This is a genomic window from Acinetobacter sp. WC-323 (assembly GCF_000314615.1).
GTDB classification, from domain to species: domain Bacteria; phylum Pseudomonadota; class Gammaproteobacteria; order Pseudomonadales; family Moraxellaceae; genus Acinetobacter; species Acinetobacter courvalinii.
Genome location: NZ_AMZS01000030.1, coordinates 1 through 92868 on the forward strand (window position 1 = coordinate 1; position 92868 = coordinate 92868).

General features: G+C 44.0%; 86 protein-coding genes and 1 pseudogene. 37 read left to right on the forward strand and 50 right to left on the reverse strand.

What is annotated here, in order from left to right:
• Window positions 1-615 precede the first annotated feature (615 nt).
• From ACINWC323_RS14405 to ACINWC323_RS14380, 6 genes are all read left to right on the forward strand, one after another.
• The gene (locus ACINWC323_RS14405; protein ID WP_009509815.1) at window positions 616-1503 is read left to right on the forward strand and encodes an MlaA family lipoprotein; all 888 of its coding nucleotides are present in this window, start codon (window positions 616-618) and stop codon (window positions 1501-1503) included.
• A 131-nt stretch (window positions 1504-1634) separates the two neighbouring features.
• Window positions 1635-2603, forward strand: coding sequence for an RsbU family protein phosphatase GigA (gigA, locus tag ACINWC323_RS14400; protein WP_005228813.1), 969 nt, complete (start codon window positions 1635-1637; stop codon window positions 2601-2603).
• A gap of 102 nt (window positions 2604-2705) precedes the next feature.
• Entirely contained in the window at window positions 2706-3227 is a 522-nt protein-coding gene (gene gigB / locus ACINWC323_RS14395; protein ID WP_004774748.1) for an anti-anti-sigma factor GigB, read from the forward strand.
• A 28-nt stretch (window positions 3228-3255) separates the two neighbouring features.
• Window positions 3256-4080, forward strand: a complete 825-nt coding sequence (locus ACINWC323_RS14390; protein WP_009509791.1) for a carbon-nitrogen hydrolase family protein — start codon at window positions 3256-3258, stop codon at window positions 4078-4080.
• A 210-nt stretch (window positions 4081-4290) separates the two neighbouring features.
• On the forward strand, window positions 4291-4653 hold the full coding sequence (locus tag ACINWC323_RS14385) for a DUF4951 domain-containing protein (RefSeq protein WP_005228808.1): 363 nt from the start codon (window positions 4291-4293) through the stop codon (window positions 4651-4653).
• Between the two features lie 298 nt (window positions 4654-4951).
• A complete protein-coding gene (locus ACINWC323_RS14380) occupies window positions 4952-5386 on the forward strand; it encodes an organic hydroperoxide resistance protein (protein WP_005228806.1) in 435 nt (144 codons plus the stop codon).
• Between the two features lie 62 nt (window positions 5387-5448).
• Here the strand turns inward: ACINWC323_RS14380 and gspE are convergent, their stop codons facing one another.
• Entirely contained in the window at window positions 5449-6939 is a 1491-nt protein-coding gene (gene gspE, locus ACINWC323_RS14375; RefSeq protein WP_009509812.1) for a type II secretion system ATPase GspE, read from the reverse strand.
• A 93-nt stretch (window positions 6940-7032) separates the two neighbouring features.
• On the opposite strand from gspE, the gene ACINWC323_RS14370 reads away from it, so the two are divergent.
• Both ACINWC323_RS14370 and ACINWC323_RS14365 read left to right on the forward strand, forming a co-directional pair.
• Window positions 7033-7854, forward strand: coding sequence for a DUF432 domain-containing protein (locus ACINWC323_RS14370; protein WP_005228802.1), 822 nt, complete (start codon window positions 7033-7035; stop codon window positions 7852-7854).
• Between the two features lie 9 nt (window positions 7855-7863).
• Window positions 7864-8781, forward strand: coding sequence for a mechanosensitive ion channel family protein (locus ACINWC323_RS14365; RefSeq protein WP_004774742.1), 918 nt, complete (start codon window positions 7864-7866; stop codon window positions 8779-8781).
• Here the strand turns inward: ACINWC323_RS14365 and ACINWC323_RS14360 are convergent, their stop codons facing one another.
• Window positions 8782-11643 carry a DUF2339 domain-containing protein gene (locus tag ACINWC323_RS14360; protein WP_009509829.1) on the reverse strand — a complete coding sequence of 954 codons (2862 nt, stop codon included), beginning with the start codon at window positions 11641-11643 and terminating at the stop codon, window positions 8782-8784.
• Window positions 11644-11831: 188 nt separating this feature from the next.
• On the opposite strand from ACINWC323_RS14360, the gene polA reads away from it, so the two are divergent.
• On the forward strand, window positions 11832-14597 hold the full coding sequence (polA, locus tag ACINWC323_RS14355) for a DNA polymerase I (protein WP_009509836.1): 2766 nt from the start codon (window positions 11832-11834) through the stop codon (window positions 14595-14597).
• Window positions 14598-14723: 126 nt separating this feature from the next.
• Window positions 14724-15851, forward strand: a complete 1128-nt coding sequence (locus ACINWC323_RS14350) for an acyltransferase family protein (RefSeq protein ID WP_009509860.1) — start codon at window positions 14724-14726, stop codon at window positions 15849-15851.
• Window positions 15852-15893: 42 nt separating this feature from the next.
• Here the strand turns inward: ACINWC323_RS14350 and ACINWC323_RS14345 are convergent, their stop codons facing one another.
• Genes ACINWC323_RS14345 through ppx form a run of 5 tightly spaced genes read right to left on the reverse strand, consistent with a single transcriptional unit; the run spans window position 15894 to window position 21018 of the window.
• Window positions 15894-16463: a YggT family protein gene (locus ACINWC323_RS14345; protein ID WP_005228797.1), complete on the reverse strand. Its 570-nt coding sequence runs from the start codon at window positions 16461-16463 to the stop codon at window positions 15894-15896.
• 16 nt (window positions 16464-16479) lie between these two features.
• Window positions 16480-17319 (reverse strand): pyrroline-5-carboxylate reductase, encoded by an 840-nt coding sequence (gene proC / locus ACINWC323_RS14340; protein WP_009509876.1) that lies wholly within the window; start codon window positions 17317-17319, stop codon window positions 16480-16482.
• Window positions 17320-17334: 15 nt separating this feature from the next.
• Window positions 17335-18588: a tRNA lysidine(34) synthetase TilS gene (gene tilS / locus ACINWC323_RS14335; protein ID WP_009509802.1), complete on the reverse strand. Its 1254-nt coding sequence runs from the start codon at window positions 18586-18588 to the stop codon at window positions 17335-17337.
• Between the two features lie 56 nt (window positions 18589-18644).
• Window positions 18645-19469, reverse strand: coding sequence for an acetyl-CoA carboxylase carboxyltransferase subunit alpha (locus ACINWC323_RS14330; protein ID WP_005228791.1), 825 nt, complete (start codon window positions 19467-19469; stop codon window positions 18645-18647).
• Between the two features lie 28 nt (window positions 19470-19497).
• Window positions 19498-21018, reverse strand: a complete 1521-nt coding sequence (gene ppx, locus ACINWC323_RS14325; protein WP_005228790.1) for an exopolyphosphatase — start codon at window positions 21016-21018, stop codon at window positions 19498-19500.
• A 273-nt stretch (window positions 21019-21291) separates the two neighbouring features.
• On the opposite strand from ppx, the gene trxA reads away from it, so the two are divergent.
• From trxA to ACINWC323_RS14310, 3 genes and pseudogenes are all read left to right on the forward strand, one after another.
• The gene (gene trxA, locus ACINWC323_RS14320) at window positions 21292-21618 is read left to right on the forward strand and encodes a thioredoxin (protein WP_004774726.1); all 327 of its coding nucleotides are present in this window, start codon (window positions 21292-21294) and stop codon (window positions 21616-21618) included.
• A 329-nt stretch (window positions 21619-21947) separates the two neighbouring features.
• A complete protein-coding gene (gene rho / locus ACINWC323_RS14315; protein WP_004664227.1) occupies window positions 21948-23216 on the forward strand; it encodes a transcription termination factor Rho in 1269 nt (422 codons plus the stop codon).
• Between the two features lie 387 nt (window positions 23217-23603).
• A pseudogene (locus ACINWC323_RS14310) lies at window positions 23604-23792 on the forward strand (hypothetical protein); the annotation flags it as partial.
• Between the two features lie 157 nt (window positions 23793-23949).
• Here the strand turns inward: ACINWC323_RS14310 and ACINWC323_RS14305 are convergent.
• The 3 genes from ACINWC323_RS14305 to pheS all read right to left on the reverse strand — a co-directional run bounded on the left by ACINWC323_RS14305 (window position 23950) and on the right by pheS (window position 27679).
• On the reverse strand, window positions 23950-24246 hold the full coding sequence (locus ACINWC323_RS14305; RefSeq protein WP_000126166.1) for an integration host factor subunit alpha: 297 nt from the start codon (window positions 24244-24246) through the stop codon (window positions 23950-23952).
• Window positions 24243-26624 (reverse strand): phenylalanine--tRNA ligase subunit beta, encoded by a 2382-nt coding sequence (gene pheT, locus ACINWC323_RS14300; protein WP_009509763.1) that lies wholly within the window; start codon window positions 26622-26624, stop codon window positions 24243-24245. Before pheT ends, ACINWC323_RS14305 begins: the two co-directional genes overlap by 4 nt.
• A 74-nt stretch (window positions 26625-26698) precedes the next feature.
• Window positions 26699-27679, reverse strand: coding sequence for a phenylalanine--tRNA ligase subunit alpha (gene pheS / locus ACINWC323_RS14295; RefSeq protein ID WP_005283435.1), 981 nt, complete (start codon window positions 27677-27679; stop codon window positions 26699-26701).
• A 230-nt stretch (window positions 27680-27909) separates the two neighbouring features.
• On the opposite strand from pheS, the gene ACINWC323_RS14290 reads away from it, so the two are divergent.
• The gene (locus tag ACINWC323_RS14290) at window positions 27910-28914 is read left to right on the forward strand and encodes a hypothetical protein (protein ID WP_009509872.1); all 1005 of its coding nucleotides are present in this window, start codon (window positions 27910-27912) and stop codon (window positions 28912-28914) included.
• A gap of 50 nt (window positions 28915-28964) precedes the next feature.
• Here the strand turns inward: ACINWC323_RS14290 and ACINWC323_RS14285 are convergent, their stop codons facing one another.
• Both ACINWC323_RS14285 and ACINWC323_RS14280 read right to left on the reverse strand, forming a co-directional pair.
• Window positions 28965-29162: a hypothetical protein gene (locus tag ACINWC323_RS14285; RefSeq protein WP_005228775.1), complete on the reverse strand. Its 198-nt coding sequence runs from the start codon at window positions 29160-29162 to the stop codon at window positions 28965-28967.
• 106 nt (window positions 29163-29268) lie between these two features.
• Entirely contained in the window at window positions 29269-29646 is a 378-nt protein-coding gene (locus ACINWC323_RS14280) for a hypothetical protein (protein WP_009509808.1), read from the reverse strand.
• A gap of 72 nt (window positions 29647-29718) precedes the next feature.
• On the opposite strand from ACINWC323_RS14280, the gene ACINWC323_RS20335 reads away from it, so the two are divergent.
• Window positions 29719-30327 (forward strand): hypothetical protein, encoded by a 609-nt coding sequence (locus tag ACINWC323_RS20335; RefSeq protein WP_009509874.1) that lies wholly within the window; start codon window positions 29719-29721, stop codon window positions 30325-30327.
• Window positions 30328-30436: 109 nt separating this feature from the next.
• Complete coding sequence (locus ACINWC323_RS20340; protein WP_009509755.1) at window positions 30437-30847, forward strand: hypothetical protein; 411 nt, start codon at window positions 30437-30439, stop codon at window positions 30845-30847.
• A 55-nt stretch (window positions 30848-30902) separates the two neighbouring features.
• Here ACINWC323_RS20340 and rplT read toward each other — a convergent pair whose 3' ends face one another.
• Both rplT and rpmI read right to left on the reverse strand, forming a co-directional pair.
• On the reverse strand, window positions 30903-31262 hold the full coding sequence (rplT, locus tag ACINWC323_RS14275; protein WP_004655655.1) for a 50S ribosomal protein L20: 360 nt from the start codon (window positions 31260-31262) through the stop codon (window positions 30903-30905).
• Between the two features lie 11 nt (window positions 31263-31273).
• The gene (rpmI, locus tag ACINWC323_RS14270) at window positions 31274-31468 is read right to left on the reverse strand and encodes a 50S ribosomal protein L35 (RefSeq protein ID WP_004637967.1); all 195 of its coding nucleotides are present in this window, start codon (window positions 31466-31468) and stop codon (window positions 31274-31276) included.
• Window positions 31469-31704: 236 nt separating this feature from the next.
• Here rpmI and ACINWC323_RS14265 point away from each other — a divergent pair, with 236 nt between their 5' ends.
• Window positions 31705-32958 (forward strand): MFS transporter, encoded by a 1254-nt coding sequence (locus ACINWC323_RS14265; protein ID WP_009509748.1) that lies wholly within the window; start codon window positions 31705-31707, stop codon window positions 32956-32958.
• A 34-nt stretch (window positions 32959-32992) separates the two neighbouring features.
• Here ACINWC323_RS14265 and ACINWC323_RS14260 read toward each other — a convergent pair whose 3' ends face one another.
• The 6 genes from ACINWC323_RS14260 to thrS form a co-directional block, all read right to left on the reverse strand.
• Complete coding sequence (locus tag ACINWC323_RS14260) at window positions 32993-33418, reverse strand: YqaA family protein (RefSeq protein WP_009509780.1); 426 nt, start codon at window positions 33416-33418, stop codon at window positions 32993-32995.
• A gap of 63 nt (window positions 33419-33481) precedes the next feature.
• Window positions 33482-34336, reverse strand: a complete 855-nt coding sequence (locus ACINWC323_RS14255; protein WP_009509827.1) for an arylamine N-acetyltransferase family protein — start codon at window positions 34334-34336, stop codon at window positions 33482-33484.
• Window positions 34337-34481: 145 nt separating this feature from the next.
• Complete coding sequence (locus ACINWC323_RS14250; RefSeq protein ID WP_005228758.1) at window positions 34482-35102, reverse strand: glutathione S-transferase N-terminal domain-containing protein; 621 nt, start codon at window positions 35100-35102, stop codon at window positions 34482-34484.
• 111 nt (window positions 35103-35213) lie between these two features.
• On the reverse strand, window positions 35214-35549 hold the full coding sequence (locus tag ACINWC323_RS14245) for a DUF7709 family protein (RefSeq protein ID WP_009509861.1): 336 nt from the start codon (window positions 35547-35549) through the stop codon (window positions 35214-35216).
• Window positions 35550-35706: 157 nt separating this feature from the next.
• Window positions 35707-36258 (reverse strand): translation initiation factor IF-3, encoded by a 552-nt coding sequence (gene infC, locus ACINWC323_RS14240; protein ID WP_079281829.1) that lies wholly within the window; start codon window positions 36256-36258, stop codon window positions 35707-35709.
• Between the two features lie 5 nt (window positions 36259-36263).
• On the reverse strand, window positions 36264-38186 hold the full coding sequence (thrS, locus tag ACINWC323_RS14235) for a threonine--tRNA ligase (RefSeq protein ID WP_005228756.1): 1923 nt from the start codon (window positions 38184-38186) through the stop codon (window positions 36264-36266).
• 265 nt (window positions 38187-38451) lie between these two features.
• On the opposite strand from thrS, the gene ACINWC323_RS14230 reads away from it, so the two are divergent.
• Complete coding sequence (locus ACINWC323_RS14230; RefSeq protein WP_009509847.1) at window positions 38452-40095, forward strand: acyl-CoA synthetase; 1644 nt, start codon at window positions 38452-38454, stop codon at window positions 40093-40095.
• Between the two features lie 54 nt (window positions 40096-40149).
• On the opposite strand, the gene yjgA is transcribed toward ACINWC323_RS14230, so the two are convergent.
• The 9 genes from yjgA to mazG all read right to left on the reverse strand — a co-directional run bounded on the left by yjgA (window position 40150) and on the right by mazG (window position 46802).
• Window positions 40150-40683, reverse strand: coding sequence for a ribosome biogenesis factor YjgA (yjgA, locus tag ACINWC323_RS14225; protein ID WP_005228754.1), 534 nt, complete (start codon window positions 40681-40683; stop codon window positions 40150-40152).
• Window positions 40684-40685: 2 nt separating this feature from the next.
• Window positions 40686-40955 carry an HPr family phosphocarrier protein gene (locus tag ACINWC323_RS14220; RefSeq protein ID WP_004804467.1) on the reverse strand — a complete coding sequence of 90 codons (270 nt, stop codon included), beginning with the start codon at window positions 40953-40955 and terminating at the stop codon, window positions 40686-40688.
• Complete coding sequence (gene rapZ / locus ACINWC323_RS14215; protein ID WP_005228753.1) at window positions 40952-41803, reverse strand: RNase adapter RapZ; 852 nt, start codon at window positions 41801-41803, stop codon at window positions 40952-40954. The genes ACINWC323_RS14220 and rapZ overlap by 4 nt, the downstream gene beginning before the upstream one ends.
• Window positions 41804-41823: 20 nt before the next feature.
• On the reverse strand, window positions 41824-42669 hold the full coding sequence (gene panC / locus ACINWC323_RS14210; RefSeq protein ID WP_005228751.1) for a pantoate--beta-alanine ligase: 846 nt from the start codon (window positions 42667-42669) through the stop codon (window positions 41824-41826).
• A 3-nt stretch (window positions 42670-42672) separates the two neighbouring features.
• On the reverse strand, window positions 42673-43482 hold the full coding sequence (gene panB, locus ACINWC323_RS14205) for a 3-methyl-2-oxobutanoate hydroxymethyltransferase (protein ID WP_005228749.1): 810 nt from the start codon (window positions 43480-43482) through the stop codon (window positions 42673-42675).
• A gap of 39 nt (window positions 43483-43521) precedes the next feature.
• A complete protein-coding gene (gene folK, locus ACINWC323_RS14200) occupies window positions 43522-44010 on the reverse strand; it encodes a 2-amino-4-hydroxy-6-hydroxymethyldihydropteridine diphosphokinase (protein WP_009509784.1) in 489 nt (162 codons plus the stop codon).
• Entirely contained in the window at window positions 44007-45461 is a 1455-nt protein-coding gene (gene pcnB, locus ACINWC323_RS14195; RefSeq protein WP_009509866.1) for a polynucleotide adenylyltransferase PcnB, read from the reverse strand. Before pcnB ends, folK begins: the two co-directional genes overlap by 4 nt.
• Before the next feature lie 140 nt (window positions 45462-45601).
• Window positions 45602-46027 (reverse strand): ComEA family DNA-binding protein, encoded by a 426-nt coding sequence (locus tag ACINWC323_RS14190; RefSeq protein WP_009509854.1) that lies wholly within the window; start codon window positions 46025-46027, stop codon window positions 45602-45604.
• Window positions 45996-46802: a nucleoside triphosphate pyrophosphohydrolase gene (gene mazG / locus ACINWC323_RS14185; RefSeq protein WP_009509785.1), complete on the reverse strand. Its 807-nt coding sequence runs from the start codon at window positions 46800-46802 to the stop codon at window positions 45996-45998. Before mazG ends, ACINWC323_RS14190 begins: the two co-directional genes overlap by 32 nt.
• Before the next feature lie 102 nt (window positions 46803-46904).
• On the opposite strand from mazG, the gene ACINWC323_RS14180 reads away from it, so the two are divergent.
• Window positions 46905-47678, forward strand: a complete 774-nt coding sequence (locus ACINWC323_RS14180; protein ID WP_009509840.1) for an SDR family oxidoreductase — start codon at window positions 46905-46907, stop codon at window positions 47676-47678.
• Between the two features lie 259 nt (window positions 47679-47937).
• Window positions 47938-48372 carry a hypothetical protein gene (locus tag ACINWC323_RS14175; RefSeq protein ID WP_009509825.1) on the forward strand — a complete coding sequence of 145 codons (435 nt, stop codon included), beginning with the start codon at window positions 47938-47940 and terminating at the stop codon, window positions 48370-48372.
• Window positions 48373-48469: 97 nt separating this feature from the next.
• Here ACINWC323_RS14175 and ACINWC323_RS14170 read toward each other — a convergent pair whose 3' ends face one another.
• The 4 genes from ACINWC323_RS14170 to cysM form a co-directional block, all read right to left on the reverse strand.
• Window positions 48470-50773, reverse strand: a complete 2304-nt coding sequence (locus ACINWC323_RS14170) for a RelA/SpoT family protein (protein ID WP_005228737.1) — start codon at window positions 50771-50773, stop codon at window positions 48470-48472.
• Between the two features lie 31 nt (window positions 50774-50804).
• Window positions 50805-52214 carry a 23S rRNA (uracil(1939)-C(5))-methyltransferase RlmD gene (rlmD, locus tag ACINWC323_RS14165; protein ID WP_009509844.1) on the reverse strand — a complete coding sequence of 470 codons (1410 nt, stop codon included), beginning with the start codon at window positions 52212-52214 and terminating at the stop codon, window positions 50805-50807.
• A 9-nt stretch (window positions 52215-52223) separates the two neighbouring features.
• A complete protein-coding gene (locus tag ACINWC323_RS14160) occupies window positions 52224-53045 on the reverse strand; it encodes a 3'-5' exonuclease (RefSeq protein WP_005228735.1) in 822 nt (273 codons plus the stop codon).
• Window positions 53046-53133: 88 nt separating this feature from the next.
• Window positions 53134-54057 carry a cysteine synthase CysM gene (cysM, locus tag ACINWC323_RS14155; protein ID WP_009509765.1) on the reverse strand — a complete coding sequence of 308 codons (924 nt, stop codon included), beginning with the start codon at window positions 54055-54057 and terminating at the stop codon, window positions 53134-53136.
• 149 nt (window positions 54058-54206) lie between these two features.
• Between cysM and ACINWC323_RS14150 the strand changes: the two genes are divergently transcribed.
• The 6 genes from ACINWC323_RS14150 to ACINWC323_RS14125 all read left to right on the forward strand — a co-directional run bounded on the left by ACINWC323_RS14150 (window position 54207) and on the right by ACINWC323_RS14125 (window position 60863).
• The gene (locus ACINWC323_RS14150; protein ID WP_009509757.1) at window positions 54207-57017 is read left to right on the forward strand and encodes a GacS-like sensor histidine kinase; all 2811 of its coding nucleotides are present in this window, start codon (window positions 54207-54209) and stop codon (window positions 57015-57017) included.
• A gap of 75 nt (window positions 57018-57092) precedes the next feature.
• Window positions 57093-57881: a crotonase/enoyl-CoA hydratase family protein gene (locus ACINWC323_RS14145; protein ID WP_009509750.1), complete on the forward strand. Its 789-nt coding sequence runs from the start codon at window positions 57093-57095 to the stop codon at window positions 57879-57881.
• A gap of 21 nt (window positions 57882-57902) precedes the next feature.
• The gene (locus ACINWC323_RS14140; RefSeq protein ID WP_009509779.1) at window positions 57903-58769 is read left to right on the forward strand and encodes an NAD(P)-dependent oxidoreductase; all 867 of its coding nucleotides are present in this window, start codon (window positions 57903-57905) and stop codon (window positions 58767-58769) included.
• A 30-nt stretch (window positions 58770-58799) separates the two neighbouring features.
• Window positions 58800-59594, forward strand: coding sequence for a hydroxypyruvate isomerase family protein (locus ACINWC323_RS14135; protein ID WP_009509856.1), 795 nt, complete (start codon window positions 58800-58802; stop codon window positions 59592-59594).
• Window positions 59595-59675: 81 nt separating this feature from the next.
• Window positions 59676-60074, forward strand: a complete 399-nt coding sequence (gene rsfS / locus ACINWC323_RS14130) for a ribosome silencing factor (protein ID WP_005228728.1) — start codon at window positions 59676-59678, stop codon at window positions 60072-60074.
• Between the two features lie 168 nt (window positions 60075-60242).
• The gene (locus ACINWC323_RS14125; RefSeq protein WP_009509833.1) at window positions 60243-60863 is read left to right on the forward strand and encodes an NUDIX hydrolase; all 621 of its coding nucleotides are present in this window, start codon (window positions 60243-60245) and stop codon (window positions 60861-60863) included.
• On the opposite strand, the gene ACINWC323_RS20455 is transcribed toward ACINWC323_RS14125, so the two are convergent.
• Window positions 60837-60959, reverse strand: coding sequence for a hypothetical protein (locus ACINWC323_RS20455; RefSeq protein WP_283201998.1), 123 nt, complete (start codon window positions 60957-60959; stop codon window positions 60837-60839). The two genes, ACINWC323_RS14125 and ACINWC323_RS20455, sit on opposite strands and share 27 nt — an antisense overlap.
• Before the next feature lie 76 nt (window positions 60960-61035).
• On the opposite strand from ACINWC323_RS20455, the gene ACINWC323_RS14120 reads away from it, so the two are divergent.
• A complete protein-coding gene (locus ACINWC323_RS14120) occupies window positions 61036-61857 on the forward strand; it encodes an SDR family NAD(P)-dependent oxidoreductase (RefSeq protein WP_009509782.1) in 822 nt (273 codons plus the stop codon).
• A gap of 64 nt (window positions 61858-61921) precedes the next feature.
• Here the strand turns inward: ACINWC323_RS14120 and ACINWC323_RS14115 are convergent, their stop codons facing one another.
• The 4 genes from ACINWC323_RS14115 to soxR form a co-directional block, all read right to left on the reverse strand.
• Window positions 61922-63376, reverse strand: coding sequence for an NAD(P)(+) transhydrogenase (Re/Si-specific) subunit beta (locus ACINWC323_RS14115; RefSeq protein ID WP_009509823.1), 1455 nt, complete (start codon window positions 63374-63376; stop codon window positions 61922-61924).
• A gap of 3 nt (window positions 63377-63379) precedes the next feature.
• A complete protein-coding gene (locus tag ACINWC323_RS14110; RefSeq protein WP_004774657.1) occupies window positions 63380-63703 on the reverse strand; it encodes a proton-translocating transhydrogenase family protein in 324 nt (107 codons plus the stop codon).
• Window positions 63704-63714: 11 nt separating this feature from the next.
• Window positions 63715-64842, reverse strand: coding sequence for a Re/Si-specific NAD(P)(+) transhydrogenase subunit alpha (locus tag ACINWC323_RS14105; protein WP_005228719.1), 1128 nt, complete (start codon window positions 64840-64842; stop codon window positions 63715-63717).
• A gap of 706 nt (window positions 64843-65548) precedes the next feature.
• A complete protein-coding gene (soxR, locus tag ACINWC323_RS14100) occupies window positions 65549-66034 on the reverse strand; it encodes a redox-sensitive transcriptional activator SoxR (protein ID WP_155758127.1) in 486 nt (161 codons plus the stop codon).
• Between the two features lie 68 nt (window positions 66035-66102).
• Here soxR and ACINWC323_RS14095 point away from each other — a divergent pair, with 68 nt between their 5' ends.
• The 4 genes from ACINWC323_RS14095 to ACINWC323_RS14080 all read left to right on the forward strand — a co-directional run bounded on the left by ACINWC323_RS14095 (window position 66103) and on the right by ACINWC323_RS14080 (window position 69596).
• Window positions 66103-66522: a RidA family protein gene (locus tag ACINWC323_RS14095; RefSeq protein ID WP_009509864.1), complete on the forward strand. Its 420-nt coding sequence runs from the start codon at window positions 66103-66105 to the stop codon at window positions 66520-66522.
• Between the two features lie 18 nt (window positions 66523-66540).
• Window positions 66541-67737, forward strand: coding sequence for an MFS transporter (locus tag ACINWC323_RS14090; protein WP_009509810.1), 1197 nt, complete (start codon window positions 66541-66543; stop codon window positions 67735-67737).
• A gap of 113 nt (window positions 67738-67850) precedes the next feature.
• On the forward strand, window positions 67851-68855 hold the full coding sequence (dusA, locus tag ACINWC323_RS14085) for a tRNA dihydrouridine(20/20a) synthase DusA (protein WP_009509863.1): 1005 nt from the start codon (window positions 67851-67853) through the stop codon (window positions 68853-68855).
• 261 nt (window positions 68856-69116) lie between these two features.
• The gene (locus ACINWC323_RS14080) at window positions 69117-69596 is read left to right on the forward strand and encodes a CHAP domain-containing protein (protein WP_009509821.1); all 480 of its coding nucleotides are present in this window, start codon (window positions 69117-69119) and stop codon (window positions 69594-69596) included.
• Between the two features lie 16 nt (window positions 69597-69612).
• Here the strand turns inward: ACINWC323_RS14080 and ACINWC323_RS14075 are convergent, their stop codons facing one another.
• Together ACINWC323_RS14075 and ACINWC323_RS14070 are read right to left on the reverse strand one after the other, a co-directional pair.
• Complete coding sequence (locus ACINWC323_RS14075; protein WP_009509795.1) at window positions 69613-70377, reverse strand: tRNA threonylcarbamoyladenosine dehydratase; 765 nt, start codon at window positions 70375-70377, stop codon at window positions 69613-69615.
• 88 nt (window positions 70378-70465) lie between these two features.
• Window positions 70466-71632 (reverse strand): MFS transporter, encoded by a 1167-nt coding sequence (locus ACINWC323_RS14070; protein WP_032881184.1) that lies wholly within the window; start codon window positions 71630-71632, stop codon window positions 70466-70468.
• Between the two features lie 283 nt (window positions 71633-71915).
• Between ACINWC323_RS14070 and ACINWC323_RS14065 the strand changes: the two genes are divergently transcribed.
• Window positions 71916-72677 (forward strand): hypothetical protein, encoded by a 762-nt coding sequence (locus ACINWC323_RS14065; protein WP_009509799.1) that lies wholly within the window; start codon window positions 71916-71918, stop codon window positions 72675-72677.
• A 45-nt stretch (window positions 72678-72722) separates the two neighbouring features.
• Here the strand turns inward: ACINWC323_RS14065 and acnA are convergent, their stop codons facing one another.
• The 5 genes from acnA to ACINWC323_RS14040 all read right to left on the reverse strand — a co-directional run bounded on the left by acnA (window position 72723) and on the right by ACINWC323_RS14040 (window position 79983).
• Window positions 72723-75479, reverse strand: coding sequence for an aconitate hydratase AcnA (gene acnA / locus ACINWC323_RS14060; protein ID WP_009509804.1), 2757 nt, complete (start codon window positions 75477-75479; stop codon window positions 72723-72725).
• A 119-nt stretch (window positions 75480-75598) separates the two neighbouring features.
• On the reverse strand, window positions 75599-76411 hold the full coding sequence (locus ACINWC323_RS14055) for a TatD family hydrolase (RefSeq protein WP_009509789.1): 813 nt from the start codon (window positions 76409-76411) through the stop codon (window positions 75599-75601).
• Window positions 76412-76417: 6 nt separating this feature from the next.
• Window positions 76418-77326 carry an RsiV family protein gene (locus ACINWC323_RS14050; RefSeq protein WP_009509792.1) on the reverse strand — a complete coding sequence of 303 codons (909 nt, stop codon included), beginning with the start codon at window positions 77324-77326 and terminating at the stop codon, window positions 76418-76420.
• A 117-nt stretch (window positions 77327-77443) separates the two neighbouring features.
• A complete protein-coding gene (locus ACINWC323_RS14045) occupies window positions 77444-78268 on the reverse strand; it encodes a hypothetical protein (RefSeq protein ID WP_009509797.1) in 825 nt (274 codons plus the stop codon).
• 125 nt (window positions 78269-78393) lie between these two features.
• Window positions 78394-79983, reverse strand: coding sequence for a peptide chain release factor 3 (locus tag ACINWC323_RS14040; protein WP_005283326.1), 1590 nt, complete (start codon window positions 79981-79983; stop codon window positions 78394-78396).
• Window positions 79984-80353: 370 nt separating this feature from the next.
• Here ACINWC323_RS14040 and ACINWC323_RS14035 point away from each other — a divergent pair, with 370 nt between their 5' ends.
• Window positions 80354-81046: a YidX family protein gene (locus ACINWC323_RS14035; protein ID WP_009509858.1), complete on the forward strand. Its 693-nt coding sequence runs from the start codon at window positions 80354-80356 to the stop codon at window positions 81044-81046.
• 106 nt (window positions 81047-81152) lie between these two features.
• On the opposite strand, the gene ACINWC323_RS14030 is transcribed toward ACINWC323_RS14035, so the two are convergent.
• Window positions 81153-82562: a methylenetetrahydrofolate reductase C-terminal domain-containing protein gene (locus ACINWC323_RS14030; RefSeq protein WP_009509770.1), complete on the reverse strand. Its 1410-nt coding sequence runs from the start codon at window positions 82560-82562 to the stop codon at window positions 81153-81155.
• A gap of 387 nt (window positions 82563-82949) precedes the next feature.
• Between ACINWC323_RS14030 and ACINWC323_RS14025 the strand changes: the two genes are divergently transcribed.
• The 4 genes from ACINWC323_RS14025 (at window position 82950) to ACINWC323_RS14010 (ending at window position 86236) form a co-directional block, all read left to right on the forward strand.
• On the forward strand, window positions 82950-83918 hold the full coding sequence (locus ACINWC323_RS14025; RefSeq protein WP_005228639.1) for a DUF1852 domain-containing protein: 969 nt from the start codon (window positions 82950-82952) through the stop codon (window positions 83916-83918).
• Between the two features lie 36 nt (window positions 83919-83954).
• Complete coding sequence (locus ACINWC323_RS14020) at window positions 83955-84983, forward strand: methionine synthase (protein ID WP_009509868.1); 1029 nt, start codon at window positions 83955-83957, stop codon at window positions 84981-84983.
• An 87-nt stretch (window positions 84984-85070) separates the two neighbouring features.
• Window positions 85071-85562, forward strand: coding sequence for a flavin reductase (locus ACINWC323_RS14015; protein WP_009509767.1), 492 nt, complete (start codon window positions 85071-85073; stop codon window positions 85560-85562).
• A 287-nt stretch (window positions 85563-85849) separates the two neighbouring features.
• The gene (locus ACINWC323_RS14010; protein ID WP_009509781.1) at window positions 85850-86236 is read left to right on the forward strand and encodes a carboxymuconolactone decarboxylase family protein; all 387 of its coding nucleotides are present in this window, start codon (window positions 85850-85852) and stop codon (window positions 86234-86236) included.
• A gap of 60 nt (window positions 86237-86296) precedes the next feature.
• Here the strand turns inward: ACINWC323_RS14010 and ACINWC323_RS14005 are convergent, their stop codons facing one another.
• The 4 genes from ACINWC323_RS14005 to ACINWC323_RS13990 all read right to left on the reverse strand — a co-directional run bounded on the left by ACINWC323_RS14005 (window position 86297) and on the right by ACINWC323_RS13990 (window position 92531).
• On the reverse strand, window positions 86297-87181 hold the full coding sequence (locus tag ACINWC323_RS14005; protein WP_009509761.1) for a LysR family transcriptional regulator: 885 nt from the start codon (window positions 87179-87181) through the stop codon (window positions 86297-86299).
• A 20-nt stretch (window positions 87182-87201) separates the two neighbouring features.
• Window positions 87202-87927 (reverse strand): helix-turn-helix domain-containing protein, encoded by a 726-nt coding sequence (locus tag ACINWC323_RS14000; RefSeq protein WP_009509794.1) that lies wholly within the window; start codon window positions 87925-87927, stop codon window positions 87202-87204.
• A gap of 289 nt (window positions 87928-88216) precedes the next feature.
• Entirely contained in the window at window positions 88217-89017 is an 801-nt protein-coding gene (gene tpgA, locus ACINWC323_RS13995) for a trimeric autotransporter adhesin/peptidogylcan-associated protein TpgA (protein WP_009509759.1), read from the reverse strand.
• 70 nt (window positions 89018-89087) lie between these two features.
• Window positions 89088-92531: a YadA-like family protein gene (locus ACINWC323_RS13990; protein ID WP_009509746.1), complete on the reverse strand. Its 3444-nt coding sequence runs from the start codon at window positions 92529-92531 to the stop codon at window positions 89088-89090.
• Between the last annotated feature and the right edge of the window lie 337 nt (window positions 92532-92868).

Below are 92868 nucleotides of genomic sequence, written 5' to 3' on the forward strand. Positions count from 1 at the left end.
CGCCAGCGTTCAATCTGAGCCATGATCAAACTCTTCAGTTTAAAATCATTAGTAGCTTATGGCTACAAATCTTGGCTCATCAATTACTGACTTAATATTTGCTCAAATAAACTTCGAGAAATTTAAACCAATTAATCAATGAAATATTTTCGATCGATCAACCAGTAAAAATCCACACAAGTTGTTCTTCTATTCTCTTAATGATCTTCTCGATGATTCGTCATCATCAAGCTAGGTCGGCTATATTACTCTCAATTTCTTAAAAGTCAACAGGTAATTTAGATATTTAGCAAACTTATCAACCAACTCAAGAATCTAACCATTTTAGCCAAATCCTTGTTTCTCAACAAGTTTTTATCTGCATCACCGCCGATGGATGTGCATTCTACAGCATTTCAGAACCGATGCAACACCCTTTTCAATTTTTATTTGATTTATTTGATCGAGTGTATATTTTTAGAGCAAAATTACATTTTTTCTTATATTTTTCGACCGAATTTGTTTTAATACGATAAGAACAATTAAACTGTACTCTCGATATCTATGTTTTGCGTTAAGTGACGCAATCATTTTAATGACTGTATTATTTCGCTCTCACAGCGATTAAGGACTTATATGCATTACTCGAATTTTATCTTGCTTGGGTTGTTAACTGCTGGAGCGTGTTCATCAGTATTTGCGCAAGAGACTTCAACTGAGTCTGCCGCTCAAACTGCGACATCACAAGCACAGGTTACTCCTGAGCAAAAGGTTTCCACCATTCAAGCCATAAAAGACTTAAAACATCTCACCAAGAATGATTTAAAAGTAAATGCCAATGCTGCACAACCAGATGCAGTGAAAGATCCTTTACAGCCATTGAATCGTCAGATTTACGCATTTAATGACATGTTAGACCGTAACTTGTTAAAGCCAGTTGCGATTCAATATGTGGCTAAAGTTCCTGAACCTGTGCGTAGCCCTTATCGTCAGTTCCGTAAAAACCTGGGTGAGCCATGGAATGCGGTGAATCAGCTCATTCAAGGCCGCCCTACCCGAGCAGCAAAAACTTTAGGTCGTTTTACGGTAAATACGTTAACCACTTTAGGTTTTGCTGATCCTGCGCGTCGTTTGGGCTTAGACACAGAAGAAGAAAGCTTTGGCGTGACGCTGGGTTATTACGGTGTCCCTTCTGGCCCTTATGTGATGTTGCCTTTCTTTGGTCCAAGTACCTTCCGTGATGGTTTTGGCTTGGCAGCCGACAGTTTTGGACGTCCACAAAAATACTTACTGGATGATCAAGACGGGATTTACTGGTCTACCAATGTATTACAAGCCGTTGATGCACGTTCACAAATTCTGGATATTGAAGAAAGCCTGAAAGGTGATAAATATTCCATGATCCGTGATTTCTATTTACAGCGTAAGGCTTTCCAGATTTCAGAGAAACGTGGTGACTCTGATGATGTTTCTTTTGTTGGTGATGCAGATGATGTTGACGACTCATCTTCTGACGAAAAATGATCATATTAAAATAATGTTTTACAAACTTATGTATTGTCAGGGAATTTAAACTCTGGCAATACTATAGTTATAGGTCATCTTTCATCTATGATGAATTAAAAATGATCATACAAAGGATTGACTATTCATCTATGTATTTCATTCAACCCACACGCGCCATACCCTGTCTAGATCAAGCTTTAACCGAGTTACCAAGTTTGCAGATCATTCGAGTTGATGATCTGGACTTGTATGATCAAACCATTATTGCGATTGCCGACGTACAAGATTTTTTAAAGTATCAATGGAAGTTGCCGACGGTGGTACTTGCCTTTGAACATGAAGGTGCGGCTTTGGCGCAAGCATGGGAACTGGGAGCCTTGGCGGGCTGGATTTGGGATAGCTTACCCAAGAATCCAATCCATTCTTTATTCAAGATCGACGCGCAATATAAACGTAATCAGGATAGCCGTGACTTGCCTTCGGCGGCCGAATTACAAAAACGTTTGTTGCCAAATCCGATTGAGCTGCCGAACTACCAGTTTGAATCTTTCTTTCAGCCTTCGGCTTATTTGTCGGGCGACTGGTATGACTATTGGCGTTTGAATGATGAAGAAGTGCTGTTCTATCTGGCAGATGTTTCAGGACACGGTGTCACCAGCAGTTTATTAACCTCGTGGATGGCCGCCTTTCATGGTCGCTCAAAAACACCAGGACAATTAATTCAGAAACTCAATGCCATGTTGGTGCAAGAAAATATTGAAAAGCACATCACCATGGTGGCTGGTATTTTAAATCTGGCGACCCATGAAGTGCGTTGGTCGAGTGCAGGACATTACCCGCCTCCAATTATTTTTGAACCGAACCAGCCTCCACAGATTTTAACCACCAGTAGCTTTCCGTTAGGGCTCACCGAGGAACTGGAAGTTGAAGAGCATCGCTGTGTATTAAGCCCTCAGGCACGGTTCATTGTGTGTTCAGATGGTGCGCTTGAACCTTTCGATGGTGGCCTGAATGATCAGTTTAATCAACTGGTCGAACACCTGCAAAATGATGCCTTTAAAGCACCCGACCATGTCGCGGATGACATTGCAATACTCAGCCTTCGCCGAATGAATTAATTTAAATATCATTAACTTAACCAAATCCAGGCATCCACCCACTTGTGTCTGGAATATCACTATGGGATAATTTTATATCCTTTCTCTGAAAATGGCATTTATATGTCAACAGGTCATGTTGAATATGCAAGTTTGAACGGAACGCATATTTTCAAGCTTATTGGCGAAGTGCGTGCTCACTCTTGTATAAGTCTAGACAAACTGCTCAACCGAATTGAACAACAGCAAAATGTTGTTGGTGCAATCGTTGACTTAACTGAAACCACGTTTATTGACAGTACCGTTTTAGGCATTCTGGCAAAACTGGGTTTAAAGCTAAAGCAAGTTCATCAGATCCAAGCAGTCATGCTGTCAACAAATCCGGATATTACCACCTTGGCCAACAGCATGGGGCTAGGTCAGGTATTTGTGATTTTAAATTACTGTGGCGATCCGAGTGTATGTACGTTAGAGCTTACCGATGAACATGTCACTCATAGTGCCATGCTCAATACTGTGCTTGATGCACATAAAACACTGATGCGTTTAAATGAAAATAACCAGAATATGTTTGAACCTCTGGTTAAACAATTGCAAAAAGAACAAGATTGCCTCAATCTCGATGCACATAAACAAAACGCTTGATCATTAAACCTGATAACGCGGCGCCTATATGACTTTACTCTCTGTTGTACAAATGAACTCCCAAAATGATATCGAAGCCAATTTCGTTGTCATTGAATCATTAATTCAACAGAGTAAAGCTCAGGCAGCTGAACTGATCGTTTTTCCTGAAAACTTCGTCTGCTTTGCTGCGGGTAAACAGCGTGAGACCGCAGCGCAATTCGAGAGTATCCAACAACGATTAGAGCAACTGGCGCATCGCTATCAAATCTGGATTATTGCGGGCACGCTCCCATGTCCTTTCCGTCCAGATGGTTCAATCATTCAGGATGGCCGGGTTCGAACCGTCAGTTTATGTATCAGTCCTGAAGGCACCGAAGCACGCTACGATAAAATTCATTTATTTGATGTGCAAGTCAGTGACGCGGTGGGCGGATATCAGGAATCTAAATTCTTTGAACCGGGTGATCAGGTCATCGTTGCCAAAACACCTTTTGGTAATATCGGCCTGATGGTCTGCTATGACTTACGTTTTCCGGAACTGGCTTTAACCCTGCGCCAGCAAGGCGCCAATATGTTAACCGCCCCTGCTGCCTTTACCTATACGACGGGTCAAATGCATTGGCAGTTGCTACTGCAAGCGCGGGCCATGGATAGCCAATGTTATGTTTTAGGTGCTGCCCAGCAAGGCTGGCATGGTGACAAACGTCAAACTTGGGGGCATGCCGGGATTACCAATAGTCGTGGCCAGCTGCTTCAGATGATCGAGACTGAAGGTCATGGTCTCATCACCAGTGCATTTGATCTTGAAGAACAAGATGCTATACGTGCTTCTATGCCACTGATGCAACATCGCAAATTAATTAATTATTAAAAATGCCATAATCGCAAGATTTTCAATGTCGGTTTTGCACAAAATAACGGCAACAGCACATGTGCTGACCGTATTGTTCAATTTTTATCAATGTAGCTTTTCTAGATTCATGATTTAATACAATTTATTTGATCATGATCGAACAAAGTCGAATGATTTTGGGATAGGCATGATGTAACATCATCAACTGATTCTTATTAAGCTTTATTCATGTTTAGATTTATCGCTGCTTTGTTTTTTTTGGGGACCACTGCATCACTTCATGCAATGACAGTTGATGCAAATATCGAGGAATCGGCAACTTCAGCAACGATCTTGTCTACCCCGCAGAATTTATCCTTAAATGCGTTTGGTCAATGGATTATTGGCTGGGGAACAGGTCCAGAAGGTGCCCGTCAACGTCTGGATAATATTCAACGTGAAGATGTTGCTGTGATTAAACAAAAAGGTACCACGCTGGAAATGATCAAGGCCTGGCAGCAACATTTTGAACTTGAAGCACAAAATAATCTTAGCAACCCGACAGCACGTTATCGTGCCCGTCTGATGAAAAAAATTGCCGATCTGTGGTAATTCACTAACAGAACAAGATTCTAGCCTTGGCATAAGTTTGATTACTTATGCCTTTTGTTTTTTATAATCGATAAAATTTTCCATTGTTCAGCCCCGCCCTATGTACACTCCTATTCAAACTAAACGAGCAACAACCGGACTCCCCACATCTAACAACCATGGCAATGACAACAAACCGGCATTTACCCTACACGTATAACAACCAAAGAGGGCAAGATCGGCAACGTTTACTGACTTGTATTTTGCTTCAGAATCAGTACGATCAAATTGCATTCAATAATATTCAGGGATCATTATCATGTCATTAGAAAAAGTGGTTTATCGTGCGAAAGCAAAAGCAACTGGTGGTCGAGATGGCCGTGCAACCTCTTCTGACGGTGTCTTAGATGTAAAACTCGGTGTACCTAAAGAAATGGGCGGTGCGGGCGGCGAAGTCACCAATCCGGAGCAACTGTTTGCTGCCGGCTATTCAGCCTGTTTCCTGGGAGCAATGAAGTTTGTTGCCAACCGTGATAAATTCAATATCAGCAAAGATGCCTATGTAGAAGGTGAGGTCGGTATTGGCCCCATTCCAACAGGTTTTGGGATCGAAGTTACTTTAAATGTGTATCTGATCGGTATGGAACAAGCGGAAGCAGAACAACTGGTTGCTGCCGCACACATTGTTTGCCCGTATTCAAATGCAACCCGCAACAATATTGATGTGAATTTTAATATCGTGACTGCTGCATAATTTGAACGACCATAACAAAACAGCATGCGATCTGCATGCTGTTTTTATTTCAAAGCCTAAATTTATTCTTCAGCAGCTTCATTGGTGACACGAAGTACTTCTTCCAATGTGGTTTTACCTGCTAGGACTTTCAATAAACCATCATCACGGATGGACGCTGCATGACGGCGTGCATGATTTTCCAGTTCATACTCAGCCGCATTGCCATGAATCAAACGGCGCATCGACTCATCGACTGGCACGATTTCATAAATAGCCGTTCGACCGCTAAAACCTACATGTGAACACTTTTCGCAACCCTTCGGTTCAGGCAGTTGCATAGCTTCATCGGCTTTAAGATGCTGGAAAACCTGACGTTCAAAAGCATCTGCCGCTCGCCATGTGACACAGTGCGGACATAAGGTACGCACCAGACGTTGGGCAATCACCCCAATTAAGGAACTGGCCAAGAGGAATGGCTCGATTCCCATATCCTTTAAACGCGTTACTGCCCCAATTGCGGTATTGGTATGCAGGGTAGACAGTACCAAGTGACCCGTTAACGAAGCTTGAACTGCAATTTCAGCAGTCTCCAGATCACGAATCTCACCGACCATCACCACGTCAGGGTCCTGACGTAACATCGCCTTCAAGGCACGCGCAAAGGTCATGTCCACTTTGGTATTGACCTGAGTTTGTCCAATGCCTTCCAGTTGGTATTCAATTGGATCTTCAGCAGTCAGGATATTACGGGTATTATCATTCAGATCAGACAATGCCGCATACAAGGTCGTGGTTTTACCCGAACCGGTTGGGCCAGTCACCAGAATAATGCCATGTGGACGATGCACCAGTTGAGTTAAGCGCTCGTAGTCATTTTTCATCAAGCCCAAATGGGTCATGTTGAGACGCCCCGCCTGCTTGTCCAGCAAACGCATGACCACACGTTCACCATGTGAAGAAGGTAAGGTCGAAACACGGACATCTACTTCACGTCCAGCCAGACGCAATGAAATACGGCCATCTTGCGGGACTCGCTTTTCGGCAATATCCAGTTTTGCCATGACCTTGATCCGTGAGACCAACAGTGGTGCCAGCTCACGACGTGGCTGAACAATCTCACGCAATTGGCCATCAACACGTAATCGTACTGATAGTTTTTTCTCGAAGGCTTCGATATGAATATCCGAGGCGCTAACCCGAATCGCTTCTGATAATAAGGCATTGATTAAACGCACAATCGGCGCATCATCCTCCTGATCCATCAGATCTTCGGCTTCAGGTACCTGATCGGCCAGACTCAATAAATCGGGATGATCTTCCAGCCCTGCTGCAACCTGTTGCGACTCGCCAGTATCCCCCGCATAGCTGGAACTGAGTAAGGCATGAAATTCCTGATCACTACACAATTGATCGTGAGCAGATTTCCCCAAAATGCGACGCGCTTCCTGCAACGCAATACGCGCAGTGTTCTTGCGTCGTACAATAAAAATTTGATCACCTTCATAGCGCAATAAAACGCCATGTCGCTTCGCAAAACTATAAGGAATTTGTATTTGTTTAAGTATTTGCATCACACAAATAATGATAAGAGAAAGTATTGAGTGTACTCTAAGCAGATTACAGCGTGAAGTCTGTTTAGCATACTCACAAAGGAATTTTGCATCTTGTCTCAAAATAATCAATTTGAAGCGCCGCCTTCCAATACATTGAAATGGTGGGGCGAACAACAATTCGAACTTCAACAGGCCAAAGCTTGGCAATTCGGTTCATTGCTCTTTCGTCTGACCCGCGGCATCAAAGAATGGCGGCTGGAATATCATCGCCCTCAGTTTCAGCATGACTATGAGCAACAATGGCGGATATTGAACGATATCGAATTTGCCATGCCACCCCCTGCAAAAATTGAACGCTACATGTTTCATAAAACCAATAGCACCTTTCATTTAATGCCACGGCTAGCTGATCGTTCGGTGGTGATTCGTCCTGTAGATCCGATTTATATTCCAGCGGGACAGCGCGGAACCTTATATATCAGTACACCGTTGTGGATCGCTGGTCTGGTAGATGGTCTTTCTGAACCGCTTTTTGATATTCCAGTCATTCAACCGAAAGACACCTGGTTTGGTAAAGACCCGCAAAATGGCGAGATTTGCTACGCCACCTCAGTCGACGGGCGTATCGATTTGAATCTGCTAAAACCACGGGCTTTCCGAGCAGTCACGCCAATTGAGTTTCACAATACCAGTCATCATCAATTGCGTTTTGACCGTATGAATGTACCGGTGCCTGCCCTGCCATTATTTTATAGTGAAAGTACAGGACGCTTATGGACCTCGCAAATCAAGGTCTATTACGAAGGAACCGATCATCCGGCACGTATTCGCATTGAGAACAAAACCCCGACTCAGGCTGGTGAAGTCACCTATGTACATCCCCCTCGAGCCCCAGGTAGCACCTTATTCAATATGTTTGATTCATTTTTCTAAGGGGTTGCCATGCCGAATTCAAATATTCCAAAAGATGTTGCTGGCAGCCTGACCAGTGTTTTTACCAACATTAATTTTGAGCGTCTCAGCGAAATCGTGGTCGCCATTATTTTATGTTTTATCGGTTTCCTGATTGCGCGACTGGTGTCCAATGCCTTTATCCGCACCATTGGCAGCCGTTTTAATGCCCATCAACGCTTATTATGGCGTCGAGGTATTTTTTACTTTATTTTCTTGCTGTTCATCATGACCAGTTTAAGGGAAGCAGGTTTTAAACTGAGTGTCTTTCTCGGTGCAGCAGGGATCCTGACGGTCGCTTTGGGTTTCGCTTCTCAGACTTCAGCAACCAACTTGATCAGCGGTTTGTTCCTGATTGGCGAAGGTTCCTTTGAAGTCGGCGATACCATTCAGATTACCTTGATTCGGGGGCAAACCATTGAAGGTGAAGTGATTTCGATTGACCTACTCTCGGTTAAACTGCTCACACTGGACAATGTTTATATTCGCTTGCCGAACGAACAGCTGATTCGAACACCGGTGATGAACTTATCCAAATATCCGATACGGCGGATCCCGATTACGCTGGCGATTAACTTCCATGAAGATATCATCAAGGTTCGCCAAGTCTTATTAGATGTTGCAGCGAAATATCCACTGGTGATGGATGACCCGAAAGCAACAGTGACGGTAACGGCGTTCAGGGAGTCTTCCATTGAGTTGTTATTTGCAGTGTGGTGCCGTCAGGAAAACTCACTCAAAGTCCGCGATGAAATGCAGGAGCGGATTCGTAATGGCTTCCTGGAAAATGAAATCGAGATTCCTGTGCCGAAAATGGGCCTGATTGATCGACCACTCCCTTTAGAAAATGATGAAATCGATCAATATGCCAATCAGAAAGAACTGAAAAAAGACGAGAAAGAAAGATAATTAGCTTTCTTTCTCTGTTTCACTTAGCGCAGGTGGCAAGGGTGCCAAATAAGCAATCACCAGCATTACCGCACCAGAACCGATAAACGAAATCACGCGGGTTAAAGTGCCACTTTGCGATAAGTCCAATAACAACAGTTTCATGACTACAATGCCCAATAAAGCCGCACCGACAAACCAGATTTGTCGGATGTGGCGGCGACTGGAAAAAGTCATGAGAACGAAGGCTAAAATAACCCATAGCAATGTCAAACTCAGTTGTACATCACCATTCGACCAGATGGCTGTGCCCCAGAATGGTGTTCCTAGATAATGATGCATGGCACGTACCACCACACTACTCAGTACCAATAGCCCAATCAAAATCGTGGTGACTTTAAAGCCCCATTCTATCGAACGCTCTGCACTAAAGTCATGATGATAAATCATCCAGATCAGACCAAAGAACATCAATACAGACAGAATATCGGTCAGGTTAAATAGCGGTAGTACATAATATTGCTGCGCAGAATAAGGGTCCAGACTGACCAATACCAACCAGAACAGGGTTAAGCACCAGATCGGAACCTGATGCAGCAATTGGGTGTTCTTCGATATAAATCGCCAGATACTGTAAATCGCAGGGACAATCGCAAGCGCAACAAGCGGCATGATTGGAAAAATAGCCAATCCAATACTGGCGAGACTAAGCCAGAGCAAAGCCGACCACAGCATGAACGATGCTTTAGATCTGTTATCACTCAAAAACATCAGAATCAAGGTCATGGCAATCGACGCTACAGCAAAGCTGAGCCGGTTTAAGCTACTCGACCAATGCCAAACCGAATACACATTTTGAGCAAAACTTTCCACGTAGAGCAATGCTAATAAGCCAGCCAACAAGATGAGCTGTACACTGCCCCATTGCAATCGAGATTTAAGCTGTACGGCCAGACTAAACAAAGCCAACAAGATAGCTGCGACCGCGAGATATGGACTCAGCCCATGTTGTTGCCATTGCATCAATTCAACCGCAGCAATCGCTCCAGAATATAAACCCAGTGCTAAAAACACGCCGCTGAGCATGCGCGCACTGAAATATTTTTCGACTTCCTGATAATGCAACAAGTAAAAAGCCGAAATAAATTGCGCTAATGCAAAAATCGCGGTGCTTAAAATTGGGAAATGATCATTTGACCAGACCTGAAACAGCAGTGCTACCGAACTGAGCAAGACCAGTGCGACGCCCACATAACGACTTAAACGGTATCGCTCAGTGACACCCCAAACAATTAATGCTGTTCCCTGAATCACCCAACCGGTTGAGGTCCAGTGCGCCCCTTTGGCCAGCGGGAAAATTAATGCAACGAATACCACCGCAAGGATAAAAAAGCTTTTGGCTAAAATTGAAAGTTGCGGATACTGACGTTTAATCCAGAGATTTAAGGCAATATAAGTCGCGGCAAGTGCAACGGCTCCCCACGTCAGTGCTGAGGTCGAGTTATGCATTAAATAAGCATGCAAGGAAAAGCCCAGCACAGGCACACTAAAGATCAGGCCGACATCCAGAATCGGCTGTAAGCGCTCAGATGACTGATCGGTTGGTTGCTGGTTTTGAGCGCGTAGCATTAACTGGCTATAACGGATACTCAGCCAGATAAATAAAGCGATATGCAACCACAGGATCACATCCAAAGTATCGAACTGCGACGTCTTGGCATATACCCCGATGCTAGAACCACCAATAAACATGGTGGCAAAGAACGCAATCTGATGCAGGATTTTCCAGGGTTGAATAAAGTTTAGCGCTGCCACCGCCAAGTTAATGACAAAGTAATAGCCAAACAGAAAAATCACATCCGGATGATTTTGTGGAATCACCAACGGTGCAAGATAAGCCATGGTCAAGGCCAACATGGCCAAATACAGGGCGTGTTGCTTTAAACTCAGATAAACCGTAGCCGATAATAAAATCACAAATAAAATACTGGCCGTCGTTAAGCTGGCGATTACGGCAAAATGATGAGAGAAAATCAAGGTCAGGAACACTACTGCCAGCCCTACGCCTTGCAACGCGACGGCAAAGAGCTGATTTTTCTGTTGCAGCCAATACCCCGCCACAGTCGTCGCGATACCGGCACTGGCAATAAAGCCCAGTTTTACACCCAGACTGAGTTGCCAATGTTCACTGGCAAAACGTAACAGTAAAACCACACCGACCATGAGTACCGCGACAGCGACACGCAGAATCGGATTGCCGTGTATCATCCAGTCCAGTGCGGGCTGCCACCAACCTGGTGTATTCGGCTTAGTGGCTTGAGCCACTGGCGTCGAGTTCTGCCCAACTGGTGCTGCAACGGATTCAATTGTTTGCTGCATCCATACCGGATGCTGCACGGGGTCAATAGGATTAGAAGAAGCTGTAGTTGTGTGTTCAAGCTGCTGGTCCAGCGGAGTTGACTGGGCTTGAGCGGCGAGCTCGACCTGAATCTGATGGTGTTGAATCGCATGCTGTTCCAGATGCAATAAACGGGTCTGGAATGCACTGATGGTTTGGATCAGGCACAACAACAACACCAATAAAGCCCCGCCCGCCAGCCACATCCAAGTATTCGCATAGGCAAACAGGGCCACCAATGCTGCGCTATAAATCACAATTTTCTGGACAGCCATCCCTGTAGCCGGCACAAAACCATTCCCGCTTGCTTGTTCAAGTTGTAGCAAGCGCTGATGAATCTCAGACAGAATGTGCACAATAACAACGGTCAGTCCGATTGTCGCGGCAATAACAGTCGCATGCCATTTGAATGCAACCGCACAAGCAAGCAACACCGTCAAAGCAATCAGGACAACGACTATTCCCTGTTTGTCTTTTTTATACATAGACTTATATCAATTATGACAGCTTCATTGCAGGTATCTTACTTGATCACTGCATAAGCAGGTATTTTCACATACAAAATACTGCAAATCTTAAACGACAAATCCAGCCGTACTCATCCGCGTTCAGATAAGACAGCCACCGCTTTTTCACGTAAAATACCGACTAATTTATAATTAGGATTTGCGCAATGCCACCTTTTGTCTTGGTTGACGGGTCTTATTTCTTATTTCGTGCTTTTCACGCTTTACCGCCATTAACGACGTCTACTGGCTTACATACCAATGCAATACGTGGTGCAATTTCAGCAATCCAGAAATTGATGCGTCGTACCCAGCCGACTCACATGGCGGTGATTTTCGATACGCCGGAACCGACTTTCCGTCATAAGTTATCACCGATCTATAAAGGTGATCGCCCAAGCATGCCTGAGGAGTTGTCTCAGCAAATTCCTTATCTACATGCATTGATCAGAGCACAGGGTATTCCGTTGTATAGTCTTCCAGGGGCGGAAGCGGATGATATCATTGGTACCCTTACCAAACGTGCGCTTTCGGAAGGTCACCATGTCCTGATTTCGACTGGTGACAAGGACATGGCGCAGCTGGTCAATGAACACGTCAAACTGGAAGATAGCTTCAAAGAACGTGTTTTAGATGAAGCGGGTGTTTTTGAAAAATTTGGGGTCCATCCCAACCAGATCATCGATTACCTGACTCTGATGGGCGATGCGTCTGACGGCATCATGGGTGTGCCGGGTGTAGGTGCCAAAACAGCGGCCAAGTTGTTAAATGAATACGGCACATTAAGTAATATCATTGCCAATGCCGATCAATTGAAAGGCAAAATCAGCCAGAACATTAAAGATAATCTAGACAACATCAAAATTGACCATCAATTGGCAAGTATTGTGTGTGATCTTGATCTGGCTTTAGACTGGCATGACCTGAAACTCACCAATCCAAATGTAGATCAGTTACGTCACCTGTATACCGAGCTTGAATTCCGTAACCAGTTACAGTCGCTGGATCATCCCAACAACCCGAATAGCCCTGCTTATCAACAGGCCGCACAAAGCATTGCCAAAGCAGAACAAAAAACTAAGCAGGTGGTGATTGAAGATCATGCTAGTCTGTCGAGTCAGGATGATCAACTGGGTACAGCGACCTACCATACCGTGCTAAGCCAGCAGGATTGGGATGCATTATTGCAACGTATGCAGCAAGCAGATCATTTTGCGATTGATACTGAAACTACCAATCTGGACTACCGCTTTGCTGAGCTGGTCGGGTTCTCGGTCGCCTTTGATGCCAATGATGCATACTATGTTCCGGTTGCCCATGATTATGAAGGTGCACCGGAACAACTGAATCGTGAACAGCTTCTGGCCCAGATCAAACCGATTCTTGAAAATGAACAGGTTAAAAAAATTGGTCATCATCTAAAATATGATGCCCACATCTTTGCCAATCACGGTATTACCATTCAAGGCTGGTATTTCGATACCATGCTGGCGTCTTATGTATTGAATGCGGCAGCAACCAGACATGGCATGGATGATGTTGCACGTCTTTATCTCAGTCATTTGACTACGACTTTTGAGCAGATCGCAGGTAAAGGTGCTAAACAGAAAACCTTTAACCAGATTGAGCTTGAAGTGGCAGCGCATTATGCCGCTGAAGATGCGCATGTTACCTATCGCTTATACGAAGTGCTTGCAGCAAAACTGAAAGCGCATCCGGAACTGGTGAATATCCTGCACAATATTGAAATGCCTGTTGCGCGCGTGCTTACCGGCATGGAAGAAGATGGGATTAAACTGGATCATGCTTTCCTTGATCAGCTCAGCGTAGAGTTTTCAGAAACTATTCAGACCCTTGAAGCGCAGGCAGCCGAGCTGGCAGGTGAAGCGTTTAATGTCGCATCACCGAAACAGGTTGGTGAAGTGCTGTTTGAAAAGCTTGGGCTTAAAGGTGGCAAGAAGACGGCAACCGGTCAATACAGCACCAGTGAAAGTATTCTTGAGAAAATTGAGCATCCATTGGCTGAAGTGATTTTAGAGCATCGCGGTTTGGCGAAACTGAAAAATACCTATACCGATCGCCTGATTGTGCAGTCAAATGATGCAACCCACCGTGTGCATACCAGCTATCACCAAGCTTTAACCGCGACAGGTCGTTTGTCTTCAACCGATCCAAACCTGCAAAACATTCCAATCCGTACTCCGATTGGCCGTCAGATCCGTAAAGCCTTTATTGCACCTGAAGGTCGCGTGTTACTCGCTGCCGATTATTCGCAAATTGAATTACGTTTGATGGCGCATTTCTCGCAAGATGATGCGTTGGTGCATGCTTTCCAGCAAGGTCAGGACGTACACCGCCGTACCGCTTCCGAAGTACTAGGTATTGATATTGAAGATGTCACCAATGACCAACGTCGTCAGGCCAAAGCGGTCAACTTCGGTCTGCTCTATGGGATGTCTGAATTCGGTTTAACCCGTCAGCTTGGCTTTAGCCGTGAAGAATCGCGTAGCTATATCGCGCGTTACTTCCAACGCTACCCAGGGGTACTGGATTATATGGAACGTACCCGCCAGATCGCACGTGAGCAAGGCTTTGTGGAAACCATTTTAGGTCGACGTTTGTATACGCCTGACATTATGGCAAGCAACAAGATGATCAAACAGGCGGCTGAACGTGCAGCAATCAATGCCCCGTTACAAGGCAGTGCGGCAGATATTATTAAGCTGGCCATGATCGCCGTCGATAAAATGCTGCCGAAAGATCAAGCCAAGCTGTTATTACAGGTCCACGATGAACTTGTATTTGAAGCAGATGTGGCAATCGCCGATGAGCTTTCCAAACAAATTGCGGAAGTGATGCAATCAGTACTAGAGATTTCGGTGCCATTTGTGGTGGAAGTCGGACAGGGTCTAAACTGGGATGCTGCGCATTAAGCTAGCCTGATTGCACAAAAACAAAATGTTTCTTGCAGACAGGGGATAAACTCCCCTGCGCTACAAGAACACAATAATAAAGAATAGCCGATAACAATTAATTCGTATAGGAGAAAGGAATGCAACATGTCCTTTAATCAAGTCCAATTCAAACGTTTTCACTCTATTGATTCATTACGCTGTATTTCAATCTTTCTGGTGTTACTGCATCACTTCAATATTCCTTACAAACTATTTGATACTTCCATTAACTTTCAGTTTTTTGGCGAAAACATCACCACGCTTTTAGCCCGCAATGGTAACTATGGCGTCACCATGTTTTTCGTGATCTCCGGCTATCTCATTACCTCCCATACCATCAAGCGTTGGGGAGCATTGCAGCAGATCAACACCCGCGACTTTTATATATCACGATTTGCACGCATCATGCCGACCCTGATTCTGCTGATTTGTGTGGTCAATCTTCTCGGTGCATTTGAGCTCAAGCCTTTTATGACGCAAGCCCCAAATGGCATCGTGGTGGCTCAATCCACCGTCAATCTGGCAGCACTGACCTTCTGGATGAATCTGCTGATTATCGAAAATGGCTGGGTCAACTATGCGCTTGGCGTGTTATGGTCATTATCTGTGGAAGAAGTCTTTTATTTGCTGTTTCCGCTGACCGCGCTGCTGTTTAAGAGAAAACCCTACTTTCTATTGGCATGTTTCGCCTTAATTCTATTTGCACCCTATTTTAGATCTTTGCACTATGGTGAAGAAAGTGGCGCGTACCTCTATCATTACTTCTCTAGTTTCGACGGGATTGCCTTTGGCTGTGTGGCTGCGCTGCTGGCACCACAACTCAAACTGCAAGCTAAAAACTGGTTAGTCCTGAAATATATGGCGATTGCGACCATGCTTATCATCTACTTTTCTGCCCCGATTAAACAAAACTGTGTTTGGGGAATCAGTCTATTTGCACTGGCAACAGCAATCGTCATTCTTGCGAATGTCGCAAATGAGCAGGTTATACAGGTCCAGCGTTTGAAGTGGCTGCAAGAGATTGGTAAGAACAGTTATGAAATTTATTTATTCCATCTGATTATTTTAGGTTTTTTTAAACTGTTTTATACACCAGCACTGACCGAGGGTAATATTAAACTGGTGTTATTATTGCTCTATCTTATCCTCGCCATTGGATTAGGTGCTTTGATTGCACGCTACTTTTCCAATCCCTTAAACCGGGCCATACGACAACGCTTGATCAAGAAATAAAAAAATGGGCATGATGCCCATTTTTTATTGAATCAAACTCGCTTAAAGGCCCGTTAACAGGACTTTAGCCGCTTCATTCATCAGGATCTCAGCCACATACAGTGCCAGAAATGCCAGAATTGGTGAAAGATCAATCATCCCCATATTCGGCATGATACGACGGAAAGGTGCAAGTAAAGGCTCAGCCAGCTCCTGAATCACTTCGATATACGGCGAGCGTGACTGGGTAAACATCACCACCCAACTTAAAATAATGGTGGCAAAAATCAAATAACGACAGAAACGGATCAAGTCCTGAATCATGGTCACAAAGGTGGTCACCACCAGATACACGGCGCTGTGTGGCATCTGCCCTGATAAATACATCAGGCCGAACATTTTCAGTAAATACAGCACCAGCAACAACGCTACTGCCGCTAAATTGACACGACCTTTACCTACTGTTGGAAAAATACGACTAAAAATATCTACAATCTTGGTTGCTTTCACTGTCGAAAGCACCACCGGATTGTATGGACTCACTGCCGCCAATTGCATTAAAAAACGGAAAAAGACCAATAAAATTGCAACATTGATCAAAACACCAAAAATTAGCGCAGAACTTGCACCCATAATTGTCTTATCCTACTTAAACCGATTTAGTCTTGTCACTCAGCTCTTGCGCAAGCTCTTGGCTACGCTTTTGAGCTGCTGCAAGCGCTGCTTGAATATTTTGTGAAATCTGGGCACGGTCAAACACCTCTAAAGCTGCTTGGGTTGTGCCGTTGGGAGAGGTCACATTTTTACGTAATTCTGCGGGAGAATTTGAACTGGTAATTGCCATTTGCGCCGCACCTAATGCTGTTTGTAAGGTTAATGCGGTTGCAACCTTTTCATCCAGCCCCAGGTTTTTACCAGCGCGAATCATACTTTCCATCAAATAGAAGAAATAGGCAGGACCAGAACCCGATACTGCAGTTACTGCATCAATCTGTGCTTCATTTTCTACCCAGAGGGTCAAACCTGTCGCTGCAAGAATCTGACTGGTCAATTCACGGTCTTGGGCATCAACTGCTGCAGGCGCATAAATCCCATGGGCACCCGTCTGCACCAGCGCTGGCGTATTCGGCATAACACGGACAATACGCTGACTGCCACCAATCAAATCTGAAATGGTCTGAATTTCAGCCCCTGCAATAATCGAGATTACCAGTTTATCTGACAATAGGCCCTTTAATGGTTGTAATACCGTTGTCAGTACTTGCGGCTTTACCGCCAACACCACGACATCGGCATGCTTGATTGCGTCAACATTCTCAGTCGTAGTCTGAATTCCTTTTTCTTCTAATACGTGACGAATTTGCTCTACAGGATCAGAAACGGTAATGCGTGTGGTCGGTAATCCACGAGAAAGTAAGCCACCAATCAAGGCCTGGGCCATATTACCGCCGCCAATAAAACAAATATTTTTATTCAATGCTGTCGCCATGTCCTACTCGTCATATCAAAAAGACTGCTGAAAACTACAGTCAGAAATTAAACTTGGTTGCCAACCACCTTGCTCTACATACTCAGATTGCGCCAACCAAAAACCTTTTGGGCTAAAAACCCCAAGCATAACATTATCCACGACTAATATTTGAATTGTATGACGTAACCAAGGCAAAATCTGTGCTTCCTGAATGGCTTTTTTCAGAGGCCAATGTCCAACACGGCCATACAGATGGATTTTTTCTCCACCCTGACGTTTAAGTAAGCTCAACTCCCGCCCTAACAGCTGTGCAGAAAGCCCTATTGCCTGCGATTGGATTTTAAATTGCCCTGCCGCGACCTCGACAGTTTGCCCAATTGCATAGTGTTGTAGTACGACATTGGCAACCGACTTCTGCTGTTGTGCATACAGCTCATCATGGCTTAAACGATATAATTTTTTCTGATAGCGCACATAATAATACGGGTGAATATGCAAGCTTGCCTGCGCATCCGCTTTGGCCAGAATGACCTCATTTTGCAGGCGCTGTACCATAGCGTAACTTGGACGATATTGATCTGTGCCTTTAATCCAGGCAGATAAAAGCTGCCGTTGCCGCGCAGTTGAGAGCTGAGCCAGTTGGGTTAAATCCAGTTCACGATCCGTTGCGCAATCTTGCCAGTCTTGTTGCAACACATCATTGAGGATTTCCGCTGCATCTTGCATCAGATAACTACTGCGTGCCACAGCCGACTGCATTTTAGGGAAACGCTGTTCGAGCATCGGCCATAATTGTTCCCGACACCATGCCCGATCATAATAGGTATCGTGATTGGTGGGATCAGTAACATAGTCCAAGGCCAGTTGTTGTGCCCACTGCTCAATCTGTTCCCGACCCAGATCTAAAAAGGGTCGCCAGATGGTCATATCCTGACGGATATCAAGCTGTTGCATGGCAGCCAGTCCAGTGACTCCTGCCCCAGAAAATAGACGCAACAAGAACGTTTCAGCCTGATCTTGCTGATGATGAGCTAAAACAAGAATTTCGTTGGTCTGTAAGTGCTGCTGATAAGCTTGATAACGGGCCTGTCGAGCCTGCTGCTCGAGATTGCCAGTTTCAACCGTGACTTTTTGCAGAATAGAGGGAATATTAAGTGCTTCAGCTTGTTGCTGGACGAACATTCCCCAGCCAGCACTTAACCTTTGCAGCTGGTGATCGACATAAATGGCGCGAATTCGATTTGGGAAAAGTTCAGCCATCAGATACAGCAACAGCATGGAATCCATGCCGCCGCTACACCCGATCAGGAATCGGGTTTGTTCAGAAAAATGCTGTGTTTGTGCTAAGACGCGATGCCTAAATTGCTGCTGCCAAACTTCATTAAACGTTGATAACGTGCGTCGCATCGTTCCTGGGCATCCATCGGTTGCAATTCATCTAGTGCCTGTTTTAACACATCTTTCAAATCATGCATGACTTTTTCAGGTTGCAAATGTGCACCCTCACCTTCATCCACCACATATTCCACAATACCCAAAGCTTTGAGCTTGTCTGCGGTTAAAGCCAGTGCCTCACTTGCTTGCGCCGCTTTGTCAGCAGTTTTCCACAAAATAGAGGCACAACCTTCAGGTGAAATCACGGAATAAATACTGTGCGACAGCATAATCACACGATCAGCCACACCAATACCCAAGGCACCACCTGAGCCGCCTTCACCTAGTACAGTGGCAATGACAGGAACTTTCAAGCTTGAAAGTTGCGCCAAGCTGGTTGCAATCGCTTCAGCCTGACCACGTTCTTCTGCCCCAACACCCGGATAAGCCCCCATGGTATCCACAAAAGTAAAGACAGGTAAATTGAAACGCTCAGCCATATCCAGTAAACGCTGTGATTTACGATAGCCTTCCGGGTTACACATCCCGAAGTTGTGTTGTAACTTTTCACGGGTACTGCGACCACGATGTTGACCTACCACCATCACGGGCTGTCCGTCAAAACGTGCCAGACCACCAATCATGGCACCGTCATCACCAAATAAACGGTCACCATGAAGTGCATCAAATTCAGTAAAGATTTCACTGACATAATCTAGAAATTGCGGACGTTCAGGATGTCGTGCAATTTGAACCGTAGCCCAAGCCTTGGACTGAGTCGCTTTATTTTTCATAAGTCAAGAATGGTCCATAATAATATGGTTAATCAACAAATTTGTCTGACTGAATATTTAACTCAATGTCCCAATGCTTGAACTGCACTTGTTCATCATGCAGGTCAGCAACCAATAAAGGCCATTGTTTAGCATCGCCAGATACGCTTAGTTGCCATTGTTGATCATTTACAACACTCAGTTCAATGGCAGGAAGCATCTGATCACTACGACTATGGTTCAGCAAAACCGCCAGACGCAGTAATAAACAGAGATCAAGTAAATGACTGCCACCGACCTTTAAAACGTCATTTTTTGCATCCGCACGCAACTTGCGGCGATGATGTGAAACTAGATGAGACAAATGGTTTTGATCAATTTGCGAGAAACCCGGGATGTCGGAATGCTGCAATAAATAAGCACCATGACGATGATAACCGCCATGACTAATCGCCAGACCAATTTCATGCAAATAAGCGGCACGACGCAGTAAGTCACTGTCTTCAGTAGTTAAATTCAGCGCTTGTGCTACGCCATCAAACAATTGCTGAGCCGTATTAACGACACGCTCGGCCTGTTTCGGATCGGCATTGTAACGCCCCATCAAGGCTTGCACACTACGGTCACGAATGTCTTCATGTTTGAAACGTCCAAGTAAGTCATACATGACCCCTTCTCGTAACGCACCGTCAGAATATGCCAATTTATCGATATCTAAAACTTCAAAAATGGCAAATAAAATTGCAAGACCAGCTGGCAAAACTGCTCGACGGTCTTCACGCAGACCTTCAAAATCAATTTCAGAGATATGTTTAAATTTCAGTAACCGGTCTTTTAACTTATACAGGCCATCACGGGTCAGGTTTTCCTGTTCGTCGCTCAGCCCAAGATTGACTGCAATCTGACGACAAGCCTTGATCGTTCCACTCGAACCAACAACCGTATCCCAACCGACAGATTTGTAGGTATTGGCAATGCCTGACATCTCTTTACGCGCCGCAACAACCGCCTTGTCAAATGCCTTGTTGGTAATCTCGCCATCAGCGAAATAGGTTTTGCTATAGGCCACACATCCCATCTGTAAAGATTCGGTATGCAGTGGCTCAAACTCTTCACCGATAATAAATTCTGTTGATCCACCACCAATGTCCACCACCAGACGGCGACCGCCATTGGCCATGGTATGTGAAACACCCAGGTAAATCAGACGCGCTTCTTCACGACCGGCAATGATTTCAATGGGTTTGGGTAAAATTTCAGCTGCTTTCTGGATAAACTCATGACCATTCTTTGCCTGTCTCAAGGCATTGGTCGCCACAATTCTTAAACGATTCGGTTGTACCGAACTCAAACGTCCGACAAAACGGGCTAAACAAGCCAGTCCGCGTTGTTGTGCTGCTTCTGTTAAATTCTTGTTTTCATCTAGTCCGGCGGCTAACTGAACTTTTTCTGACATTGAAGCGACTTTTTTAACCTCGCCATGATCAACACGAGCAATCGCTAGATGGAAACTGTTCGATCCCATATCAATCGCAGCAAGTAATTCTTCATCAATCAGAAAATCAGACATTATTCATATAAACCCATGCTCAATTCACGCATTAGAGTAATTCACATGCTTACAATTTTAAAGTCATTTTCATCAATAAAAGTGAGCTATTTATGCTTTTCATGCCTAAATCATTGTAGAAGTCGATGATCAACATCGTGAGCATCCATTAGACTTTTCATTTTCAAGCTTGAATAATCGGAACAAACCCTTACATTGAATAAAGCGGCAATGTAATATTCATCGTGATGATGTTTAAATTCGCACTTTATTTCTTAAATTTGGAGCAACCTTATGTCTGCGACTATTGTTAATACTACTGATGAAAACTTCCAAGCAGATGTTTTAGATGCTGAAACGCCTGTACTTGTAGATTTCTGGGCTGGCTGGTGTGCACCATGTAAAGCAATTGCCCCGGTCCTTGAAGAACTTTCAAACGAATACGCGGGTAAAGTGAAAATCGTTAAAGTTGATGTGACTTCATGCGAAGACACTGCGGTGAAATATAATATCCGTAATATTCCAGCATTATTGATGTTTAAAGATGGTGAAGTTGTTGCTCAACAGGTTGGCGCAGCACCACGTTCAAAACTTGCAGCATTTATTGACCAAAACATCTAATACGACTGTTGAATTGTCAGTACTGGAAATACACGCTCAGCTGAATCGTGTATTTCCAGTTAAAAATTGACAAATCCCCTGATTTCATCTATATTTCTGGATCAAGAAGCTTTGAATGGAATCTACTTCATTGCGCTTCTTACAAGACACAAAACATAAGATCGCCGCTCGGCAATAAACAATTGTTTTCACATTTCTCTCTGAAACAATGAACCAGACTACTGAATTGTGGTTGTGTAAATACAATTACATCAGCATGTATGTATGCGGTCGATTTTTATTCTTTCCCTAACGTAGTCCTCCACTTATTCCATTCTGTCTGACCACTTATGAACTTAACTGAACTCAAGAAAAAACCCATTGGCGAACTCATTAAGATTGCGGAGTTTATGGGCCTTGAAGGCATGGCACGTAACCGTAAACAAGATATTATTTTTGCCATTTTAAAGCGCCATGCCATGAATGGCGAAGAAATCTTTGGTGATGGTGTTCTCGAAATTCTTTCTGATGGTTTTGGCTTCCTACGCTCTGCGGCTGGTTCATATTTAGCTGGACCAGATGACATCTATGTCAGCCCATCACAAATCCGTCGCTTTAACTTACGTACCGGTGACACCATTACCGGTACAATTCGTCCACCGAAAGAAGGTGAACGTTATTTTGCCCTATTAAAAGTTAACCAGATTAACTACGACACGCCTGAAAATTCACGCAACAAGATTTTATTTGAAAACTTGACTCCACTTTTCCCGACCGAACAACTGATTATGGAACTCGGGAATGGTACAACTGAAGACTTAACTGCACGTGTAGTCGATCTGGTTGCGCCTATTGGTAAAGGTCAACGTTCAATCATTGTGGCACCGCCAAAAGCGGGTAAAACAATGTTATTGCAAAATATTGCGCAATCCATTGTCCGTAACAATCCGGAAGTGTTCTTGATCGTGCTTCTGATTGACGAACGTCCGGAAGAAGTAACCGAGATGGAACGTACCGTTCGCGGTGAAGTTGTGGCATCAACCTTCGATGAAGCCCCAGCCCGCCATGTGCAAGTTGCCGAAATGGTGATTGAAAAGGCCAAGCGTCTGGTTGAGCACAAAAAAGATGTGGTGATTTTGCTCGATTCGATTACCCGTCTTGCCCGTGCCTACAACACCGTGATCCCATCCTCAGGTAAGGTATTAACTGGTGGTGTGGATGCGCATGCTTTAGAACGTCCAAAACGTTTCTTTGGTGCGGCACGTAATATTGAAGAAGGTGGCTCACTCACCATTATCTCAACTGCATTGATTGAAACCGGCAGTAAAATGGATGACGTGATCTACGAAGAATTCAAAGGTACAGGTAACCAGGAAATCACGCTTGATCGTCGTATTGCAGAGAAACGTGTATTCCCGGCAATGAACATCAAGAAATCAGGTACTCGCCGTGAAGAACGCCTCATGAGCGAAGAAAATCTGCGTAAAGTCTGGATCCTGCGTAAACTCCTTCACCCAATGGATGAGCTTGCGGCCATGGAATTCTTACTGGATCGTATGAAAGAAACCAAAACCAATGATGATTTCTTCGATCAGATGAAAAGAAAAGCCTCGACCTAAAGTCGAATAAAAAGCTACCTCAATGGTAGCTTTTTTTATTTGGTTGACAAACTTACATAACATTTACATTTTTTTAAAAAAGTTACCAAAAACACTATTCTATTGATTTATTTATATATTTATAAAATAACTTATTTAATTTCCGCAACTTACCGATTTAAAATTTATAATCCATAGTTATTTTCTATCAAAAAACAGCCAAATTTTGCCCATTTTTGTCGTTTTGTTGGACAGAACAGTAGTAATTCATGAATTGCTTTGATAGGATAGCCTCAGACCAGTTAGGCTGCTCCCTGCGTTGTTACCTAAAGCGTTTAGGAATAATAAAAGCACAAACAGACTAACTTAAGGTTTTTTTTAATCTCACAATTTTATGAGAGTGATGCCATGTTATTCAAAAAATTCGCTGTTGTTGCTGCTATTGCTACTACTTTAGCTTTCGTTGGTTGCTCTAAGAAAGAAGAAGCTCCAGCTGCTGACGCTAACGCTGCTGCTTCTGAAGCTGTAGCTGCTGCTTCTGAAGCAACTGTTGCTGCTTCTGAAGCGACTACTGCTGCTGTTGAAGCGACTGCTGCTTCTGAAGCTGCTCCAGTTGCTGCTTCTGCTCCAGCTGCTGCTTCTGCTGCACAATAATCTAGTTTTAGATTATCGAAAAAAGAGAACCTTTCGGTTCTCTTTTTTTATGCCTGAATATTTTAAAGTTCAAACAAAACACAAAGATAAAAAAAGCAGATCAATCGATCTGCTCATTTCCAACACGCTGTCTGAATTTTTGACCCGCTCGGAACGTTACCACACGACGGGCAGAAATCGGAATTTCTTCACCCGTCTTAGGATTACGTCCTGGACGTTCACGTTTGTCACGCAACTCAAAATTACCGAACCCAGAAAGTTTGACCTGCTCACCCGCAATCAATGCCTGGCTGATTTCGTCAAAAAATAACTCGACCATTTGTTTTGCTTCGCGGCGATTTAAGCTAGTCAGCTCACTTAAATGGTCCGCCATATCTGCTTTTGTTAATGCTGTCATGAGGCCCTCAATGTCGCTTGGTAAGTGTCTTCCAACACTTGAATAATGTTATCCATACCAGATTTAATTTCAGCATCTTCAAGCGTACGAGTTGGATGTTGCCATAACACTGCAAAAGCGAGAGAGCGTTTGCCTTGTTCAACTCCTTGCCCCGTATACACATCGAACAACCATGTCGAGTCGAGTAACTCTCCACCAGTTTGCTCAATTAACCGCTGAATATCTCTTACCTCAATATTATCAGAGATTAAAAGCGCAATATCACGTCTAACCGATGGAAAACGTGATAATTCTGTAAAATTAGATACATAAGATTGCAAAACAGCCTGCTGATCCAGTTCTGCCACCCAAGTTGTGCCCAAATCGAGTTCACTTTCCATTGATGGATGCAAACGACCGAGATATCCAATCGATTGACCAGCGACTAAAATTTCCGCAGACTGCCCTGGATGTAACCATGCACGTTCACTACGGGCAAACTCAACAGCAATACGGCCTGCTGCCAGAATCTCTTCAACCTCACCTTTAAAGTCAAAGAAGTCCATGGCCTGAGGTTTGGCGTGCCAGGATTCAGGCGTACGTGAACCAACCGCAATCAAGGCCAACGTCGGGATCTGTTTAAGGTCATGAATACTTTGGGCATTCTGATAGTCAAAACGCAAACCTAACTCAAAGAAACGTACACGTGGCTGTTGACGGTTTAAGTTGTACTGTACACAAGGAATCAGGCTCGATAATAAGGTACTGCGCATTGCAGCCAGATCACTTGAAATCGGGTTTGCCAGCATCAATGGCTGTACCGCTGGATTCAGCTGCTTTTCCAGTTTTGCATCGGCAAAGCTAAAGCTGATCGCTTCTTGATAGCCCAATGTTGCAATCGTTTGACGTAATTGCGCAATTTCAAAACGGTCTTGATATTTCTCTAACTTGACATCAATTTTTGGCAAACTGATTTGAATATTGTCATAACCGTGGATACGTACTACTTCTTCAATCAAGTCTTGATAAATTGCCATATCATAACGATGTGAAGGTGGGACCACACTCCACTCACCTTCAGCAATTGCGGTTACCACACAACCCAGACGCGTTAATGCATCAACAATAAAATCACCTGCCACTTGATATCCAAGTAACTGATCAACTTGTGACTGTTGCAATACAATTGCTTCACGTTTTGGCAATAAAGCCGCTTGCTCAGCAATCGTGATCGGGCCAAATTCACCACCAGCAAAGGCCTGAATCAATTCAGAAGCACGGTGCATGGCAATCATTGGCAGTTCAAAATCAACCCCACGTTCATAACGTTGAGATGAATCGGTATGCAAGCCAAAGCGACGTGCACGGCCAGCAATCGCTAACGGCGCAAAGAAAGCGCTTTCAAGGAAGATATCTTGCGTATCATTGGTTACCGAAGAGTCCAGACCGCCCATGATACCGGCAATGGCTAATGCTTTCTGATCATCAGCAATCACCATGATGTCATCTTGCAGCTCAACTTCCTGATCATTAAGCAACATCAATTTTTCTTTAGGCTGCGCTTGACGAACCTGGATTGAACCTTCGATTTTCGCCAAATCAAAAGCATGCATGGGTTGACCTAACTCAAGTAATACGTAGTTAGTAATATCCACCAGAATGCTATGCGTACGGATACCTGAACGTGCTAGTGCTTGTTCCATCCAGTCTGGTGTTGCCGCTTTGACATTGACATTTTTAACAATACGACCCAAATAACGTGGCGTACCCTCAGTCGTGATCGTCACTGCTTTTTCATCAGTGATGGTTGCAGCAACTGACTGAATTTCAGGCTCATTCATCTTTAACTGATTGATGACTGCAATTTCACGTGCAATACCACGGATACTAAAACAGTCACCACGGTTTGGGGTAATACTGATATCAATCACATTGTCATCAAGTTTTAAATATTCACGGATATTGATCCCCACTGGCGCATCAGCAGGTAATTCCAATAAACCATCAATCTTGTCTTCTAAATCAATTTCAGAAGCACCGCATAACATGCCATGTGATTCAACACCACGCAGTTTGCCTTTTTTAATTTTAAAATCACCTGGCAATACCGCCCCAACAATGGCGACAGGCGCTTTCATGCCCACGCGGACATTCGGTGCACCACAAACGATTTGTAATGGCTCTCCCGAACCAATATTCACCGTGGTCACACGTAAACGATCCGCATCTGGATGTTGTTCAACCGTGAGCACCTCACCCACAACCACACCAGTAAAGGGTTTCGCTACAGGTGCCAAATCATCTACTTCCAGACCAAGCATGGTTAACTGATCAGACAATGTATCGCTATCAATTGCTGGATTGACCCAGGTACGTAACCAATTTTCACTAATTTTCATTTTATTAAAAACCTATAAATCTACTTTTGTTCCCCTCTCCGTTTAGGAGAGGTTAGGGAGAGGTCCAAATCTGTCTAGGCAAACTGGCGTAAGAAACGCACATCATTTTGATAGAACATACGCAAATCATTGATGCCATAACGCAACATTGCAAAACGCTCCACCCCTAAACCAAAGGCAAAACCTTTGTATTTATCAGGATCAATGCCTGCAGCACGGAGTACATTTGGATGTACCATGCCACAACCTAAAACCTCTAACCAACGACCACGCTCATCCATAATATCCACTTCGGCACTTGGCTCTGTGAATGGGAAATAAGAGGGACGGAAACGTACTTTCAAATCTTTTTCAAAGAATTCATTGAGTAAGTTAATCAATAACCCTTTTAACTCGGCAAAGCTGGTGTTCTCTGCAACATATAAACCTTCGATCTGATGGAACATCGGTGAATGGGTTTGATCCGAGTCACAACGGTAAACACGGCCTGGACACACAATACGAATCGGTGGCTGACTGGTTTCCATGGTACGGATTTGAACACCCGATGTATGGGTACGCAATAAATGTGTTGCGTCGAAATAGAAGGTATCGTGCATGGCACGTGCCGGGTGATGCCCAGGAATATTTAAGGCTTCGAAGTTGTGATAGTCATCTTCAACCTCAGGACCATGTGCAACTTGGAAACCTGCTTTGGTAAAGAACTGGCAAATACGTTCCTGAACCTGAGTAACAGGGTGAATACTACCCATGCGCTGACCGCGGCCTGGCAAAGTAATATCAATGGTTTCACTTGCCAATTTCTTTGCAAGTTCCGCTTGTTGTAATGACTGTTGACGCTCGGTCAAAGCACTATTGATTGCTTCACGAACAGCATGGATGGCAGCACCTTGTACTTTTCGTTCTTCAGGATCCATCTTTCCAAGTGCTTTCGACTGCTCTGCAAGCTGGCTTTTTTTCCCTGTAAATTGCACACGTACTTGGTCGAGTGCAGCAAGGTCTTGAGCCGCTGCAATGGCAGCAAGCGCTTCAGTGGTCAGGGCTTCCAGTGACATAGTAACTCTCAAAGCAACAAAATATAGAAATATAAGAAAACGCTATAGTTTATCAGCTTTTTACCCCTTTTATGAAGCAAAACCCAGCTTTAAATCTTCTGGTTTTTTGTGCAGCAAGTTGGGGATAAAAGCACAGGAGAATGAAACAGGTTGATTAATTTTTGAAAAAAATGATCAATAATTGAATAAAATGGATAAGATACTGATATCGTCAATGAGAAATAACAACGATGGCGCTTGATCAAATCTGGAAACAGCAGCTTACCCTTGTCACCTACGGCAATGAATACCTTGCGGGAAATCTTAATTTTAGTCGCTGGATCGAACATCCAGTTTTTGCTCAGAATCGTCTGATCTTTAGAGATTTACTGTCACAGCACCTCCTGGCTCAACATTTCCAGATCTGGCTTGAAGGCTTAAAAAAACAAGGGGTTAAAAAACTCAGCCTACATTTATCCAGCGTACTCAATGATGAGCAAAATCCCAATGCCAATGTAGAGCTGCTTCCCTTCGCACATTTTATCGTAAGCCATCAAGCCAACAAAAAAACGGCCTGGATCTGTGGACATGAACTGGCGGAATGGGACAATAGCGACAGTGAATTTCAAACACCCGCTTCTCAGCAATCAACGCTACGTCAAGAAGATCTTTGGCGTTACGAGTTAAATGATAAGTTCGCCAAGAAAATCGATGCAGATCTAAAAAAAGTGAACTGGAATGAAGTTGCTATTTTTCTGGAAAGAGAATTATTTAATAGCAAATATGCGGACAACTTTATAGAACCTGAACAGCAGGACTTTCCTTTCTACGGTTATGCAGTCGATCCAGATGAGCTATCAAGTCAGCAACTTGCCTTGATCCCAACCGACTATCCAGCTGACTGTGCACACCGCTTATTACACCGCACCCAGGCATTGGTAGAGCATTTGGAACAGCAAAAGAAGCATCCTTACACTGCGGCTGGCGAATTGCTTAGCCCCGAAGAGCAAATTAACGTGCGCAACTTTTTGCAAAAAGCGGATGACCTATTTGCCAAATTGATTGTGAAAACCGCCAATCATTATCAAAGTGCTCAATTGACAGCGGAAGAGCCCGAAATCATTGACCGTACCATGGAAATTCCACAACGATTTAATAATACCCAGCAACATCACAAAGTTGGTGCTTCAGGTGTGATCAAATTAATTCTACTCACCATTATCATCTGCGTGTGTGCGTATTATTTCGGCTTATAACGATAGACTAAATAAAAAACCTAGATCACTTGATCTAGGTTTTTATCAATTTAAAAAGTTGGCCTGATTTTGATAACAACTTTATGCCCGCCATCATGCTGATTGACAATGTGATGGATATTTTCAATTTCGCCCTCTACTTCCGCATCAGGACCATAGAAGATCCGGATAGTTTCGCCTTTTCTAGGCAAGATACTTAATTCTGTTTCAATCGCGCCTTGTTCTAAACCTTCTACACTCACTCGCATACTTTTTATCCCGATCTTGTTTTCTTTACTGTAAAAAGATTCAGGGATAAAAGTCTATTGCAACATGTTTGGGTTATGTAATCTTGAATTAAATCAAAAGATTGATTTAATCATCATAAACCAGCTCATCTTCATCCACATTGATAAAATCGGGTTCAGGCGTTTGTTCAAATTGCACCGCAAGAATATGCTCCTGTTTGAGCAAACATGCTTTGGCAATACGGTGCATGCCATCCATGAGCCGACCTTCGGCACATAAAATAATGGGATAACTCAGATCAGCGTCTTGAACCAATTGAAAATGTTCTATGATTTGCTGTGTCGTCGGAAATTGATCTGGAAACCAATAGGCTTCGTTGAGTTCTCGAATATCAGCAAGTGTAACTTTCTTGATCACAAAAGTTTTGGTTAGCTCAACCAGATGATATACATCCCAGATATAAGTATCTTGACCCACTTGTCTAAAGTGATATTGTCTGCGCACGTTTTAATCCATGGATAATTTCAGCTATGATTATCAACTTAACTTCTCATCAATAATAGTATTTATAAAACCATGACCGAGAATTACTGGAAGTTTATATTAGGTTTACAACATAATGCTCAGCGCTATTTTGACCATAAAATTGCTGAATATAAGATCGAACATAAATGGTGCGATATAACTCATGATCTATTTCTGGTACGTGATTTAGAAACCAATGAATTACTCTATGATTCCATTTCACACTTAATTGCCGATCTCAGAGATCAACAAATTCAGCGTTGCCAGCTCATTCCCTCAGACCTACTCTTTCCTGAGTTTACCCAGCATTTTAAACAATTTGTTTTTGATACAAGCAATTATCCTGTAGCCGTCTTCTTGGGAAGAGATCAAAATCTTGCTTTAGTTAAAGTACATGCAGAAAAAGTAAAGAAGTTCTCGATGTCTACAGATCCTCGTGAATTTCATGGTTTTGCATCCTCTCAAAGCTATAATAAATACCTATTGTTTACGCTCATCAGATTAGATCAAAAACAACTCCAAATTGTTGATACGTTCAACAAAAATCTGAATTGGAAAAACTTACATGAGGATTTTCAAAGTAGATTTTTAGATAGCCCATTTAATTTTAAACAAGATAAAAGTCTACTATTAACCAATAACTTATTTTTTAAAAAATGAAATAAGCGATTATCCTCTTCTTGATGAGCCAAGTCCGGAATTCAATCTGGCATTTTCTTGGATAAATAAACTCGGTGACTTACAAGATCAAATTGGAACTGAAGTAGCAATGGCGCTAGCTTCAAGATCATTTCATGCTGATATTATTGATCAAAATTCTATAAAAATAGATCATTTCCAAGAGGATTTAAACAATGCATTCATCAGCTTAGTTTCACATAGTGCAAATAGCTATGAGAAAGCATATGTGAATGAAGATTTTTCCTATATTCCACCACACGTACTACAACATACATCCCAGATTAATAGTGAAACGAATAATGAACTAAACAGTGATAGCTTTACAGAAGAAAAACCAACATCTGTTACGGCCTCGACACTTTATCTTATCTTCTTTTTAGCGGTTGTCATTGGGCTACTCTACGGGGTGTTCTGGTTGGTTAACCATTATGAATTCGCCAAATTCATAGTGATTACCTTTGGTGTGATTATTTTTCTAATGATATGGTCCAGAAAGTAAAGAATAAAGCATAAAAAAGACCGCTAAAAAGCGGCCTTCTTTTGAATCTCTAAGCTTATGCAGCTAATGCGCCTTTAGCTTTTTCAGCTAAAGCAGCAAATGCGATTGCATCATGCATAGCGATGTCAGCTAATACGCGACGGTCGATGATCACTTGAGCTTTTTTCAAGCCATCGATCATACGACTGTAAGACAAACCGTTTTGACGAGCACCAGCATTGATACGCGCAATCCATAAAGCACGGAATTGACGTTTCTTTTGACGGCGGTCACGGTATGCGTATTGACCAGCTTTGATTACCGCTTGAAACGCTACGCGATAAACGCGTGAACGAGCACCATAGTAACCTTTAGCGCGAGCAAGAATTTTTTTGTGACGACGATGAGCCACTACACCACGTTTTACACGAGCCATTTATAATCTCCTTAGATGTATGGGCACATAGCACGAACTGATGCAACGTCACTTACGTGAACCATTACACAACCGCGCAATTGACGGATACGCTTAGCAGATTTTTTGGTCAAAATGTGGCGCTTGAATGCTTGTTTGCGCTTGAAACCGTTTGCAGTCGCTTTAAAGCGTTTAGCTGCACCACGGCGAGTTTTTAACTTAGCCATAGTAACCTCTTTTGGGCACCTGTTCGGCACGTTTGCACGATTGCAAATCGACCTGCAGGTAAGGAAGTCAGTATGATATAGCATCTGCCGCTAAAACAAAAGTAAAATGCTCATTTTTTGATAGAAATAGAGGTGTTTTCCGCAAACGTTATTTTCCATAATTAATTCTCAAATTATGAGAAACATACACAAAATCAGCGCCTATAATAGAGTCAAATTCTTAAATACCTATCCATATGAATATACAGAATGATGCTTTCGCCGCCTTGCGGTATCGGGATTTCTCTATCGTGACTGTTAATCAGTTCTGCTTGACACTGGCTATCCTGATTCAGGAAATCATCGTTGCCTATTCACTGTATCAGATTACTCGTGATCCGCTTACGCTTGGCTTTATTGGTCTGGCAGAGGCAATCCCCTTCATTACCTTGTCGTTATGGGGCGGTTATTTTGCAGATAAGCTGAATAAACAGAGCATCATGAAAGTCTGTTTGTTCTTTTCTATTCCCCTGCCGTTAGTACTATGGGCATTGTTCCATTTACATGGTTTAGAAAAAATTGGCATCGCCACACTGTCTTGGGGCATTTATGCCGTCATTTTCGCCTTGGGCACCATTCGTGGCTTTTACAATCCCTCCGCAACGTCACTCAAGCCTTTTCTGATTCCTCGTGAACTGTATGCCAATGGTGCAACCTGGACCACGATTGGCTGGCAAAGCGGGGTGATTATTGGCCCCATGCTCGGTGGGTTTATGCTGGCTTTTTTAGGTCGTGAAACCAGTCTGTTTGCGGTATCTGCATTATTGGCTGTTTGCTTCATTTTAATTAACTGCCTAGCGAAGCGAACTTTTCCGAAAATGGAAACCGAGAATGTGTTGCAAAGCCTGACTGATGGTTTCCGTTTTATCTGGAAAACCAAGATTGTTTTATGGGCCATTTCACTCGATTTAGTCTCGGTACTATTTGGCGGTGTGATTGCCCTACTGCCAATTTTTGCGGAAGAGATTTTAAAAGTTGGCCCTGAAGGCTTAGGCTACTTACGTGCGGCTCCTTCTATCGGTGCGCTGATCACCATGATCGTACTGACCAAATTCCCGCCAATGCACCACGCCTGGCGTAATATGCTGTTAGCTGTGGCAGGTTTTGGTATTTTCACTATTCTGTTCGCCTTCTCGAACAATATGTGGCTTTCTCTGTTTGCCCTTGCCATGACCGGTGCCTGTGACAGTGTTTCGGTTGTGGTTCGTCAAACCGTGCTGCAAATCTTCCCCCCTGAAAATATGCGAGGTCGTGTCGCTGCTGTAAATGGGATGTTTGTTTCTTCAAGCAATGAACTGGGCGCATTTGAATCCGGTCTGGCAGCCAAATATCTCGGTACCATCACCGCCACCATTTTTGGCGGTTGTATGACCCTTGCCGTGGTGAGTTATTGCTGGTTTAAAACCAGTGACTTATTCAAAGTCGATATTACTAAAGCTTCAGATCAATAGAGCTGAGAGGAAGCATTTGCCTTCCTCCTTGTTTTTAAAAGATGCCAACATACAAAGCATATAAAGTTAAATAACGCCCACCTTTGGCGATTGTGACAATCACGAAGAATCGCCAAAAGTTTTCTTTCATCAAGCCTGCAATCAGGGTAATCGGATCTCCAATCACAGGGGTCCAACTCAGCAACAGCGAATAGAAACCATATTTATGATAAATCTGCTGGGCTTGTTGCAAGCGCTGCTCAGAAACAGGAAACCACTTTTTATCTTTAAAGTGTTCGATTTTCAGACCAAGCCACCAGTTCACACAGGAACCCAATACATTACCAATGGTCGCAACCAAGATCAGATAAAACGGATTAGATAAACCTTGTACCAGTAAGGTCATTAGTACCGCTTCAGACTGTAAGGGTAATAAAGTCGCTGCACCAAAAGCCGAGAGAAATAATAAAAAATAAGACATCAATTTAAAGGGATCACTCAATATCAATCAAAGCATAGCAGCCTACAGCACTATAAGCTGAAATTATTGAGTCAGTACCAGTTTTTCCCAGGTAGCCTGTAATTGCTCATCACTGATATTCATTTGAAAAATGGTCTTAAGGGTGCGTTCAAATTCATCAAAATTGCTTAACTGTTTTTTATTTGAGCCCCCTTTGCCATGCATTCTTAAGATCCGATCTTTTAACGTGATCCGCATTTCGCTATTGGCAGTCGATAACATTAAGTGCTGAGTAAATAAGGATTCAAGCGAGGTCGAAATGTAGTAGTTTGCAACCTGTGCATCAGCATGTGCAATCTGCTGTTCGGGGTTAATTGCATAGATATTTATCCATTGATCATGAATACAGACTTGCAGCATATATTTCATTTCTGTCAGTACAGTCGTATCCAAACCACTCTGGGCAACTTCAACAAACCTAAAAGGCTCTAATGGTGTCTGCTGTGTCTCACCGGTTTGTTCAAGTGTTAAAACCGTCGTTGGTGTCATACCGCCAAACCCGGGATCATATAAAAACAATTGCTGATCAATATACACCAATGTGACCAAATGAGTCCGTACTGGTGTACGACTAGGTGTGCCTTGGTAATAAACCCGTCCTAGCACGTTATAAGCCTCATATCCCAGTTCGGTTAACGCAATTCTGGTTAAGGTACTGTGCTCTAGACAATAACCCCCTTGATTATTTCTCAATAATTTCTGAACAAGTTGATCAGATTCCAAAGAAACCTCTCCCCCTAAAAAAGAAGAAAAATTAGCAAAAGGAATTTTCTGCACATGGAGACTTAATAAGGTTTTTAAATGAAGTAAAGTGGGTGAAAAATTACCTGCAAAACCAAGTTTTTCTAGATACTGGGCAGATATTGTTGAAGTCGTCATTTTTATATATTTTTAAATTTACCAAAGAAAAAGCTTAGTCTAATTCAGACATAAACTAGACATCATCATTCTTATATGACATAAATCCTGCTTCCCAAGGATTCTCAAAACAGACAATCCTTGGGCATAAAAAGCTGTTCAGTTCTCATCCCACCTTGATCGACAAGGCTTTCTGTATCGCAGGGCGGGCGGTTAAGCGTTCAATATAATCTTTTACATACGGATAATCTTCAAGTTGAATGCCCTGCCATTCATAACGTAATGCCCAAGGCAAGATCGCCATATCTGCAATGGAATATTCACCAGCCACGAACTTCTGTCCGATCAACTGCTTGTTTAAGACATTGTAAAGACGTTTGGTTTCATTCACATAACGGTCAATCGCATAGGGAATTTTTTCAGCCGCAAACTTATTGAAATGATGATTCTGTCCCAGCATTGGCCCAAAGCCACCCATTTGCCACATCAACCATTGTTCAACCTCAACCCGTTCCTGCTCGTCAGTTGGATAAAATAATCCAGTTTTTCTACCTAAATATTGCAAGATCGCGCCCGACTCAAATACGGAAATCGGTTCGCCACGTGGGCCATTTTGGTCAACAATTGCAGGGATTTTATTATTTGGAGAGATTCTCAGAAAATCAGGTTGAAACTGGTCGTTTTCAAGAATATTGATGGGAAAAATTTGATATTCCAGCTGCATTTCTTCTAAGGCAATTGTTATTTTATGTCCATTGGGCGTACCCCAGTAGTATAAGTCAATCATTTATGTTGTCCTGTTTGATCGTTATCTTGACTGTTGTTGCGTTATAGCACACTTGGCTTATCTTGATCAGCACATAAGCACGAAAAGAAACAATCGTGCCATGTTTTAAAGCTAACGATCAGACAATTCGTTTTGCTTTTGCTGAAATTCCAGAGCCCTTTCACCAACAAATTTTCGCCCCGCATTTGTGCCATTAATCCACTCTTCTACCGAAAATAGATCGAACATACCGACTTTAAATAACGTCGGGACCGCCAAGGCCAGCTCTTCTTCAATCGCCCCACGCACACCTGCATTATAAAGATTGATATTGTGCAGCATGGTTGCCACGGTACCTGTCTGGACACGGCTACCATCTTTCAGCTTCACTTGTGGCAGAACCTCTCCCTCCTGTACCACTTTCTGATTAACTTCCGAGAGTTCTTGAGTACCTTTAATTATAGACATGAATTTTTCCAGTTTTTAAATCGTGTAATTATCAAGCGATCTTATCATATCCTGTCTTTACGCCGGGGAATGAGCCTAAGCAGATTTTTAACAAACCATTGCCGATTCAGACATAAAAAAGCACCGCCTGTTGCGGTGCTTTTTTATCAAGAAAAAATTACTTTTTCTTTTTCGGACCAAGTAACATGCCCATCTGACGGCCTTCCATCTTCGGCGCTTGTTCAACAACACCAAACTCAGCAACGTCAGCTTCAATTTTTTGTAATTGAGCCAAACCAAGCTGTTGATGTGCCATCTCACGACCACGGAAACGCAAGGTAATTTTCACTTTGTTTCCTTCTTCAAGGAAACGTAAAATTGCACGCAATTTTACCTGATAATCACCTACATCCGTCGCAGGACGTAACTTGATTTCTTTCACTTGCACTTGATGCTGTTTTTTCTTCGCATCTTTTTGCTTTTGTTTCAAGTCAAATAAGTGCTTGTTGTAGTCCATGATTTTACAAACAGGCGGTTCTGCATTAGCAACAATCTCAACAAGGTCAAGATTGGCTTCTTCTGCAGCACGCAATGCTTCATTTAATGAAACAACACCTTTTTGCTCCCCATCTGCAGCGACGAGGCGTACTTCTTTCGCACGGATCTCATCGTTGATTGCAGGACGGTTACTTTTAGCACCTTGTTGTTGGTTACGGTCAGGCTGTTTAATCTTTATTACTCCACAATGTACCGGCCACGTTCGGCAACGGCAGATTTCACTAAGTCAATAAATGCATCTACTGACATAGTACCTAAATTTTTTCCTGAGCGAGTACGCACATTAACTGTACCTTCTTCAACTTCTCGGTCACCAAGAACTAGAAGGTAAGGAATACGCTCTAGGGTACGCTCACGAATCTTAAATCCGATTTTTTCATTTCTCAAGTCGGAAATAGCACGAAGGCCATTTTCTTTGAGTTTTGCGACCACCTGTTCACTTGCTTCTGCTTGTGAATCAGTAATGTTCATGACACACGCTTGAATTGGTGTAAGCCACGGTGGCATGAAACCCGCATAGTGTTCAATTAGTATACCAATAAAACGCTCAAAACTGCCAAGAATTGCACGATGCAGCATCACAGGTTGGTCACGCTCATTGTCTTCTGTCACATAAGAAGCATCTAAACGGATCGGCAAGTTGAAGTCACATTGAATGGTACCGCACTGCCAGATACGGCCTAAGCAGTCTTTCAATGAAAATTCAATTTTCGGACCATAGAAGGCGCCTTCACCAGGTTGCAAGTCCCATGCCAAGCCAGCATCATCAAGCGCATCTGCCAAAGATTTTTCCGCCAGATCCCAAAGTGCATCATCACCCACACGTTTTTCTGGACGTGTAGAGAGCTTCATTTGTACGTCTTCAAAACCGAAGTCTTTATAAACGTCTAAAGTCAGCTTAATAAAATCTGCAACTTCTTTACCAATCTGTTCTTTGGTACAGAAAATATGAGCATCATCTTGGGTAAAGCCACGAACACGCATAATACCGTGTAAAGAACCTGATGGCTCGTTACGGTGACAAGAACCAAACTCAGCTAAACGGATTGGTAAATCACGGTAAGATTTCAATCCCTGGTTAAAGACCTGTACGTGACATGGGCAGTTCATTGGTTTCACTGCATAGTTACGACTTTCCGAGTGAGTCGTGAACATATTTTCGGCGTAGTTTGCCGCATGACCAGACTTTTCCCAAAGCGTAAAGTCTACGATTTGCGGTGTCTTGATTTCCTGATAACCATTGTCTTGCTGAACTTTACGCATGTATTGTTCAAGCACTTGATAAATGGTCCAGCCGTTCGGATGCCAGAACACCATACCAGGTGCTTCTTCTTGCATATGGAACAAATCTAAAGCTTTACCAATTTTACGGTGATCACGCTTTTCAGCTTCTTCAATACGTTTGATATAAGCCGCTAACTGTTTTTTGTCAGCCCATGCTGTACCGTAAATACGTTGTAATTGTTCATTTTTCGCATCACCACGCCAGTATGCACCAGAGATTTTAGTGAGCTTGAATGATTTTAAGAATTTAGTATTCGGTACGTGTGGACCACGGCACATATCTAAATAATCTTGATGGTAGTACAAGCCCATTTGAGTTTCATTCGGCATGTCTGCAATCAAGCGTAACTTATATTCTTCGCCACGTGCTGTGAATTCTGCAATCACATCTTCACGCGGTGTCATCTTTTTAACAACGTCATAGTCCTGATCGATGAGCTTTTTCATGCGCTCCTCGATTGCTGCCATATCATCCAGGGTAAATGGACGTGGCATCCAGATGTCGTAGTAGAAACCTTCTTCGATCACAGGACCGATCACCATTTTCGCTTCTGGGAACAACTGCTTAACCGCATGTCCGACCAGATGCGCACAAGAGTGACGAATGATTTCTAAACCTTCTTCATCTTTCGGGGTAATAATCTGAACTGTCGCATCTTCTGTGATTAAATCACAAGCATCCACCAAGCGATCATTGATACGGCCAGCAACTGTATTTTTTGCAAGACCCGGACCAATGCTCTGAGCAAGTTCCATTACGGAAATTGGCTGATCAAACTGTTTCTGATCACCATTTGGTAAAGTAATGATTGGCATATAAAAAAATCCTTAAGGAGTGATGCCCTATACGAAGGAGCATATCACCGCGAGATTATGTATTGAGGCGAGGCCTCAAAAGATAAAAAACGGCGGATAAAAAAGTATCCAAGATTTTACACGGGTTTAGCTGTGGATGAAACCTTTGGACCAGAAAAACCCGATATCTCTTACGATTCCCCTCCGACTAAAGCCTAAATGATTTAGACTCGACGACAGAATAGTTTAGTCAATAATGAAAACAACATAAAATGGAGCAATACACATGGTCAGTGCATACGACGAATTACCACGAACAGCTGCCAATTTTGTAGCCCTGTCCCCGTTACGTTATTTAGAACGTGCAGCTTATATTTACCCCCAGCAAGCTGCAATTATTCATGGCGAACGTCAAATCACATGGCAACACACCTATCAACGCTGCCGCCAGTTCGCACATCAACTGGCAAAACTGGGAATTCAAAAAAACGATACTGTGTCCGTGTTGCTTCCCAATATTCCTGCCATGATCGAAACACATTTTGCCGTGCCAATGGCGGGTGCCGTACTCAATACCTTAAATACCCGCCTTGATGCCAAAACCATTGCCTTTATGCTGGAACATGCTGAATCCAAGGTACTGCTGGTTGATCCTGAATTTCGTGAAGTCGCGGCAGAAGCACTTAAACTTGTGCCGCAAGAGATCGTGGTCATTGATGTATTTGATTCCGAGTTTGAAGGCGAGCAGATTGCCATCGGACAATATGAATATGAATCATGGCTTGCTCAAGGAAATCCTGAATTTGAATGGTTACTGCCGCAAGATGAATGGGATGCGATCAGTCTCAACTATACTTCAGGCACCACTGGCAATCCTAAAGGCGTGGTCTATCATCACCGTGGTGCTTACCTGAATGCAGCCAGCAACATTCTGGCCTGCGGCATGAAACCGCGTGCAGTCTATTTATGGACCCTGCCGCTGTTTCATTGCAATGGCTGGTGCTTTGCCTGGTCCATCGCGGCCAGTGGCGGCACCAATATCTGTCTGCGTCGCGTTGATCCTGTCCTGATTTTTAAATATATTGCGCAATATAAAGTTGATTACTTCTGTGGCGCACCAATTGTACTGTCCATGCTGATTAATGCTCCCTCAGAACAGCGAACTTCATTTGATCATCATGTCGAAGTCATGGTGGCTGGCGCTGCTCCACCCGTGGCGATTATTGAAGGGATGCATCATCTCGGCGTCAATGTAAATCACGTTTATGGTCTGACTGAAACCTATGGTCCTTCGGCCTTATGTGCCTCACAGGCAGGCTGGAATGATTTATCCATTCAGGAACAGGCACAACTGCATTCACGTCAAGGCGTACCTTATCCCTTACAGGACAGTATGCGGGTACTTGATCCCAAAACCATGCAACCGGTTCCCAATGATGGACAAACCATGGGGGAAATTATGTTCCGTGGCAATATTGTCATGAAAGGCTATTTAAAGAATCCAGAAGCCACGCAGGAAGCCTTTAAAGGCGGCTGGTTTCATACCGGAGATCTGGCGGTGAGTCATCCCGACGGTTATGCCAAGATCACAGATCGCTCAAAAGATATTATCATTTCAGGCGGAGAGAATATTTCATCGCTCGAAGTGGAAGATGTACTCTACCGCCACCCTGCTGTATTGACTGCTGCAGTCGTGGCAAAACCGGATCAACGCTGGCAGGAAGTGCCTTGTGCCTTTATTGAACTCAAACAGGGGGCAACCGCAACCCCTGAAGAGATCATTGCGCATTGTCAGCAACAACTGGCCCGCTTTAAAGTTCCAAAAGATGTAGTAATCGCCGAGATTCCAAAAACCTCGACCGGAAAATTGCAGAAATTTATTTTAAGGGAATGGGCAAAACAACGAGCCAATGGCGAATTCGGAAATTGATACAGCAGATAAAAAAAGAAGTTTCCGGGGAAACTTCTTTTTTTATTTTAGACCTTACTGTTCAGATAACAGCGCGACCTGTTGAACATAATTGACGAACTTACGTTTCGAGGCTTCCAGTTCTTCTTCACTGACCTGCTGCTTGATATCACGATGAATACGTAATACATGCTGACGCAAAGTATGGCGTTCAGAAGCATTAAATACTTTACTAAACTCATTAATAATTGGATCGCCCTGATCAATCATACGATCAACCCAACGCATCAATTGCATTTGTTTTTTAGCGCCTTGTTGCGGCGTGAGATAAGATAAAATTGTGCTCTCATCTTCATTACGCAATAACTTACCAACGCGTTGGAACTGACGACGACGCGCTTCAAATGAGCTAATTTTCTGCACTTCAAGCAAGGCATCAATTAAACGCTCATCGACAGGAAGTTTTTGAATCTGCTTTGGATTCAGTTGAGCCAACTGCTCACCCAAAGCGGCCATGCGCTGAACTGCCTTTTTTTGCTCAGTTCGACTCGCACGCCCTTCTAATGACTCAAAATCTTCATCTGTATAACGTTGGGGACCACGTGCCACTATTACTCTGCCTCGTAAAATTTTGCTGCGAACAGCGTTTGAATTTCTTCCAGTGCCTTGTCTTCATCAGCACCCTCAATCACCAGTCTTAATGTGGTGCCTTTACCTGCACCCAACATCAACAATGACATAATATTTTTTGCATCAACTAACTTATCGCCCTTACCAATCTGGATAGAAGAACGAAATTTTGTCGTCACTTCAATCAGTTTACCAGATGCGCGAGCGTGTAAGCCGAGTTTATTAATTACATCAATTGTTGTGTCTATCATGACCAGTGCTTCATTTCTCTATGTAAGATTTGGACAGCCCATTTTGCCTCAAGGGCCTGTTTGAGTCTATCCACGATATAAACCGAACGATGCTGCCCGCCCGTACATCCCACGGAAATGGTCATGTAATGGCGATGTCCTTCAGCAAAAGCGGGTAACCACTTATCAAGAAAGCCATAAATATCTTCAAACATTTCATTGGTTTGCTGACTGCCTTCTAAAAAGCGGCGCACAGGTTCATCTAAACCTGAAAAACGGCGTAATTCTAAGTCCCAATGTGGATTTGGTAAATGGCGTACGTCAAATACATAATCCGCATCGAGTGGAATACCGTGCTTATAGCCAAAAGACTGTAAAATTACAATTAAGTTATCCGACTGCCCTAGTTTAGACAATAGGATATGTTTTAAATCATGGACACTTTTATCCGTGGTATCAATATGGACGGTAGAACGAAACTGGATCGGAATCAGCAGTTGCTTCTCTTCCTGAATACATTGCAACAGGCTATTGAAGCGGCTAGCCAACGGATGCGGTCGACGTGATGCACTAAAACGTGCAATCAAATCCTGATCCTGTGTGGTCAGATAAATAATATCCACCGAACCATGGCGTTGTAATTGCTCAAACACATGATCGAACTCTTGCATATCGGCACGGGTACTGCGGATGTCTACGCCCAGTGCCAACTGTTCAAGATTATTCTCGTGATCCAGTTTCGCCACAATTTCAGGCAATAATGCCAAAGGTAAGTTATCTATACAATAATAGCCCAAGTCTTCAAGCACTTGTAATGCAGATGATTTGCCTGAGCCTGATTGTCCTGTCACGATAAGAATACGCTTCATGGCATTTTGCCCTTCATTTTTTATGTTTTAAAGTCAACTTGTAGATTATCAATCAAACGGGTTGCACCCAGTTTTGCAGCAACAAAAACAACAAGGTCCTGATCAAATTGCGCAATCGGTTGCAGGTTGGTCTGACGAGCTTCCACATAATCCACAACAAAGCCAGCCTGTGTCAATTGCGTCGAGATATTTGCTAACACTTGGTTAAGTGCCTGCCCTTCATGCAATTGCTGTTCAGCCTGTTTGAGCGATTGATAAATAGTGGGTGCAATTGCCCGTTGCTCTTCGGTTAAATAACCATTACGAGAACTTAAAGCCAAACCATCTTCGGCGCGTACAATCGGCACGCCAATCACTTCAAGCGGCATGTTCAGGTCTTGTACCAGCTGACGAATGACGGCCAGTTGCTGATAGTCCTTTTGCCCGAAGAAAGCAAAATCAGGCTGTACAATATTGAACAGCTTGGTCACCACAACTGCAACGCCATCAAAATGACCTGGACGTGATTTTCCACACAGGTCATCGGTAATCTGACCCACACTGATATTGGTCAAACGCGGCTGTGTCCCGTACATTTGCTCAACAGTGGGTGCAAAAATAATATCGCAGCCCACATCCGCCAATAAGCGGCTGTCTTGCTCTAAAGTACGTGGATAACTATCAAAGTCCTCGCCTGCGCCAAACTGGATTGGATTGACGAAAATACTGACCACCACCACATCACACAGTTTTTTTGCTTCACGCACCAGAGTCAAATGACCTTCATGCAGATTGCCCATGGTCGGTACAAAACCAATCAGTTTCTTTGAACTACGCGCAGGAGAAAGTGACGCAGTTAAGCCTTGTATCGTTGTTTCAGTTTTCATGGATTAAAGCTCAACCTGAAAAGTATGTTCTTTGGCTGGGAACGACTGGTCCTGCACGGCAGCATGATAGGCTTTAAACGCATCGACAATGGCAGTTTCGCCAGATTGCTCTTTCATGAAGTTACGAACGAAACGCGCAACACGACCAAAGGTCAGACCAAGCATGTCCTGAACCACCAATACCTGTCCATCGGTTTCATGCCCTGCACCAATTCCGATTACGGGTGTATTCGGGAAAAGTTCTGCAATTTCTTTACCCAGTTGTGCAGGCACACATTCAAGTACCAATACTGCTGCACCGGCATCAATCACCGCCTGACAGTCGGCAATCAGCTGATCCGCTGCTTCACGTGTTTTTGCTTGCAATTTATAGCCGCCTAACACATTTACAGATTGCGGCGTTAAACCTAAATGTACACACACAGGAATACCATTACGGGTCAACACGGTAACCAGTTCGCTGAGCCAGGCACCGCCTTCGATCTTGACCATTTGTGCGCCAGCTTGCATGACAGTTTTTGCATTTTTCAAACCATCCTCAAGCGTGGCATAGCTCATAAATGGCAGATCAGTCATAATCAGGGCATGGGCATTACCACGACGTACAGCGGCCGTATGGTAAGCCATATCTTCAACCGTCACAGGAAGTGTAGAGTCTCTGCCTTGAATCGCCATTCCAAGAGAGTCACCGATTAAAATCGTATCAATTTCAGCCAACTCCATCCCTTTAGCCATACTTGCATCGTAACAAGTAAGACATGAGAACTTGCGTCCTTCGGCTTTAAACTTTCTTAAGTCACTTAGACTAATCATGATGATGTCCTCTACAGGCGTTTCCAGAACGAAACAGTCTTAAGCGATTGCCCAAGACTGGTCTGCTATTACAGTCAAGTTTGCTTGCTGTATCAGTTCTAAATCTTTTAAAGAATGACCATTTAATTGTAAATGAGCATCTAGGTCTAATAAGGGAATAACGACGAAATCACGCTCTAAAATACCCACATGTGGCACGGTTAAGCGTTCATTGTGGATCTGCTCCTGACCATAGATCAGCAAATCCAGATCAAGCGTGCGCTCTCCCCAGCGTCGTAAACGGACACGTCCTGCTTCTTGCTCAAATTGTTGTAATTGATCTAACAGCGCAAGCGGTGCAAGGTCGGTATCCAGTTGCACAACTGCATTGAGGTAATTCGGTTGGTCTTGCGGCCCCATCGGTGGACTTTGATAAAGTCGGGAGACCTGTACAGCGCCTAGTGTTGTCAGCTTCGCAACAGCTTCACTCAGAATCTGCTGCGAATCGCCTAAATTACTGCCAAGACCGATATAGCTACGAATCGTCATTGCGTTGGCCCAAAAACCACTTGGCTTAAATCACGTTGTACGCGTTTACGCTTAAGGATCGGGTGATCCGCATGAACCTGTCCTGAGTTGCCAGCCGCTTTTTCAATAAAACGGCTCGCAGACTCATCCGCTCTAACCCGTTCTGTTTTACCACGGCGGCTTCTTGGCTCTGGGACGTTGACCAAAGGCTCGATTTCAGTCGTCTTCGGCTCATCTGCTTCGACCGCCTTACGACGTGTCTTGCTGCGTTGACGATTGTATTGACGGATTGCCGCTTCTTTTTGATCCGTGGTCATTTCCTGGTAGCTTTCCCACCAGACGCCCATCCCTTCCGTACTACTATCGCCAGACTTCTCACGCAACAGCAAGAAGTCAAAACCGGCACGGAAACGGGCATGACCTGCCAAAGCCTCAATCTGTTGCGGCTTTGGATTGAGCAAACGGGTCTGCATTTCCCAGACTTCACGGATAAAGGTTTCCGCAAAACGCGGAATAATGGTCCGGGTCGCCTGACGTTTTAATACATCAAGTCCAGCTTGTGCACGTGCTTCCGCGGGTACCACCCCTTTGTTCAGATAGAAATCACAACGTTCTAAAAATGGTTTCCATAACAGGACTGCATAGAAAAATGCAGGATTGATGGTTTTACCCACTTGAATACGCTGATCGGTATTTCGTGCCGCACGCTCAATAAATGCCGTGATATTGGGCTGAATTTCAGCAAACAGCTGCTTCCACACACCAAACTCGATCAACATCGGCAAGACACGGGTCAAATGCCCCATGGTGAACAGTTTTTGTGATTCATCATATAAACGATGGGGTGAGACATCACGCAATAATTGCGTCATTTCAACATTAAACACATCGAGAATGGATTGATCAATCTGGAAGTTCAGTTTTGCAGCAAAACGCAATGCACGTAACATCCGTACAGGATCTTCTTCAAAACGCTGTGCCGGTTCACCCAGAAAACGTAAGGTACGGGTCTTGATATCCTCTACCGCATGGCAGAAATCAAGTACGATCCCTTTTCGTGGCTGGTAATACAGGGTATTGATCGAAAAATCTCGGCGAGCAAAATCTTGCTCAATCGTTCCCCAGTTATTATCACGAAGAATCATCCCGGAGGCACTGGTGACCGCTTTTTTCGGTGGGGCACGGAAGGTCGCCACTTCAATCAGTTCACGACCGGAATAAACATGTGCCAGCTCAAAACGTCGCCCGATAATCCGGCAACGTCGACCAAATACTTCTTTCACCTGAGCTGGTGTAGCATTAGTAACCGCGTCAAAATCCTTTGGATTAAGACCTAACATCATATCTCGAACACCACCGCCCACAATATATGCCTCGTAGCCTGCTTTAGTCAGACTATCAATCACATCTAGAATTGAGGAAGGAAGTTGAGTTGTGGACAAACCACATTTTGACGCACGCAAAGTTTGCAAAAGACACTGTCTCCTACGTCAGGACGTAAATAACAATTTGTCGCTAATCATAGCTCTAACACACACAAAGGGCAATTTATTCTGTTGCAAGTTTCAACAGATCTGTCTGCCTCATTCATCACTTTATGACAATATCAGGTTTATAACATCAGCCTTGCTTTGTTTTTCTCTAACAATTTTGGCCCGATTCCCTTGATATTCATCAACTCATCGACGCTTTTAAAACCGCCATTTTTTTGCCGATATTCCATAATTGCTTGCGCTTTTTTCTCACCTACCCCATTTAACATCTGGAGTTGCTGCAAACTGGCCTGATTCAGGCTAATCTTATCACCCGGAGTATTTACAGAAGATGAAAGCCGCTGTGGAGCCTGCTGAGTGGGGCGGGATAAATAATAATTATTATTTGCCTGATTCGCCAACTGCTGGTCACGTAGCTGTTGCTGAGTTTTCCATTGCTGATAGGCCTGGTCAAACTGCTGTGCCTTAAGAGGTGATACACACCCCAAGCACAAAATAATGAATAGAAAAAACTTATGTTTGCGGCATACTTGCTGCAATATCATGGTTGCTCTCCTGAGCTTTTAATTGTCGTTTTGCTTGCTCCCAAAGCCCATCCATTTCAGCCAAACTCATGTCTTGCAAGTCTTTGTGTTGTCGTTGTGCCTGCTGCTCAATAAAAGCAAAACGGCTTCTAAATTTATGGATCGTCGCCAATAATGCGCTTTCACTCGACACGCCAAGCTTTCGTCCCACATTGATCAGAGAGAATAAGCAATCTCCAAACTCTTCCTGAATATCATCGCTATTGTGGCTTTTGATCGCCTGCTGTAACTCTTCGAGTTCCTCATCCAGTTTGCCATAAGCGTCTTCAACACATTCAAAATCAAAACCCAGCTGTGCTGCCTTTTTTTGAATTTCATGTGCCTGTAGCAGTGCAGGTGCATGCTTGATCTCATCTAACCGAGACTGTACTTTACCCTGTTTTTCCTGTTGTTTGATCTGTTTCCATAATGCACTGACTTGCTCAGCACTCAAATTTTGATATTTTTCCGCCTCAAAAACATGAGGATGACGGCGAATTAATTTTTCACTGATTGCATTCACCACATCATGAAAATTAAATAATCCTTTTTCATCAAACATTTGCGACTGGAACACCACTTGCAACAGTAAATCCCCTAGTTCATTGCGGATTTCGTCGATGTCCCCCGAACGAATTGCTGCCTCAACTTCATAAGCTTCTTCAATGGCATAACGGGTTAAGCTTTCTGGTGTTTGCTGTTGATCCCATGGACACTTTTGTCTTAACTCTTGCATGATTGCCAATAACTTTTCCATGATGATCTCCACACTTGATCGAAGCAACGTGTTGCAGCCCGAATACGCTTATGCGTAATATACACGCACGCAAAAACTATCAATATAAAGCAAGGGAAGGCAATGCAACAGAGTGTTTTTATTAGTGGGGCTGCCCAAGGCATTGGTGCTGAAATCGCCCGCCTCTTCTACCAGCAAGGTTTCAAAGTGGGAATCTATGATATCAATCAACAGCAGGCACAGGCTTTAGCTGCAGAACTGGGCATGCATGCCAAAGCCGGTTATCTGGATGTCAGCGATTACCATCAATGGCAAACCGCATTGCAGGAATTTACTCGCTGGGCTGGTGAACTTAACCTGCTCATTAACAATGCTGGCATTCTTTACTCAGGGCCATTTGAAAATACGGATATTCAATCGCATCACCGCATTGTTGATATCAATGTCAAAGGCATGCTCAATGGCTGTCATGCCGCGTTAGCGCACCTGCAACAGGCCGGTTTTGCCCGTGTCATCAACCTCTCCTCTGCCTCAGCGATTTATGGTCAAGCTGATCTGGCATCTTATTCCGCCAGTAAATTTGCGGTGCGCGGTTTAACCGAGGCTCTGGATGTAGAATGGCAGAAATATAAAATTCGTGTTCTGGATGTGATGCCTTTATTTGTACAAACCAACATGGTAAAAAACATGGACGCAGGCAGTATCCAGAATATTGGGGTAGATTTGACTCCTGCCGATGTCGCAAAACAGGTTCTAGATTTGGCACAACACAAAGATCATGCCTTGCTCCCGACACATACGCCTGTCGGCATAAAAACCAGACTGCTCTATCAGTTATCCAGCATTAGTCCGCAGTTCCTGAATCGCTGGACCAACCTGTTTTTATGCAAAAAATAAATAAATTAATTCTCTTGATTTTATAGAGCAAAATATCAAGAGAGCTTTTAAATACAAGATATTTCTAGATTTAAAAATAAAATATACTCACCTTAAAACCTAGTGCAACATAATCCCCCAATATAAAAAACTAAAAAGTATACTAAAACACCAAAAAAAACATAAAAACATAGACTCTGTTAATTATTAGTGTTTTTAATGATAAAACTTTTTCTATCTTTTTTATTATGATGCTCCCTTCTTTTCGAGGGATTTAATAATGAAAAAACTATTAGCTTTAACAGTAACAGCAACATTTTCTTTTTCAACATTTGCTGCAAATGAAAATATAAACAAAGCATTTTCAACCACTGAATTAAAAGCGATGAGTTGTGCCGATCTTTCTGTTGAGCAGGCCAATGCCAAACGCGAACTTGCTGAAGCAGAAAAGAATATTGTAAATATTAATACAAATGCACAATCACCAAGTAAAGCTGTTAGCAAATGGGCAGGCCTTGCAAGTGGGGCAATTAGTGCTTTTGCAGGTAATTCGGAAAAAGCAGCGAAAGTAGGACAAATTGCACACAACATTGCAAGTGAAGAAGATACGTCTGATGCAGCTAATCTGACCTTACAACAAGCAATTAAAACCAAGGCACAAACGAATATTGATAACATGACGGTTTATCAAAAAAGTAAAAAGTGCAAAATCTAATGTTTAAATTAGAGGGTATGATTAAAATTCAAATAAATTTTAATCATAAAAAAATAAAACCTGCCCTAACTGCAGGTTTTATTTCTCAATTTACCGCTTAACTGCCTTGTACCAGACGTCTGGCACTGATAATCCCGGGCTGCTGCTCCAGACGAGCCAGCAATCTGGACAACTGTGCCAAACCTTTGACTTCAATCAATAATTTCATATTGGCAATACCATCTGCCTCAGAAATGGTATTGACCTGACGGATATTGATCTGGTCTGAGAAAATCACCTGGGTCAGATCCTTGAGCAAACCACGACGATCATACGCTTCCACCACGATCTGAACACTCTGACCACGGGTTGGCTGCATTTCCCAGTCTGCTTCAACTGCGCGTTCCGGCTCTTGTGTAGTCATGCGCAGGTAATCTGGACATGCAACCTTATGGATACTGACACCGCGATTCAAGGTGATATAACCACCAATCGATTCACCATGTACCGGCTGACAACATTGCGCAATATGCAGCTCGACATTGTCCAGCCCATCAATCAGGATGCCATGCGCAGATAGCGTATGACTGGCACGCGGATTTAAGGCCGGTTTCAGCACCAGTTCAGGTTCATCCTGATCCAGATGCATCTGTCGGTTGACCTGATTCATCAGGGCATGCAGGCTGATATCACCACTGACTAAAGCCACCAGAATATCATCACCCGATTTCAGGTTGAAATGAGATGAATAATCCTTCAGGTCAATACTCTTGGGATGGATGGCTAAACGCGCCAGCTCTTTCGTGAGTAACTCACGCCCGACTTCGACATTCTTGCTACGGTCTTGCTGCCTAAACCAGTGGCGTAACTTGTCACGTGCACGTGCAGTCTTGATATAACCCAGCGAATTCACCAACCAGTCACGATTCGGTTCACGATCTTTCTTGGTTAAAATCTCAACCTGCTCACCGGTCTTTAACATATAGGTCAAAGGCACATAACGCTGGTTCACTCGTGCCGCATAGCACTTGTTCCCGACCTCGGTATGCACATGGTAGGCAAAGTCTAGAACAGTGGAACCACGTGGTAATTCCTTGATATCCCCATCACGGCTAAACACATAGATCTTTTCAAAATTCTCAAAATCCTGAATCTGATCAATGCCATTCGATTCTTCATCTTCAGCATGTGGCGTGGTCTCGGTACGTTCCTGATAATGCTCAAGGACCGCACGTAATGAATGCAAACGGTCATTAAAGGAATGATCGGTATTCTTGGCACCTTCTTTATAGTTAAAGTGCGAACACACCCCAAGCTCAGCTTCGTTATGCATTTCAAAAGTACGAATCTGTACTTCCAATGACTTGTTCTCAGCAATTACCGCGGTATGCAAAGAACGATAGCCATTGGCTTTCGGATTAGTGACATAGTCATCGAACTGGTTCGGAATATGACGCCAGATCTGATGAACGATGCCCAGAGCGTGATAGCAATCTGGAACGCTCTTGACCAGTACACGCACTGCCCGAATATCATACAGCTGATCGAAGCTCAGGTTTTTGCTTTTCATTTTTCGATAAATCGAATAAATGTGCTTCACGCGCCCGGTGATTTCCGCCTGAATATCATATGCAGCCAGTTCAGTTTTCAGTTTATCAATCACAAACTGAATATATTGCTCACGCTCCAGACGCTTTTCATTCAGCAAAGACGCAATTTCTTTATAGCGTTCCGGGGCCAGATAACGAAAGGCCAGATCCTCCAGCTCCCATTTGAGCTGGGCAATCCCCAAACGATGGGCAAGCGGCGAGTAAATGGTCAGAATCTCACGTGCCACACGCTCTTGGCGCTCTTTGCTGGCGGTAGCCAATTCACGTAAGGCGTAGGTACGTTCTGCCAGCTTGATCAGTACAACCCGAACATCTTCCGTCACTGAAATCAGCATCTTATAAATGCCGTTTAGATGTTCACGTTGATTATTATTAAAATGGTCTTCTAAACGCTTATTCTTTTCAATCAACTCCGACAGTTTACCCATTGCAAGTGTGCCTTTTACCAAAGCCAGAACCTGCTCGCCAAACTGCTGTTGAATGTCCTCTAAAGTAATCAGACCTTCACGTACACTACGATATAACACTGCCGCTGAAAGCGTGTCTTCGTCGACATGCAAATGGGCCAAAATATCCGCCATACCAATACCTGTACTAAAGGTATTGATACGATGATCCGTCGCTTGTAACTCTTTTGCTAAGGTCAGCTCGGCAACTTTTTGAAGTTGTTTCAGCTCAGCCCCATCCAAAATACCACGCACCCGATCTAGCCAGGAGACCAGACTACTTTGCGCTTCAGCGGCATGTTCTACAGTCGCTTCCTCAGACAACTCTTGGAGTCGTCCAGGTAACTGTTCACGTACTGTGACCATACCTTTCTCCTCTGGATATGTAACTCATTTTTTAATCGTTTATCTCTTCGATTTTTTCCAGCTTCTCAATTTTTTCAAACAGGGCAATCGATTCAACATGTTCAGTATGCGTAAACATGTCCATCACCGCAGCTTTCTTTAACCGATAGCCATATTGTGCCAGTACACCTGCATCCCTTGCCAGTGTTGATGGGTTACATGATACATAAACGATTCTTTTCGCTCCAAAATTAGGTACATATTGCATGACTTCAAACGCACCCGATCGTGGAGGATCAATTAATAATGCATCAAATCCCTGTTTCGCCCAAGAATGATGCGAAAAGTCTTTTGTTAAATCTTGTGAAAAGAACATCGCTTGTGACAACTGATTGGCTTTCGCATTTTCAGTTGCCCGTTGCACCATCTCGTCACTTGCTTCAACACCCACCACTTGACCCGTTTCACCCACACGACGTGCAATCGGGAGCGAGAAATTGCCTAATCCACAGAACAGGTCAAGCACTCTCTCCCCTTGCTGTAACTGAAGCAATTCACATGCCAAGTGAATCATCTGTGCATTTACAGCGCTGTTCACCTGGGTAAAGTCTAAAGGTGAAAATGCAAATTTGACTGCAAAATCATCCAGACTGTAATGCAAGCGCATCGGTGCCTGAGCATCATCTACACGATGTAAACTCTCTGCCCCTTTGGGCTGCAAATACAACTGCCATCCCTTGAGTAACGTAAACTGACGTAATTGGTTGACATCCGACACATTTAATTTATCAAGATGACGAATCAGCAATGCCACCTCGGTGTCGCCCATGGCCAATTCTATATGACCGATATGGGCTTTGCCTGTAAGACTTTCGAGTAATTTTCTAAGTTCAGGCAAGCTTTCGGACAAAGTTTGATCCAATACATTGCACTGCTGGATGGCAGTGAGATGATTACTATGATGCTCACGAAAGCCCATCACCAAACGGTTCTGCTTGGCAATATAGCGCACCCCGATACGGGCACGACGGCGATAATCGGTTTTTACCGAACGGATCGGTGCCAGCCATTGCTCAGGCTCTAAACCTGCAAAGTGCTGTAAATGCGACTTCAACACATTCTGTTTCAACAAAATCTGCTGGTCAGGATGAATATGTTGCAGGCTACAGCCACCACATACCCCAAAATGAGGACAGATCGGATCGACACGACCTTCAGCCGCCTCACCTTCCAGCTTGATCATGTCGGCTTCTTCCAGCCGAGAAGTCTGGTTGGTAATCTTTGCCTGTACCGTTTCACCGACGAGACCATAGCGAATAAAAACTTTCTTGCCATGCTTTTCTTTAGGATGGTCAGGATGCGTTCCATAATGCGCGATGCCGCGCCCTTCATGAGAAAACGCTTCGATTTGAAAGGTATAGGTTGGATATTGGGCTGGGCGATGTTTCGCTTTGTGTTTCAAAAGAGGAACCTAATTTTTTGGCGCAAAAGTGGGTGCGGTAAATACAGTATATTGCGATGTTTGTTGCCATACCTGTAAAAATTCAGTTTGTTGCGTTTGAGTTTGTAAATAATCAATCGTCGCTTGAATCAACTGTTGATGATCTTTTTGATTCAACTGACCTTTTAGCAGCAACCAGCGGATATAGACCAGCCATGTGTTCAGCACATCGCCTTCACAATAACTGGTCAATTTTAACCATTGTTCAGTACGGACATAGTCTGGCACACGATAGCCAACTTCACCACGTTTGCCCGGAAAACCCAGCAAACAGGCAATATCATCCAGCTTCTGGAAATTACGACCATTAAACATGGCCATCACATCCATCAGGTCAACATGGCGATGGTGATAGCGATTCTGATAATTGTTGTACCGCTTCTGCTGGTCAATTTCGCCCTGATCAAACAGGCTCGGCGCAGACAGGCCGTGGTACATGGCACGGAACAGAATCACAGGCAAGTCAAATTGCGAACCATTCCAGCTCACCAGTGTCGGCTGTTTCTTGTCAAAAATAGACAGAAACTTGGCCAGCATTTCTGCTTCGCTATTCTGCTCCTGACTGAATGAAAACAGGCGAAAACCTTTTTCATCAATCCATAATCCAGAAATACAGACAATCTCATGTAAAGGCAGACGCTGAAACTCTACACCTGATTCCTGGCGGCGAATCTTGGTCAGCGCCTGTTCCACGTCGGCTGCCGGCAAGTCCAGATCATGGAGATGTGCCCCGGCCTTGAGATCAGTCAGGGTCTCAATATCAAACACTAAAATCGGAAAGCGTAAATTCATCTTAAAATCTCTACCAATCCCTCCCAACCTCCCTTTTATAAAGGGAGGAGTTCTCCCTCTTTTAAAAAGAGGGGGTTAGGGGGAGATTCTAATCTTGAACTGAAAATAAACCCGTTGATAAATAACGGTCACCGCGGTCGCAGATAATGCAGACAATCACGGCATCTGGGGTTTCTTCAGCAATTTTAACCGATGCCCAAACTGCACCACCAGAAGAGGTTCCCGCACTGATCCCCTCGGTACGTGCCAGCTTACGCATGGTTTTTTCTGCTTCAATCTGGGGAATATCAATAATACGGTCGACACGACTACGGTCAAAAATAGTTGGCAAATATTCTTCAGGCCAACGGCGAATCCCGGCAATGCTGGAACCGTCTGAAGGTTGTAAACCGACAATCTGAATATCAGGGTTTTGTTCCTTCAAATATTTAGAAACCCCCATGATCGTACCTGTGGTGCCCATGGAGCTAACGAAATGGGTAATCTTGCCGCCTGTTTGCTTCCAGATTTCAGGTCCTGTGGTCAGATAATGGGCCTCGACATTGTCCGGGTTACCAAACTGGTTCAGTACAAAACCCTTGCCTTCTGCCTGCATCTGCATCGCCAGATCACGCGCGCCTTCCATGCCTTGCTGCTGAGTCACTTCAATCAACTCCGCACCATAAGCCAGCATGGCATCTTTACGTTCCTGACTCATGTTGTTCGGCATGATCAGCTTCATTTTATAGCCGCGCATGGCCGCAACCATCGCCAAAGCAATACCGGTATTACCACTGGTCGCTTCAATCAAGGTATCGCCTGGCTGGATCTGTCCACGTTTTTCGGCCTGTACAATCATGTTATAGGCAGGACGATCCTTGACTGAACCTGCCGGATTGTTACCTTCTAATTTGGCTAATACCGTGGCCTGGGTATGACACGCTAAACGCTGCAAACGTACTAAAGGGGTTTTACCGACATACTCATCCAGTAAAAATTCATCTGCTAAAAAATCAGTTTGCGTATTCGTCATGATCGACACCGATATTAAGGTGGCGACTATTGTATGAAAAAAACAGAAATACTGCACCATTTCACTCTGCTTTTTATTGGCAAGCAGATCGCTGCGCTTATCAGAAAGCATGCTAAGATATTGCGCAGAATGATAAATCTGACCGAACTATGTCAAATTTCAATAAGACCATATCGAAACGTTTACGCCTCAATCATGCTTATGGGCAGTTGATTGCACTGATTCTTGTGCCAATTGCAATTTTGACAAGTGTAGGAATTCTCTGGGTTTTAGCCGAAACTACCAACTCAGCCAAACAGCAACAACGCTCAGATGCCTCGGCGATTCTGGCACGTTATCATCAAACCGCGAATGATTTATTAAAGCTGGTGCAAGAGCAGCCCGATCAATATGACCGCGCGCAAAACATCATGCAAAAAATGTTTGATGAAAAGAATTTACAACGTGCAGTGCTGATTGATAATAAAGGACAGACCTATTTAAGTGTCGGTTATCAAAACAACCGTTTCTGGCCTAATTTCCCCAATAACAGTAATTTTTTTGGCCCTATTTCTCATAATCACAACAATATTTATGGTGCAAAACTCGACAGCGGCAATCCTGACTCTGTCTGGCTAATGATTGAGCTGGATAATCAACCGCTGGAACTGGCTCGCTATAAAGTTTTACTGTCATTGGTGGTCACAGGCTTATTGACCATTCTGATTTTACTGTTCTGCCTGAATGTGTTCTCCCGTCGCTGGCTGGCCCCGATCTACGAGATTCGTATGCAAATGCAACGTCTTAATGCGGATACGCTCGATCAGCACATTGTTGTAAACAGTACCGGTGAACTGCGTTTACTCCAGCGTGATATTGCCAACGTGGTGAAACGCTTGCACTTTAGCTTTCTCGAATTAAAAGAACATACCGAACAGACCGAAGAAGATTTACGCCGGACTCTCGATACCTTGGAAGTCCAAAACATTACTTATCGTCAGGCGCGTGACCAGGCGATTTCATCCAATCAGTCCAAGTCGGTTTTCCTGGCCAATATCAGTCATGAGCTCAGAACGCCACTGAACAGTATTGATGGCTTTATTCATTTGTTGCTACGTCAGCAAAACCTGAGCAATGAACAGAACCTGTACCTGCAAACCATTCGAAAATCCTCAGCGCATTTATTGGCACTGATTAATGATGTACTGGACTTTTCTAAAATTGATGCGGGTAAACTGGAACTTGAAACCGCCCCGTTTGATCTTGAAGAAGCCATCTTTGATGTGATGGATATGCTCTCGCCGCTGGCGGCACAAAAGCATATCAATATGGCCTTCTATTATGCTGAAAACATTCCACAGCATGTGGTCGGTGATGCGTTACGTTTCAAACAGATTCTGACCAACCTGATTTCCAATGCGATCAAGTTCACCCCTGACGGTGAGATCATCGTGCGGGTGCGGATGGAAGATGATGAAATCGGACAATGTTTATTGCATTTCAGCGTACAGGACAGCGGTATTGGCTTAAGCGGGACTGACCGTAAAAAATTATTCGAATCCTTTTCCCAAGGGGATGCTTCGGTTACCCGTCAATTTGGCGGAACCGGACTCGGTCTGGCCATTTCCAAGCAATTGGTCCACCTGATGCATGGCCAGATTGGCTTTGAAGACAATCAGGAACGTGCACCTACAGAGAAAGGCTCGACCTTCTGGTTTACCGCATCCTTTAAAGTGGAAGAACAGGATGAGTTTGTGGAACATCCTCATTTTGACCATTTACAGGTGGTGTCTTATCTGGCCCACCCTGCGACGGCCAGCGTGTTACGCTCCTATCTGGAAAATTATCGGGTTTCCCATATCGAAACCCAATCCATTCTGGACTTGTTTAGCCGTTTAAATCATCTCAATCAGCAAGAAAGCACCTGGCTGATTGTGGACCATAGCGGCGATACCGAAGCCCTGTTAAAAGAAATTCGTCAGCGTTATCACGGTAACCTTGCGGTGTATGGTTACCAGATGAGCCTTGATCCGAATATGCTGAATGAATATCGCGCTCGTCCGCTGTATCAACCGCTTAGTCGTCGCGAACTGGTTCAGTTGCTCGGTAACCAGCCGATTTTTGAACAGGAACCGGAAGACTTTAATGGTCAAGGCCTACACGTTCTGGCCGTTGACGATCATCTACCCAACCTGATTGTACTTGAAGCGTTACTGGGTGAACTCAATGTCACCACCACCAAAGCACTCAGCGGACAAAAAGCCATTGATATTATTCAGGAGCGTATCGAGCAAAAATCACCACCATTTGATCTGGTGTTTATGGACATTCAAATGCCGGTCATGTCAGGGATTGATACCACGCGCGCCATCCGCTCTCTAGAATCGACGCTTGATAATGGCATGCAACTGCCCATCATTGCCCTCACCGCACATGCACTGGCAGATGAAAAGCAGAAGTTACTTAAAGTGGGGATGAATGACTATGTCACTAAACCGATTCAGATGGAACAGATTATCCAGATCCTGACGCACTGGACCAAGAATAACTTTAGTGCCCAGCCAGTCAATATTGAACAAAAGCGTCCAATCGAGTCCATTGACCCTCATATTCTGAACTGGCAACAAAGCGTGCAGTTGGCTGCGAACAAAGAAGATTTGGCGCAAGACCTGTTGAATATGCTGGTCGACAGTTTCGATACCGAACTTGCAGAAATGCAGCAGTTGATTGAAATGGAAGATTTTCCACAGCTCGAGCATGTATTGCATCGTCTGTATGGCGCAACCCGCTATGTCGGTACACCGAATCTGCAACAGGTCTCAGGTGAGTTTGAACAGTTTGTCTCGACCTTACGCAAAGAACGCCGTAAAGCAGATGATCAATTTATCCGTGAAACCAATCATCGTTTCAGTGAGCTCAATACAGCGATTGAACAGGTCAGACAGGCAGCACATTTGATCTTGCATGCGCACGACAGTTAAGGTGACTGGGGTGTCATGTTTCAGCCCTGACACTCATGTTATGCTGCCTCATCGAACACAATAAGAGTAAGACAGATGGCACTTTTACGCGTTGAAAAGAACAATGGAATTGCGACCGTTTCTTTAAACCGACCAGACAAACGCAATGCAATGAGCTTTGCCTTGCTAAAAGAACTGGTGGCCACCGCCAAAAAAATTGAAAAAGACCGTTCAATCCGCTGTGTCATCTTAACGGGTGAAGCCAATGTATTTAGTGCTGGCATCGACCTGTCTGATCTAAATAATCCGAAGAATACCGCATTTGCAGCATGGGAACTGATCAAGCCGGGCCAGAGCCTGTTTCAAAAAGCATTTTTAATCTGGCAGAAGCTGCCGATTCCTGTGATTGCAGCCATTGAAGGCTATTGCTTTGGCGCTGGCATGCAACTGGCACTTGCCGCAGATATTCGTATCGCAACACCAAGCACTAAAATGTCGATTATGGAAAGTCGTTGGGGCCTTGTACCAGATATGGGACTGACCCGTTCCCTGAAAGGTCTGATTGGCGTGGATCTTGCCAAAGAACTGACGCTGACCGCACGCATCTTTGATGCCGAATACGCCAAGCAAATCGGTCTGGTGACGCATTTAGACAACGATCCATTGGCAAAAGCCCAGCTGATTGCTGAAGAAATATTACAGCGTTCACCTGATGCGATTATGGCTGCAAAACGCGTACTGGATGCAATGGAACACCAACCGGAAAAAGCATTACGTCTGGAAAAGCTGTGGCAACTTAAACTAATCTTAGGTAAAAATAGTCGTCTTGCGCGTAAGAAGGATAAAAACCCGGAAGTGGAATTTTTACCGCGCCAATATAAATAAGCACAATCAGGGAACATTCACATGCATGTTAATCAACAAACACCCATCGCATTTTTAGGTATGGGTTTAATGGGTACACGTATGGCCAGCCGACTGCTACAAGCCGGTTATACGGTGGCGGTCTGGAACCGTAGTCCTCATGCATGTGAAGCGCTGACTCAACAAGGTGCCCAAAGTCTGGACTTGGCAGAGATTGGAAATTATCCTGTGGTTTTAACCTGTCTGGCCGATGATCAGGCCGTTCAAAGCGTGTTTTCCCAAATTCAGCCAGCCTTAAAAGCACAGCAAATTATTGTGGACTTTTCCAGCTTATCGGTTGCCGCGACGCTAAGTCTTGCCCAAGCAGCACAACAACAGGGCGTAACCTGGATTGACTCCCCTGTCTCCGGTGGAACCATGGGGGCTGAACAAGGAACCTTAGTCATTTTTGCAGGTGGTGATGCGGCGATCATCCAGCAACTTGATCCTATTTATCAGGTGCTGTCCCAGCGGGTAACGCGTATGGGTGACTCGGGTACAGGTCAAGCCACCAAAATTTGTAATCAGTTAATTGTGGCAGCCAACAGTACTTTGATTGCTGAAGCGGTGGCACTGGCGGATCAGGCAGGTGTAGACACCACCCTATTGGCTCCCGCCCTTGCAGGCGGCTTTGCCGATTCAAAGCCGTTCCAGATACTGGCGCCGCGCATGGCAACCGAGACCTTTGAACCTGTGCAATGGAAAGTGCAAACTTTGTCAAAAGACCTCAACAATGCACTACAACTGGCACAAAGTTTTAACTTAAAGATACCTGTCGCACAAAAAGCCTTACTACAGTTACAAGCCCACCAAGAAAATGGCTTTGCCGAGAAGGATTTAGCTACTATTATCAAAGTTATAGAACAATAAACAGGGTCTATTGATTCAGGGAGTCAGAATATGAGCCATCTCGCAGTCAATTTATCAATGATTTTTACCGAAGTCCCTTTAATTGAGCGCTTTGCTTTAGCACATGCACACGGATTTCAACAGGTTGAAATTCAGTTTCCTTATGAGTTAGACGTAGTTGATCTACGCACCCAACTGGAACAACACAATCTGTCACTATGCCTGATCAATGTTCCTGCCGGTGATCTGATGCAGGGCGGTAATGGACTGGCAGGTATCCCGGGAAAAGAAATTGAATTCCATCAGGCGCTTGAACTGGCAATACGCTATGCCACCGCACTCAATGTACCGCGCGTTAATATTCTGGCCGGCAAACAACCTCTGGATGCAGATCTGCTCCCTTGCCTGAATACGCTAGCCAGCAACCTAAAGCTTGCTTGCCACATGTTGAGCGAGCAAGGTATCGAACCGGTTTTCGAGATGATTAATGACACCGACATGCCACGTTTTTTGATTCAGAACATTGCTCAAGGTCAGGAAATGTTAGAAGCAGTTAACCATCCAGCCTTAAAAATGCAATATGACTGTTATCATATGGCGATGATGGGAGAAGATGTTTTAGCTGGGCTACAAGAAAATCTGCACCAGATTGGACATATTCAATTTGCCGACTGTCCGGGTCGCCATGAGCCAGATACAGGAAATATCCCGTATAAACAGATCTTTGACTGGCTGCTACAAAGTGACTATCGCGGTCTTATCACGGCAGAATATCGACCAAAAAACCAGTCAGATCAATCTTTTGCCTGGAAAAAGAAGTACTTTTCCAATGATGTGAATACATAAACTGTTACTGCTAAAATTTGAACTTTTTAGAGAAAAACGGTATATTTGACAATGAGCAATTGTCAGGAAAATATACCCTCTATGAATTTAGAACCATCGCCCAGCGCTTCTAATTCTCACGACCTAAAAATCAAAACAGCGAACAAAGATGTACACGCTTGCCTTAAAGTTGTACATGAAGCTCTCACTGATGTAAAAGCCAAAGATATTCTTGAACTTGACGTAAGTACGATCAGCAATGTTGCCGATGCAATTGTAATTGCAAGCGGTACGTCGACTCGTCATGTTAAAGCCCTTGCAGATAATGTTGCTGATGAAGCACGTAAAGCAGGTTTCCGCCCAATCGGTGTCGAAGGTGAACGCGATGCCGAATGGATCTTAATCGATCTCGGTTTCGTTGTGGTACATGTGATGTTACCAACCGCGCGTAAGTTCTATGACCTAGAAAGCTTATGGCGTGCACCCGAATCTGTAGCGTAAAGCTCTCCAAAAAAGCGACCGAATCGGTCGCTTTTTTTATACTTAAAAACTCGTTTTAAGCTAGTTTTATTGTTCCCTCCCCCGCTTGATAGATTCCTTCTTTTCATTGCCAATCAGCACAACAATGCTAGTATGGATTCACTAATCAGCAATTAAATCTAAAACAAGATGAAAGATTCAACTGAATGGATTGAAACACTCAACAAAATTACTGGACTCGCGCAAACAGGTTTGTACTATTCAAAAGATGTCTACGACAAAGAACGTTATGACCAAATTATCAGTTATGTACGCACTTTGATTGATTTAAAAGAAATTGATACTCAAGACTTTATTGCAGATGTGCTTCAGGATGTCGGATATGCAACACCTAAAATAGATGTACGTGCAGTCGTATTTAAAGACAACAAACTCTTATTAGCCAAAGAAACACAGGACGGCTTATGGTCTATTCCAGGCGGCTGGGCTGATATTGGCTACTCAGCAGCAGAGAATGCTGAAAAAGAAGTTCTGGAAGAAACAGGATTAGAAGTGAAAGCAACCAGACTTCTGGCACTGACGGATCGAAGAAAACATCCTCATCCAGCCATGTTTTTACATGTGTATAAGGCTTTCTTTTGGTGTGAGCTTATTGGGGGGGAGCTAAAACCAAGTATTGAAACATCTGAAGTGGGCTTCTTTGGTAGAAATGAATTACCTCTCATTTCCACAGCTCGTGTTACAGAAGCACAAATCCACCAATTTTTTGAGTTACTGCAAGGTTTACCCGAGCAGACTGATTTCGACTAAGCTCCAATTCAACCAACTCATCATCTGCAAATACCAGTAACGCGGCTCTCTAAAGGCCTGTAAATACCAGTTATCACCTGCCATTAATTTTGACATGACAAATTGTCAAAATTGCAGCACTATACAGATTCTTGCCATCCCACCAATAAATAGCATAACTGGAGTACAGGAAGTGAAAATACTGATTACAGGTGCCAATACCGGCATTGGTTTTGCCACGGCAGAACAGTTGGTTAAACAAGGGCAACACGTGATTCTTGCCTGCCGAAACCCACAAAAGGCGCAACAAGCACAAAGCAAGTTACGTGCACTCGACCAAGGACAAGTCGACCTGATCTCCCTTGACCTCAACAGCCTTGAACTTACCCGAAAAGCAGCCGATGAAATTGTAGATCGTTACGGCAAGCTGGATGTGTTAATCAACAATGCGGGCCTATTTGCCAAGACTAAACAACTGACAGCCGATGGCTTCGAGCAACAATTTGGCGTCAATTATCTCGGTCATTTTTTATTGACCCAAAAATTGCTTCCTGTTTTAAAACAATCTCCTCAGGCACGGATTGTCCATTTAGCCTCGATTGCACATTGGGCAGGCTCCATCAAACCCAATAAATTCCGCGCAGAAGGTTTTTACAACCCCTTGTTTTATTATGGACAATCCAAACTTGCCAATTTATTGCTGAGCAATGCCCTTGCAGAACAACTGGCAGATAGCTCAATCACCAACAATGCCTTACACCCTGGTGGGGTTGCCTCTGATATTTATCGCGACCTACCCAAACCTGTTTATGCAGCAATGAAACTCGGCTTAGTTCCAACCTCTGTTCCTGCAAAACTGATTACTCAAATGGCGATTGGGGATGAATGGGCAAAACGCAATGGAGCATATGTCAGTGCACATATGCCCGACTGGAAATCTTCACATGCCAAAAATCAGCAACTGGCACGTGACCTCTATCAACAGTCTATGAACCTTGTTGAAAAGTTTATTTAAACCCAAATAATTTCCAATAAAAAAGCCACCCGAAGGTGGCTTTTACAATCCTGATTAGGTCAGATTAGTGACCACCACCATTGATTGCTTTGGTCATGTCTTCCACAACTTTCTTGGCATCACCAAAGATCATCATGGTTTTTTCGTTATAGAACAAGTCATTGTCTAGGCCAGCATAACCTGTCGCCATTGAACGCTTGATAACCATAATAGTACGTGCTTTATGTGCTTCAAGGATCGGCATACCGTAAATTGGTGAGCTTGGATCATCTTTCGCCGCCGGGTTTACTACATCGTTCGCACCAATCACAAGTACCACGTCTGTTGCAGGGAAATCCGAGTTGATCTCATCCATTTCCAAGATGTCTTCATAGGCAACATCTGCTTCTGCCAACAATACGTTCATATGACCAGGCATACGACCTGCCACCGGGTGAATCGCGAAGCGAACTTTTACACCCTGCTCTTTCAGAATTTCACACAACTCTTTCACTGCATTCTGTGCACGACCTTGCGCCATACCATAACCCGGTACAATCACAACGCTGTCTGCATTTGACATCAGGAAGCCTGCGTCATCTGCTGAACCAGAACGGTGGTTACGTTGAACTTGCTCACCTTTGTCTGCTGACGCAACTGCTGCACCACCCATTGCACCACCAAACAATACGTTGATGATTGAACGGTTCATCGCCTTACACATGATGTAAGAAAGAATCGCACCAGAAGAACCCACCAGTGAACCGGCAACAATCAACATATTGTTTTCAAGTGTGAAACCAATACCTGCCGCAGCCCAACCAGAGAATGAGTTCAATAGTGAAACCACAACTGGCATATCACCACCACCAACTGGTGCAATCCATACCCAGCCAAATGCAAGTGCAAGTGCTGTCATTGCCCAGAACGCAGTCATGTTGCCTGTGGTAAAGAAGTAGAAACCACAGGCCAGCATTGCAATAAAGATGATCGCCTGAACCGGTTTAACCCATGCACCAGAGATAGTTTTTGCCCATTTTTTCGCAGCCAATTTACCGTAAGCAAATACAGAAGCGGTAAAGGTGATCGCACCAACGAAGCAGCCTACGAACAATTCAAACAAATGAACTGAACTCATATGTGCATGTTGAACACCCGCAGCCGTTAAAGCAGCTTCATTCTGTGCAAACAATGCAGTGAGCTGGTTGTTATGCAAGATCGCTGCAATCGCAATCAATACCGCAGCCAAACCAACCAAAGAATGCATCAATGCGACAGTTTCAGGCATTTGTGTCATTGGCACGGTTTTCGCACGAGCGATACCCACAACAGCACCTAACACCATTGCACCGCCGATCATCCAGACCACTGGATGTTCAGCAACAAAGAAGGTAGTCACAACCGCAATCGCCATTGCGATCATACCGTAACGGTTACCGGCAATTGCAGTCTTAGGGCCAGACAAACCACGTAAGGTTAAGATAAAGAGGACAGCACCAATTAGGTAGAACCAATCCGCATAGTCTCGAATGAATTCCATCGCTTAGCCCTCTTTTTTCTTTTGCTTCGGCTTGAACATTTCAAGCATACGAGCAGTTACAGCAAAGCCACCGAAAATGTTAATGCTCGCCAAAAACACAGCAATCGCACCAAGCACACTCACCACATTGACACTCTGGAATGCAACATTGGCATCCACACCAATCGCAGGCATCCCCACAGTCTGGATCATCGCGCCCACCACAATAATTGAAGACAACGCGTTGGTTACCGCCATTAAAGGGGTATGCAATGCAGGTGTTACGCCCCACACCACGTAATAACCTACGAAGATGGCAAGGACGAAAATTGTAATCGTTTCAACCATGAGAACTCTCCTTAACCGCGCTTGAGCAGTACTTGACCGCCATGTGCCACAAGTAACGCTTTCTGGATTTCATCTTCCTGATTAATCGCAAAGCCTTTGTCTTTGTCGAATAATGTCTCAAGGAAGTTAAAAACGTTACGCGCATACAATGCCGATGCTTCTGTTGCAACCGTACCTGGAATGTTTGGGATACCCAAAATTTTCACGCCATTTTCAGTTGTAACCGTTTCGCCTTCTTTAGAACCTTCAACGTTACCACCCGTTTCAACAGCCATATCTAAAATGACAGAACCCGGTTTCATTTTGGCAACGGTTTCAGCTTTAATTAAACGCGGCGCATTACGACCTGGAATCAATGCAGTGGTGATTACGATGTCAGCATTTGATACAGCTTTATCGACAATCGCAGCTTGATCTTTGATGTATTGCTCACCCGGCTGCCAACCATAACCGCTTTTCGCAGCTTCAGCAGCACGTTGTTTTTCTTCATCTGACATTGGTACGTCTAGCCATTTGCCGCCTAGAGATTCAACTTGCTCTTTTGCGGTCGGACGTAAGTCTGTTGCTTCCACAACAGCACCTAAACGTTTCGCAGTCGCAATCGCCTGAAGACCAGCAACACCAACACCCATAATCACAACACGGGCAGGTTTTACTGTGCCTGCTGCGGTCATTAACATTGGGAACATACGTTGATATTCAGCCGCTGCTAACAATACAGACTTATAGCCTGCCAAGTTTGCCTGAGAAGAAAGTACGTCCATGTTTTGTGCGCGAGACAGCGTACGTGGAAGTAGTTCCAAAGCAAAAGCAGACACTTGCTGAGCAGCAAACTGGTCTAATTCTGGATTGCGGTAAGGGTCAAACATTGCAACCACAGTCGTATTCGCCGCAAGTTTTTGAATTTCGTCGCCTTTAGGGGCACGTACCTTCAAAATAATTTGGCTACCTGTATATGCATCGTCCGTAATGGTTGCGCCAACTTGTTCATAAGCACTGTCAATATACGCAGCTTTAACACCAGCACCACGTTCAATGACAACGCTATGACCTGCGTTAATCAACTTCTTCACTGTTTCCGGTGTAGCCGCTACACGACTTTCACCAGCGACAGTTTCGGTTGGGATTCCGATCTGCATGAGCGTCCCTCAAGCTAGTTTTTCTTAAGTAAACATCGCCAATAGCAATGTTTCCCCCAGGAGTATTCTTTGTAGAAATTTGGATTCTAATGGAAGTTTTTTAAATTTCCACCCAATATTTATTTAATAAATACCCATATTTTGAACTGATGATTCACATTTATATTGAAAACTTGTATGCTCAGCATGTTTGTCTTTTTGAAAAGCAAAGCTCTCCATTCATATATTCTTAATATGAAATTTTGATCAGTCTCCAAGCGATCCGTTCAGTTTTAATTGCGGTATTCCGTACCAGAAGGTACACCCATACGGCATTTATTCAACAAATTTACTCCTCATCCTTCTCTTGAACAGCCTTGAACCAAGTTCGGTTGATAGTCCTTTGGTTTTTATTGTGGCTATTCAAAAATAATGGGTTGAATCAGCATCATAGACATGCTGCTGGGGAGTGGGATTGGCTTCTCTTGCTTTTCTCTTGGTCGTTTCGGCGACTTCTTTATGAATGTGTCAGCAATACTTGCTGGATGACTTGTGATGAAATGACAAATTCTCTTATCAATAAATCTGAATTGAATTGAGATAAACCCTCAGAAAAACCAAAAAGAAATGTAAAAACTTGAGCAGGCATTTTTTCAAGTGATATTTGTATGGTTTTGTCTAGCAAAAGCCGTATTTTTGCACAATATTGGTGCAAAAATTAAACAGTTCAATGATTCGCTTCATCCTTCTGGTTCAGCAATAATAAAATTTCCTGAAAATGTGCCCCCATCGCCTCTTCTGCGAGACAATCTTCTGGGTTTCTTAATGGACATTGTTGCAAAGACAGGCAGCCACAACCAATACATTGATCTAGTTGTTGACGTAGCTGAAGCAACATCATGATTTGCTGATCGAGTTGTCCCTGCCATTGTTGTGACATGACTTGCCAATCTTTTTTTGTGGCCACTTGCTGCTTCGGCAGGGTTGCAAAACTCTCTTTCATCTGTTGCAAGCTGATCCCGACTTGCTGGGCTGCTTTAATAATCGCAATCCTTCTCAACATCGCCCGTTGATAACGGCGTTGGTTCCCTGCGGTTCGCGTGCCCCAGATCAATTCTCTTTCTTCATAAAAACGGATGGTTGGCACTGAAACACCACTTCTTTTCGCCAGTTCGCCGATACTCAGCCAAGTCTGTAATTGTTGTTTCAAAATCTGCTTGACCTCTAGTTAACTTGAGCTTTGATACTAACATACCACAGCAACAAGAATGAGTTTTAGCCATGAATCAGCCCCATACAGATGCATTTCAATTAATCAACCCCGATGCACTCTATGACCCGCATCACAATGGTTATAGTCATGTCGCGATTGTAAAGCCCAATATGCGGATGATTCATATTGCAGGTCAGGGTGGCGAAAATAAAAATGGCGAGCTGTCAGAATATTTTGACCAACAGGTACAACAAGTCTTCTATAATATTCAGCAGGCTTTAGCTTCAGCCCAGGCCCAGCTGTCAGATATTGCCGTGCTACGTATTCTGGTCGTCAATCATGATGCTGACAAGCTTCAGGCGCTGGTCGCGATCATGCAAGCTTTATGGAACAATCAGGCATTTCCAGCCTGCACCCTGATTCCTGTACCTGCGCTAGCCCTAGAAAACATGCAAGTCGAAATCGAAGCTACCGCTTATACCGCATAAATCAGAACAGAGAATCCTATGTCTATCCCTCAAGAAGATATCAGTCAAAATAAAACTTTACTTTGGTTTATGGCGGCAGCGTGCGGTTTATGTGCGGGCGCCAACTATTATAGCCAACCCTTGATTCATTCGATTCAGCAATATTTTTCGGTGAGCGAAGGTCAGGCAGCCCTAACCGTCACCTTTGCGCAAGTGTCCTATGCACTCGGCCTGTTGTTCATTGTGCCAATGGGCGATGTGGTTAATAAAACCCGATTTATTCCTTTATTGATGGGATTATGTGCTATTGGCTTATTCATCAGTGCCTTTTCAGTAAATTTACCGATGTTGTGGTTGGGCACGGTGATGGCTGGCCTGTTTTCAGTGGCAGCTCAAGTGCTGATTCCGCTGGCCACCATGACGGTAAAACCTGAAAAAACAGGCGAAGTGATTGGCTTTTTGATGAGTGGTTTACTGGTCGGTATCTTGCTTTCAACCAGTCTTGCAGGATTATTTTCCAACCTGTTTCACTGGAAAGTCATTTATGTGGTCAGTGGCATTCTGATGTTGATTCTGGCCTATGCCTTAAAAAGCCGCCTGCCTTATGTCATGCGTATGAAGCTGAATTATGGTCAGGTTTTTGTCTCCATGGCGCAACTGCTGAAGCAAGAAAAGCGTTTGGTGTTGCGCGCACTTGCTGGGGGTTTTGCCTTTGCCGCGGTCAGTATTTTATATTCAACCATCGCCCTGTTGCTGACTTCAGCCCATCATCTACAAGACCTGCTGATTGGTATGGTGCCACTGGTCGGTATTTTTGGGGCGCTTTCTACCCAATATATTGGTAAATATGCAGATCAGGGCTATACCAGCCGACTGACCTGGATCGGTTGTGCCTTATTCATTCTCAGCTGGATATTTTTCTATTTCGGTCAAACGGTTTTAGTGAGCTATATTCTTGGATTTGCATTAATCCAGTTAGCTTTAGCATTAGTCCATACCAGTAACCAGAGTATTATTTTCCGGTTACGCCCCGATGCCAAATCACGGATTAATGCCATTTATATGACCGCCTACTTCACTGGTGGCGCTGGCGGTTCGGCTTTGGGAATTTTTGCCTGGAATCATGGTGGCTGGAGTGCAACCTGTCTGGCAGGCATCAGTCTGGTATTGGCCTGCATGCTATTTAGTTTTATAGATTATGTTGCAACCAAGCGAAACCAGATTGTAACGTCTTGAATCTGGCTGTTTATGCTTAAAAATTGAAGTGATCGGGATCGGCATTGGTGAAATTTTCCTAAAACTCGTATAATGCTGCCCTTTCTTTTCTTGTCCACATCCGAGAGCCGTTTATGCCATCACTAGAATCATTAAAGCCACGTATTTCCGTTGCGCCAATGATGGATTGGACAACAAAAGACTATCGTTTCTTTGCACGCCTGTTTAACCCCAATGTGGTGCTTTATACCGAAATGGTGACGACAGGTGCGATTATTTACGGCGGTGCCAATCGTCATCTCGACTTCAACAAAGAAGAACACCCGATCGTGTTACAGCTGGGTGGTTCAAATCCACAAGAACTCGCGACCTGTAGCAAAATGGCAGAGGATTGGGGTTATGATGAAGTCAACTTGAATGTCGGCTGTCCTAGCGACCGTGTACAAAACAATAAAATTGGTGCTTGCCTGATGGCGGAGCCTCAACTGGTCGCCGAATGTATTCATAGCATGCAAAAAGCCGTATCGATTCCGGTAACGGTAAAACACCGCATCGGGATTGATGATATGCAGTCTTATGAAGAAATGCTGCATTTTGTCGATACTGTCGCAGCAACAGGTTGTACGCATTTTATCGTGCATGCGCGTATTGCGATCTTGCAAGGTTTATCACCAAAAGAAAACCGGGATGTTCCCCCTTTACGTTATGAAGATGTGTATCGTCTGAAACTGGAACGCCCTCACCTGACCATTGAAATCAATGGCGGGATTAAAACCTTTGCAGAAACCCAGCAGCATTTACAGCATGTTGATGGTGTGATGATTGGTCGTGAGGCCTACCATAATCCATATTTATTGGCGGAAATGGGGCAACTCTGGAATCTGGAAGCACCTGATCGTTTTGAGATTATGCAGCAAATGATGCCATATATTCATCAACGCGTTGCAGAAGGCGCTCCATTATCGATTATCACCCGTCATATTTTAGGTCTATTCCAGAACTTGCCGGGCGCACGAAAATGGCGTCAGGCACTCAGTGGCGGCAATGCAAAAACCATCACCGATATTGAAACGGCCATTCAAAATATTCAGGCCGCCATGCAGCGTACCGAAGATTATCTGAAAGAGCATCAAGCCTGAGTGAACCTCCTAAAAACGTGACATACTTCACACTGTGAAATATGATTTTACAAATCTGAAATTTTTTATTGTGTGTCACATAACTTGCTTATAATTAAGTAAATCTTCAATAAATATTGATTAAGAATTCATTATAAATTCGAAAATTCGTTATATTATTACATTACATTTTGGTTTTTTTGAGATTTATCGCTTACCATGTGCCGCGTAATAGATTCTGGCACACGTTCAGTTGTTTTGAAAATGCGGTAGAGATTCACAATGATTTATGATGTACCTTCAGTTGATCACAGTATGATTCACCCCCCTGCTCAGCAGGTGGTTATTCCTTATCGAGAAATGCCGAAGGCGCCATCAGTACCAGCAATTGATGTGAGTAAATTCTCGCAAAAACTGGCTAAACGCGCGTCTTATCGCAGCTCATCTCAATGTGCCAAATTTGTCAGAATCGCTTTACAGTCTGCAGGTGCCAATATCGTACAACACCCTGTTGCCGCTTCGGACTGGGGACGCACCTTACAACAGATCGGTTATCAGCAGATTAGCCCTGAGTTTAACAATCCTCAGCCAGGTGATATTTATATTATTCACCGCACCAAAAAGCATCGTTACGGTCACATTGCCGGCTTTACCGGTTCACAGTGGGTCTCTGATTTTAAACAGAGCAGCTATGACGTTTATAAAGATCCCAATGTCACTTACAGCTATTACCGCTTAGCACCGCAATATCCACAAGCATAATCAATCTAATAAGAATTTAAGTCCTGATTTTATCCAGCTTCTTCAGGACTTCCGCAACGGCAACCATCGCAAAACTTGACGTCACCACTACGGCTGAACCATAGCCTCCACAACGTAGACCCGCACTTGGACATACCTCTGCACTCGAAAATGGATTATCGATCGAATAAACACAAGTGATGCCAAATTTCTCTTTTGGCTTTTTGCAAATGCCCATGGAACGAAGTTGGGTACGCAACTTTGCCAACATTGGGTCTTGCTCAGTCTTGGATAAGTCTGCGACACGGATTTTCAGCGGATCCAGCTTACCGCCTGCACCGCCGGAAACAATCAAGGGAATCTTGTTAAAGCGACAATGCAACATCAAGGCAAGCTTGGCTTTGACGTCATCAATACAATCTAAAATGAGGGTCGGCACCGGATTAAGGATTTCTTTGACATTTTCGGGTGTGAGATAGTCATCAATCACATTCACTTTCATGCGTGGATTAATTTGACGGCAACGTTCAGCCATCACTTCAATTTTCTCTTGTCCCAGTGTCGAACTCATTGCAGGCAATTGACGGTTGATGTTTGATGCCGCAACCACATCCATATCCACCAAGGTGAGTTCGCCAATCCCTGTACGTGCCAGTGCTTCCACGGCCCAACTACCCACACCACCAATGCCGATGACCATGACATGGCTTTGCTCGTAATGGGCAAAGGCATCTTCTCCATAAATTTTGGCCACACCAGCAAAACGGCGGTCATATTCATCATTTACAGGTATATCAGTCATATCAGCAGTGATCTATACAGTTCAGCAAAGCGTTATTTTAACGTGTTTTAGTCGGTTTGGGTGAGGAAGATAAACCACCTGTTATCGATTAGCTGCGTCGGCTGAGCACAATAAATATGACAAAAATAGCGGCACTCAACACTAAAGCCAGCAGGTTGGCATTCATCCAGCCCAGTTGGGTCAAAATCGGTGCTGGCAAGAATGCACCCAAGGTGGCGCACAAGGCAATCATGGTTTCATTCAGCCCTTGTACGCGATGCTTTTGCTGTTCGTTTAATCCAGCCAGTAAAGTCGAAGCACCTGAATAGGCGAAGTTCCAGCCCACACCCAGCACAATTAATGCAACATTCATATAAATTCCCTTTTGACCGAGCATCGGAATCAAAGAGGACAACATCAGTAAAATAAAACCCGTATAAATCGTGCGATTGATTCCCCAGCGCTGGATCAGCTTCGACACAAAGAACGAAGGAATAAACATGGCCAGAACATGCAACTGGATCGAGATTGAGGCGTAATGAAAGCTATGATGTTGCTTTAACTGTAAGGAAGACATAATCATCATGACATTCATCACATAATAGGCAAATGCACCACTGATCATGGCAGCAGCAATCAGGTTGACCGGGAGTTTGGCGCGCGGTATTAAATCAGTTACCCCCTGCTGGGCTTGTTGTAATTTAAACTTGCGATTCCAGAGATATAAAATGGGTGATAGCAACAGCGCCAGCACACTGAAAATACAATAGATCGCGGTAAAATCAGGTAAGCCTTGTAGCTGTTGAAACTGAATTGCCAACATTGGTGCAATCACAGCCGCAACCACACCGCCCGAAATCACCATCGCCGTCGCCTTTGGAATTAAATCTGGCGCCAGACGATCCGAAGCTGCAAAACGGTAAAAGTTAGCTGTGGAAATGAATAAACCCAGCGAAAAATGACTGAGACACAATAGATCAAACTGTTCGCGTTGTAAGGCCAGATAGCCCAGTACGCCCGCGAAGAAAAGACAAATGCATCCAAACTGGAATACGATATGTCGACCCAGTTTTTTCATCAGAAATGAAAAGATAAACGTCGTCAGTAACATGGCCAGAAATTGCAAGCCATAGGGTATGGTCGCCAAGGCCTGCGTGGGCGCAAGTTTTAAACCGACAATGGCTGAAACTGTGACCGACAATACTGCTGCAACTAAATTAAATGCTTGGGCAACCAATAAATAATAAACATATCGCGGTAACTGGTTCAAAACCATCTTCCTGAATGATTGAATACCAACACCTTAATCCTAAACAGCTCAAATTTAAATAAAAAAGATAAAGAACCACCTTCATCTTTTTCAACAATTTACTGGGAGATATAACCACACTCAAGAAAGTCTTAATACCAACAATTGGCAGCCCAAATAGATTTAATTTAAAAGAGATCACTCCACCATTTAAAACAAATTTCTCATGTATTTTGAGTAACTACATCGCAAATAAAGGCTGAGTTTAATAAGGAGTATTGTATGATAAAAAAATAATTGATTCGAAAATATGATTATGGATAAACAAGATCAACAGGACATTATCTTATGTATTCCAGGTATCTGGCAAAATCATTCAGCCTTATTACAGGCGCTATTGACCCATGACACAGGCTATATTTATGCAGGACTAATCATTAAAGCATTAGCCAGTGATTATTTTGCTGAAATTGAAGAGCATAAAAACGATCCTAGTGTAAGTCAGGTATTTAGGCAGCAGAGTATGGATCGTTTTTCAGAACAAGAACTACAACAAATCGAGCAACATCAGATGGTGGTTTATGTGATTTGCAAAGCCGGATCAATAGCCTTAGCACAACAAGCACTGTTACTGGGTCAAGCACTACTCAAAGCCGGTGGATTAGCCATTAAAGTTGAAACGTCTGGAGTGACTCATCTTCGAGCAGACTGGCTGAACTTTGATGCAGAGAATCTATTTGATTTATATAAAGCATTTATTCCCACTGTTTTCGATCAGGACTCACTTTATTCTTGTGGTATGCATCAATTTGGTAAAGCTGACGGCTGTATCAACTTAAAAGTAGAACATGCCTCCTATGTCTTGAATCAGTTTTTACTCTATTTACTGATAGAGAATCCAACCCTGTTAGAGAATCAAACTTTTTCTGTAGAAGAAGGCGCAGAAGTATTAAAACTTCACAAAAAACAATCGAGTGATTTTTTCGAGGAAGACTCACTATATTTTAATCGTTGGGGTGTTTGGTCGTTGAAGCCGAGCTTTAGCCTAAAGAAGTTATTTAGATTTAGCTAAATTCTGAAATGAAAAAGCCCTGTAAATGCACAGGGCTCACTTCAATTAAGCAGCAATCAAATTGCGTAAAACATAATGCAGAATACCGCCTGCCTTAAAGTATTCCACTTCATTCAAGGTATCGATTCGACATAGCACCTTAAATTTGGCCTGACTACCATCTTTCCGAACGACCTCAACATCCAGTGTCTGGTGCGGTTGAATATCATCGGACAAGCCATGGATAGAAATGGTTTCATGCCCAGTTAAGTTCAGGGATTGACGCGTTTGCCCATCCACAAACTGCAATGGCAACACGCCCATCCCCACCAGATTCGAGCGATGGATCCGTTCAAAACTTTCGGCAATTACGGCTTTGACACCCAGTAAGTTAGTTCCCTTGGCAGCCCAGTCGCGTGATGAGCCAGTCCCATATTCCTTACCTGCAATAATCACCAATGGTGTGTGCTGTTGCTGATAACGCATGGCGGCATCGTAAATCGACATTTTTTCGCCTGTCGGAATATACAGGGTATTACCACCCTCTTCACCACCCAGCATCTCGTTTTTAATGCGGATATTGGCAAAGGTACCGCGCATCATCACTTCGTGGTTACCACGTCGCGATCCATAGGAATTAAAGTCTTTTGGTTCAACGCCCTGATCCTGTAAATAACGCCCGGCAGGACTGTCTTTCTTGATATTACCCGCAGGTGAAATATGATCGGTGGTGACCGAGTCTCCCAGTACCGCCAGAATATTGGCCTGTTCAATATTAGCGATGGCTTTCGGCGGCTGGTTAATCTCCTCAAAAAATGGCGGATGGCGAATATAAGTGGAATTATTTTGCCAAGCATAAGTCTGGCTCTGTGGAATCTGAATCGCTTGCCAGGTCGCATCGCCATCAAACACCGCAGCATATTCCTTATGGAACATCTCGGTATTCACTTTCTGTAGCACGGCATCAATTTCGGACTGGCTTGGCCAGATATCTTTTAAGTAAACATCCTGTCCGTCTTTGCCTTGCCCAATCGGTTGCATGGTTAAGTCAGTCCGGATGTTGCCGGTTAAACCATAGGCCACGACCAGCGGTGGTGATGCCAGCCAATTGGTTTTCACCAGTGGATGCACACGCCCTTCAAAGTTACGGTTACCTGACAGTACCGATGCCACATTTAAGTCATGACACTGAATGGCGGCTTCAATCGGGTCAGGCAACGGCCCCGAGTTACCGATACAGGTGGTACACCCATAACCCACCAGGTTATAACCCAATTGATCCAGATAAGGGGTTAAACCTGCTGCTGCCAGATAATCGGTTACTACTTTAGAGCCGGGTGCCAGTGAGCTTTTAACCCAGGGTTTACGCTGCAAGCCTTTCTCGATTGCTTTTTTGGCCAGCAAACCCGCAGCCAGCATCACGCTTGGGTTAGAGGTATTGGTACACGAGGTAATCGCAGAAATGACGACATCACCATCATTTAAAGGATAAGATTTTCCATCAATGGTACAAGACGGCTGTTCATGCCCTAGATTGGCTTTCTGTGCCTCTACCGCCGTACCGCCGCCACCTTCATTTTCCAGACGTTCTTTGGCTTCTTTCGCTGGTTTTAGTGTCAGTTCCATCAGGGCATTAAAGGTTTTCGGTACATCGGACAGTAATACACGATCTTGCGGACGTTTTGGTCCAGCCAGACTGGCTTGTACCGTGCTCATATCCAGACTCAGAGTATCAGTGAAAACCGGTTCATCTCCGGCATTACGCCATAGGCCCTGTGCCTTGCTATAGGCCTCAACCAGATCAATGCGTTGTTGTTGACGGCCTGTCAGGGCTAAATAGCCGAGTGTAACTTCATCAATCGGGAAGAAACCGCAGGTCGCGCCATACTCTGGCGCCATATTGGCAATGGTGGCACGGTCCGCCAAAGGCAAATCGGCCAGACCATCGCCATAGAACTCTACAAATTTACCCACTACGCCTTTTTGACGTAGCATCTGGGTAATGGTCAACACCAGATCGGTTGCAGTAATGCCTTCGTTCAGTTTGCCGGTTAATTTGAAACCGATCACTTCCGGAATCAACATCGATACCGGTTGCCCCAGCATGGCCGCTTCGGCCTCAATCCCGCCAACGCCCCAACCAAGCACACCTAATCCGTTAATCATGGTGGTATGCGAATCTGTGCCGACCAAGGTATCTGGAAACGCAAAATCCAGCCCTTCATCTTCTCCTAGCCACACCGCTTGTGCCAGATATTCCAGATTAACCTGATGACAAATTCCAGTGCCCGGAGGTACCACGCTAAAGTTATTAAACGCAGACTGCCCCCAACGCAGGAATTGATAACGCTCACCGTTACGTTGCATCTCAATTTCGACATTCTCGGCAAAAGCCTGATCATTGGCGAAATGATCCACCATCACCGAATGGTCAATAACCAGATCCACCGGGGAAAGCGGATTAATCCGGTTTGGATCCCCCCCGGCCTGCGCCATGGCTGCACGCATGGCAGCCAGATCGACTACCGCAGGTACACCGGTGAAATCCTGCATCAATACCCGGGCAGGACGATATTGAATTTCCTGATCTGAACGTTTGCTTTTCTGCCAGTCCACCAGCGCCTGAATATGCTCGACTTTTACACTTTTTCCATCTTCAAAGCGCAGTAAATTTTCTAGCAAAACCTTGAGTGACTTGGGTAGGCGGTCAATATTACCCAGTGTCTGTGCTGCTTGCGGAAGGTTAAAAATTTGATAAGATTTAGAACCGACGGTAAGTGTTTGTAATGCATTGAAACTATTGATTTTGCTATATCTGGCCATCAGGTTACCCTCCCAGTATTGGCTGATTGTTTATTATGAAGTTCTCTGTTTAATGTAACCCTGTTTGGAAATGGATGTGTTCCCTTTTAGTTACCTTATTTTTAACGGGATTATGGTTGTTATCCGAGATGCAAGGCTGCACATGAGTTTTGCCACAATTGCCTGGCAAGCTGTGCTTGGGGCAGCTCAAGTATTTGCGCCAAGCTGTCTAACACATAAGGTAAATTGACAGGCGTATTGCGGGTCCGATGTTCGGTTGAAGTCTGACAGCACAACGGCGTCATATCTGGGCAATCGGTTTCAATCACCAGATGTTCGGGACCAATGGCATGCACCACCTGATGCAGTTTTTTGGCATTTGGATTGGTAATTTGTCCGGTGATGCCGATTTTAAAGCCCAGCTTGATCATGGCTTTGGCTTCCTCAACACCGCCACTGAAAGCGTGGGCAATCCCGCCTAACTTGAATTTTTGCGCCTTTAAAACCGCAATGGTTTCAGCATGTGCTTTACGGATATGCAACAGCACCGGTTTTTGATATTGCTTGGCAAGTTGTAATTGCTCAATAAAATAATGCTGCTGTTTGGCAAACAGTTCTGGCTGTTTATGCTGTTTTAAAAAGGTATCCAGACCAATTTCACCGACTGCTACACAATCAAGCTGCTGCAACACCTGTTCTAAATCCTGTAAATGTTCTGGCTGATGCTGTTCGATATAAAAGGGATGTAAACCGGGCGCCAGATAAGACTGCGGTACATGCTCCCAGCCTTGTAATTGCTGATGGGTCTGAATCAGCTCATCGAATCGTGATTGCAGAAACCCGATTAATACCAATGCCTCGACCCCCACCCGTTTGGCCTGCACAGCCAGCTGTTGCCGATCATGATCAAAATCGGCAACATCAAAATGGGTATGGGTATCGAACAGTTGCATCAGCGCTTACTTGTTCTCATTTGCGACAGGTGTAGAGGCAGCCGGCGCGTCCACTTTTGGCAAATATTCAGGTTTCAATACCCCTTGTAATTCACTAAATGGAATCACCAGACGCGGCAAACCGACCACATACGGGCCAATATCATATTCACCATATTGCAGGATCAAGCCCTGTTCGCCCAATAAGAAATTATCTGTCACCTGAAATGGCCAAGCCTGTTCGTATTCCTTAGGATCTGTGGCCAGTTTTGAATCCACAATCCAGGTTTTAAATGCGTCATGAGCCAGCTTGTCCAAGGTCGCTTTCTGTTTTGGCAATAACAGATCCTGCAACTGTACCTGTTTCTGATTTGCCAGATCAAAGTTGTAATAACGCTGCGAAGTTGCGCCATGCGCCCCACCTAAATAACTGCTGCTATTCAGGACTACGGTTGCCAGTTTACCTTTCGGCTGCAAGATCTTCGGCTTGATCATTAAGCTGATCTGGTGGCTGCTACTTAACGCTTTTAACTCTTCATCAATTTTGACAAATGAATCAGCATATAACTGTGCCTGACTGTCCAGATCGGATTTCGCCCCAGTGCTTTTTGCGGTTGAAGCAGCCGGTGCATCCGCATCGACCACCTCAAGCATTTTGCCAAGCTGTTCAAGAATTTGCTGATCAAGCAACTGATCGATAAACGGGAAATTACTTTGCAAACGCTCAACCGTAAAGTCAGGACAGGTATTGCCCTTACATTCAGGGAGTTTTACCGGAATCTTAACCGTTTCGCCTTGTAAAACCGGTTCAGCCTGCTGTTGTACCGCAGGTGGATCTTGCGGCTTATCCTGTGATTGTTTTGGCTCCGATTTAGGCTGGCAGGCTGCAAGCAAAACAGCACATGCAAGAACGCTATATTTATAAAATGTTTTCATCTGAGACCTATAAGCATTGTTATTACACAAGATTTTTAAATGCTATCGAAGTTAATGCAAAACTGCTAGAAGCACATGCAATTTCTATACGAAATTTAAAAAAGTCAATCTAAAGAATCAAAACATCTGCTGATAAATCTCAGCTTGCAGCATCTGCCGAGTCTGTTCAGTGGTTAAATAAATATCCAGTTGCGGGGCATCTTTACTGATTTCATTGGCCCGATAATGTAAACCGATACCCTCACCATCAAAGAACCAGTCCGCCTGCCCCCAATACAGTTTTTTCGGTACCTGTTTTTTCACTTCTGCCGATTGTTTTGCAATCCATTGTTGATAATGCGCCTGCACAATATCATTTAAGGCATTTTGCTGATTTTTCTGGATCACATCCAGCACGCTCAGACTCTTTTGCAACTTGCGATCTGCCACAAAGAAATAGAAGCGATCTTTCACCGCAAGATCTTCTTGCTGGGCATTAACTCCCACCTGTAACAGCACATATTGATTGCGCTGTGAAGCAATCCGGGTATTCAGATGCAGTTCATAGGCCTTATTTTTAGAATACTTGTCCTGCCACTCATCTGACTTTTTCACATAGGCATTAATGGCCTGTTGCAGCGTCAGGTTTTTATCCAGTTCAATTTGCTGCTGGATCACCTTGGACTGATTTTTTGCAATCCATGCATTTAGCCATTCATCCTGCGTTTTTACCGTCTGGATATCGACATCAATACAGTTTTTCTTTTCACAAAATGGCAAGGCATAGTCCGCCTTGGCCTCTTTCATATTTAAGTACGGCAGCACTTCAGCTTTTTCAACTGGTACCGCAGCCGGTTTACTTTCGGCGGTATCGGCTTTATTTTTATCTGGATGATCACATGCGGTTAAAGCCATCACTCCAATCAAGACACTGACAGCAAAAAGTGGTTTTAAAGCATTCATTTCATCATCCTTTTATTTTAATCCCTCCCAACCTCCCTTTATAAAAAGGGAGGAGTATCACGAATTAAATATTTTTAGGACTCGTGATAAAGTCCCTCTTTCATAAAGAGGGATTTAGGGAGATTCTAATGTTCTCGTGTGTTACGGAACTGGATATCTGGCCAGCGTTCTTGCATCAACTGCAAGTTAACACGGCTTGGCGCCAGATAAGTTAAGTGACCGCCACCATCAACTGAAAGCTGATCATGTGCCTTCTTCTTAAACTCATTCAGGATTTTGTCATCATCACAGTGAATCCAGCGCACCGTATGAACACTCACCGGCTCATAAATACAGTCCACCTTATATTCTTCTTTTAAGCGATAGGCCACCACATCAAACTGTAACACACCGACTGCACCGACAATCAGGTCATTACTGATTTGTGGCATGAATACCTGAGTTGCCCCTTCTTCAGATAACTCTTTCAAACCTTTTTGCAATTGCTTCGATTTCAAAGGATCTTTCAAGCGTACACGGCGGAACATTTCCGGTGCGAAGTGTGGAATACCGGTAAAGTGCAAGCTTTCACCGCTGGTAAAGGTATCACCAATCTGGATAGTACCGTGGTTGTGCAAACCAATGATATCCCCCGGCCAAGCTTCTTCCAGATGCTCACGCTCACCCGCAAGGAACGTCAATGCATCACTGATACGCACGTCTTTACCGATACGTACATGATTCATTTTCAGGCCTTTTTCATATTTACCTGAGCAAATACGCATGAAAGCAATCCGGTCACGGTGTTTCGGGTCCATGTTGGCCTGAATCTTAAACACAAAGCCAGTGAAACCTTCTTCTTTGGCTTCAACCATACGTTCTTGAGTTGGATGTGCTTTCGGTTCTGGTGCCCAGTTAATAAAGGTATCCAGAACATGGTCCACGGCAAAGTTACCCAATGCGGTACCAAACAGAACAGGAGTTTGCTTGCCTTGCAAGAATAATTCACGGTCCAGTGGTTCATTGGCCATCTGCACCAGCTCAAGGGATTCTTCAAAAGAAGCCCATGCCAACTCACCCACTTTTTCACGGATATCCGGATGATCATAACCATCACGAACATCGATATCGGTAATGGTTGAACCAAAACCAGCTTTATAAACATAAAGCTTGTCTTCTAGCAGGTTATAGACACCCGCAAAGTCACGTCCCATCCCCAAAGGCCAGGTGATCGGTACGCAACGGATGTTCAGGACACTTTCAATTTCATCCAGCAATTCCAATGGCTCACGGATTTCACGGTCCATTTTGTTGACGAATGAAATGATTGGCGTGTCGCGCATACGACACACTTCCATCAATTTAATGGTTCGTTCTTCGACACCTTTGGCGCCATCGATCACCATAAGTGCCGAGTCAACTGCCGTCAAGGTACGATAGGTATCTTCCGAGAAGTCTTCATGTCCCGGTGTATCCAGCAGGTTGATGGTGTGCTTTTTATAAGGGAATTGCATCACTGAGGTGGTAATCGAAATGCCACGCTCTTTTTCCATTTCCATCCAGTCGGATGTAGCAGAACGGTCAGACTTACGGCTTTTTACCATCCCCGCAACCTGAATGGCCTTCCCCCATAACAGCAGTTTCTCTGTCATGGTGGTCTTACCCGCATCGGGGTGGGAAATGATCGCAAATGTGCGTCGTTGGGCAACCTGTGCCGCTAATTCATCTTTAAACATGCGAAAAATCTACAATTTTGTGCACCCCTCTGTATCTGCAAATGGAGATAGAGGCAGAGAGCGTGCGAAAGAATTTAAAATTGGCGCAATTGTAGCAGATTTAAAGAAAATATTGATTGATTGTTGAAAGGCTGCCCGCTAAACAGGAGCAGTTGTATCCGCAGTTTCCAGAACCGGTTGATCTTGCATCATCGCCAGCATCTGCAACCGCTCTCCCCCAGTTCATCATTTTAACTTTTCGGCATGCTCAGATCTCGCTCAACAACACATGTTGAGTGGGAATTACTGCGGCTAAAGTCAATGAGAGAAATTCACGAAATTCATCTATAATTAAAGGCTTATAAGTTCAATAAAATAGATACCACACAATATGGCTCAAAAACTATTCACGCTTGTGACCCTGACCAGTTTAACTGCCTGTTCAACGCTTCCGCCTCAATATACATACCACCCCGTGCTTCAGGATAAAATTATTGCGATTGGAAAAATGGCCACCCCAACCCAGCAGCAGATTGTTTTTGCTGGAGAACGTTATACCTACATCGCGGATCAGGGCGGTGCTACTGTCTTTAATATCATTCAGCATACGCGTCCTGAGCGACGCTCCTTGATGAATCAACTACCAATACAATTTGAAATGCTGTCTGATACCCAGTTTAAAAGCACCTTAAGACTTCGTTATAATCAACCCATCGGCCTGCTACCAGCCAGTGAATATCAGCAATTAAAGGCCTTGGGCTTTACCCAAACCACCACTCACTGTACTTCGGCATTAGTTCCAATTGAAAACTGTGAATATCCTTTAGCATCGATTGATCTTTCTGGGCAAATCTATCAACAGGTTGCCAATCAACAAGCCATTCCCTATCAATTAAAACAGCCCTATCCAATTTCCATCGTGAAAAAAGTGGAACAACATCATCAGGGCAATTTCAAGAAGAAAGCCAAAGATGTCGCCACAGGGGTCGCGATTGTGCCTTTGGCGATCGTTGGTGCGGTGATTTATGTGCCGGTTGTCTTAGGCGCGACGCTACTGTCAGGGGGAAAATTAGAATGGCATTAAGAGGCGCTTGCTCAGGTCTAATTGCAGCCATAAAAATGATGCGTGGCATTGCATTGCCCTACGCTGCAACTGTCTTGTAAAGAACAGACTTGAACAATGCCGACAATCAATGTGATTCTGAGTGTTTAAACCAGTTTTTCCATGAACTGGTATAGCGGGTTTCAATTGAAATCGCAGGGATCAGTTTACTTCTCAACACCTCGGTTTGATCTAGGCGCTTCGCCAGTCGGGCTTTGACCGAATGGATACACTCTCGGTCACCAAACTCGCACCGGTCTAAACTTGTCCCGCCACAGGGACCATTGGCAAGCCCTTTGGGACAGGTTTCAGGGCAGATATACAGCGTGTCATCCAGACGGCAGTGCCCACAACTTTCACAGCCCACCAGTGGATGTTTGCTCCAATGTTCCATTTTCAATAAAAGCTGATCAGGCCGAGCTTTATTCCAGAAATTGGCTTTAAAAATAAAACGCCCAATCCCGAGCGCCGCATGAGATGCAAAAAAAAGCTGATGCATTAAATGCATTTGCTTATATTTAAAAATCTGGGCTGGTGGGACAGGTTTTGAAAAAGTGGCCAGCTCAGGTTTAAGTTCAAGTCCTGAATCCATTTTCCACAGGTCTTTCCAGGCTTTTTCACAGGCTGCTAAAGACCAGCTTTCATATTGCTTTAAAAACTGTTCCAGTTTTTGTTGTTCTTGTGGCTTATGACAAGCTGATAAATGCACTCCAACAAAACCGAGATGTTTACAGATCAGGATCTGCAACGCACAACGCGCATAGACATTTGCTTCCGCCTGAACAGGATCAGCCTCGTATTCACTTTTCAGGACATGCACAATATGCGCTGGAATCACCAGTCCGGCGACCTGATGTTTCAGCATAAATTGCGCGCGTTTTAAGCTCAGCGGCATGACGCAGGCAATTAAAGGGAATTGTTTATAATGCTGAGAGATAAAGGATTGGCTGTGCTGAAGACAATCCAGATCAAATCCAAGCTGGGTAATCAGAAAGTCTGCGCCTGCTTTGATCTTTTTATGCAGTTTCAGATATTGGGCATCCCGCTCAGCCTCAGTATATTTAAATGGATTAAAAGCCACGCCGATATTAAACAGATGCCGTTGTTTGGCTGCCATCACAGCATTCACAGACTCGAGATAACGAGTCCGTTGCGCCGGAATCTCCCGGCCAAAATTATGATTCTTCAGTTTATCGCCGCTTAGTAAAAGCAGGTTGTGATATCCACGCTGCTCGGCCTGATCGAGAAAGTGTTCAAATTCTTGAATATCCCGACCTTTACCTGAAAAATGCAAAAGTTTTTCAACCTCAGGCGCGTATTTTTGTGCCAACTCTAATGGTGCAGGGTCTTCATCGCTATGCACACGATCAGCCAACGTCATCATGGCTGGATAGCCAGCCAGGCTTGAGGGAACTGCGGGCGTATCACGGTTAGAACATAGATATTCCACCAGAATACAGAATTGCTTCTGCTCTAAGCACTGAGAAAATAAAGACATAATGAAAAAATTTAAAAAGGGAGAATTCTGGGCCGTAGCGCAGACCTGAAATTATAAGGGATATACCTTGAAAGTAAACCGGAGGAAAGTTTTACGATTTCTGAGGTCGTGAAATGGCCGTGAGAGCGCATAAAAATTGCAAACATGAATTTCACTCACTTTTCAGTGAAACAAAATCATTTTTATTCATGTCATGTTTCAAGTATAAATTACTGCATGCTCTTCACACGAGACAATCTGAGGATTGATTCTGATGAAGCCACTTTGGCAAATAACAGAATCGACTGAAAAATCCGATTGACTGGGAGACTCCAAAAAAATTGGAACATCCGGAAAGGGCAACGAAGCAATAAGGTTTTATCTCAGAATTTAGGGTATCAGATCATCATGAGCAAAGAGTTTACATTTACGATTAAGCGCATTAGTTTCGATGAAAACTATCAGCCCTCAGACAATACGCGAATTACCACCAACTTTGCCAATTTGGCCAGAGGTGAAAGTCGTCAAGAGAATCTGCGCAATACCTTAAAAATGATTAACAACCGTTTTAATAGTCTGGCGCATTGGGATAACCCGACAGCAGACCGTTATTCTGTCGAACTTGAAATCATTTCGGTTGATATTGATGTTGAAGGTAAAGGTGAGACCTTCCCGACCATTGAAATCCTGAAAACCAATATTGTGGATCATAAGAATAATCAACGCTTTGACGGTATTGTCGGAAACAATTTTTCCTCATATGTGCGCGATTATGATTTTAGTGTGTTACTGCTGGAACATAATAAAGACAAAGCGCAATTTAGCCTTCCAGAAAACTATGGTGAATTGCACGGGAAAATCTTTAAATCATTCCTGGACTCAAATACCTATAACAGTAACTTCCATAAATCGCCGGTGATTTGCCTCAGCGTTTCCAGCAGCAAGACTTATCATCAAACTGCAAATCAGCATCCGGTGCTGGGCGTGGAATATCAGCAGGATGAATATTCGTTAACAGATCAGTATTTCGAGAAAATGGGCTTAAAAGTTCGCTATTTCATGCCGCCAAATAGCGTGGCGCCGTTGGCCTTTTACCATCGCGGTGATCTGCTGGATGATTATACTGACCTGGAACTGATCGGCACGATTAGTACCATGGAAACCTTCCAGAAAATCTACCGCCCAGAGATTTATAACGCGAATTCAGTCGCAGGAAAAACCTACCAGCCAAGCTTGAAGCATCAGGACTATTCATTAACTCGTATTGTTTATGACCGGGAAGAGCGCAGCCAGTTGGCGATTAAACAAGGCAAATTTACTGAAGAACAGTTCATTAAGCCTTACCACACGATTCTTCAGCAATGGGCTGCAAATTAATTTTTTAATTCACCTAGATAAACAAGATTATTGATTATGAAACGATTATTACCGACTTCAACTGCTGGCAGCTTACCAAAACCGTCTTGGCTGGCCGAACCTGAAAAACTCTGGTCACCTTGGAAGTTGCAAGATCAGCAGTTAATTGAAGGCAAACAGGATGCATTGCGCCTGTCCTTACAAGAACAACGCCATGCCGGTATTGATATCGTCAGCGATGGTGAACAGACCCGCCAGCATTTTGTCACCACCTTTATTGAACATCTGGACGGCGTCGATTTTGAAAAACGTGAGACCGTGCGTATCCGTAACCGCTATGATGCAAGTGTGCCATCAGTGGTCGGTGCCGTATCTCGTCAAAAGCCGGTGTTTGTGGAAGATGCCAAGTTTTTACGTCAGCAAACCAGTCAGCCAATCAAATGGGCACTGCCTGGCCCGATGACCATGATTGATACACTTTATGATGGTCATTACAAAAGCCGCGAAAAGCTGGCGTGGGAATTCGCTAAAATCCTGAATCAGGAAGCACGAGAACTCGAAGCTGCCGGTGTTGATATTATTCAGTTTGATGAGCCTGCATTTAATGTGTTCTTTGATGAAGTAAATGACTGGGGCGTGGCAACTTTAGAGCGTGCACTGGAAGGGCTGAAATGTGAAACCGCAGTTCACATTTGCTATGGTTATGGCATCAAAGCCAATACCGACTGGAAAAAGACATTGGGTTCAGAGTGGCGCCAATACGAAGAAGCGTTTCCAAAGCTACAACAATCTAAAATCGACATCATCTCACTCGAATGTCAGAACTCTCGTGTGCCTATGGATCTGATTGAACTGATTCGTGGCAAGAAAGTGATGGTGGGTGCAATTGACGTTGCCACCAATCAGATCGAAACACCTGAGCAAGTTGCAGATACCCTGCGTAAAGCGCTTCAGTTTGTCGATGCAGACAAGCTCTACCCTTCAACCAACTGTGGTATGGCGCCGTTATCACGTCAGGTGGCCACAGGCAAACTGCATGCTTTAAGTGCAGGTGCAGACATTGTTCGCAGAGAACTCTCCGCTTAATATTTACCGAACTTTGGATCGATAAGGGCTGCAACAGGTAGCCCTTGCTCTATTCAGACAGCTCGGATTTGATTTGGGAGTATCGTGATGATTGAAGCGACAGACTTTAGAAACGCAATGTCTTTATTAACCAGTGCCGTTAGTGTCATCACCACGGCTGGCTTGACGGGTCGTTATGGCTTTACGGCCTCTGCCGTATGTAGCGTGACCGATACGCCACCGACCTTACTGGTCTGTATGAATCAGGCATCCAGTTCCCATGTCCATTTTGTAGAAAATAAAGTATTAAGCGTGAATGTGTTAAGCGCGCAACATCAGCATATTTCTACAGCATTTTCATCCCGCTTAAGTCCGGAAGAAAGATTTAAACATGGCGTCTGGACAGAGTTAGAAACCGGTGCTCCGGTATTAAAAGATGCACTGGTCAATTTTGATTGTGAGATTGAACAAGTTCAGGCCGTGGGAACCCATACCATTTTCATTTGCCGCATCGTCGCCATTCAGCAAGGCCAGCATGAGCACAGTCTGGTTTATTTTAATCGTGCTTATCATCACGTCGGGCAGACAGAAATCGCCTAACTCACACAACAGTCCATGATCTCTTTTGCACGATTCGAAATCTATTCCAGACATGCATCGCAACAACTCAAATGATTGGCTGTGGCCTTTGTGGATATCGCTTCACTTATCCACAATTGAGGTACTCCCAAAATTGAATCACACATCTTCTTGTTTGAAAATTTCCTTTACTCAACTCGAGAACCATCAGTCCATTGCAATGACTTTAGCTTCCTGAATGATTCAGTTAGGATGAAGAGGGTTTCGCAACCTCACACTTTCCGTTGCATGCTTAAAAGAGTAAAAATATGTCACAACAAGATTTTGAAAATGGATTAAAAGTTCGTACCGAAGTCATGGGCGAATCATTTGTAAAACGTGCACAGGACAATACTGTTCCTTTTACGCAACCGTTGCAAGACTGGATTAATGAGCATGCCTGGGGATCGACCTGGCAACGCGAAGGTGTATTGCCCCGTAAATATCGCTCGCTGGTCACGATCGCCTTCCTGACCGCACTGAAAAGTCCAACCGAACTGAAAGGACATATTCGCGGTGCGTTAAACAATGGCGCCAGTGTCGAGGAAATACAGGAGGTGTTATTACATAGCCTGCCTTATTGCGGCGCACCCGCCACTCAGGAAGCCTTTCGGGCAGCACTTGAAGTGATTAATGAATATCAGACTTCACAATAACAAATAAGAACAAGCTCGCCAGTAAAAGGGCTTGTTCTCATTAGACTGTTTAAACTTAAACTAAAAATAATGTTTTTTCACAATGTCAAAAAATACACGGGCTTCCTCATTCCCCAAGCTTGGCGACTTGACCACTCCAACATTTAAATAAAGCGGGAAATCTTCTAATTTAACACGTTCTAGCCTGTTATTCTTTAAACTAAACTTATCAAAAAAAGGTTTCGGGAAAATACCTAGACCTTCACCTTTCAAGATGCTCTGCAATTGCAGATCAAGCCCAAAAATTTCTCTATTAATATAAAAGCCAAGATTCCGTTCATATAACAGGCTAGCCAGACTTTCCCTAAAACAGCACCCTTCCGGATGCAGTATCCAACCTTTTTTACTGCACTTTTCAAAATTAGTATATTTATAGGCCTCTCCCTTTTTACAGACTACCACAAATTCAAGCGTTCCAATTTTGGAGAAAAGCAAATCAGCAGGAATACTGATATTGGAAGGGATCATAAAAGTAGCAAGATCAATTTCTTCGTCCTGAATTTGCTGGATGAGACTACGCCCCCACCCACTCGATATATCTACTTCATAAAGCAGTTCCGTTTTCTTGCTCTCATACAAAATATAGTCCAGCAAGTCATCTACAAGCGTTTGTGGAATGCCTATTCTTATTTTTTTGGTTTCGACGACATCTGGTTGCTGATGAAAGTTTTCCAAAGATTCAAGTTGTTTTAAAATAAAACAGCCCTTAAAATAAACTTTTTCACCTAAACTCGTCAGTTGTAATGGTCTGGTTTTTCGATTAAACAATACACCTTTAAGCATTTCTTCCATGTTATAAATACGTTTTGTCACAGTTGACTGATTCACACCTAACTTTTCAGATGCGACCGTAATAGACTGATTATCAACAACGTATATAAAGGTTTTTAAATCCCGGATATCCAAATTATCTGCCTCACATTGGGTTATTTAAAATATTTTCTGAACTGACAAGGCGAACATCCAGTCCAACCTTTAAATGCACGTGTAAACGCACTATGTTCCGTATACCCCAACGTGTAAGCGATATCTGATAAGCTTACATTTTTATCTTGTAATAAAAGCAATGCTTTCTCATGTCTTTTCTGTTTTACCAACAGCTTAAACTCTTCTCCTTCGTTTTTTATTTTTTTTGATAAAACTCGAGGAGTCAATTTCATTTTCTTTGCAACTTTCAATAAATAGGGCTCTCCTTCGGATAAAATATTATTGATCTGGGCGCTAACTTTTTCAATAAAATCTATACTTTTTTTATTTCCTGCAGGATTAACAGCAAAAAAAGCTTCCATACAGATTTTATTAAAATCTTTACAAACAGTGACTGAATTAAAAAGCTGACTTAAATATAGACAATCTTTATAAATATTTTCTAAATTAGATTCAAATATACAATGTATACCATCTACTTCAAGGCCCTCAATTAGCTTTTCGATACTATTTAAAAAATCTTTCTCAAAGAAACCCTGTTTCAAAGTAGTTACTTTATAAATCAAAATAACTCTATAAAACTGTAATGACAGATCATCCATAATAGAAAAAAACTTTTCAATATCCAATAAAAAAAATATGACAGCTTGTTGTAAATCTTTATTGCCAATCTCAATAATATGCAGCTTTATATTTTTTCCACAATATAAAAAAGTATGAAACATATTATCTATCTCAGCGATGATTTCTTTATACCCTAACAAAAACCAATCTCAGATTCTCAACACTTTAGAACATGAAACTCATCATTTTGGGAAAATTTAATTTAAAGTTGTGTTTCTTGTTTTATTATGTGGTTTTTTGATTACATTTGTGCATTATTTTTAACCTTTAACTACAATATACAAGGCATAAGCAAAAAATCAAATATATTCAAACTACGATCACAAAATAAAAGTCGGATAAAAAAGACAGGTATAAACGTCCTACCTGTCTAATATTATCTAAATTAGGTTACCACTGAATATTGACACGACGATTCGGTGCCATACATTCAAGTAACTGAGTGTTTCTTGCTTGTCCTGAACAGTGTTGATAACTCTCTGTCTCACTATTCGCCTGTACATGAATCCGGGAAGGATCAATACCTTGCTGGACCAAGAGTTTCGCTACAGTATTGGCCCGCTTGGAAGAAAGTGCCTGATTATAAAAGAAAGAACCTAATCGGTCAGTATAGCCTGATACCCTTACCGGACTGTCAGTTTTCCGAATTTCTTCTGCCAAAAGTTCGATATTAGCTGAACCTGGTTCAATCGAGTTGATATCCGAACGGTCAAATGCAAAGAATACTACTCCAGATTGTGGCGTTGTGCGGGGTAATGGCGCAGGCAAGGTTGCTGGTACGACATTATTGGCACCCCAAGCCATCAATCCTTGACACTCCTCTCCTTTCCACGATAAGCGGTTGGCAATATAATGCTTGTCAAAATCAATCCGTAACTGACAACGTTTATAATCCTGAGTATTCGGAACGCGAATATCAAGCACATAATTCCAGGTCTTTACCGCAAACACACCTTCACTAAAATGCGGATTGCCCAAAATATGACGGAACTGATCTTTGTTCATACCCTTATCCAGACGGGCAACATCGTTATATTCATAACGCTTGACCAGCTTGAGATAGCTTTTGCTCACCTCCGGAAAAGTGACTCCCTGAGTTTGCGTTAACTGTACTTCATTTTGAGTTTCAGCCTGACTGGTAAATGCCATACTTGCAAACATGGTCAATACCAAAGATTGTAATTTTTTCATAAATGCCTCTCTTGATTATTGTTGTAGTTAGGAGAACCTTTTGCGGTTCTCCTTGCTCTAGAATGGATGTTTAATCAAATACGCCACTTAGACCAACACGGAAGCTTGGGTCACCCTGAGAGGCAGCCGCCACGCCCGTAGTCAGTGACCAGCGTCCATTGTCAGCAGTTTTACGCAGGGTGACACCGACTGCATTTTCGCCCCCGTGATAAGCGGCCCCGACAGCATAGGTATATTTGCCCGAAATATAAGGCGCGGTTTCAAGCGCCATCGCAGCGGCAACACCGGCATTGGCGTGTTTTTTAACATCATCAATACGTTGGTTGGTGTCATAGAAAGCCTGTTGCATCTGATCGCCAAGGTTAGTAATCCGGTCACCCAATGCTTTATCGGCATTATCCAGCGCCCCTAATGCGTCACCGACATTGTCATGTTTAGCTCCTCCTACCTCATAACTTGGCCCAGTCCAGCCTTTCGCCGGATCATAGCCTGCACCGCCACCGAGCGCGGCCCCCACATCCTGATAAGACTGGTGTAACTGGCTACCGTTAACCGCATCTTGCGAATCCTTGGCAATCGCACCGTCGGCAACCCCGGTGACTTTCTTGCCACCGGCATTAATACCGCTTGTGGTCATGCTTGGTCCCTGCTCGCCTTTCGGACCAGTGATACTGATTCCGCCACCACTGATACTGGTCTTGCCCTGATCACCTGCAACATTGACCTGATCCGCATCAACCTGTTTGACCTTGATCTTGTCTGCCAGACCCACTTCATAGTCGGTACTACCATCTGTTTTAGTGGTTTTATTGATTGTAAGATTATTGTCTGTATTGCTTACCGAAGTTTTTGCAGCCTTCGCATCATTCTTCACAGACTCAATCGCATCATTGACATTATTTTTGCCAGTTCCACCAATATTGCTGGTCTTAATCGTACCGTCCGGATTCACCGTGGTATTACCTCCGATTGCACCTGCAACACTGTCTGAAACACCCTTTAACTGTCCGCCATTGACCGCATCTTTCGAGTCTTTGGCCACAGTTCCGTCTGCGACTCCCGTGACCTTCTTGTCACCGGCATCAATACCATCTTGGGTGACGCTTGGCCCACCATCAATATGTAAACCATCGCCATCCACACGGGTACCGCCCGCAGTGACACTATCAACATCCAGGTCTGATGAGGTCGATACTTCGTAGTCTGTGCTGCCATCCGCATTTTTGCTTTCTTTTACAACAATGTTTTTGCCATCACTCACTGTCGATTTTGCGGCCTTGGCTGCATCACCAACTGCACCAATCGCATCATTGATATTGTCCTTACCTGTTCCACCGATGTTGCTGGTGTTAATGGTACCGTCCGGATTGACTGTAGTATTGCCACCAATCGATTTTGCCACGCTATCTGACACACCTTTTAACTGGCTGCCGTTGATCGCATCTTGTGAATCTGCTGCAACTCGACCTGCCGCAACACCTGTAATCACGGTATTGCCTGCATCAATGCCCTTGGATGTAATGCTTGGTCCAATGTTATTGCCCATTGGATCAACAAAGCCCAGACCAGTTGAGTTCAACACAGTACCGTTACCATCCTGGTCTTTCAACGTTACCCCTTTGGCACCATATTCGGCTTCGTTACCTTCACCGTCTTTAACCTGAGTGCCTTGCGCTGTCAGAACGGTTTCGTTGCCTTCTTCATCGGTCGAGGTCACACTATCGAATTTTACGTCTTTCGCGGTTGCGACTTCATAGTTGGTACTGCCATCGGCATTCTTGCTTTCTGTCACCACCATGTTGTCGCCTTCAGTGACCGTAGTTTTCGCTGCTTTGGCAGCAGCACCTACCGCACCAATCGCATCATTGATGTTGTCTTTACCTGTACCGCCAATATCAGGATTGGTATATTTGCCTGTGTTTGGATCGTATTGGGTATTACCACCAATAATGTTCTTCACACCTTCGCCTTGGGCATTTAACTGGCTACCATTTATTGCTTCTGTTGAATCCGGGCGAACTGCTCCTGCTGCAACACCGGTGATTTTACTGCCCGCTGCATCAATACCGGATTTAGTTATACTTGGGCCGCCAGCAATGCTCATACCGTCGTTGTTGATTACGGTATCACCTGCAGTCACGCTATCCACGTTCAGGTCACGGTTCAGGCTGTACTTGATGTCATTGCCCTCTTTCGCGACTTGTAGGTTTTCTTCGCCGTCTGCCGTGCCGATATCTACCGTATCACCTGCTTTGACTGCGCCACTGTTAGCAGCATTACTTTGCAAGGTCCAGCCTTTGTCCAGTTCAGTAATGGCATCTCCGACATTATTGACGTTGTTACCGTTCACCGTGTAGTTTGGTGCAGAGACTGTGCCATCCGGATTAACGGTTGAACCACCACCCAAGGCATCCGCTGTGCTTTGTGCTGTATTGTGTAACTGACTACCATTGATCGCATCTGTAGAACCTGCTGCAACCGTACCATCGGTTACACCACTGATCTTGCCTGTTGCACCATCAATGTTCACGTCACCGACTTTGACCGAGTTGAACTCAACATCATCAGCCGTCGCCACGGTATAGATCGTATGCCCATCGGCATCGGTTTTACTATCAACTGTCATGTTCTTGCCAGCTTCAACTTCGGTTTTAGCAGCTGTAGCAGCTTGACCGACAACAGCAATTGCGTCATTAATGTTGTCTTGGCCGGTACCACCGAAGTCAGGGTTAGTATAGGTTCCTGTGTTAGCATCATAAGCGGTATTGCCGCCAATGATATTCTTCACTCCTTCGCCTTGTGCATTGATTTGACTACCATTAACCGCATCGGTTGAATCCGCACTAATAGTTCCAGCATCAACACCTGTCACTTTTTTATTACCGGCATCAATACCGGATTTAGTTATACTTGGGCCACCAGTAATGCTCATACCGTCGTTGTTGATCACGGTATCACCCGCAGTGATGCTATCTATGTTCAGGTTACGGTTCAGGCTGTACTTGATGTCATTACCTTCTTTGGTCACCTGCAGATTTTCTTCTCCATCTGCCGTGCCGATATCTACCGTATCACCTGCTTTGACTGCACCACTGTTAGCACCGTTAGATTGCAAGGTCCAGCCTTTGTCCAGTTCTGCCAGCGCATCTCCAACATTGCCGGTATCTGTACCATTGATGTTATAGGTCGGACTGGAAACAGTGCCGTCCGGATTTACAGTGGAACCCCCACCTAGCGCATCTGCCACGCTTTGTGCATTATTTGCCAACTGGCTTCCGTTGATCGCATCTTTCGAATCTGGATTGATATCGCCATCGGCAACGTTGGTAACTTTATTACCTGCTGCATCAATACCTGACTTGGTCACACTTGGTCCACCGGCAATGGTCACACCATCGGTGTTCATCAGGGTATCGCCTGCAGTGACACTATTCACGTTTAGGTCTTTGGCCAGTTCAATTGCGACTTTGCCGTCTTGAACTTTGGTCGTGATATTTTCATCCGCACCCACCACATCAACAGCTTCGCCCAGTTTCTTCTGAACAGTAGTACCGTCTTGTGCAGTAATGCCAAAGCCCTTGTCGGTTAAGTCTTGGCTAGCTTGGTTGAGTTGATCTACGTTAACGCATCAGTCCCTGCAACACCCGGTCCTACATTGCTGATGGTCGTGCCCGCAGCATCTATACCGACTTGGTCACGCTTGGCCCACCGGTAATGGTCATCCGTCATTGTTGATCACGGTATCACCCGCAGTGACGCTATCCACTTTCAGGTCACGGTTCAGGCTGTACTTGATGTCATTGCCTTCTTTCGCGACTTGTAGGTTTTCTTCGCCGTCTGCCGTGCCGATA

Excerpts from the sequence above, each read along its gene's own strand:
- ACINWC323_RS14405 (WP_009509815.1), top strand. The coding sequence starts at position 616 with ATGCATTACTCGAATTTTATCTTGCTTGGGTTGTTAACTGCTGGAGCG.
- gigA (WP_005228813.1), top strand. The coding sequence starts at position 1,635 with ATGTATTTCATTCAACCCACACGCGCCATACCCTGTCTAGATCAAGCT.
- gigB (WP_004774748.1), top strand. The coding sequence starts at position 2,706 with ATGTCAACAGGTCATGTTGAATATGCAAGTTTGAACGGAACGCATATT.
- ACINWC323_RS14390 (WP_009509791.1), top strand. The coding sequence starts at position 3,256 with ATGACTTTACTCTCTGTTGTACAAATGAACTCCCAAAATGATATCGAA.
- ACINWC323_RS14385 (WP_005228808.1), top strand. The coding sequence starts at position 4,291 with ATGTTTAGATTTATCGCTGCTTTGTTTTTTTTGGGGACCACTGCATCA.
- ACINWC323_RS14380 (WP_005228806.1), top strand. The coding sequence starts at position 4,952 with ATGTCATTAGAAAAAGTGGTTTATCGTGCGAAAGCAAAAGCAACTGGT.
- gspE (WP_009509812.1), bottom strand. The coding sequence starts at position 6,939 with ATGCAAATACTTAAACAAATACAAATTCCTTATAGTTTTGCGAAGCGA.
- ACINWC323_RS14365 (WP_004774742.1), top strand. The coding sequence starts at position 7,864 with ATGCCGAATTCAAATATTCCAAAAGATGTTGCTGGCAGCCTGACCAGT.
- ACINWC323_RS14360 (WP_009509829.1), bottom strand. The coding sequence starts at position 11,643 with ATGTATAAAAAAGACAAACAGGGAATAGTCGTTGTCCTGATTGCTTTG.
- polA (WP_009509836.1), top strand. The coding sequence starts at position 11,832 with ATGCCACCTTTTGTCTTGGTTGACGGGTCTTATTTCTTATTTCGTGCT.
- ACINWC323_RS14350 (WP_009509860.1), top strand. The coding sequence starts at position 14,724 with ATGTCCTTTAATCAAGTCCAATTCAAACGTTTTCACTCTATTGATTCA.
- ACINWC323_RS14345 (WP_005228797.1), bottom strand. The coding sequence starts at position 16,463 with ATGGGTGCAAGTTCTGCGCTAATTTTTGGTGTTTTGATCAATGTTGCA.
- proC (WP_009509876.1), bottom strand. The coding sequence starts at position 17,319 with ATGGCGACAGCATTGAATAAAAATATTTGTTTTATTGGCGGCGGTAAT.
- tilS (WP_009509802.1), bottom strand. The coding sequence starts at position 18,588 with ATGGATTCCATGCTGTTGCTGTATCTGATGGCTGAACTTTTCCCAAAT.
- ACINWC323_RS14330 (WP_005228791.1), bottom strand. The coding sequence starts at position 19,469 with ATGAAAAATAAAGCGACTCAGTCCAAGGCTTGGGCTACGGTTCAAATT.
- ppx (WP_005228790.1), bottom strand. The coding sequence starts at position 21,018 with ATGTCTGATTTTCTGATTGATGAAGAATTACTTGCTGCGATTGATATG.
- trxA (WP_004774726.1), top strand. The coding sequence starts at position 21,292 with ATGTCTGCGACTATTGTTAATACTACTGATGAAAACTTCCAAGCAGAT.
- rho (WP_004664227.1), top strand. The coding sequence starts at position 21,948 with ATGAACTTAACTGAACTCAAGAAAAAACCCATTGGCGAACTCATTAAG.
- ACINWC323_RS14305 (WP_000126166.1), bottom strand. The coding sequence starts at position 24,246 with ATGACAGCATTAACAAAAGCAGATATGGCGGACCATTTAAGTGAGCTG.
- pheT (WP_009509763.1), bottom strand. The coding sequence starts at position 26,624 with ATGAAAATTAGTGAAAATTGGTTACGTACCTGGGTCAATCCAGCAATT.
- pheS (WP_005283435.1), bottom strand. The coding sequence starts at position 27,679 with ATGTCACTGGAAGCCCTGACCACTGAAGCGCTTGCTGCCATTGCAGCG.
- ACINWC323_RS14290 (WP_009509872.1), top strand. The coding sequence starts at position 27,910 with ATGGCGCTTGATCAAATCTGGAAACAGCAGCTTACCCTTGTCACCTAC.
- ACINWC323_RS14285 (WP_005228775.1), bottom strand. The coding sequence starts at position 29,162 with ATGCGAGTGAGTGTAGAAGGTTTAGAACAAGGCGCGATTGAAACAGAA.
- ACINWC323_RS20335 (WP_009509874.1), top strand. The coding sequence starts at position 29,719 with ATGACCGAGAATTACTGGAAGTTTATATTAGGTTTACAACATAATGCT.
- ACINWC323_RS20340 (WP_009509755.1), top strand. The coding sequence starts at position 30,437 with ATGGCGCTAGCTTCAAGATCATTTCATGCTGATATTATTGATCAAAAT.
- rplT (WP_004655655.1), bottom strand. The coding sequence starts at position 31,262 with ATGGCTCGTGTAAAACGTGGTGTAGTGGCTCATCGTCGTCACAAAAAA.
- rpmI (WP_004637967.1), bottom strand. The coding sequence starts at position 31,468 with ATGGCTAAGTTAAAAACTCGCCGTGGTGCAGCTAAACGCTTTAAAGCG.
- ACINWC323_RS14265 (WP_009509748.1), top strand. The coding sequence starts at position 31,705 with ATGAATATACAGAATGATGCTTTCGCCGCCTTGCGGTATCGGGATTTC.
- ACINWC323_RS14260 (WP_009509780.1), bottom strand. The coding sequence starts at position 33,418 with ATGTCTTATTTTTTATTATTTCTCTCGGCTTTTGGTGCAGCGACTTTA.
- ACINWC323_RS14255 (WP_009509827.1), bottom strand. The coding sequence starts at position 34,336 with ATGACGACTTCAACAATATCTGCCCAGTATCTAGAAAAACTTGGTTTT.
- ACINWC323_RS14250 (WP_005228758.1), bottom strand. The coding sequence starts at position 35,102 with ATGATTGACTTATACTACTGGGGTACGCCCAATGGACATAAAATAACA.
- ACINWC323_RS14245 (WP_009509861.1), bottom strand. The coding sequence starts at position 35,549 with ATGTCTATAATTAAAGGTACTCAAGAACTCTCGGAAGTTAATCAGAAA.
- thrS (WP_005228756.1), bottom strand. The coding sequence starts at position 38,186 with ATGCCAATCATTACTTTACCAAATGGTGATCAGAAACAGTTTGATCAG.
- ACINWC323_RS14230 (WP_009509847.1), top strand. The coding sequence starts at position 38,452 with ATGGTCAGTGCATACGACGAATTACCACGAACAGCTGCCAATTTTGTA.
- ACINWC323_RS14220 (WP_004804467.1), bottom strand. The coding sequence starts at position 40,955 with ATGATAGACACAACAATTGATGTAATTAATAAACTCGGCTTACACGCT.
- rapZ (WP_005228753.1), bottom strand. The coding sequence starts at position 41,803 with ATGAAGCGTATTCTTATCGTGACAGGACAATCAGGCTCAGGCAAATCA.
- panC (WP_005228751.1), bottom strand. The coding sequence starts at position 42,669 with ATGAAAACTGAAACAACGATACAAGGCTTAACTGCGTCACTTTCTCCT.
- panB (WP_005228749.1), bottom strand. The coding sequence starts at position 43,482 with ATGATTAGTCTAAGTGACTTAAGAAAGTTTAAAGCCGAAGGACGCAAG.
- folK (WP_009509784.1), bottom strand. The coding sequence starts at position 44,010 with ATGACGATTCGTAGCTATATCGGTCTTGGCAGTAATTTAGGCGATTCG.
- ACINWC323_RS14190 (WP_009509854.1), bottom strand. The coding sequence starts at position 46,027 with ATGATATTGCAGCAAGTATGCCGCAAACATAAGTTTTTTCTATTCATT.
- mazG (WP_009509785.1), bottom strand. The coding sequence starts at position 46,802 with ATGGAAAAGTTATTGGCAATCATGCAAGAGTTAAGACAAAAGTGTCCA.
- ACINWC323_RS14180 (WP_009509840.1), top strand. The coding sequence starts at position 46,905 with ATGCAACAGAGTGTTTTTATTAGTGGGGCTGCCCAAGGCATTGGTGCT.
- ACINWC323_RS14175 (WP_009509825.1), top strand. The coding sequence starts at position 47,938 with ATGAAAAAACTATTAGCTTTAACAGTAACAGCAACATTTTCTTTTTCA.
- ACINWC323_RS14170 (WP_005228737.1), bottom strand. The coding sequence starts at position 50,773 with ATGGTCACAGTACGTGAACAGTTACCTGGACGACTCCAAGAGTTGTCT.
- ACINWC323_RS14160 (WP_005228735.1), bottom strand. The coding sequence starts at position 53,045 with ATGAATTTACGCTTTCCGATTTTAGTGTTTGATATTGAGACCCTGACT.
- cysM (WP_009509765.1), bottom strand. The coding sequence starts at position 54,057 with ATGACGAATACGCAAACTGATTTTTTAGCAGATGAATTTTTACTGGAT.
- ACINWC323_RS14150 (WP_009509757.1), top strand. The coding sequence starts at position 54,207 with ATGTCAAATTTCAATAAGACCATATCGAAACGTTTACGCCTCAATCAT.
- ACINWC323_RS14145 (WP_009509750.1), top strand. The coding sequence starts at position 57,093 with ATGGCACTTTTACGCGTTGAAAAGAACAATGGAATTGCGACCGTTTCT.
- ACINWC323_RS14140 (WP_009509779.1), top strand. The coding sequence starts at position 57,903 with ATGCATGTTAATCAACAAACACCCATCGCATTTTTAGGTATGGGTTTA.
- ACINWC323_RS14135 (WP_009509856.1), top strand. The coding sequence starts at position 58,800 with ATGAGCCATCTCGCAGTCAATTTATCAATGATTTTTACCGAAGTCCCT.
- rsfS (WP_005228728.1), top strand. The coding sequence starts at position 59,676 with ATGAATTTAGAACCATCGCCCAGCGCTTCTAATTCTCACGACCTAAAA.
- ACINWC323_RS14125 (WP_009509833.1), top strand. The coding sequence starts at position 60,243 with ATGAAAGATTCAACTGAATGGATTGAAACACTCAACAAAATTACTGGA.
- ACINWC323_RS20455 (WP_283201998.1), bottom strand. The coding sequence starts at position 60,959 with ATGTCAAAATTAATGGCAGGTGATAACTGGTATTTACAGGCCTTTAGA.
- ACINWC323_RS14115 (WP_009509823.1), bottom strand. The coding sequence starts at position 63,376 with ATGGAATTCATTCGAGACTATGCGGATTGGTTCTACCTAATTGGTGCT.
- ACINWC323_RS14110 (WP_004774657.1), bottom strand. The coding sequence starts at position 63,703 with ATGGTTGAAACGATTACAATTTTCGTCCTTGCCATCTTCGTAGGTTAT.
- ACINWC323_RS14105 (WP_005228719.1), bottom strand. The coding sequence starts at position 64,842 with ATGCAGATCGGAATCCCAACCGAAACTGTCGCTGGTGAAAGTCGTGTA.
- ACINWC323_RS14095 (WP_009509864.1), top strand. The coding sequence starts at position 66,103 with ATGAATCAGCCCCATACAGATGCATTTCAATTAATCAACCCCGATGCA.
- ACINWC323_RS14090 (WP_009509810.1), top strand. The coding sequence starts at position 66,541 with ATGTCTATCCCTCAAGAAGATATCAGTCAAAATAAAACTTTACTTTGG.
- dusA (WP_009509863.1), top strand. The coding sequence starts at position 67,851 with ATGCCATCACTAGAATCATTAAAGCCACGTATTTCCGTTGCGCCAATG.
- ACINWC323_RS14080 (WP_009509821.1), top strand. The coding sequence starts at position 69,117 with ATGATTTATGATGTACCTTCAGTTGATCACAGTATGATTCACCCCCCT.
- ACINWC323_RS14075 (WP_009509795.1), bottom strand. The coding sequence starts at position 70,377 with ATGACTGATATACCTGTAAATGATGAATATGACCGCCGTTTTGCTGGT.
- ACINWC323_RS14070 (WP_032881184.1), bottom strand. The coding sequence starts at position 71,632 with ATGGTTTTGAACCAGTTACCGCGATATGTTTATTATTTATTGGTTGCC.
- ACINWC323_RS14065 (WP_009509799.1), top strand. The coding sequence starts at position 71,916 with ATGATTATGGATAAACAAGATCAACAGGACATTATCTTATGTATTCCA.
- acnA (WP_009509804.1), bottom strand. The coding sequence starts at position 75,479 with ATGGCCAGATATAGCAAAATCAATAGTTTCAATGCATTACAAACACTT.
- ACINWC323_RS14055 (WP_009509789.1), bottom strand. The coding sequence starts at position 76,411 with ATGCAACTGTTCGATACCCATACCCATTTTGATGTTGCCGATTTTGAT.
- ACINWC323_RS14050 (WP_009509792.1), bottom strand. The coding sequence starts at position 77,326 with ATGAAAACATTTTATAAATATAGCGTTCTTGCATGTGCTGTTTTGCTT.
- ACINWC323_RS14045 (WP_009509797.1), bottom strand. The coding sequence starts at position 78,268 with ATGAATGCTTTAAAACCACTTTTTGCTGTCAGTGTCTTGATTGGAGTG.
- ACINWC323_RS14040 (WP_005283326.1), bottom strand. The coding sequence starts at position 79,983 with ATGTTTAAAGATGAATTAGCGGCACAGGTTGCCCAACGACGCACATTT.
- ACINWC323_RS14035 (WP_009509858.1), top strand. The coding sequence starts at position 80,354 with ATGGCTCAAAAACTATTCACGCTTGTGACCCTGACCAGTTTAACTGCC.
- ACINWC323_RS14030 (WP_009509770.1), bottom strand. The coding sequence starts at position 82,562 with ATGTCTTTATTTTCTCAGTGCTTAGAGCAGAAGCAATTCTGTATTCTG.
- ACINWC323_RS14025 (WP_005228639.1), top strand. The coding sequence starts at position 82,950 with ATGAGCAAAGAGTTTACATTTACGATTAAGCGCATTAGTTTCGATGAA.
- ACINWC323_RS14020 (WP_009509868.1), top strand. The coding sequence starts at position 83,955 with ATGAAACGATTATTACCGACTTCAACTGCTGGCAGCTTACCAAAACCG.
- ACINWC323_RS14015 (WP_009509767.1), top strand. The coding sequence starts at position 85,071 with ATGATTGAAGCGACAGACTTTAGAAACGCAATGTCTTTATTAACCAGT.
- ACINWC323_RS14010 (WP_009509781.1), top strand. The coding sequence starts at position 85,850 with ATGTCACAACAAGATTTTGAAAATGGATTAAAAGTTCGTACCGAAGTC.
- ACINWC323_RS14000 (WP_009509794.1), bottom strand. The coding sequence starts at position 87,927 with ATGTTTCATACTTTTTTATATTGTGGAAAAAATATAAAGCTGCATATT.
- tpgA (WP_009509759.1), bottom strand. The coding sequence starts at position 89,017 with ATGAAAAAATTACAATCTTTGGTATTGACCATGTTTGCAAGTATGGCA.